The organism is Bradyrhizobium sp. 26S5 (genome assembly GCF_036923295.1).
Lineage (GTDB): Bacteria > Pseudomonadota > Alphaproteobacteria > Rhizobiales > Xanthobacteraceae > Bradyrhizobium > Bradyrhizobium septentrionale.
Map to the genome: position 1 here is coordinate 113801 of NZ_CP145948.1, position 114159 is coordinate 227959.

Genomic DNA, 114159 nt, shown 5'->3' on the forward strand with positions numbered 1-114159 from the left:
GCGAAGCGGTCGGCCTGCTCGGGCCCAACGGCGCCGGCAAGACCACCGTGTTCTACATGATCACCGGCCTGATCAAGGCCGATCGCGGCGCGATCGAGCTCGATGGCCACGACGTCACCAAGCTGCCGATGTATCAGCGCGCGCGCCTCGGCATCGGCTATCTGCCGCAGGAAGCCTCGATCTTCCGCGGCCTCTCGGTCGAGCAGAACATCCGTGCCGTGCTCGAGGTCGTCGAGCCCTCGAAGAAGAAGCGCGAGCATGAGCTCGATTCGCTGCTCGACGAATTCAACATCACGCGGCTGCGCAAAAGCCCGTCGATCGCGCTGTCCGGCGGCGAGCGCCGCCGTGTCGAGATCGCGCGCGCGCTGGCGACACGCCCGAACTACATGCTGCTCGACGAGCCGTTCGCCGGCATCGACCCGATCGCGGTCGGCGACATCCAGGATCTCGTCCGCCATCTCACCAACCGCGGCATCGGCGTCCTCATCACTGACCACAATGTCCGCGAGACGCTCGGCCTGACCGACCGCGCCTACATCGTCTATGCCGGTGAGATCTTGACTGAGGGAAGCCCGGAGGAGATCGTTAATGATCCCGATGTACGTCGGCTTTACCTTGGCGAGGAATTCCGTCTCTAGCGCATGATCCGCCAAAGTGTGAAGCGGTTTGGCGACAAGATCATGCGCTAATTAGAGAATCTGACGCGCGATCTGACGCAAAACCGGGCGTTCACTCTTGCTGGTCGCGCTTACCCCAAAAATTGCATCCGTCAAGCCGTATACAAGCTTCGCGGACTAAGATAAGCAAGAATCGAGCCAACTGTTAGGGTCGTTCTTGCCTCCATGGCGCTGACGCAAAGACTAGAGTTCCGCCAGTCGCAGTCGCTGGTGATGACGCCGCAGCTGATGCAGGCGATCAAGCTGCTGCAACTGTCGAACCTCGATCTGTCGGCCTTTGTCGAGGAAGAGCTGGAACGCAACCCGCTGCTCGATCGCGCCGCCGACGGGCCGGAACCGCCGGTGGCGGGCGAGCCGGCCATGGAACGGTCCGACTACGGCGATTCCGAAGGTTCCAGCAGCTACGGGGATGACGGCGACCATTCCGACATGGCGGCAAGCTCGGGCGGCGAGACCGCCTTCGAGCCCGGCCAGGAGGAATGGATGAACCGCGACCTCGGCACCCGCGCCGAGATCGAGCAGACGCTGGATACCGGTCTCGACAACGTGTTCTCCGAGGAGCCGGCGGAGGCGGCGGCGCGCGCCGCGCAGGACGCGCCACCCTCGGTCTATACCGAATGGGGCGGTGGCGCCTCCAGCGACGACGAGTACAATCTCGAAGCCTTCGTGGCCGCCGAACAGACGCTCACCGACCATCTCGCCGAACAGCTTGCGGTGGCGTTCTCGGCGCCGGCGCAGCGCATGATTGGGCAGTATCTGATCGACCTGGTCGACGACGCCGGCTATTTGCCCGCCGATCTCGGCCAGGCCGCCGAGCGGCTCGGTGCGTCGCAGCAGGCGGTCGACGAGGTCGTCGCGGTGCTGCAGAAATTCGATCCGCCGGGGGTGTGTGCGCGAAACCTGAGTGAGTGCCTGGCGATCCAGCTGCGCGAACTCGATCGCTACGATCCGGCGATGCAGGCGCTGGTCGAGCATCTCGACCTGCTCGCCAAGCGTGACATCGCGGCCTTGCGAAAGCTCTGCGGCGTCGACGACGAAGACATCACAGACATGATCGCGGAGATCCGCCGGCTCGATCCGAAGCCCGGTCTGAAGTTCGGCACCGCGCGGACGCAGACCATGGTGCCCGACGTCTATGTCCGTCCTGGACCCGACGGCGGCTGGCATGTCGAGCTCAATAGCGACACTCTGCCACGCGTGCTGGTCAATCAGACCTATTACGCTGAATTGTCGAAGACGATCCGCAAGGACGGTGACAAGTCGTACTTCACCGACTGCCTGCAGAACGCGACCTGGCTGGTGCGCGCTCTCGATCAGCGCGCCCGCACCATCCTGAAGGTCGCGACTGAAATCGTCCGCCAGCAGGACGGGTTCTTCACCTATGGCGTCGCGCATTTGCGGCCGCTCAATCTGAAGGCGGTGGCGGATGCGATCCAGATGCATGAATCGACGGTGTCGCGCGTCACCGCCAACAAATACATGGCGACCAATCGCGGCAGTTTTGAATTGAAGTATTTTTTCACCGCCTCGATCGCGTCCGCCGACGGCGGCGAGGCGCATTCGGCCGAAGCGGTGCGTCACCACATCAAGCAACTGATCGACGGCGAGGCGCCGTCGGCGATCCTGTCGGACGACACGATCGTGGAACGTTTGCGCGCCTCGGGCATTGATATTGCCCGCCGCACCGTCGCGAAGTACCGCGAAGCGATGCGGATCCCATCTTCGGTGCAGCGCCGCCGTGATAAACAGAGCATGCTTGGCAACGCCCTTTCGGCTCCCGCCTCCTCGTCCGACCGGTCGCGCGATACAGCCCCCGTTTAGGTTACTCTTTGAGCATGACCCCGTCCAAGTACGGACCGGACCATGCGCTCGTTGCGTTCGCGTCAAATCGCGATAGTCTCAACCTTTCCAGGTGAAGCGTCGTCCAGGAAGGAAGGTGACCGGAATCCCAGCAAGCATCATGCTCCTGCAAGAGTGATCGAGGCATCCAGCAATTGAGGCATCAAATGACCCTTCGTATCTCGGGAAAGAGCATCAGCATCGGCGAGGCGCTTCGCGCGCGCGTCAGCGAGCGCACCGACGAGGTCCTGCGAAAGTATTTTGATGGCAACTATTCGGGTCACATCACGCTGAGCAAAGATGGCTTCGGCTTCCGAACCGATTGCTCGCTGCATCTGGATTCCGGCATCACGCTGGAAGCCGAATCCAACGCCGCCGACGCCTATGCCAGCGCGGATGTTGCGCTCCTGATGATCGAGAAGCGCCTGCGCCGCTACAAGAGCCGGCTCAAGGATCGCTCCCACCGCAAGACCTATGCCGCCAACGCGGCGCTTGCCGAATTGAACGGCGTCGGGCTCGACGCGCCGAGCTACGTCATCGAGGCGCCCGAGAACGACGACGAGGTCACCGAATACAGCCCGGTGATCATTGCCGAGGCAACCACCGCGCTGAAGCGGCTGTCGGTCAGCGAAGCGGTGATGGAGCTCGACCTGTCCGGCGCCTCCTGCCTGGTGTTCCAGCATGGCGGCAGCGGCCGGGTGAACATCATTTACCGCCGTACGGACGGCAATGTCGGCTGGGTCGACCCGCCCGCGGTGAGCCCTTGAGGATAGTTGGCAGATGGCATTGACGTCCGAAGCCGGCCCTGCTTATGGTCCGCCGCCTCCAGGAATAAGGGGGCGGAACAGGGTTCGCAGGTGTTGGCACCGCCGATACGTTGGAGTAGAAGCCCTGCCAGCTGGACCCGGGCTAAGCCCGCATCCCACCTCAACTTCTTGACGCCGCCGCTGTAAAGCCTATTTCGCAACCTGACGGTTCATTCACCTCGGAACGTCCCAATGCCGATTACCGATTTGGTCGCACCCGAGGCGATTCTCCCGGCTTTAAAAGTCATCAGCAAGAAGCAGGCGCTGCAGGAACTTGCCGCGCGCGCGTCGGCTCTGACCGGGCAGAACGAGCGCGCCGTCTTCGAGGTGCTGCTGCAGCGCGAGAAGCTCGGCACCACGGCGGTCGGCTATGGCGTCGCCATTCCGCACGGCAAGCTGCCCAAGCTGGAGAAGCTGTTCGGCTTCTTCGCCCGCCTCGAGCGCCCGATCGATTTCGAGGCGATGGACGGCCAGCCGGTCGATCTGATCTTCCTGTTGCTGGCGCCCGAAGGCGCCGGTGCCGACCACCTCAAGGCGCTGGCGCGGATCGCCCGCCTGCTGCGCGACCAGGACGTCGCCAAGAAGCTGCGTGCCTCGCGCGACGCGCAGGCGATCTACTCGGTGCTCGCACTGCCGCCGGCGAGCGCGGCGTAATCATTCGCATTCGCGAACCCATTTCGCATTCGGGCGACTGTCATCACGGCAAACGTGCTTTATTGCGCGTCCGCGCAACAAAGCACTGTCGCATTCAATCCGTAGCACGCATGCAGCGAGGCATCCTCATCTTCTCCTTCCCCCTGAAAGGGGGAAGGTCGGGATGGGGGTCAGTCGCGGACAACGGTGTTTGCGGAGAGAGCAGATCCCCACCCGCTTTGCTCTGACGAGCAAAGCGACCTCCCCTTTTCAAGGGGAGGTTGGAGCCATTCTGCGATCTTTGCCGCGTAGCCCCGGATTTCGCTGCGCTTCATCCGGGCTACGAAAGATTCGCAATCGTTTCAGCAGATCGTCGGCAGCAGACGACGGACTTCGTCGAGCAGATCCGGAACGGCCATCTCGTCGTTGGCGAGGTGCCTGAGCAGCGCGCTCTGGAACAGGCCGTCGAGCAACGCGTAGAGCGCGGCCGGAGAGGATGCCGGCTGCTTGCCGCCGAGCTCGGCGTAGCGCGTGGCGATGCGCCAGATCATCTTCCAGGCTCTTGTCGATCTCGAGCACGTCCTTGCGAAACGCCGGCTCGAACATCGCCTGCGAGCGCATATCGTACCAGAGCCGGTGCATGCGGGCTTCGTCCCGCAACGTTGCCGCGAGCTTGGCGAGAAAACCTTCGGTCAATTCGTCGCGGCTTTGCGCCGACGTCACCACCTCGTCATAGCGCGTCACGCATTTCGCCTTGTAGTGACGGACGCAGCAGCAGATCAGGTCGAGCTTGTCGCTGAAGTAGTAGTGAAACACGCCGTGCGTGAAGGCGGAGTTCTGCGCGATCTCGCGCAGGCTGGTGCGCGCGAAGCCGAGCTCGCCGAGCGTTTCCAGCGCGGCTTCCGCAAGCTCGATGCGCCGCGCATTGAACTTCTCGTCGCGCAGCGCCTCGGCCGCCACCGCCACGCGTTGGGCCGCTCCCGTCGCTTGCCGCGCCATCTCGTGCCTTTCGTCTGACTGTTCCTTGCTGAGACTATACCGCGCGGACCGCGGCACGCTCCATCCCTTCACACCATCCTATTTGACACTTGTCAAATTCAGGCTTGACAAGTGTCAAGCTCCTGGACGAGGGTTGGCGCAATAATTTGGACAACCGTCAAGACGGCTGACCTAACGACATCAGGAGGAAATGCACCGCCGGGCGCGCCAACGCTGCGCCCGCCGACCGGCCGCGACCACCAGTGCGCAGAGAATGCGCAAGGCCGCAGGCCGTGCCGCCGATCGCCACAGCACCGATCAATCACCAAGCAAAGGGAGGACTACGTCATGAGTGCGAAGAGCCTTGAAGGCAGGAAAGCCCTGGTCACCGGCGGCGCCCGGGGGATTGGCGCGGCGATCGCGCAGGCGCTGGCGCGGTCCGGCGCCGCGGTCATGATCGGCGATATTCTTGAAAGCGCCGGCAAAGACACCGCCGGCGAGATCGCCAAGGCCGGCGTGAAAACCGGCTTCGTCAAGCTCGACGTCACCGACGACGCGCAATGGGAGCGGGCCGCCGCCGCGACGATCGAAACCCTCGGCGGCTACGACATCCTGATCAACAATGCCGGCATCGAGATCACCTCGCTGGTCAGCGAGATCAAGGCCGAGGACGCGCGCCGCATGTGCGACGTCAATATCGTCGGCACCGTGCTCGGCATGAAGCACGCCTTCCGCGCGATGCGGCCGGGCGGCGCCGCCGGCAAGGGCGGCGCGATCGTCAATATCGCTTCCGTTGCGGCGACGATCGCGTTCCCGAGCATCGCCGTCTACTCCGGCACCAAATCCGCGGTCGACCGCATGACGCGGGTCGCGGCGATGGAAGCCGGCAAGCTCGGCTACGGCGTGCGCGTCAACTGCATCTATCCCGGCCTGATCCCGACCGACATGGGCCTGCAGCTCGCCAATGACATCGTGAAGATCGGTCTGGCGCCCGACGTCAACGCCGCCGTCGGCTCGGTGGTGGAGCAGACGCCGCTCGGCAAGCTCGCCGAGGTTTCCGACATCGCAGACGCCGCGGTGTTCCTGTGCTCGAACGACGCCCGCTTCATCACCGGCATCGGCCTGCCGGTCGATGGCGGCATGGGCATGTAGCAACAAAGCCGACAACAAGCATTTCGGAGGATCGCAATGAGCGAGAAGAAGCCCGTCATCGTCTATGGCGCTTCCGGCTACACCGGCCGGCTGGTCTGCGAATATCTGCGCGAGTACAACATCCCCTTCATCGCCGCCGGCCGCAGCGCCGAGAAGCTCAACGCCGCGATGAAGTCGAACGTGGCCGGTATCGAGACCGCCGACTACGAGGTGGTGACGGTGCCGCACACCGCGGCCGCACTGACTGAATTGTTCAAGGGCGCCTCGGTGGTGCTCAACACCGTGGGCCCGTTCGCCAAGTTCGGCGTCGAGGTGGTGCAGGCCTGTCTGGCTGCCAAGTGCCACTACACCGACACGACAGGCGAGCAGGACTGGCTGATCACGCTCGAACACGAGTTTGGCACAAGGTTCGCCAATGCCGGCCTGCTGTTGGCGCCGGGCATCGCGCAGATGTACACCACCGGCGAGATCGCCGCGCAGCTCTGCCTGGAGACGCCCGGCCTCGACACGCTTGATATCGCCGTGTTCTGGGGCGGGAGCCCAACCATCGCCTCGACGCAGACCATCCTGGTCAACGCCGCGATGGCCAAGGCCTACTACCTGGAGCAGAACAAGTATGTCGAGCATCAGCCCGATGCCGGCCTCTACAACCTCGCGATCCCCGGCCAGCACGAGCTGGCGCTGGCGCTGCCCTGGGGCGGCACCTCGCACCCGGTGTGGTTCAAGCACGATCCGCGCGTGGCCAACGTGAAGGTGCTGGGCGGCGTGTTCAACCGCGCGCTGATGCTGGGCGTGCCGCAGATCGTCGCCGCCGCGCTGGAGGCGACCAAGAACATGAACCCCGACGACCGCTACGCAGCCCTGGCGCAGACCGCTGCCGGCGTGATGAACACCATGCCACCGCGCGAGAACCCGCGCGTCAACAAGTCGATGGATTCGGTGTATGCCTCCGGCCCGCTGGGGCGCGCGCACTGCGTCATCTACGGCAACAGCAACTACAAGCAGACCGGCATGCTGCAGGCCTATGCCGCGGCGCACCTGCTGCAGCAGCCGCCCAAGCGTGTCGGCTTCGCCTCCGGCTGCCAGGCGTTCGGTCATCACGAACTGCTCGGGCAATTGCGCAGCTTCGGGCTTGTCGGCAAGCCGGTCCTGACTGTGCACGACTGAGTCAATCGCGGGTGGCGCGGTTGTTCGCGCCACCCGCCTCTCGCGCGAGGCCCGCCATGCGCTTCATCGATTATCTCGACAAGGGCGCCTCGCTCGGCGCCGACGCGCCGTGTCTCACCATGGACGGACGCGACCTCAGCTATGGCGAGGTGCAAAGGCTGAGTTACCGGATCGCGCGCGGGCTCGACCGATCCGGCGTCGCGCCCGGCGACAAGGTCGCGATCCTGTCCGGCAACGATCCGCTCGCGTTCGCCTGCGTGTTCGGCATCTCGCGTGCTGCTGCCGTGTGGTGCCCGATCAATCCGCGCAACGAGGCGGCCGAGAACAAGTTCATCCTCGATCAGTTCGATTGCAGCCTGCTGCTGTTCCATTCGAGCTTTGCACCGATGGTCGAGGCGGTCAGGCAGGACCTGGCCAGGCTGCGCACGCTGGTCTGCCTCGATACCGAGTTGCCGTTCGCGCCGTCGTTCGACCGCTGGCTGGGCGGTCTCGCCGACGATCCCTATGAACGGGACACGATCGACGATCTCGCCATGATCCCGGGCACCGGCGGCACCACCGGCAAGCCGAAGGGCGTGATGCTGTCGGGACGCAACATCGAGGCGATGACGGCGCTGACCTTGATGGGTTATCCGTTCAAGGGCCGTCCGGTCTATCTCGCGCTGGCGCCGCTGACGCATGCCGCGGGCGTGCTGTGTTTTCCGATCATGACGCTCGGCGGCCGCATCGTGATCATGCACCACCCTGACATTGGCGAGTTCCTGGCGCTGATCGCGCGTTACAGTGTCACCCACACCTTCCTGCCGCCGACCGTGATCTACATGCTGCTCGATCATCCCAAGCTCGACGCGGCCGAGCTCGGCTCGCTGCAATGCTTCTGGTATGGCGCGGCGCCGATCTCGGCGGCGCGGCTTGCGGAAGCGTTGCGGCGGATCGGGCCGATGGCGCAGCTGTTCGGCCAGACCGAGGCGCCGATGATGATCTCGATGATGGCGCCGGCCGATCACTACAATCCGGACGGCACGATCGCGATGCAGCGGCTATCGTCCGCCGGTCGGATCAGCCCGTTGGTACAGGCCGGCATCATGGATGGCGACGGCAAGCTCGTGCCGGCCGGATCGCGCGGCGAAATCGTGGTCCGCGGTTCGCTCGTGATGGAGGGTTACTACAAGAACCCGCAGGCTACGGCGGAAGCCTCGGCGCATGGCTGGCACCACACCGGCGACATCGACGGCGACGGCTATCTCTACATCGTCGATCGCGCCAAGGACATGATCATCACGGGCGGCTTTAACGTCTACTCGATCGAGGTCGAGAACGCGTTGCGCGCCCACGAGGCGGTGCAGGATTGCGCGGTGATCGGGTTGGCCGATGATAAATGGGGCGAGCGCATCGTCGCGGTGGTGCAGCCGCGCGCCGGCCAAAAGATCGATGCAACAGTGCTGGCCGCCTTCGTCAAGCAGCAGATCGGCAGCATCAAGACGCCGAAGCAGATCGAGGTCTGGGACGATCTTCCGCGCTCCAAGGTCGGCAAGGTGCTGAAGCCGGACATCCGCGCGCGGCTGACGGAGCGTTCAGGCAGCTAGGGCGTTTGCGTGGTCCGGGGCGCCATGGACCTGGCGCTGTTGCCGCACAAGGTTTTAAAAGCTCGCTATTTGCCGGACCTGAGCGTAGAGTCGCGTCATCACCGTCCATCCACGGCATTCACCGGTGACTGAGGGTAACGTAGGACTCCCGCCAAAAGATGAGGAGCATACGTGTCTCGATTTCGCCTGGCCGATTGGATCGTGCCGCCGGTGATCGTCCCGCTATTTCTTCTGCTCTTGGTGGCTGCTGCGGCCGCCTTGCATGGATAAGACGACGCAGCTCCAATACCTGGTCAGCGGAAATCATCAGTTCGGCCGCGTCAACCTTGGCCGCGCGACGATCGCTGCTGCTTTGTCGAAGGCAAGGGAGCTTCTGCAGGACGGCTATATGGACGTGCGGATATGCACGCCGCGAGGCCAGGTCCTGATGCCTGATGAGTTCGATCAGCTCGAAACGTGAAGAAGCGCCGGCAGATTTTCAATGGCTGCGTCGATACCTCGCCGGAGCACGGCTCGGCCGAAGGCGAGCAAGGCACCAATCGGCGGGCAAAAGGAAAGATGATTGGATGTTCAGTTTGAATACTGAACGGAAAGGCACCTGCATGAGGACGCTTATTCTCGCCTTGGCGCTTGGCACATTCGCTCAAGGCGCTCTCGCCGCAGAACCGAACTGCCGCGCGATCGAAAGCACGGGCGCGCGCCTCAGCTGTTACGACGCGGCGTTTCCTCTGAAATTGAAGGAGCCGCGGGCGGTCGATAACAGCGCCCCGCAAGCTGAATACAAGGATCCGTTGATTGCGGAAGACGCCCGAATCGCGGCCAAGCTGAAGAATATCTGTCGCGGCTGCTGAGGTTTGTGACAGCGCCTGCACGGCAACGGGAGACAGCGAGGGCGGCCGAAGAGGGCGCAGCCAGTCCAAAGGCTGTTCCCGGGCGTCAGAGTGGCCATTGGAACAGATGTCGTGATCGAATCGTTGTGACAGCGCGCTGTTGCGAAGCGCGACGTCTTAGCCACGCCAAACCGTCTGAGCGGAAATCGACCAGCGGCATGTCGTTTCGACATGCGCGTTTTGGGTCAGGACAATCGATGACCATCGAGCAGGCCTCGATACAGATCACCCGCAAGCCGTGGGGGTGTGTCGATCTGCGTCCCTGGAGCCGCATCGACGCTTCCGCCGATCCGGTGGGAGAATTGTGGCTTGAGCGTACGGGCGTGAGCGCGCCGATTCCGGCACTCCTGTTCAAACTGCTGTTCACCAGCCAGCCCCTGTCGATCCAGGTTCATCCGGATGATGAGCTTGCGCACGCCCTCGGTCTGCCGAACGGGAAAACCGAGGCCTGGTACATCCTTTCGGCGGCGCCGGGGGCGCGGGTTGCGCTGGGCCTAAAGCAACATCTCACGCCGCAGGCTTTGCGCGCAGCGATCAGGGACGGCTCGATTGCCGGCCTGGCGCAATGGCATCCTGTCGTGCAGGGCGACGTCATCTTCGTCCCCGCCGGCACAATTCACGCGCTCGGAGCCGACATCGTGCTCGCCGAGATCCAGCAGCGCAGCGATACGACATTCCGTTTGTTCGACTTTGGCCGGAATCGCGAGCTGCACGAGAATAGCGCCGTGGCGGCCTCGGTTGCGGGGCCACCCCCAACGCAATCGCCTCCACGACGTCTCACCGATGTCCGGAAGGTTCTCGTCGCAAGTCCGCATTTCGTTCTTGAGCGGATCGACCTTCAGGCGAATTCGCGTTGGGCGCTCGATACCGATCGGGAAACCTGGATCCTTGTGATCGAAGGGAGCGGGCGCATCGGGTTGACCGCTACCTCCGTCGGGGACGCAATTTTTGCCGAAGCCGACAGCGCCGGCATCGAGGTTGGCCCGGAGGGGATGAGTATTTTGATCGCCTATCCGGGACCTGATCCAATTGCGGCCCTGCTGCAGGATTGCGCAGAACGAACGACCAAATCTGCCGCCGCATCCGGCGTCGTGCACGCTCCGACATCAAGCCGGATCATCGAGGTACAGACATGACACCGCCCCGCCGTATCGCCATTATCGGCAACTCGTTGCCGCGCCGATGCGGAATTGCAACCTTCACGACAGACCTGCGAAACGCGATATCGGTTTCGCGCCCGGATCTTGAGGCCTGCATCGTGGCGATGACCGATCGCGGTCAAGTCTATGATTATCCCTTGGCGGTCGCCTTTCAGATCAAGGACGGCAATCTCGAAGATTACACGCGCGCCGCGGATTTCCTCAATGCCGGCCAGTTCGACATCGTGTGCCTGCAGCACGAATTCGGGATTTTCGGCGGTGAAGCCGGTGCTCATATCCTCGTGCTGCTGTCGCGCCTTACCATGCCGGTGGTGACGACGTTCCATACCGTGCTGGCCGATCCGACGGCCAGGCAACGTATGGTCATGGAGCGCATCGTCGATTTGTCGTCGAAGGTCGTGGTAATGGCCGACAAGGGGCGCGAGCTGTTGCGCGATATCTATCTGGTGCCGGAGGACAAGATCGAGATCATCGCCCATGGCATTCCCGATGTCGCCTTTGTCGAGCCCGATGCAGCGAAGGCGAGGCTCGGATTTGAGGAAAAGTCGGTCATCCTGACGTTCGGGCTGTTGTCACCGAACAAGGGCATCGAAGTCATGATCGACGCCATGCCGTCGATCCTGAAACGCTGCGCGGATGCGGTGTACGTCGTGCTCGGCGCAACACACCCCAACCTGGTTCGAAACCAGGGCGAGGGGTATCGCGAGGGCCTGATGGCGCGAGCGCGCGAACTCGGAATAGACGGTCAGGTGGTATTCCTCGACCGGTTCGTCGATCTGGCGACGCTGCTCGAATTCATCTCGATGTGCGACGTTTACGTCACGCCCTATCTCAACGAAGCCCAGATGACGTCAGGGACCCTGGCCTACAGCTTCGGACTGGGGAGGCCGGTCGTTTCGACGCCCTATTGGCACGCGCGCGAGCTGCTGGCAGACGGATGCGGCGTTCTGGTGCCCTTCGGCAACGCCTCGGCGATCGGCAACGAAATCGCAAAGTTGCTCACAGATGACGCTCGCCGGCAGGCGATGTCGCGGCGCGCCTACGCGGCGAGCCGAACGATGACATGGGAACGCACGGCCGAGCGTTACATGGCGGTCTTCGAGACTGCACGGCAAGCGCACCGGCCGAAGCTCTTCGCGCGCTCCGACGTAGGATCGCCGGAGCTCCGCAGTCCCGCGCCGCCGGACATGCAGATCGGCCACTTCCTGTCGATGTGCGACGATACCGGCCTGTTCCAGCACGCGGTCCATTCGGTGCCCGATCGCGCGCACGGCTATTGCGTCGACGACAATGCCCGCGCACTGCTGCTGGCCTGCGCGCTGAACAATCCGGGCGAACAGCCGCTGCCGGAGCTGTTGACGACTCGCTTTGCGGCTTTCGTGCAGCACGCGTGGAACCCCGATACCAGGCAGTTTCGCAACTTCATGGGCTTCAATCGAACCTGGCTTGAAGACAAAGGTTCCGAAGACAGCCACGGGCGAACGCTATGGGCCTTGGGCGAGGCCGCGCGCAGTGATCTGAGCCCGTCGCGGCGCCGATGGGCCGCTGCCTTGTTCGCCGAGGCATTGTCGACTGCGGAGAGCTTTCGTTCACCGCGAGCGTGGGCATTCATACTTCTGGGCCTGGACGCCTATTGCGCAGTGACGCCGGACGATCTCCACGCCAGGGAGATCCGGCTGTCTCTTGCCGACCGCTTGATGTCCTGCCTGGCATGTGTCGAGACGCCGGACTGGGTGTGGTTTGAAGAAGGGCTGGCTTACGATAATGCGCGGCTGCCGCAGGCCTTGATGCTGACGGGCGTGGCGACGAAAGTGCCAGAATATTTCGATGCTGGATTGAGGTCCCTGCGCTGGCTCATGACGCAACAAACCACAGCAGCAGGTCATTTCCGGCCGGTCGGCACCGCCGGGTTCGGCGAGCAGCGGCAACGTCCCCGTGCCTTCGATCAGCAGCCCGTGGAAGCAACGGCGACGATCGCAGCCTGCCTTGCCGCCTGGCGCGCGAGCGGCGATGCCGAATGGAAGGCCATGGCAGCGCGCGCCTTCGGCTGGTTTCTCGGCAGCAACGATCTGTCGGTGGCGTTGGTCGATTCGCACACTGGAAGTTGCCGCGATGGATTGCACCCCGATCGTGCCAACGAAAACCGCGGTGGCGAATCGGTTGTTTGCTATCTCCTCGGACTTGCAGAGATGCGCCAGCTCGCGCGCGTCAACACCAGCCTGACCAAGCCTGCCGCCTTGCGGGCTGTGGGCGCCTGAATTTCACCCTCCAATCCAGCGAGCCGAGGATACCGTGTCACAAGCTACTTTCCTGAATCGGCAGGCGCTTCATCTGCGCCCCGATCCCGCGCGGGTCATCGTGCGGCCGTTCAAGCCCGCGACCGAACCGCGCGATCTGAATCCGACAGACAAAATACGCGCAAATCATATCGTCGATCGGGTTCTCGCACTCGATCCGGATGCCGTTGCCGCTCAGCTCGCGGACGTCCTGGACAATTTCCAGGGCCGCCATCGGAACCTGTTGGAGACCTTCGAAGCCCGCGCGGATGAAATGGAAGACGCGTTCGCGACGCATGGCGTCTTTTCAAAGACCCAGCGCCAGCTGGTTGGCGCCTATTTTCTCAGTGAGTATTCGTTCGAAGCCTCCGCCTTGTTCAATCCCAGCATCGTGCCGCACCCCGATCAATCGAGTGCGCCGAACGGCGGCATATGCGTCGTCATCAGTCTGCGTGCGATCGGTGAAGGGCACGTGTCGTCACTGACTTTTCGAACCGGAACGATTGCTGCCGATGGCAGCCTGACCGTTGATCCGACGGCGCGCCTCGCCTCGCTACCCCGGATTTCCCATCGCATATCCGGTCCGGACGGCGAGCGTGTCGAGTTGACTTTCAAGGGTGAGGAAGAGCTCAGCGAGCGCGTCATCTTTCCCATCACCGAATCCCAATCCAACGGCATCGAGGATGCGCGCTTTGTTGAATTCAGCGACGGTGATCGAAAAACCTACTACGCGACCTATACGGCCTACAGCGGACGGGCGATCCGTTCCGAATTGATCGAGACCAGCGACTTCATGTCGTTTCGACTGACGCCCTTGCGGGGCGCCGCGGCACGCAACAAGGGCATGGCGCTGTTCCCGCGCAAGATCGACGGCAGATACGCCATGATCGCGCGACAAGATAACGAGAACCTGTACCTGATCTTTTCAGACGACCTCTATACATGGGAAGGCGGTCAGGCCGTTCTGCGGCCGCAATTTCCCTGGGAGTTCGTCCAGATCGGCAATTGCGGGTCGCCGATCGAGCTTGATGAAGGTTGGTTGCTGCTGACGCACGGTGTTGGCCCGGTCCGCAAATACTCGATCGGGGCGGCGCTGCTCGACAAGCGCGACCCATCCAGGGTGCTGGCACGCTCGAGCGAGCCGTTGTTGCGGCCTGAACCCTCCGAGCGCGAAGGCTACGTCCCCAACGTCGTCTATACCTGCGGTGCGATGAGGCACAATGACCAGATCGTTTTGCCATATGCCGTGTCCGACACCTTTTCCAGTTTCGCCACGATCAAGATTTCTGCGCTCATAGAAGCGATGAAACGCTGAGCGCGGCCGTTCGCAGTCGTTGGCATCAACCGCGTCTCTCGGCAGCTTAAGGAGCCATCATGGCCCGCGAAACAACCTACGTCGTGCAGGCATTCAACGCCGGCAAGGGCGGACATCTGAAGCCCGACTCTCCAATCGTCTGCAAGACGGCAAATGGCGCGCTGCGAGCAGCGGAGAGACTGGCGTTGAGCAAGCTCGCCGTCGTTGCATTTTCGTCCACCGGCGACCCGGAAATGGGCGACTATGATGATGAGCCCATGGTCTTCTTCCGGAAGGGCGATCTTCCGGCTGCGTTCGGCTGAAGCCCTGGTTGCGAACGAGAAGGTATGTAAGGGAAAATCCGGATGAGCGAGCGACTTGAAACACTGAAGAAGGCCCGCGATCGCATGATCGAGGAGAGGGACACACATGCGAAGGTGCTGGCCGCTCCCTTTGATCGTGACAAGGCGGAGCGGGCACGCAGCAAGTTCGTCGAGGTTCAAGCGTTGATCGAAGCCCTGGACCGCGCCATCAGCGCGGAAAACTTCGGTTCAGCGAGAAACTGAAGCCGGATATCCGCGCACGGCTGACGGAGCGTTAGCTCGCGCAATCCGGCCTTTCACCGCTTTCCGTACTCGGTGAATACATAGTCGCGGTTCTGCACCACCGTGTGGCACGCATAGCCGCACTTCGCGTCGTTTTCCTGCGGCGGATTGTCCGCCGTGGTTGCGGGCCTGAACACATCGGTCGCCGCGTCATACTCGAACGCGCCGTATCCCCATCCGCCGCTGTCGGCGAATCTCTTGCTGTCCTTCACCATGAAGTCGACGTCGTGCTGGGCGCCCGGCACCGTGGGCTGGCCGGGATACGCTTCCTGCTTTTTCGGAAGCCAATGAATCTTCGCCATCTTGGCGCCGTCCGGGAACGGCTTGCCATTGCCGGGCACGCCCTCCCTGTAAGCGCCGATCATCGCCGGATTGCCCAGGATCACGGCAATGACGCCTTCGTTCTCGCTGATCGCGATCACGGACCAGTCCTCGTATCCCCTGAACTCGGAGAATGCGAGCCCACCAGGCACCTGCAAAGTGTACTTGTCCGGCGCGGAAATCGCGATGCCGGTTGCCAGGATGGCGATCGGCACCGAAGCAATGAGACTGATCAGCGAGCTCTTCTGCATGGCCGCATCTCCCTCAATCGATTTGACGGCGGATAATCTTTTGCTGAAATTCCCTTTATCGCGTTGCCTCATTCGAGGCTCTGGACCGCGCGGACTGTTGGTCACGGGAATGAATTACAACATGGAATGGCGCGGAGCGAAATGGGGCCACTGCATGGGTCTGCTGCCTAAAGCATCGGCGTGAGGGGCTATTGACAACCGTTCCATCGCGCCAGAAGAATCCGGGGCGTATCATCGTGCACGCGGCCCCAGGGGATAAACGATGTCCCTCGACTTTCGCTTCCATCGCACTCCCCTCGACGTTCTCGCTTACGAGCTCGCCGAGGAAAAGGCTTCCGCACTCGGACGGATGGGACGAGCGCTGGAACAGGCCCTCGCCAAATTGCGGGAGTTCGATGCCGCGCAACCGGCCTCGGGCGCGCCGGCATCCGGGCTGCAGGCGCGGCGGGTTCTGGTGCGGGAGGCCGGCCACGCGCTCTGGATGTTCGTGGTGCAGCGGGAGGCCTGTGGCATGCGCGACAGCCGCGCGATGATGCGCACCTACAATGTGCCGGGCGAGGTGCAGCTGTGCATGGGCCCGATGCTCGCCGCGTCAACGCGGACCGTCACATGATTGATGAGCTTCGCGACCTGTCGCGGCCCAGTCTCAGCCCGCGGCTCAAGTAGGAGACCCACCGAGCGGGGGTGGAGTTGTCAGCGCGCCATGCGTCGCGTGCGCGTTCTCTTCCGAAGCAACTTTCGATCCAACAAGGAGGCCCGCGATCATAACCGGTAGCAGCCCGGTCGGAAGCAACACATAAACACCCTGCCGCCCTTGCAGCGCTGGAAGGATCCCGCCCGCTATCCAGGACGCGTATGGCACCAGCGCTCCCAGGGAAACAAGTCCTCCCAGCAGCGCATAACTCAGCGATGACGGTTCGATACGATGCCTGCTGAGAGCAATGATGGTACCGACGATGCCGAACAGAAATCCGCCGGCGATGCCGCCCATGATCGTGACAGCGGGCACGAACAACACCAGCAACATGACAAAGCTGCCGGGTTCTCTCGACCAAGCAAGAGTGAGGCAGCAGGCGACGACAAGCGAGGCCAGTCCGCCAAACAGAACACCCCAGTTAGACGATCTACTGATCATAGGCACCGCGCACCCATGGCGTCATATCGGGGAAGCTTACCGCGGGCTTCGTTAAAGTTGTGACAACTGCAACTACCCGCAGGACGGAGCCCAAAATAAGAATGCGCGGGCCGCCTCGACCGGTGTCGAGGCATGCCCGCGCATTGAATTCGCGGATGCTGAATTCAGCGCAGCGTCAGTGGACGCTAACGGCCTGCAGTTCGTTGCTCCAGGCGTTCGCGATCGCGGCTTCGCGGCTGTCGGTCAGCATGATCGGCGTGCCGTCGGCGGCATGCAGTGCGAACAGCTTGAGGCCCGGCGCGATCTTCGGCGCCTGCGGAAAGAGGTCGGGCACGTCCTCGGAACGGACCTGCTTCACATAGGCGATATGGCCCTCGCCCAGATGGGCCAGCGCTTCCGGCGTGACGCTGTCGGACTGGTAGATGATACTCACTTCACTCATGGTCTCGACTCCTCAGTCAGATAAGCGGTCGAGTCCGCTCCTGGTTTCTATTATTCGTGTTCACTGATAGCGATTGTCTTAACGACCCGTTCAGGTTCTGGCCTGGCCAAGTCGATCGACAACAGCCCGTTCTTCAGATCCGCGCCCAGCACCTGCATCCCCTCCGCCAGCACGAAAGTGCGCTGGAAGTGGCGCGCGGCAATGCCGCGATGGATGTATTGCCGAGCCTTGTCGTCCTGCTGGCGGCCGCGGATGACGAGCTGATTTTCCTCAATGGTCACATCGAGTTGGTCGCGGGTGAAGCCCGCCACCGCCAGTGTGATGCGAAGCCGCTCAGGCTGGCCGTTGGTACGGTCGCACCGCTCGATGTTGTACGGAGGATAGCCGTCGGCGCCCTTCACGACACGGTCGAGCGCACGCTCGATCTCGTCGAATCCCAGAAGGAACGGACTGGACAACGATGGAACACGAGACATTACAAAGTCCTCTCGAAGCGACTTTGAGGGGCCCTTGCGGCACCCCATGCAACCGGCGGGCCGCTTGCCTGTCGGTCACAAGCCAATATGGGAGTGATCTGGATAGCGTTCAAGCGCCTCTGAAACCAGCGTAAATGCCGCCTGGAGCATATCGGTTCTGATGAAATCAGAACCGAAGCTCCAGCCTTTTGTTTTGACCGCGTTTTCTTCACGCGAACCGGCGTCCACTTCGCTCGAAAACGCGCCAGCATGGCTCCCAATCGTTCCCGATTGGTTATTGCCCGACCCGCTTGCGGCCGTCAGCGGTAAAAAGATGCAGTTTGTCCCGCGGGGCGACCGCCCGGATCTGCTCGCCGATGGCGGGGCCGGTGGCGCCGGGAACCCGGACGATCACCTCGCCCGGCGGCAGCTCGCCGGGATTGGCGGCCACGCTTTGCTGCTCGCGCTGACGGCTGCCATAGACGAAGGTCTCGGCGCCGACATGCTCGATCGCCTCGACGGTCAGGCCGAGCGCGACGCCGCCGGATACCGTCTCGTTGGTAATGACGAAATCCTCCGGCCGGATCCCAGCAATGCCAGCGCCATCGGCGCCCGTGATCTGGGACTTCAGCTCGTCCGAGCGCAGCGGCATCAGGTTCATCGGCGGCGCGCCGATGAACGAGGCGACGAAGGTGGTCGCCGGCCTCTGATAGATGTCGAGCGGATTGCCGATCTGCTCGACCTGGCCGCCATTCATGACCACGAGGATGTCGGCGAGCGTCATCGCCTCGAGCTGGTCGTGGGTGACGTAGATCGAGGTGGTGTTGAGCCGGCGCTGCAGCTTGCGGATCTCGACCCGCATCGCGATGCGCAGCTTGGCGTCGAGGTTCGACAGCGGCTCGTCGAACAGGAACACTTTCGGCTGACGCACGATGGCGCGGCCCATCGCGACGCGCTGGCGCTGGCCGCCGGAGAGCTGGCGCGGCTTGCGCTCCAGCATCGGCGAGAGCTCGAGCACGCGGGCGGCTTCCTCCACCCGGGTCCTGATCTCGGTCTCGGCCATGCCGCGGTTGCGCAGGCCGTAGGCCATGTTGTTGTAGACGCTCATATGCGGATAGAGCGCGTAGTTCTGGAACACCATCGCAATGTCGCGATCGGCGGGCTCGACCTGGTTGACGACGCGGCCGCCGATGTCGATCTCGCCGCCGGTGATGGTCTCGAGCCCCGCGACCATGCGCAGCAGCGTGGACTTGCCGCAGCCGGATGGACCGACCAGCACGCAGAACTGGCCGTCGCCGACGTCGACATCGACGCCCTTGATGGCCTCGAAGCCGCCGGGATAGGTCTTGCGGACGCTGCGCAGCGTGACGTTAGCCATTACTTTTCCGTCTCCACCAATCCGCGCACGAACAGTTTCTGCATCGCGACCACGACGAACACCGGCGGCAGCATCGCCAGCAGCGCGGTCGCCATCACCACCGGCCATTCGGTCAGCGCGTCGGTCGTGGTGATCATCTTGCGAATGCCGACCTGGATGGTCTGCATGTCGTCGCGCGTGGTGATCAACAACGGCCAGAGATACTGATTCCAGCCGAGGATAAACAGGATCACGAACAGCGCGGCCATGTTGGTGCGCGACAGCGGCAGTAGCGTATCCCAGAAGAAGCGGAACGGGCCCGCGCCGTCGATCCGCGAGGCCTCGAGCAGTTCATCCGGCACGGTCATGAAGAACTGCCGGAACAGCAGCGTTGCGGTGGCCGAGGCGATCAGCGGCAGCGACAGGCCGGCATAGCTGTCGAGCAGATGCAGATCGGCGACGATCTTGTAGGTCGGGTAGATGCGCACCTCGACCGGCAGCATCAGGGTGATGAAGATGATCCAGAAGATCGCTATCCGGAAGGGAAATCGGAAATACACGATCGCGTAGGCCGAGATGATCGAGATCGCGATTTTGCCGACCGCGATCAGGAGCGCCATGATCAGCGAGTTCAGCATCATGTTGAGCACCGGCTCGCGGGTCGAGCCGCTCGTGCCGACAAACAGCGTCTGGTAGTAGGTCTCGAGGAAGTGGCCGCCCGGCAACAGCGACATCTGTCCGTTGGCGATGACCGCGTTGTCCTGGGTCGAGGCGACGATCGCGAGATAGACCGGGAAGGCAACGATCGCGATCCCGATCCACAGGATGGCGTGAGCCAGATAGCGCTGGAAGCCTTCCTCCTCGACCATCAGTAGGTCACCTTGCGTTCGACGAAGCGGAACTGGATGCCGGTCAGCACGACGACGATGACCATCAGGATGACCGACTGCGCCGCCGAGGAGCCGAGATTGCCGCCGAGCAGACCGTCGGTATAGACCTTGTAGACCAGCGTCTCGGTCGCCTTGCCCGGACCGCCGCGGGTCATGGTGTCGATGATGCCGAAAGTGTCAAAGAAGGCGTAGACGATGTTGATGACCAGGAGGAAGAAGATGGTCGGCGACAGCAGCGGGAAGATCACGGTCCAGAACCGCCGCATCGGACGGGCGCCGTCGATCGCGGCGGCTTCGATCACGCTCTTCGGGATGCTCTGCAGGCCGGCGAGGAAGAACAGGAAATTGTAGGAGATCTGCTTCCAGGCCGCGGCGAGGATGATCAGGGCCGCCGCCTGGTCGCCGTTGAGCAGCGGATTCCAGTCGATGCCCATGCCGCGCAAATAGCGCGACAGCACCCCGAGCGAGGGGTGCAGCATGAACACCCAGAGCACGCCGACCACCGGCGGAGCCACCGCGTAGGGCCAGATCAGCAGCGTGCGGTAGAGCGTCGAGCCGCGCAGCGGCCTGTCGGCCATCACCGCGAGCAGCAGTGCGAACGACAGCGAGGAGACCGCGATCGCGAACGAGAACACGAAGGTCCTGACGATCGCCGCGAAATAGGTCGCGTCCTTGAACAGTTCGAGATAGTTCTCGAACCAAACGAAGCTGGTGGACAGGCCGAAGGCGTCCTGCAGCAGGAAGGACTGGATCACCGCCTGCACGGCCGGCCAGTAGAAAAAGATCAGGACGATCGCGAGTTGCGGAGCAACCAGCGCGTAAGGCAACAGCTTTGATTGGAAAATCGCTTGCTTTTGCATGGTCTCGGCAAAAAGGGCAGGCCGCGAGGTCGCGGCCTGCCGGGGGATGGCCCTAAAGCGCGACGAGATCGTCGCGCTTTAGCTCGTCGTTTGGGCATGATCTTTCCGGAAAACCGCTTCGCACTTTTCCGGATCATGCCGAAGGCATCATGTCAGCGGACGGCGGTCTTTTCAAACTGCCGCAGCATCTGGTTGCCGCGCTCGACGGCGGCGTCCAGCGCCTGCTTGGCGGTCTTCTTGCCGGCCAGCGCCTGCTCGATCTCCTCCGACCACATGTCGCGCAGCTGCACCATGTTGCCGAGGCGCAGACCGCGGGAATTCTCGGTCGGCTCCTTGTTGGTGAGTTCAAGCAGCGGGGTCTCGAGATAGGGCTGGTCCTTGTAGAAGCCCTCTTCCTTGGCCTTGGCATAGGCTGCCTTGGTGATCGGCAGATAGCCCGAGGCCTTGTGGATCCAGATCTGGCGGTCGGTGTCCGAGAGGAAGGTCAGGAACTTGGCCACGCCCTTGTATTCCTCGGCCGATTTGCCGCCCATGACCCAGAGCGAGGCGCCGCCGATGATCGAGTTCTGCGGCGCGCCCTTGACGTCGGGATAGTACGGCATCGGCGCCGCGGTGAAGTTGAACTTGGCCTGCGCCTTGACGTTGCCGAAGAAGGCCGACGAGGTCAGATAGATCGGGCACTCACCCGAGGTGAAGCGGCCTTCGCCGGTGTTGGTGCGGCCGGCATAGTCGTAGATCTTGTCCTTCTGCAACTCGACCAGAGTCTCGAGGTGCTTGACCTGCAACGGGCCGTTGAATTCGAGCACGGTGTCGAAGCCGTCGAGGCCGTTGGCCTTGCTGGCGAGCGGCACGTTGTGCCAGGCCGACAGCTGCTCGAGATTGACCCAGGTGACCCAGGAGCCGGAGAAGCCGCAGGTGGCGTAGCCGGCCGCCTTCAGCTTCTTGGCGTCATCGAACAGTTGCGGCCAGGTCTTCGGAATCTCCGCGATGTTGGCCTTCTTCAGCGCGTCGAGATTGACCCACATCACGGTCGACGACGAGTTGAAGGGGAATGACAGCATCTCGCCCTTCGAGGTCGAGTAGTAGCCGGTGATCGCGGGCAGGTAGACGCTCGGATCGAACTTCTCGCCGGCATCGGCCATCAGCTTGTAGACCGGTTTGACGGCGCCGGTGGCGGCCATCATCGTCGCGGTGCCGACCTCGAACACCTGCATGATATGCGGCGCGTTGCCGGCGCGGAAGGCGGCGATGCCGGCGTTCATGGTGTCGGCGTAGCCGCCCTTGTAGGTCGGGATGACCTTGTAGTCGGATTGCGCGGCGTTGAAGTCGTTGGCCAGCTTGACGATGACGTCGTTGTTGGCGCCGGTCATCGCGTGCCACCACTGAATCTCGGTCACCGCAAATGCTGGCGACGCGAATGCAAGCGCGGCAGCGGCTGCCGCAGCAGCGCCGAGTCGTCGAAAGATCATCAAAACCCCTCCCGGTTGGAACGCCATCTTTCGTTGCGCGCGTTAACAGCGCCGGATGACGTTCAAATGACCGTATAAACGAAAGTCATGGTAGGGGGGAAGCCGAAGCAAAGGGAAGCGGTAAAAAAGGCGGAGATTGCGGCCGCGTCCGTGCGGTGCAACGCCGGACGCGACGTTGCACCGCAGAGCAGGCGTGAGGTTTAGCGCTTGCGCTGGGGACCGCAGACCACGCCCTTTTCAACCAGGCCGTTGATCTCGTCCTTGGAGTAGCCGAACTCGCCGAGCACTTCCGCGGCGTGCTGGCTGAACTTCGGCGGCGTGCGGCGCAGGCTCGGCTTGGTGCGTTCGAGGCGGATCGGCGAGGCGACGCCCTTGTACCAATCCTTCTCGATGACGTCGCCGCGATGGATCGTGTGCGGGTTGGTCAGCGCCTGGTCGATCTTCTGCACCGGGCCTGCCGGCAGGCCGGCCGCGAGCAGCCGGTTGCACAGCGGCTCGGCCTCGTGCTGGCTGAACACCGCGGCAAGCTCCGCCCGCAGCGCATCGCGGTTGGCGATGCGGTCCTTGTCGCGGGCAAAGCGCGGATCGGTGCCGAGCTCCGGCTTGCCGATTTCCTTGGCGAGCTTGCGGAAGGTGCCGTCATTGCCGACGCCGATGAAGATGTTGTCGGTCTTGGTCGGGAAGATCGCGTAGGGCACGAGGTTGGGATGCTCGTTGCCGGTGAGCGACGGCGGCTTGCCGTGCATGAAATAGTTCGCGGTGTGCGGATGCATGATCGCAAGCCCGGTCTCGTACAGCGTGGTCTCGATGAACTGGCCGAGCCCCGAACGCTGCCGCTCCGACAGCGCCATCAGGATGCCGATCGCCGCATAGAGACCGGTGGTGATGTCGACCAGCGGCACGCCGATGCGCATCGGGCCGCTCTCCGGCGAGCCGGTGGCCGCGATCATGCCGGTCATCGCCTGGATGATCGCATCATAGCCCGGATTGCCGCCGCGCGGGCCGTCGGCACCGAAGCCGGAGATCCGGCAATGCACGAGGCGCGGAAACTTCGCGCGCAGCACGTCGTTGCCGATGCCCCATCTGTCGAGCGTGCCCGGCTTGAAATTCTCGATCAGCACGTCGGCGGTCTCGAGCATCTTCATCAGCACGACGCGTCCGCCCTCGGAGGCGAGGTCGAGGCCGATCGAGCGCTTGTTGCGGTTGATGCCGACGAAATAGGCCGCGTCTTCCTCGTGGAAGGGAGGGCCCCAGTCGCGCACCTCATCGCCGGCGGGCGGCTCGACCTTGATCACGTCGGCGCCGTGGTCGGCGAGGATCTGGGTGCAATACGGGCCGCCGAGCACGCGCGTCAGATCGATCACGCGCAGTCCGGTCATCGCGCCCGTAGCCGCTGGGGTATTCATGGAAGCAACCTTCGCTCAGTTGGGACTCAAAAACGAGGTCCCAGAGCTAACGGTCTTCGGGCGAGGCAGCAATGCTCCCGTCCGCGCAGGCCCATGCAGTGGGCCGCGCCTGCGTTCGCCAAGCGAACTGGCATTCGAAATGCAATGATCTCCTGCAAATGCAATGGTCCGCCACGCTGATGTGGCGGACCATTGGCGGAAGGCGAATTAGACGACGCTCAGCTTGACGTCGACATTGCCGCGGGTCGCGTTGGAATAGGGGCACACCTGGTGGGCCTTTTCGACCAGCGCTTCGGCCTCGGCCCGGGGAAGGCCGGGCAGCGAGACGGCGAGCTCGACGGCGAGGCCGAAGCCGCCTGCAGAGCGCGGGCCGATACCGACCGTCGAGGTCACCGAGGCGTCGGCAGGAACCTTCGGGCCGCCCTGCGAGGCCACGAACTTCATGGCGCCGATGAAGCAGGCCGCATAGCCGGCCGCGAACAGCTGCTCCGGATTGTTGCCGGCGCCGCCGCCGCCACCGAGCTCCTTCGGGGTGGTGAGCTTGACGTCGAGCGCGCCGTCGAGCGTCGCCGCATGGCCGTCGCGGCCGCCGGTTGCCTTGGCGCTGGTCTTGTAGAGCACGTTCACAGACATGGTGGTCTCCCTTGGGTTTGGACTTCGGTGGACTTGAGTTCGTGTTCGACGAACGATATATTGCACGCAATTAGATTGCGCACAATATAAAATATGTGGCCTCACATTTAATTGTTCGCAATTGAATCCCGGCTCCCGTGAGCCCAGAATGACCCGGAAACGAGATGGATTCGATGGGAATCATGGTCAGGAAACCAACGGCGGCGGATCAGGCGCTGCGGCTCGATAACCAGATCTGCTTTGCGGTCTATTCGACCGCGCACGCCTTCAACCGCGTCTACAAGCCGCTGCTCGACCGGCTTGGGCTGACCTATCCGCAGTATCTCGTGATGCTGGCGCTGTGGGAGCGCGACGACGTGCCGGTGAAGCACCTCGGCGAGCGCCTGTTCCTGGATTCCGGCACGCTGACGCCGCTGCTCAAGCGGCTCGAGGCGGCCGAACTGATCAAGCGGACCCGCAGCACCGAGGACGAGCGCCAGGTCCTGATCGCGCTGACGCCGCAGGGCCACGCGCTGCGCGAAAAGGCCAAGGCCGTTCCGCAGTCGATCCTCGCGGCATCGGACTGCACGGTCGGCGAGTTACTGGCGATGAAGGATGAGATCGTCGCGCTGCGCGACCGGCTGAATGCAGTGCTGGGGGAGTAGGGGGCGGTCTCTTGTCCGGGAACGCGGCGCACCCTGTCATGGCATGGCTTAGTCATAACAAGGCTGAGTCATGGCAAGGCTAAGTCATGGCAAGGCTGGCACTCTGCAGGTCTTGCACTGGAAATCGTTGCCGCGTTCGTCGTGAAGAATCTCGAAGCCCTCCGGGATCAGATCGATCCGATTTCTAAAGGGGAGGATCTCCGAGAGCTGAGCATGACCGGTGCGTTGGCACCTGAGGCACCGCAAGAATTCCGTCCAGGTGGAATAGCGCATGCTTCGCGTCCCTTGGCGCCCGACAGGGTAGCAACCAATGGACTTTCGGACTTTGTTCTAGATCAAAAAGGGTGGTGGATCGCCGAGTTTAGCGGACTGCTCGGACGAAGGATGAGATCGTCGCTCTGCGCGACCGTTGGCGCCAACATATTCCTGATCAGGGAAGTTGATGCTGCGGATGATGTAGACGTACCACATTCGCATCCACTGGAGCCGGATGGGGATAGAACCCTTGGCAGTCCGTCTTCGCCCTTGGGGCTACGCCGGACACCACGCTTCGCCCTTCAGGCAACTCGTGGCTGCGCCACGCGTAGCCCGAAGGGCGAAGCGTGGTGGAGCCAGGCGGGATCGAACCGCCGACCTCTTGCATGCCATGCAAGCGCTCTCCCAGCTGAGCTATGGCCCCTTATCCAGTTGGGATGACCCTGGGGGATCGATCCCGGCCCGCGCGGCCTAAGCGACGCGCGCGGCAGCACCGTTGATCATAGATCGGCGCCGATCTCAAGTCTCTTCATCACCGCCGACGTCACCAATGATGTCGGTCACGTCCTCATCGCCCTCTTCCTCGTCGGCGATGAAGGTCGAATCGTCGTCGTCATCGTCATCGATGGTCTCATCGACCTCGATATCGTCCTCGGATTCGGGAACCACGGCCTTGACCTTGCCGGTGTTCTCCTCGGCATCGGCCTCCTCGAGCGAGACCAATTCCTCGGTCTCGGCCGCCTCGGGCATCTCGGCGGCGGTCGCAGGCGAACTGACGGTGGCGCCGCGGCCTCTCGGCGGGGCCACGGGTGCGATCGGCACGACCTCGCCGGTGTAGGGCGAGATCACCGGATTCTTGTTGAGGTCGTAGAACTTCTTGCCTGTGGTCGGGCAAATACGCTTGGTTCCGAGCTCGGACTTGGCCAACGTGGTCATCCCAGAATTTTGCTGAAAAACGGTGCTTCACTTGGCTAGTTGAGCCGCCGCTGTCAATAGCGGTTTGTGCGCAAGTGACGGGCGCGTGACGCGGTGTTGCCTATGTGATACCTGCCGCGGCGCGAGAGGACACAATCTTGGCCCATTCTGACATCCCGACCCCGCTGGAATCGCGCGCCTGCGGCCCCCTGGCCGGCAAAGTCCGCGTTCCCGGCGATAAATCGATCTCCCACCGTGCCCTTATCCTGGGGGCGCTTTCGGTGGGCGAAACCCGAATTTCCGGTCTTCTGGAGGGCGAGGACGTCCTCAATACCGCCAAATCCATGCGCGCATTGGGCGCCAAGGTGGAGCGGACGGCCCCGTTTACCTGGTCGGTCGCAGGCGTAGGCGTGGGCGGCTTCGCCCAGCCCTCAGCCGCGCTCGATTTTGGCAATTCCGGCACCGGCTGCCGCCTGGTGATGGGCGCGGTGGCCGGCTGTCCGATCGCGGCCATTTTCGACGGCGACGCCTCGCTGCGCACGCGGCCGATGCGCCGCATCCTCGACCCGCTGGAACTGATGGGCGCCCGGACTAGCGACATCAGGGAGGGCGGCCGGCTGCCGCTCACGCTGCATGGCGCCCGCTATCCGGTGCCGATCGTCTACAAGACGCCGGTCGCCTCGGCCCAGATCAAGTCCGCGGTGCTGCTGGCGGGGCTGTCCGCGCCCGGTGTCACCACCGTGATCGAGCAGGAGGCGAGCCGCGACCATACCGAGCTGATGCTGAAGCATTTCGGTGCCGAGATCTCCTCGGAGAAGGAAGGCAGCCACGGCCGCAGGATCACGCTGAACGGCGAGCCCGAGCTGCACGGCGCCGGCGTCGTGGTGCCCGCCGATCCGTCCTCGGCGTCGTTCCCGATCGTGGCGGCGCTGATCGTCCAAGGCTCGGACGTCGTGTTCTCCGACGTGATGACCAATCCGCTGCGCACCGGGCTGTTCACCACGCTGCGCGAAATGGGCGCCTCGATCGAGGAGAGCGATGTGCGCGGCGATGCCGGCGAGCCGATGGCGCAATTGCGCGTGCGCGCCTCGAAGCTGAAGGGCGTGGAGGTGCCGCCGGAGCGCGCGCCGTCGATGATCGACGAATATCTGGTGCTGGCGGTTGCGGCCGCCTTCGCCGAGGGCACCACGATCATGCGCGGCCTGCAGGAGCTGCGCGTCAAGGAATCCGACCGTCTTGAAGCCACCGCCGACATGCTGCGGGTCAATGGGGTCAAGGTCGAAGTGTCCGGCGACGACCTGATCGTCGAGGGCCGCGGCCATGTGCCGGGCGGCGGCCTGGTCGCGACCCATATGGACCACCGCATCGCGATGTCGGCGCTGGTGATGGGCTGCGCGTCCGATCGGCCGGTCAAGATCGACGACACCGGCTTCATCGCCACCAGTTTTCCGGATTTCATTCCGATGATGCGCGCGCTCGGAGCTGATTTCGCATGATCATCGCCATCGACGGACCCGCCGCCTCGGGCAAGGGCACGCTCGGCAAACGGCTCGCCCACCACTACGGCTATCGCCATCTCGACACCGGCGTGATCTACCGCGCGGTGGCCTATGCCATGATCGAAGCCGGTGCCGATCTCGGCGACAAGGTGCTGGCGGTGGCGGCGGCGCTCGAGCTCGATCCCGAAAAATTCGGCAATCCGATCCTCAAGACCCAGAAGGTCGGCGATGCCGCCTCGGTGGTGTCGGCGATTCCCGAGGTGCGCGAGGTGCTGGTGAACTTCCAGCGCCAATTCGCCGCCGATCCGCCCGGTGCGGTGCTCGATGGGCGCGACATCGGCACCGTGATCTGTCCGAATGCCGACGTGAAGATCTTCGTGGTCGCCGACCCCCGGGTGCGGGCGCGGCGGCGCACGCTGGAGGCGCGTGCCCGCGGCGAGGACGCCGACGAGGAAGCGGTGCTCGCCGACATTCTCAAGCGCGACGATCGGGACAAGAACCGGGCGATTGCGCCATTGCGGCCTGCATCGGACGCCCACACGCTGGATAATTCCAACCTCGACATCGAGGCCGGCGTCCGCGCCGCCATCGCGATCGTCGAGCAGGCGCGCGCCAGGCGCTGAATCCGGCGAGGCTCGGACAAGAAAAAGCGCGATGACGGGATCATCGCGCTCCGGGTCCGGCGTGGACCAGTGGGATCAGTTGGATCAGTTCTTGGACCAGTAGCGGTCGAACGGCAGTTCCTGCTCGGCCATGGTCAGAAGCGGCTGCACCGCCTGGGCCGAAGCGGCGGGCCCGGCCGGTACGGCGCCAGGCAGCGCGGCGACGGCATTTCCAATCGTCAGGACGGCAAACACCGCCAGCACCACAGAGCTTTTCATTGTTAGTCCCCCTGTTTTTAGCGGTGTAGTGGGGGCTGCTTAAGGGCGGGTTCCAGGGGCGACCCTCCTGCGCCGCATTTCGCGCGATGCGGTCAACAAAGCGTTGAGGCGCAGCCGCGGGCGCGATCAGCCTTAAGCGCCCGTAAATCGGGCATTTCCAGCTTGCCCAAAATGACCTCCGGGGCTATATCAGCGCCGTTCGGAGCGCCATCGACCATGTCGAGGCCGTGTCTGAGCGGGCCGGCGCCGGGTTTTAGCCCTCGCCGCATCTGGAGGAACGCCCGCTCCCAGGTCTTGAAGTCGATATTTTCGTTTCAGGCTCCGGACAATTCAAACGTACCGAACGTGCAGTCATGCTGCCGGCCCGCTGTTGCGCCTCCTGCAACAAGCGGTCGTCAGGGTTTGCGGAACCCTGACACTTCACGCGCGGTGCGCCCATCAACCCGAACGGCCGGCAAGAATCCCGCGCTGGAGAACAAATGGCTTCGAATACTGTGTCTTCCTATACCCCGACCCGCGACGACTTCGCGGCGATGCTTGATGAGTCCTTTGCCGGCGGCAATTTGCAGGAAAGCTCGGTCATCAAGGGCAAGGTGGTTGCAATTGAGAAGGACATGGCCGTCATCGACGTCGGCCTGAAGACCGAAGGCCGCGTCGCGCTGCGCGAATTCGCCGGCCCCGGCCGTGAAAGCGATCTGAAGGTCGGTGACGAAGTCGAGGTGTTCCTCGACCGCATCGAGAATGCGCTCGGCGAAGCCGTGCTGTCGCGCGACAAGGCGCGCCGCGAGGAAAGCTGGGGCAAGCTCGAGAAGGCGTTCCAGAACAACGAAAAGGTCAACGGCGTCATCTTCAACCAGGTCAAGGGCGGCTTCACGGTCGACCTCGACGGTGCGGTGGCCTTCCTGCCGCGCTCGCAGGTCGACATTCGTCCGATCCGCGACGTCGCGCCGCTGATGAACAACTCGCAGCCGTTCCAGATCCTCAAGATGGACCGCCGCCGCGGCAACATCGTGGTGTCGCGCCGCACGGTGCTCGAAGAGACCCGCGCCGAGCAGCGCCAGGAGCTGGTGCAGAACCTCGAAGAGGGTCAGGTGATCGACGGCGTGGTCAAGAACATCACCGATTACGGTGCGTTCGTTGATCTCGGCGGCATCGACGGCCTGCTGCACGTCACCGATATCGCCTGGCGCCGCGTCAACCACCCGACCGAGGTGCTGACCATCGGCCAGACGGTGAAGGTCAAGATCATCAAGATCAACCACGAGACGCACCGCATCTCGCTCGGCATGAAGCAACTGCTGGACGACCCGTGGCAGGGCATCGAAGCCAAGTACCCGCTGGGTGCCCGCTTCACCGGCCGCGTCACCAACATCACCGACTACGGCGCGTTCGTCGAGCTCGAGCCGGGCATCGAAGGCCTGATCCACGTCTCCGAGATGTCGTGGACCAAGAAGAACATGCACCCCGGCAAGATCGTTTCGACCTCGCAGGAAGTCGAAGTGCAGGTGCTGGAAGTGGATTCGGTCAAGCGCCGTATCTCGCTCGGTCTCAAGCAGACCATGCGCAATCCCTGGGAAGTCTTCGTCGAGAAGTTCCCGGTCGGCTCGATTGTCGAAGGCGAGGTCAAGAACAAGACCGAGTTCGGTCTGTTCCTCGGTCTCGACGGCGATGTCGACGGCATGGTCCATCTCTCCGACCTCGACTGGAAGCTTCCGGGCGAGCAGGTCATCGACAACTTCAAGAAGGGCGACATGGTCAAGGCCGTGGTGCTCGATGTCGATGTCGAGAAGGAGCGCATCTCGCTCGGCGTCAAGCAGCTCGAAGGCGACCCCTTCGCCGAGCCGGGCGACGTCAAGAAGGGCGCGGTCGTGACCTGCGAAGTGCTCGAAGTGAAGGAGAGCGGCATCGAGGTCCGGATCTCGGGCACCGAGTTCACCACCTTCATCAAGCGGTCCGAGCTGGCCCGTGACCGCAACGACCAGCGCGCCGAACGCTTCGCCGTCGGCGAGAAGGTCGATGCCCGCGTCATCCAGTTCGACAAGAAGGCCCGCAAGGTGCAGGTCTCGATCAAGGCGCTCGAAGTCGCCGAGGAGAAGGAAGCCATCGCGCAGTACGGCTCCTCCGATTCGGGGGCGACGCTCGGCGACATCCTCGGCACCGCGCTGAAGAACCGCGGCACCGACAAGTAAGGCTCGTTCGATCAGATGGACGATTGGGGCCCCGGCGAAAGCCGGGGCCTTTTTTGTTGGTCCCGTAGCCCGGATGGAGTGGAGCGAAATTGTCTTCTCCTTCCCCCTGAAAGAGGGAAGGTCGGGATGGGGGTCAGCCGCGACTGACACTGTATGTGGAGGGAGCAGATCCCCACCCGCTTTGCTCTCGCGAGCAAAGCGACCTCCCTTTTCAAGGGGAGGTTGGGGCCTTGTTTTCTTCATATTGCGTCGCAATTGATGTATTTGGCTAAGCTGATAGTGACGCTGCGACTGCAAAAGGCGCGGATTGCGCGCTGACCATTTCTGGAGAGATCGGATGTCGCTGGATTCAGACGTGATCGTCGACCGCCGCCGGATCAGGCGCAAGCTGACGTTCTGGCGCGTCGCTGCTGCGGTCATTGCGATCGCGGCCATCGTAGGCGTGGGCGTGATCGCCGCCGGCGGGCGCGGCACCTTTGCGACCTCGAACGCGATCGCACGCGTCAGTATCGACGGACTGATCCGCAGCGATCAGGAGCGCGTCGAGGCGCTGGAGCGGCTCGGCAAGTCGAGCTATGCGGCTGTTGTCGTGCATATCAATTCGCCTGGCGGTACCACCGCGGGCTCCGAGCAGCTTTACGACTCGCTCACGCAGTTGAAGGCGAAGAAGCCGCTCGTCGTCGTGGTCGAGGGATTGGCGGCCTCGGGCGGCTACATCACGGCGATCGCCTCCGATCATATCGTCGCCCAGCAGACCTCGCTGGTCGGCTCGATCGGCGTGCTCTTCCAGTTTCCGAACGTGTCCGAATTGCTCAAGACCGTCGGCGTGAAGATGGAGGAGATCAAATCCTCGCCGCTGAAGGCGGCGCCCAACGGCTTCGAGCCGACCAGCCCCGAGGCCCGCGCCGCGATCGACGGTCTGGTCAAGGACTCCTATGCATGGTTCCGTGGATTGGTGAAGGAACGGCGCGGCATGGATGACGCCCTGCTGGAGAAGGTCGCCGATGGCCGCGTCTTCACAGGCCGGCAGGCGGTCGATCTCAAGCTGATCGATCAGCTCGGGGACGAGAAGACCGCGATCGCCTGGCTGGTTGCGGAGAAGAAGGTCAAAAGCGACCTGCCAGTGCGCAACTACAAGCTTAATCCGCGATTCAGCGACCTGACCTTCCTGCGCACGGCGGCGTCCGTGACACTCGATGCGTTCGGCCTCGGCGGCTTCGCGCGGCGGATCGAGCAGGGCGGCGTGGCCCAGGCGGTCGATCGATTCGGGCTCGATGGCATGCTGGCACTGTGGAGCCCGATGGGAACCGACTAGCCAGCTGTCAAACGCGTACTCATCAGGGTATTCCCGCTCTGCGGGAATCGCCGCATGCCCCAATTGGGCTATTTGTCACGTGATTTCACGACGCTCTAAATCGATTTAGCGTCTTGACAGTGCACGGCATTTTCACGGAAATGGGTCTCCGCAAGAGCCCGGATCCCATTTTCGATGATCAAATCCGAACTTGTTCAGCGTATCGCCGAGCACAACCCGCACCTCTATCAGCGGGATGTCGAGAACATTGTGAATGCGATTCTCGACGAAATCGTCGCGGCGCTGGCGCGTGGCGACCGCGTCGAGCTGCGCGGTTTTGGCGCATTCTCGGTGAAGCATCGGCCGGCGCGCGCCGGCCGCAATCCGCGAACCGGCGAGCATGTGCCGGTCGATCAGAAGAGCGTGCCGTTCTTCAAGACCGGCAAGGAAATGCGCGAGCGCCTCAATCGCGACGCCGACGCGGAAGCCTCCAAGGTCGACGCGCCCAAAGCTGACGCCTAACAAGGCCGACGCCTAACGCGCGGCGTCACGCGTTGCCGTGTTGCGGGCGATCTGCCCGCACTGTCTCCATCGCTGCGAGAGATGGTCATGCGAAAGTTCTTCACGGCAGTGGTCGTCATTCCGCTCGGACTGATCTTCATCATCTTTGCGGTCGCCAACCGTCACTGGGTGACGGTGTCGTTCGATCCCTTCAACTCTGTGACGCCTGTGGTTGCGGTCACACTGCCGCTGTTCGTCGTGATCATCGTCTCCGCGATCCTCGGCGTGCTCGCGGGCGGCATCGCGACCTGGTTCAGGCAGGGGCGCTGGCGCCGCGCGGCCCGGCAGCACGAGGCCGACGCCCGCCACGTCCGCACCGAGCTCGCCGACCTCAGGGCCGCCGCCTCCCGGGACGACGCGCAGCGCCGCCCGGCGCCGGCCCTATCAGGGTTTTACGGGCCCAATGGGCGAGACAAGCAGGGCGCGACGTTGTAGAACCCGCCCCGTCGGACCGGGCTGCACCCCGGTTCCGGCCGCCCGAAAACCGTTTTGAAGACCCATTTCGAGACCATGCCCCTGCTCGTCAAAATCTGCGGCCTGTCCACGCGCGAGACGCTCGACGTCGCGCTTGAGGGCGGCGCCGACATGGTGGGGTTCGTGTTCTTTCCCCCGTCGCCGCGCCATATCAGCCTCGAAACAGCGCGCGAGCTCGGCAAGCAGGCCAAGGGCCGCGCCGTGAAGGTCGCGCTGACCGTCGATGCCGACGACGCCACCATCGAGAACATCATCGAGACGCTGCGGCCGGACTTCCTGCAGCTGCACGGCAAGGAGACCACGGCGCGGCTGCGTGATCTCAAGCAGAAATTCGGCCTGCCGCTGATGAAGGCGCTGCCGGTCGAGACCGCAGCCGACCTCACCCCGCTGCCGGGCTATGCTGGCGTCGCCGACCGCATTCTGTTCGACGCCCGCGCGCCAAAGGATGCCACGCGGCCGGGTGGCCTCGGCGCGCCCTTCGACTGGCACGTGCTTGAAAATCTCGATCTCGCGCTGCCCTACATGGTCTCCGGCGGGCTCAACGCCGAGAACGTCACTGAAGCCGTCCGCGTCACCCGCGCCGGCGGGGTCGACGTCTCGTCGGGTGTCGAGCGCACGCCCGGCGTCAAGGATCCGGAATTGATCCGCGCCTTCATCCGCGCCGCACGCGCAACCCAACCGTCCTCACCTCTCCCCGTTCACGGGGAGAGGTCGACCGCGCAACGCGCGGGCGGGTGAGGGGCGCCGCAACGATGATCGAGCAAGTGGAGAAACCCCTCACCCCAACCCTCTCAGAGCGAGCTATGCTCGTCTCGGCCCCGCAAGAGCGGGGCGAGGGAGTGGAAACAGCCGCGACGCGGCCAGAAGAACTGATGGTTCGATGAATCCTAACCTGCCCAATTCCTTCCGCAGCGGTCCCGACGAGCGCGGGCATTTCGGCATTTTCGGCGGACGCTTCGTCGCGGAAACGCTGATGCCGCTGATCCTCGATCTCGAAAAGGCCTATGCCGACGCCAAGGCCGATCCGGCGTTCCAGGCCGAGATGAACGTCTATCTGAAGGACTATGTCGGCCGGCCGTCGCCGCTGTATTTCGCCGAACGGCTCACCGAGCATCTCGGCGGCGCGAAGATCTATCTGAAGCGCGAGGAGCTCAACCACACCGGTTCGCACAAGGTCAACAACGTGCTCGGCCAGATCATGGTCGCGCGCCGCATGGGCAAGAAGCGCATCATTGCCGAGACCGGCGCCGGCCAGCACGGCGTGGCGACGGCGACGCTGTGCGCACGCTTCGGGCTCGAATGCGTGGTCTATATGGGCGCGGTCGACGTCGAGCGGCAGCAGCCGAACGTGATCCGCATGGAGATGCTGGGCGCCACGGTGATCCCGGTGCAGTCGGGCGCGCGCACGCTGAAGGATGCGATGAACGACGCGCTGCGCGACTGGGTCACCAACGTGCACAACACCTTCTATTGCATCGGCACGGTGGCGGGTCCGCACCCCTATCCGATGATGGTGCGCGACTTCCAGTCGATCATCGGCCACGAGACGCGCAACCAGATGCAGGAGGCCGAGGGCCGCCTGCCGGACTCGCTGGTCGCCTGCATCGGCGGCGGCTCCAATGCGATGGGCCTGTTTCATCCGTTCCTGGACGATCCCTCGGTCGAGATTTTTGGCGTCGAGGCGGCCGGTCATGGACTGACGCAGCTGCATGCGGCTTCGCTCGCCGGCGGCCGTCCCGGCGTGCTGCACGGCAACCGCACCTATCTCCTGATGGACGCCGACGGCCAGATCGAGGAAGCGCATTCGATCTCGGCGGGCCTCGATTATCCCGGCATTGGCCCCGAGCACGCCTGGCTGCACGAGACCGGCCGCGTGAAATATCTCTCGGCGACCGACGAGGAGGCACTGGCCGCATTCCAGCTGCTGTCGCGGCTTGAGGGCATCATCCCCGCGCTGGAATCCGCGCACGCCATCGCGAAACTGTCCGAACTCGCGCCGCAGCGGCCGAAGGATCACCTGATGGTGGTCAACCTCTCGGGCCGTGGCGACAAGGACGTGCCGCAGGTCGGCGACATCTTGAAGGGCAGGAAGAAGTGACCACCCGTATCGACGCACGTTTCGCCGAGCTGAAGCAGCAGGGCCGCTCCGCCTTCGTCACTTTCGTGATGGCCGGCGATCCCGACGCCAAGACCTCGCTCGCCATCCTCAAGGCGCTGCCGAAGGCCGGCGCTGACGTCATCGAAATCGGCATGCCTTTCACCGATCCGATGGCCGACGGCCCGTCGATCCAGGCCGCCGGCCTGCGCGCGCTCAAGGGTGGCATGACGCTGCGAAAGACGCTGGCGATGGTCCGCGACTTCCGCAAGGACGACAATGCCACGCCGATCGTGCTGATGGGCTACTACAATCCGATCTACATCTACGGCGTCGACAGCTTCCTGGCCGATGCCAAGGAAGCCGGCGTCGACGGATTGATCATCGTCGATCTGCCGCCGGAGGAAGACACCGAGCTCTGCATCCCCGCGATGAAGGCCGGGCTGAACTTCATCCGGCTGGCGACGCCGACCACCGACGACAAGCGGCTACCGGCGGTGCTCGCCAACACCTCGGGCTTTGTCTACTACGTCTCGATCACCGGCATCACCGGCGCTGCGACTGCCGATTCGAACGCGGTTTCGGAAGCCGTCGCCCGCATCAAGCGCCACACCACGCTGCCGGTCTGCGTCGGCTTCGGCATCCGGACCCCGGAGACGGCGCGCGCCATCGCCGAAAACGCCAACGGCGCCGTGGTCGGCACCGCGATCGTCGACGTGGTGCGGGGTAGCCTCGATGCCGAGGGCCGCGCGACGCCGAAGACCGTGCCCGCGGTGGCCGATTTGGTGTCGGCGCTGGCGCAGGGGGTCCGGGGCGCCAAACAGGCCGCTGAATAAGCCACATTTTGCGGCAACAAGGCCGCCGACGGCGGCTTGCCGGGTTCGCCCGGCCCGCCATATATCCAGCTGGTGCGGGACCGACCCGCATTTCGGAGCGAACCATGAATTGGCTCACCAACGTCGTCCGGCCAAAGATCCGCAACATCCTGCGCCGCGAGACGCCCGAGAACCTCTGGATCAAATGTCCGGATTCCGGGCAGCTCGTGTTCTACAAGGACGTGGAGGCCAACCAGTTCGTGATCCCCGGCTCCAACTACCATATGCGCATGGGCGCGGTGGCGCGGCTGAAGTCGGTCTTCGACAACGAGACCTGGTTCGACGTCGCGCTGCCCGAGGTGACGGCGGACCCGCTGAAATTCCGCGATGAGCGAAAGTATGTCGACCGCATCAAGGACGCCCGCACCAAGACCGGGCTGAACGACGCGATCAAGGTCGGCTACGGCAAGCTCGAAGGCGCCGGCGTCGTGGTCGCGGTGCAGGATTTCGATTTCATGGGCGGCTCGCTCGGCATGGCCGCCGGTGAGGCGATGGTGCGCGGGCTCGAACTCGCGGTCGAGAAGAAGTCGCCCTTCATCGTGTTCGCCGCCTCCGGCGGCGCGCGGATGCAGGAAGGCATCCTGTCGCTGATGCAGATGCCGCGTACCACGGTCGGCGTGCAGATGCTGCGCGAGGCGAAGCAGCCCTACATCGTCGTGCTGACCAATCCGACCACCGGCGGCGTCACCGCATCCTATGCGATGCTCGGCGACATCCAGATTGCCGAGCCCGGTGCGCTGATCGGCTTTGCCGGCGCGCGCGTGATCGAGCAGACCATCCGCGAGAAGCTGCCGGAAGGCTTTCAGCGCGCCGAATATCTGCGCGAGCACGGCATGGTCGACATGGTCGTGCACCGCCACGAGATGAAGGGCACGCTGGCGCGGCTGTGCCGCCTGCTGACCAAGTCGCCGGCGCTTGAAACCGCCTCCAAGCCCACCGTCGCCGTCACCGAGCCGGCCCAGATCGTCACGGCGCCGGAGACGGTGCCGGCCGCGCCGCACGCGTGACCGCAAGCGCCGCCCCATCGCAACCCTCGTTTGAGGCGTTGATCGCGCGGATATCGGCGCTGCATCCGAAGCGCATCGATCTCAGCCTCGATCGCATGCATGGCTTGATGGAGCGGCTCGATCATCCCGAGCGCAAGTTGCCGCCGGTGATCCATGTCGCCGGCACCAACGGCAAGGGCTCGACCATCGCCTATCTGCGCGCGATCCTGGAAGCATCAGGCCTGCGCGTGCACGTCTTCACCTCGCCCTATTTGGTGCGGATCAACGAGTGCTACCGGCTGGGTGCCGTCGGCGGCGGCAAGCTCGTCGGTGACGATGAGCTGCGCGCGACGTTCGAGGATTGCGAGCGCATCAACGCCGGCAATCCCGTCACCATCTTCGAGATGGAAACGGCGGTGGCGTTCTGCCTGTTCGCCAAGCATCCGGCCGACGTCGCACTGCTCGAGGTCGGCCTCGGCGGCCGGCTGGACTCGACTAACGTGGTCGAGACGCCGCTCGCTTCGGTGATCGCGCCGGTTAGCATGGATCACATGGAGTTCCTCGGCGACACGCTGAGTTTGATCGCCGGCGAGAAGGCCGCGATCATCAAGCGCAAGGTGCCGGTGATTTCTGCCGAGCAGGCGCCGGACGCGATGGCCGTGATCGAGGCGGAGGCGAACCGCATGCGCGCGCCGCTGCATGCGGCCGGCCAGCAATGGCATGTCGGCGTCGAGCGCGGCCGGCTGGTGTATCAGGACGAGCGCGGCTTGATGGACCTTGCCGCGCCAAAACTGTTCGGCCGGCATCAGTTCGACAATGCCGGCCTTGCGATCGCGACGCTGCGCGCGATCGATACGTTCAAGCTCAACATCGCGGCCTATGAGGCCGGCATCGTCAATGCGGAATGGCCGGCGCGGATGCAGCGGCTGGCCTCCGGCACGCTTGTCTGCCAGGGACCGCAGGGCTCCGAGGTCTGGCTCGATGGCGGCCACAATGCCGAGGGCGGACGCGTTGCGGCCGCAGCGCTCGGCGATCTCGAGGAGCGGGTGTCGCGGCCGCTGGTGGTGATCGCCGGCATGATGGCCAACAAGGACGCCAATGCCTTCCTCGCCAATTTCGCCGGACTGACGCGCCACATCATCGCGGTCCCGGTGCCCGGCCGCGACAACGGCATGGCGCCCGACAAGCTGGCGGACGCCGCGCGTGCGCTCGGCATGCGCGTCGAGATCGCTGGTGGCGTCGACGCCGCGCTGCAACGGCTCGCCACGCTGGCCTACGAGGTGCCGCCGCGCATCCTGATCACCGGCTCGCTGTATCTGGCCGGCCCTGTGCTTGCCGCCAACGGCACACCTCCTGCATGATCAATCTCGTGTCCCGGACGCGGTGCAGCGCACAGCGATGCTCCGCAGAGCCGGGACCCATCTTGACGCAATGGGCCCCGGCTCAGCAGCGCACCACTACGTGCTGCGCTGCGTCCGGGGCACGCAAGGGAGACGGCTGACATCATGCGTTTTGCTGCGATCGCCGACGTCCACGGCAACCATCTCGCGCTGGAAGCCGTGCTCTCGGACATTCGCGCCCAGGGAATTTCAGACATCGTCGATCTCGGCGACATGGTGAGCGGGCCGCTCGACGCCCGGCCGACCATCGATATGCTGATGGCGCTCGATGCGGTCCGTCTGCTCGGCAATCACGATCGCTATCTGATCGACCGTCCGCATGAAAAAATGGGCCCATGGGAGCGGCTGACTTACACCCAGCTCGAGCCGCGGCATCTCGACTGGCTGCGCACGCTGCCGGCGAATGCGATCTATCGCGACGAGGTTTTCCTCTGTCACGCAACGCCCCAAGATGACGAGACCTACTGGCTCGACACGGTGCCGCCGGGCGGCGAAGTTTTGATGTCCACGCTAGAGACGATCGAGGTGAGGGCGGCCGGCGTGAGGCAATCGCTGATCCTGTGCGCGCACACCCACATCGCCCGCGCCGTGCGGTTGAGCGACGGCCGGCTGATCGTCAATCCCGGCAGCGTCGGCTCGCCCGGCTATCGCGCCGGCAAGCCGCATCCGCATGTCGTGGAGGCCGGCTCGCCCGATGCGCGCTACGCGATCCTTCAAAAGGTTGATGGCGACTGGGATGTGACCTTCCGCCATGTGCCCTACGACCACGCGACGATGGCGGCGCTGGCGCGGCAGCACGGCCAGCCTGAGCTGGCGTCGGCCCTGGCGACGGGATGGATCCGCTAAAACAACGGCCGGCTTTCGCCGGCCGTGTCGCAAATCAGCTAATTCGAAACGGATCAGACCGCAGCGGTGATCCACTGCTGCAGCTTGGCCTTCGGAGCGGCGCCGACCTGACGGGACGCCATCTCGCCGCCCTTGAAGATCATCAGGGTCGGGATCGACATCACGCCATACTTCGACGCGGTCTTCGGGCTCTCGTCGACGTTGAGCTTCACGATCTTGACCTTGTCGCCCATCGCGCCGGAGATCTCATCGAGAGCGGGCGCAATCATGCGGCAGGGGCCGCACCACTCGGCCCAGAAGTCGACGACCACCGGCCCGGTCGCCTTGAGCACTTCGGCTTCGAAATCGGCGTCAGAAACCTTGCCAACGGCCATCGGAATACCTCGTTCGGTTGAGACAAAGGGCGGTTGAGAATCGCGCCCGGGAGCATGGGGCAAAGCTATGAACGCCCCCTTGCCGGGTCAAGCTCGGTCACGCCGACATGATCTTATGCCAGCCCGGCGTCCAGCGCGGGGGCGGAAATCTCCATGATTTCAGGTGTTTCGGTCCAAAGCAGCGCCGCCCTTATGGGCAGCTGGGGATAAAGCCTGGCGAGGACTGCGCGGTAGAGCGCGAGCTGCCGGATATAGCCCCGCGGGGCCTCGGCGGCGGTCTTCGGCGGGGCGTGGTTGGTCTTGAAATCGACGATGAGGACATCATTTGGCGTCACCACCAGCCGGTCGATCTGGCCCGAAACCAGCGCCTTCGGCTGGCCGGGCCGCTCCAGCCGCCCGACGATCGAGACCTCCGCACGGCTGCCGGGCGCGAACACGGCGGCAAAGCGCGGATCGGCGATCAGGCCGAGCACCTGCTCGGCAAGTGCGGCTTGCTCCGCCTCGCTCCAGCCATCGGCATTGCGCGCGAGATAGCCGAGCGCGGCCGTGCGCCGTCGCTCGCTGGCAACGTCGGGCAGCGACTGCAGCAAGCGATGCACCAGCGTGCCGCGCTGCAGGGCGCGGGCGCGCAGCAGCACCGATTCGCCGGTTCGAATCGGATGGCTGTCGTCATCAGCCGGATCGGACGGGCGCAGCACGCCTGCGGCGGAGGCTTCAGGTGCGGCCGCAGTCCGCAGCCAGGACGGCAGCGCGACCGGCGCCGCGGCCGTTGACGCGGCAGCGCCCGTGACATCGGCGACGTCATCGGGCCGCGAATAGCGCATCACCTTGCCGGCCGGCGTCTCGATCTCCTCGAGCTTGAGCCCGGCATTGGCGAGCCCCTTGGTGATCAGATCGTACCAGGAGGATTTCCGCACCGTGTTCGTGTTGCCCGGCATGCAGCCGCCGACGATCAGCCGGTCGGCCGCACGTGTCATCGCGACATAGAGCAGGCGGCGATATTCGTCCTCGGTGTCGCCGAGCATCGCCTTGCGCGCGTCGGCGACGTTGGGGGGATCCTCGGCCTTTTTGCCGGCCCACACCACGACGCCGGGCGCATTCGGCGCGGCATTGCCCTGCGGCAGATGGATCAGCCGCAGCCGCTGCGTGTCCGACGGCGAGGTCGTGGTGTCGACCAGGAACACCACCGAAGCTTCGAGGCCCTTGGCGCCGTGCACGGTCATGACGCGGACCTCGTCGCGCGAAATCTCCATGTCGCGCTTCACCTCGGTGTCGGCGGCGCGCAGCCAGGCGATGAAGCCTTGCAGCGAGGCCGGCGCCTTGCGCTCATAGCTCAGCGCGAGTTCGAGGAATTCGTCGAGCGCGTCATTGGCCTCGTGGCCGAGCCGGCGCAGGATGCGCGCCCGCCCGCCACCGCCGCCGAGCAGCCAAGCGTAGAACGCGAACGGTGTCTCCTGAGTGAAGCGGCGCTCGCATTGTTCGAGGCGGCGCAGTGCGGACGACAATCGCTCGTCGGCCGGGGCTTGCGCGGCCAGCGCCTCGCGCAGCGAGCCGCGGCGCTGGTACGCCAGCTTGAACAGGTCGTCGTCATCGACGCCGAACAGCGGGCTCTTCAGCGCCACCGCGAGCGCGAGATCGTCCTGCGGCAGCAGCAGCGCGTCGGCGAGGTTCATCAGGTCGATGATCGCGATGTGCTCGGTCAGCTTCAGCCGGTCGGCGCCGGCGACCGGGATGTTGGCGTGCTTCAGCGCCTGGATCACCGCGTCGAAGGCGTTGCCGCGCCGCCGCACCAGGATCAGCATGTCGCCATAGCGCAACGGCCGCCGCCCGCCTTCGCTGCCGGTCATGGTGCCGCTGGTGACCAGACGCTTGATCTCGGCCTGGATGCGCCGCGCAAGCTTCACCTCGGGGCTCGTCACCGAGACGCCGTCGAACGGCGCACGCCAACCCTCGATGTCCTGGCGGTCATCGGCAACAGCGAGATCCCAGAGCTCGATCAGGCTGGGACCGGCGTCGGCCATCGCATTGTGGATCGGATAGCCGTTCTCGACCGCATGAATGCTGCGGAAGATCTCCTGCTCGCGAAACACATGGTCGACCGAATGCAGGATCACCGGTCCGGAGCGGAACGAATAGGTGAACGACACCGGATCGAATTTCAGCCCGGCCTCCTCGAACCGCCGCTTCAGCTCGCGCCGCCGCAGGTCGAATTCGCGCGGCGCAGCGCCCTGGAACGAGAAGATCGACTGCTTCTCGTCGCCGACCGCGAACACGGTGCGCACGAGGCCGTCGCGCGCGCCGGCGCCGGAGGTGAATTCCGAGATGATGTGCGCGACGATGTCCCATTGCCGGGGGCTGGTGTCCTGCGCCTCGTCGATCAGCACGTGATCGACGCCGCGGTCGAGCTTGTAATGCACCCAGCCCGAGGAGACGCGGTCGAGCATCGCCAGCGTCTTGTCGATCAGATCGTCATAGTCGAGCAGGCCGCGTTCCAGCTTCTCGCGTCGGTAATGCGCGGCGGCTGAGGTCGCGATGTGGATCAGCGCCTCGGTGCGGTCGCGCGCGACCACGGCGCGGCGGCGCTCGATCAGCGGACCGAGACGGTCGACCTCCGCCTCGAACCGGTGGCCCGCGACAGCATTCTTCTTGATGAAGTTATTGGTGATGACAGACGCGCGCGGCGCGCGGTCATCGGTCAGGAAGACGCCGAGATATTCGTCGACCTGGGCTGCACCGGTGAAATTCAGCGCGCTCCGCAGCCGCTCGGCCTGCTTCTGATCAGCCTTGCTGCTGGTGTCGAGGAGCGTCGCCATCTCCCGCCAGCTCGACCGCGGCAGGTTCGGTCCGTCGACGATCGCGCGCTCGACATCCTCGATGCGATCGGCGGCGGAGACGCCGAGCGCCGCCGACATCTGCGCGGCGGCGGCCGCGGCGCTGCCGGCGGCATCGGTCCAGGCCATGAAGTGGTCGCGGCTGAGGCAGGCCTCGCGGACCACATCCTTGAAGGTGACGTCGGCCGCGCTGGCCATCGCCGTCATCAGTGCGCGGCCGATCGCGCTGTCCGGATTGCGCGAGGCCTCCAGGAACACCGCCAGATTGGCGCGTTCCATCATCTCGTTCTGGTCGCGGTCGTCGAGCACGGCAAAGCGCGCCGGCACGTTGGCCTCGAACGGAAACTGCTGCAGCAGGCGGGTGCACAGCGCGTGGATGGTCTGCACCTTCAACCCGCCAGGCGTCTCCAGCGCGCAAGCGAAAAGCTTACGCGCCTCGCGCCGCAGCGTGGCGCCGGGATGCGCGATGCCGGCCTCGCGGATCGCGGTGTCGAGCGCGGCGTCGTCGAGCGTCACCCAATGCCCGAGCGTCGTGAACACGCGCTCGGCCATATTGGCCGCGGCGGCCTTGGTGAAGGTGATGCAGAGGATCTTTTCCGGCGGCACGCCCGACAGCAGCAGGCGGATCACGCGCTGGACCAGCACATGCGTCTTGCCCGAGCCGGCGTTGGCCGACACGAAGGTCGACGCCTTCGGATCGGACGCGCGCGCCTGTGCGTCGCGCACCGCGGGCGGAATGGGACGGGGCGCCTTCACCATTCCTCGATCCCCAGGCCGCCGGCCGCGGACCATTCCTTGATGCGCGCGAGATCGTCATAGGCGCCGTAGCGGTTCGCCCACATCGAGAGATTTAGCGAGGTGTAGGCCTGCTGCTCGTCGTCAAACGCGCGGATCAAGGCTTCCAGCTTGTGCCGCGCGCTGTCGGCGGCTTCATCGGGCGGTTGCGGTGTGTCGTTGGTCTTGATCTTCAGCTCCAGCGAACGCTGCTCGCCCGGCGGGTTGTTGCCGCTCAGCCTGACATAGACGAGGTCGCCGACCGAGGAGTCGGCCGGGATCTCGGCAAAGCCGCCCTCGCGCAGGATCGCGGCTTCCAGCGTGAGCTGCGGCGACAGGCCCATGCGGACCTGCTTGCCGGTTGGCGGCTGGCCGGTCTTGTAGTCGAGGATCGCAAAGCTGCCGTCGTCGCGCCGCTCGATGCGGTCGGCGCGCGCTGAGAGGGTGAAGGTCCTGGCATCGTCGAGGGGAATGCCGATCTCGCCGCGGATCTCGGCTTTGATGGCGTCGATACCACCGCGCCGGGCCTGCTCCCATTCGGCAAACCAGGCCGCGATGCGCTGAAAGCGCGGCCACCACAGCGCGCGCGCCTCGGGCCGCTCCATCAGTGGCGCAAAATATTTGCCGCCGATCTCGCGCAGGGTGCGCATGGTGTCGGGGGGCAGCGCGTCGGCATAGACCTGCGTGAACTCGCCGAGCGCCTCGTGGATCGCCGAGCCGCGATCGGCGGCCGACAGCGGCATGTCGACGGGGTCGAGCGGATCGAGCTTCAAGATGAAACGCGCATAGATCGTGTAGGGATCGCGCAGCCAGTCCTCGATCGCGGTAACAGACATTTTCAGCGGCCGCGCCTCGCGTGGTGGCCGCGGCTCCGGCTGCGGGATCGGCTCGACCTTGTCGGGCCGGTCGAGCTCGGCCGCATATTGCACGTAGGTTTCGCCGGCCGAGGTCGCTGCCTTCCAGCGCGCTTCGCCTGCAACAGCTTCGAGCCGATGCAGGAAGCGCGAAGCAACCGCCGGCGCGCCGCCGACCTTGGCGGCATGGGTGAGGATCACCTCGTCATGGCCGAGCAGCTGGGCAAAGTCGTGCGCAGAGAGGCCGATGCGCCGCTCGGGGAGATCGAGCCCGAGCTCATGCCGCATCGGCCGGCTCAGCCAGGGATCAATCCGCGGCGTCGGCGGCCAGACGCCCTCGACCAGGCCGCCGAGGATGACGCGATCAGACTCGGTGAGACGCGCCTCGAGCTGGCCGTAGATGTTGAGCTGCGCGCGCGCCGATTCCGGCCGCCGCACCATGCGGTCGGCGAACGCGGTCTGGAACACCTCGGGATAATCGGCGAGCGGTGTCATCAGCCCGCTCGGCTGCTGCTTGGCAAGCAGCTCGTCGAAGGCGGACGCCAGCGACGCACCGGCACGCTCCTCGAACACGACAGCGACGCCGTTTGGATCGGCTGACAGCGCGATCAGCGCCTCGCGGTGGCGCGACGCCAGCTCGGCGAAATCATAGGGCTTTGCCGACGCCATGCCTTCCAGCGGCGCCAGCGCGGTCTGAAGTTTCTCGATCAGGACCTGTGCCTGATCGAGGTCGCGGTCCCGCAACCGCGCGCGGGGCTCCATCTTGTGCAGCGACGAGGTCTCGCCGCCGTGCAGCTTGACGAGCTCGGCGCGGAAGCGCGCGAAGTCGCGCGCCAGTCCACTGGTCCCGGCTTGCGGCCGCGTGCCGCGCAACAGCGCGATCTCCAGCACCTCGATCGCGCGCTTCAGCGCGCCATGAGCGCCGCCGAGCCGGAACAGCGGATGCTTGAGCAGCGCGAGCAATGTCGGCGGCTCCAGCCCCTTGGCCGCGGCCTCGGCGGTGAGGCGGGCGAACACGCCGGCCGGCGTTTCCATCAGCGCATCGCCGCCGGAATCGTCGAATTCGAGCTTCCAGCGCGTCAGCGAGGCCATCACGCGCCGTGCCAGCGCGCGATCCGGCGTCACCAGGGCGGCCGATTTGCCGAGATGCCGCGCCTCGCGCATCGCGACCGCGATCGCCAGCGCTTCCATCTCCGGATTGGGCGCCTCGACCACGGTGAGGTTGGTCATCCCGGCGGAAATCCGCGCGATGATCTCGGGCCGCTCCAGCCGGTCGTGCCACTGCGCGGTCGCCGTCGACGGGCGCATCGTCTCTGACACCAGCACCTCGCGTCCGAGCGGCGTAGGCTGAGCAAGGCTCTCGACATCGCGGCGCTTGATGCCGAAGCGGTCGAGCAGCGCGTGCATCGCGAATTGCGGGTGGTTCGACGAGGGCGGCGTCGTGAACCGGCCTTCGTCGTTGCGCTCGCCGCCGATCGTGTCCCAGGACTCCTCGTCGAGATCGGTGTCGAGCCCGGGCAGCACCACCGCACCGTTCGGAAGCTTGGCCACCGCGTGGAGGAATTTTGCCGTCGCCGGCATCGAGCCGGTCGAACCGGCCGCGATCACCGGGCCGGCGTGATGCACGGTGAGCCGCGCGGCTTCTGCCTCGATCAGCAGATCGCGGCGCGCCGCCGGCTCGATCCGGCCGATCTCCTTGAGGTAGTTCGGCCAGGCGTCGCGCGCGATACGCAGGAAGTCGAGCGAATGCTGCCAGTATTTGTCGAGCTGGTCCGGCACCAGGCGGTCGAGCTCGCGCCAGTCGACGCCGCGCGTCACCATGTCGTCCATCAGCCGCGCCAGGTCGCCGGCGAGCTGCAGCGTCGAGGCAGGACCGCCGACCACCAGCGGCGCCGACACCGGCGTCTTCGCCCAGGCCGCGACCAGATGCGCCAATGTCAGCCGGCGCTCGAGCTCGCCGAGCCTTGGCGGGATCTCCAGCGGCGCGGCGCCGCCGACGTCGTCGCCTTGATCAGCGAAGGCGAGCTCGTCCTCATCGATCTCGCCGAGCGCGACGATGCGCGGCAGCACCGCGGCGTCGGAATTGAGCACATCGAGGAAGATTTCGCGCGCCAGCCGTCCGGCGCGGCGGGTCGGCAGATAGAGCGTGGCGTTGGCGAGCTTCGCCGGGTCATTGCGCGCGTCAAATCCCGCGACCAGCCGGCCCTCGACCAGCGCCGAGATGACGGTGCGCAGGAACGGCGCAGAGACGGGAACGCTGAAAACGCGCATGGGCTGCCTGATTCGGGTCAGGCGCCAATATAGGGAGCCGCGGCCATCGTTAGCCACCCCTGTGGATCAGCCGTCACCGCTCAATACCGCAGCCGGCTGCTGCTGCGATCGACGGCATCCAGGAACCAGCGCAGCGCCGGATCCTGGGCGGCGCGGGTCGTATGGATCAGGTCGATTGCGAAGGCCGGGATGTCGATCGGCGGCGTGACCACGGCAACATCGGCGAGATGCGTGAAGCGCCGGGCGACGCGCTCGGACATCGTGGCGATGAGATCGGTGCCCGCCACGGCGAAGGGAACGGCCACCACATGCGCAAGCGTCACCGCCACCCGCCGCTTCAAACCGCGGCGCGCCAGCAGCGCGTCGATCACGCTCGGCAGGCCGTCGCCGCCGGCCGCCGAGAACAGCGCGTGCGGCAGGGTCGCATAATCGTCCAGGCTCAGGCGCTCCGATCGGCCCGCGCGGACCGCATCGCGGATGCAGACGAAGCGCTCCTCGAACAGCCGGTGCCTGATACAGCGCGGCGAGTCCGGCAGGTGGCCGCCGATCAGCGCATCGAGTTCGCCACGCTCGAGCTTCGCCAAGGCCGCCGTCGCGTCGGTCAGCGGGCGCACGGCGAGGTCGATGTGAGGTGCTTCCAAGCGCAGCAAACGCGTCAGTTCCGGCACCACAACGAGATCGCCATAGTCGGTCGCGGCGATGGTGATGCGCCTGCGCGCGGTGGCCGGATCGAAGGCCAGATCGGGCGCCAGCGCGCTCCTGACCTGCCGCAGCGCCTCGCCGATCGGTCCGGCCAGCGCCAGCGCCTTTTCGGTCGGCTGCATGCCCGCGCCGGCGCGCAGGAATAGTTCATCCGCAAACAGCGCCCGCAGCCGCCGCAACGCGCTGCTCATCGACGGCTGGGCCAGCCCAATGCGCTCAGCCGCGCGGGTGACGTGGCGCTCCTCCATCAGCGCCTCGAAGGCGACCAGCAGGTTGAGATCGACGGCGGTTAAATTCATGAAAACAATAATGCTTATAACAACAATCGATTTCAACAATGATCTGGCCGGGCCTATTGTCGTCCAGACATGACGATGAGGCGGAAGGGATTGGGGCGATCATTGGCGAAACTCGTGCCGCGCGGGCCGACATTGCTGATCATCGGTGTCCTGGCCGGGCTGGTTTTCCCTGCCTTGGCGGCCGGCGTGCGCCCGCTGATGGCGGCGGCGATCTTCGTCCTGGTGCTCGGCACCTTTCTCCAGGTCGACGGCGCGGCGTTCCGGCGCGCGCTGCGGCGCCCGCTGGTCTGGCTGCTGTTGCCGGCGCTCGCGATGCTGGCCTGTCCGCTTGCGGTCGGTTTCGCGGCGCGCGGCGCCGGACTTCGGACGGAGCTGATCGTTGCGCTGGTGCTGTCGGTGTGCGCTCCGCCGTCGAGCGGCACGGCGGCGGTCGCGCGCATGCTCGGCTTCGACGCGACCGTTCCGCTTGCGGTGACGCTGCTGTCGATGGCGCTGGCGCCGGTCACGGTGCCGTTGATTGCTGCGGGATTTACTGATCTCGCGCTCGATCCGCTGGCGCTCGCCACACGATTGGCGCTGCTGGTCGGTGGCGCCGGCGCGCTGGCGCTGCTGCTTCGCCATCAGGCCGGCGCGCTGTTGGTGCAGCATGCGCGCACCGTCGATGCCGCCGTGCTCGCCTCGCTGCTGCTGTTCGCGATTGCCACCATGGCCGGGGTACGTGCGCAGATCGAGGCGCAGCCGCTCGCCGCGCTCACCTGCGTCGGCCTTGCCTTCGCCTGCAATCTCGCCCTGCAAGCGCTTGGCGCGCTGCTCACGCCGGGCAATCTGGCCGCGCGGCTGACCAGCGGCCTCGTTCTTGGCAACCGCAATGTCGGACTGGTCTGGTCGGCGATGGGCGCGGCGGTGTCGCCGATGCCGGCGTTGTTCTTCGCGGCCACACAGTTTCCGATCTATATGACGCCGCGCCTGATCGAGATGCTCGTCCGGCGCGAGCGAAAGGAGAATGCCTCACCATGAGCGAAACGATCCTGACCGAAGATCTTGCCGTCCGTTTCGCCCGCATCGCGCTAGGCCATGTCGGCCGCGAATATCCGAACAAGCCGGATCATGTGCTGGCCGGGCCGCAGGATGCGCGCACGCCGCGCGAGCTGCATCCGGTGTTCTTCGGCAGCTACGACTGGCATTCCTGCGTCCACAGCTACTGGATGCTCGCGCGGCTGTTGCGACGATATCCGGCATTCGAAGTTGCTGATGATATTCGCGCCTTGTTCGACGCGCAGTTCGTAGTCGAAAAGATCGCGGCCGAATGCGCCTATCTCGCGGCCCCGACCGCGCGCGGCTTCAAGCGGCCCTATGGCTGGGGCTGGCTGTTAAAACTCGCAGCAGAACTCTCATCGCTCGAGGACATCAGGTGGCGCGAGCAGATCGCGCCGCTTGCCGCGATTTTCGCGCAGCGCTTCCGCGATTTCTTGCCGCTCTCGACGTATCCGGTGCGGGTCGGTACGCATTTCAACACCGCGTTCGGACTTCGCATGGCCGCCGACTACGCCAGCGCGACACAGGATGATGCGTTCGGCGCGCTGCTACGCGAGACGGCGCTGCGCTGGTACGGCGCCGATCAGGATTGTCCCGCCTGGGGCGAGCCGAGCGGCGACGACTTCCAGTCTTCCGCGCTGATCGAAGCCGAATGCATGCGCCGGCTGCTGCCGCCGGGCGATTTCCTGCCCTGGTTCGACCGCTTCCTGCCGCGCCTCCTGCAACACGAGCCGGCAACCTTATTCCGGCCCGTCACGGTCACCGATCGCACCGACGGCAAGCTCGCGCATCTCGATGGGCTCAATCTCAGCCGCGCATGGTGCTGGCGGGCGCTGGCCGGCGCGTTGCCGGAGGCCGATGCGCGTCGTCCGATCCTGCAGGATGCCGCGCGGCGCCATCTCGACGCCGGCCTGCCGCATATCGCCAGCGACTATATGGGCGAACATTGGCTGGCGAGTTTTGCGGTGCTCGCGATCGATGCCGATGACTGACGGCGGCGTCGTTTACGCGACGCTTTCCAGGAAAGCGTCTTCAGCGGCCTGGATCGCATCGGGGGTCCCGACATGCATCCAGACGCCGTCGAGGCGCAGGCCGAACAGCCGTTCCTGCTCGTTGACACGGTCGAACACCTTGGTCAGCGAGAACTCGCCGGCCGGGGCGTTGGCGAACAGCGAAGGCTGCATGATCGCGGCGCCGGCATAGACGAACGGCACCACCTGGTGCTCGCGCCGCTTGCGCAGCGCGCCATCCGGCAGCATCGAATAGTCGCCGCGGCCGCTATAGCCGATGCTGGAGGCGGTCGGCGCCATCAGCAGCAGGATATCCATCCGCGCCGGATCGAAAGCTTCCGCCAGCCGCGCCAGATTGGAGCGCACGCCGTCGATCCACATCGTGTCGGCATTGAGATGGAAGAACGGCGCATCGCCGAGCAGCGGCAGCGCCTTCACCACCGCGCCGCCGGTGCCGAGCACCTGGTCGCGCTCATCGGAGATGATCACGCGCGGGCGGCTGCGGGTCTTGACGTGCTCGATGATCTGGTCGGGCAGATAATGCACGTTCACGACGGCTTCGCTGACGCCGGCGCCGGCGAGCTTGTCGAGCACATGGTCGAGCAGCGGCTGGCCGGCGACGCTGACCAGCGGCTTCGGCATCGTGTTGGTCAGCGGGCGCATGCGCACGCCGAGGCCCGCAGCGAGCACCATGGCCTTGTGGGGGGTGACGGGCATCTTCCGTATATTCTCGGTCATCATCTCTAGCGCCGATCATATCACGGCGATTCGGCAAGCACATCGATCAGACGCCATAGTCACCGGACATGACGGCCGTAAGACGGCAACAGTGGCCCCCTTGTAGGAGCATGATCTTGCCGGAAAACCGTCTCCACTTTTCCGGATCATGCTCTAGACGTCGGCAGCCTGCGCACCGCGTCTGGCAGTTTTCTTCTTCTTGTCGCCTTGTTTGAGGAAGTTGACGCCGATCTGGTCGCCATTGACCCATGCCAGCTCGCAGCGGCGATAGGCCAATCCTGTGGACGACAGCAGCAGAAAAAACTCCTTCAGGTTCAGGCCCTCGACCGAGCCCTCGACGGTGAGCTTGGCACCCGTCTCGGACACGTCTTCCATGGTGCAGTCGCGCCGCCAGGTGCCGTCAATGCCCATCATGTGCGCGGCGATGCCGCGCTCAAACGTGACACGATCGCCCCTGCGTCGTTCCGTCGCCATCGTGTGGTCCCGCTCCCAATCCGGCCCCGCCATGGATGAGGTGCGGCCTCGGCAACCTTAGGGGACCTGAGGCTAATAACCCGTAAACTACGGTACTGGAGGAGGGACGTTGGCCGTGTACCAGATGCGGAAGCTGGTCAGCGCAGGGTGGGCCAGCGACCGCTCGAGATAGGTCCAGATCCGCGGCTGGTGCTTCAGATATTGCGGCTTGCCATCGCGGCGGTTGAGCCGCGCGAAGGTGCCGAGCAGGCGGGTGTTGCGCTGCGCCGACATGATCGCATAGAGCTCGGCAAAGGCGGCCGGATCGAAGTTTTCGTCGGTCGCGCGCCGCGCCTTGATGTAGCGGGTCAAGAGCGACAGCTCGAGCTGTTCGGGCACGTCGATCCGCGCATCCTGCAGCAGCGACACCACGTCATACGCCGCCGGGCCGAGCAGCGCATCTTGGAAGTCAATGATTCCGACCCGGAGGATGCCAGTGCGCTCGGCAAGCCAGATGATATTCGGCGAATGGAAGTCGCGGATCACCCAGGTCTGCGGCGCTGCGGCGGGCTTCTCCAGCAGTCCCCGCCACATCCCGAGAAAATCGGCGCGGAGCTCCTCGCTCGGCTGCACCCCGCGGTCGGGCAGGTACCATTCCAGCATCAGCCCGATCTCGATCAGCCAGGCGTCGATATCGAACACCGGGATGTCGTAGCTCTCGTCTGATGTCAGCGGCAGCGTGTCGGGCAGCACCTCGCGGTGCAGCGCCGCCAGCATGTCGACGGCGGCCTCGTAGCGCTCGGTGATCGGCTGCGGCGGGTCGCCCTCGATCACGCCTTCGGCGCCGAGATCCTCGGTGATGAGGAAGCCGGATTCGAGGTCGGTATGCCGGATCGCGGGCGCGGAGAAACCATGCTTGCGCAGGCCGTTTCCGATCGCGACGAACGGCCTGACGTCCTCGGCGAGATGCACCGCCGCGCTATACGGCCGGCCATTGTAGATCGCCGGACCGTCGGGGCGGCGCGGCGAGTTCATTAGGATCACGGTGCCGTCGTCGGCGCGCAGCCGCGCGTAAGAGCGCGTCGAGGCATCGCCCGGCATGCGCTCGCGCCGGGCATTGAGGAAGCCCGCGCGATCGAGGAACTGGCGCAGCTCGTTGAGCCGCGCGACCTTTGCCGCGCCCTTGCCATGGCCGGTGATCTCGGCCGCGCGTGCCGCCGATCCGAGCGCCGGCCGGTGCGTGAATGCAATGTCGATGCGATCGGCGGGCATCGCGCCGGGCGCGCGTTCCGGCCACTCGATCAGCGCCACGATGTCGTCGGGCAGCGGCGACAGCCCGATCTCCTCGAGCTCGCTCGCGTCGTTGATGCGGTAGAGGTCGGCATGGACCAGCGGAAACGACGGCAGCTCGTAGCTCTGCGCCAGCGTGAAGGTCGGGCTCGGCACTTCCAGCGTGTCGTCGGTGGCGAGGTAGCGGATCAGCGCGCGGGCGGCCGCGGTCTTGCCGGCGCCAAGGTCGCCCGACAGCGTGATGACGTCGCCGGCGCCGATCAGGAGCGCGAGATCGGCCATCAGCTCTGACGTCGCGGTTTCGTTCGCGAGCGCCACCGAGAATGTCGAGGTCGCCGTCATTCTGCGGCGTTGCGATGGGCGGTCTGGTCGATCGGGAAGTCGCAGGTCACGGTCGTGCCTCGACCGACGGTCGAATCGACCCGCACCCGTCCGCCGTGCAGTTCGACGAAGGAGCGCACCAGCGACAGGCCAAGTCCCGCGCCGCGATGCCGCGAGCCGTGCGAATGGCTCTCGAACCAGTTGAACACCTTGTCGCGCATCTCGGCCGGAATGCCGGGACCGGCGTCGGTCACCGCGAACACCACGCTGTGCTCGGTGCGGTGTGCGCTGATCGTGACGGTGGCGTCATGCGGCGAGAAGCCGACGGCGTTGGCGAGCAGATTGTAGAGCACCTGCACCACGCGCCGCTCGTCGCCGACGAAGGCGCCGATGTCGGGCGCGATATCGACCTTCAGCGTGATGCGGTCGGTCGCTAGCCGGTCCTGGATGCCTTCGGCGGCGGCCTCGATCGTCTGGCCGATATTGACCGGACCGAGCTCGAGCTTCATCGCGCCGGCGTCGATGGTGGCGAGATCGAGGATGTTGTTGGTCAGCGCCAGCAGCGCGTTGGTCGATTTGGTGACGTAGTCGAGATACTCGGCCTGCTTCGGCGTCAGCGGCCCGGTCGAGGGATCGCTGAGGAAATGCGCGAAGCCGATGATGGTGGTGAGCGGCGCGCGCAGCTCGTAGGAGACGTGGTGGACGAAATCCACCTTCATCTGGTCGGCGGTTTCCAGCGCCTCGTTGCGCTCGCGCAGCGCGCGCTCGACATTCTCGGTGTCGGTGATGTCCTGGAAGGCGAGCAGCGTCTTGCCGTCGGGCAGCGGGATGGTCATGCAATTCAGCACGCTGCCGTCCTTGCGCTCCAGCTTCAGCGCGACCTGGGCGCGGTTCTCGATCGCGGTGATCTGCTCGCGCAGCGTCCGCCAGGTCAGGGCATCGTCGAACAGCGGCCTGCACAGCGCTTCCACCGCTTCGATATGCGGCTCGCCCTGCAGCGCGTCCGCCGGCAGCTTCCACATCTTGGCGAAGGGCGGGTTGAACAGCTCGGCCCGGCCGTTGCTGCCGAACACCGCGACCGCTTCGCCGAGATTGTCGAGGGTTTCGCGCTGCACCCGCGTCAGGCGGTCATAGCGGCGCGCGAGGTCGAGGCTCTCGGTGACGTTGTCGAACAGATAGGTGACGCCGCCCTCGAGGTTCGGCGTGGTGACGACGCTGATGGCGCGGCCGTCGGGCAGGAACCAGGTGTAGGTCTCGGATTCGACCGCGCGATAGGCCTCGTGCAGCTTGGCCTTCCAGGCGCGGAAATCCGGCTGCTCCGGCAGCTTGCGGTTGGCGCGCAGCCGGTCGAGCACGCTGGAATCGTCCGGGTTGCTGTCGAGGAAGGCCTGGTCGAGGCCCCACAGCCGGCGGTAGGACTCGTTGTAGAAGGTGAGCCGCCGGTCGGCATCGAACACCGCGACGCCCGAGGACAATTGGTCGAGGGTACGCCGGTGCGCTTCGACCATGCGCGCGATCGCCGCGCGCAGCGCCGCGGCCTCGCTGGCGTCGATCGCGATCCCGGCGCTGCCGCCGGAGAGCTTGAGCGCCTGCACGTCGTAGATCCGCCGCTCGCCGCTGACCACGATCGGCAGCCGTGCGGCATAATTGGCGTTGTCGTTCAGCGCGCGGGTCAGTTCGGTGCGCTGGTCGCTTTCGAGCAGCTCGAGATTGCGCTGCAGCGCATCGGACACGCTCTTGCCCTCGGTGGCGCGGACATAGGCCGCGTTGGCATAGCGCAGATTGCCCTCGAGGCTCTTGGCCCAGATCGGCCACGGCGCAGCGGCGGCGAAATCGCGCAGCAGCTCGGTCTCCTCCTGCAGCGTCTTGTAGCGCAGGTTGGATTCGGCGAGGTCGCGGCGCAGGCCGCCGAGCTCGCGGATCCGCACAATGGCCTGGCCTCCGATCGCGCGGCCCATCGCCTCGATGGCGCGGCCGGCTGACGTCGAGAGGTTGAGCAGGAACGCCTCGCCCTTTTCGCGCAGCGCATCGACCGCGTGATCCATCTGCAGCGCCGGCTCGGGCGGCAACCAGGTTCCGAAGGTGAGGACGCGCTGCGGCGAGCCTTCCTGCGACATCACCAGCGAGGTATCGCCCGAGATCTGCGGCCGGTTGTCGCCGGCGGCCCACGAGATCAGGACCTGCGGCTCGACGAAAAGCAGCGCGCGCAGCCGGTCCGACTGCGCCTGCAGGTCCGAAATCTCGGACTGCAGCTGCTCCTCGTTCCTCGTCGCGCGCAGGCGGGTGCGCATCAAGAGGATCGCGGCGACGGCGGAAAAGCCGACCAGCGCAAACGACGTCGCGAGGACCGCGACCTCCTGATGATTGAAGCCGAAATGATCCGACATCGCCTGGGCCACCAGGCTCTCGGCGGCAAACGACGTGCGGGCCGGCAGCAGTGCGGTGATGGCGAGCCCAAGCATGCCGTCGCGCGCCAGTGAGGTGCATGACAGCAGGGTTCGACGCATTGCCGCGACTACGCCCGACATATGTTGCCCCAGAACGCGCAAACCCCAGGCATGATCCGGAAAAGAGGAGACCGGTGTTCCCTCACGGCAAACGTATAACGTTCGTCCGGGGATCATGCCCAAGCAGGACCCAGATAGCCCGACGAAGACCCCCCGTCGTGCTCGAATCAAACCAGAATAGTCCTAACGGGACTCAGCGAGTAAGAGTCCAGACCGTGAACGCAGAATCCGCTGTGAAAAAATGCACGCGGGCGGTGTGGATTTTACGCGAATTGACTCCGTATTCGTGCGGAGGCGCGTGCGAGCAGCGTGATCTTTCGGAGTAGTCCGCACACTTCTCCGCTCGCGTTAGCGTCCGGTCGATCCGAAGCCGCCGCTGCCGCGTTCGGTTGACGTCAGCACGTCGACCGGAACCAGTTCGGCCCGGGTGACCGGCGCGATCACCATCTGCGCGATGCGCTCGCCACGCCGGATCGAAAACGGCTCGTGGCCGTGATTGATCAGGAGCACGTTGATCTCGCCGCGATAGTCGGCGTCGATCGTGCCGGGCGAGTTCAGCACGGTGACGCCGTATTTGGCGGCCAGGCCGGAACGCGGCCGCACCTGCGCCTCGTAGCCCGGTGGCAGCGCAATCGTCAGCCCGGTCGGAACCATCTCGTAGCGTCCCGGCAGCAGAATCAGCGGCGCCGACCGCGGCACCGCGGCCAGCAGGTCGAGCCCGGCGGCCTCAGTGGTCTGATAGATCGGCAGCAGAAGGTCTGCGCCGTGCGGCAATTGGTGGACTTCAACCTTGATGGTGGCGCTCACGATGCGGTTCCTACGGCTCTTGCGATGCGCGACACCAGCGCGGTCGCGACTTCCTCCTTGGTCATAACAGGCCAGGAGTCGACGGTGACGTCCTTGCCCTCGCGCGAGAGCAAATGAACGGTGTTGCGGTCGCCGCCCATCACGCCGGTCGCCGGCGAGACGTCATTGGCGACGATCCAGTCACAGCCCTTGCGCGCGAACTTCGCCTTGGCGTTCTCGATCAGATGCTCGGTCTCGGCGGCAAAGCCGATCACCAGCGGCGGCCGCTTCTCCTTCAACTTGGAGATTGTCGCGAGGATGTCGGGGTTCTCGACCAGCTGCAGCGGCGGCATGCCGGCCGAGGTCTTTTTCAGTTTCTGGCTGCCTTCATTGGCGACCCGCCAGTCGGCGACCGCGGCAGCGAAGATCGCGACGTCGACCGGCAACGCCGCCTCGACCCGGTGCAGCATGTCGCGCGCGGACTCCACGCGCATCACCGAGATGCCTTGCGGATCGCCGAGATCGACCGGGCCGGTCACCAGCACGACCTCGGCGCCGGCGGCGCGCGCGGCGGCCGCAATGGCAAAGCCCTGCTTGCCGGACGAACGGTTGGCGATATAGCGGACCGGATCGATCGCCTCATGGGTCGGGCCGGCCGTGATCAGCACGCGCTTGCCGGCGAGCGGACGCGGCTGCGGCGGCCGCAGCATACGGTCGGCGGCGGCGGCGATCTCGGTCGGCTCGGCCATCCGCCCGACGCCGGCCTCGCCCGCCTCCGCCATCTCGCCCGCATTGGGACCGACGGTGTGGACGCCGTCGCGGCGGAGCTGCAGCACGTTGCGGCGGGTGGCCGGGTTGTTCCACATCAGCGGGTTCATCGCCGGCGCCAGCAGGATCGGCCGGTTGGCCGCAAGAAGCGTGGCGGTGGCGAGATCGTCGGCAAGGCCCTGCGCCATCTTGGCCATCAGGTCGGCGGTCGCCGGCGCCACGACGATCAGATCGCAATCCCGCGCCAGGCGGATATGGCCGGCGTCGAACTCGCTCTCGGCGTCGAACAGGTCGGTGTAGACGCGCTCATGCGACAGCGCGCTGGCGGCGAGCGGGGTGACGAATTGCTGGGCCGCCCTGGTCAGCACGCAGCGGACCTGGATGTGCCGCTCGTTGAGCCGCCGGATCAGATCCAGCGCCTTGTAGGCGGCAATCCCGCCGCCGATGATCAGGGTGACACGGGGCTCGCCGGCTGCGCTGGTGGGGCGTGGAACGGGGGCTGTGACTGCCGTGGAACCCGCGCCGGGCGTCTGTACGGGCTCCGTGCCGCCTTCAGCGAGCTCGCGGAGGATGACCCGGATTTCCTCCTCGACCGAGCGGCCGTTTTTGGCGGAGCGCAGCCGCAGATAGGCCTTCAGGGTGTCGTCGAGTTTGCGGATGGTCAGGCTGGCCATGGCATGCCCTCAGGCATGATCCGGAAAAGTGTGAAGCGGTTTTCCGAAGCGATCATGCAAACAATGATAGCGATGCTATCACACAGTGCATGCATTGCAATCAGTGCCCGCGGATGGCGAAGAAGATTCCGATCAGGGCGACGGCCATGACCCAAAGGCTGACGGTCTGCAGCCGCGCCTTGCGGGCCTCGGCGCGGGCCATTTCGTCGATGGTATCCGACGACAGCATGTGGCCCTCCCGGGTCATGGTCTCGAGCTGCTCGAGCACGGTCATGGCGCGGTTGGCGATTGTCGGCAGGTTGGCGACGATGCGGCCGAGCTCGCCCGCGCCCGATATCGCCCCCTGGATGCGTCCGGCCGGGCCGAGATTGTGCGTGATCCATTCGCGCACGACGGGATCGGCGACCTTCCAGATGTCGAGCTTCGGGTCGAAACCGCGCGCCACGCCCTCGACCACCACCATGGTCTTCTGCAGCAGGATCAGCTCGGGCCGCGTCTGCATGTCGAACAGGCCGGTGACCTCGAGCAGAAGCGTCAGCAGCTTCGCCATCGAGATTTCCTCGGCGGTGCGATTGTGGATCGGCTCGCCGATCGCGCGGATGGCTTGCGCGAAATTCTCCACCGAATGGTGGCTCGGCACATAGCCGGCCTCGAAATGCACCTCGGCGACGCGCCGATAGTCGCGGGTGATGAAGCCGAGCAGGATTTCGGCAAGGAAACGCCGCTCCTTCAGCCCGAGCCGCCCCATGATGCCGAAATCGACCGCGACCAGGCGGCCGGCCTCGTCCAGGAACAGGTTGCCCGGATGCATGTCGGCATGGAAGAAGCCGTCGCGCAGCGCGTGGCGCAGGAAGCTCTGGATCACCTTGCGGCCGAGATCGGGCAGATCGACCTCGGCCTGCTTCAGCCGGGCGTGATCGTTCAGCGCGATGCCGTCGATCCACTCCATCGTCAGCACGTTATGGGTGGTGCGGTCCCAGTCCACGGTGGGCACCCGAAAGTCCGGATCGTCGCGCGTGTTCTCGGCCATCTCGGACAGCGCGGCCGCCTCGAGCCGCAGGTCCATCTCCATCGCGACCGAGCGCGACATCGTGTTGATGACCTCGATCAGCCGCAGCCGCCGTGCTTCGGCGGAATGCGCCTCGGCCTTGTACGCGACAAAGAAGAAGTCGCTGAGGTCACGGCGGAAGCGCGCCGCGACGTTGGGCCGGAGCACCTTGACCGCAACCTGGTGGCGCACGCCGTCGCGCTCGACCTCGCCGTGATGGACCTGCGCGATCGAGGCGGCAGCAACCGCCGGGCCGAGATGAGCAAAGGCCTGCGAAACCGGACGCTCCAGCGATTGCGCGATCACCGCTTCGGCCTCTGCCTGCGCGAATGGCGGCAGCCGGTCCTGCAGGCTTTCGAGATCGCGCGCCATCGTCACGCCGACCACGTCGGGACGGGTGGCGAGGAATTGCCCGAGCTTGAGATAGGCGGGTCCAAGCCGAGTCAGCGCGCGCGACAGCCGCGGACCGGATTTGGCGCCGGAACGCTCGATCAGCCGCGCCAGCTTCAGCGCGAGCTGCCCGGGCGGCGGCACCAGCGACGGATCGACGACGCCGAACACGCCCTCGCGTGCAAACACGAAACCGGCGCGGGCGAGGCGCGCAATGTGGGTCAGTGCAGAGATCACAAACGCCAGCCCGAATGCAGCGCCACGATGCCGCCGGAGAGGCTCTGCCACTTCACGCGGGCAAAGCCGGCGGCGCCGATCATCTCGGCGAACGCGTTCGGCCGCGGGAATTTGCGGATCGACTCGACGAGATATTGATAGGACTCGGCGTCACCGGTGACGGCGCGGCCGAGCGGCGGGATCACCTTGAAGGAGAACAGATCGTAGATCTTGTCGAGGCCGGGCACGTCGACGGTGGAGAATTCCAGGCACAGGAAGCGGCTGCCGGGCTTGAGCACCCGATAGGCCTCGCGCAGCGCAAGGTCGATCTGCGGCACGTTGCGGATGCCGAAGGCGATGGTGTAGGCGTCGAAGGCGCGGTCGGCGAAGCCCAGCGTCTCCGCATTGCCCTCGACGAACGACACGCGGTCGTCGAGATGCTGCTTGGCGGCGCGCTCGCGGCCGACCGCGAGCATGTCGCTATTGATGTCGCAGACCGTGGCATGGAAGCCAGAGCCCGCGGTCTTGGCGGCCCGAAACGCGATGTCGCCGGTGCCGCCGGCGACGTCGAGAAGCGCGAACGGCCGGTCGCCCTTCGGCGGATCGAGCGCCGTGATCATGATGTCCTTCCAGGCCCGGTGCAGGCCTACCGACATCAGATCGTTCATCAGGTCGTAGCGCTGTGCCACGCTGTGAAACACGTCGTTCACCAGCGTCTGTTTCTCGCCCAGGGGCACGTCCCTGAAGCCAAAATGCGTGGTTTGATCCGGCCGATCCATCAACTCATACTCTTACCATTTTGGGTCGCGTTTTCTTCACGCGAACCGGTGCCAATCCCGCATCGAGTGCGGGACAGGCTCCGCTCGAAAACGCTCCGGCTCGACCATAGCGCGGCGGCCGCAATGGCGCTATCACGTCACTTCCAAAAGGTGAATGCCTGCCATGCCGGAATTACCCGAAGTCGAGACCGTCCGCCGCGGCCTGCAGCCGGCCATGGAGGGGTCCCGGATCCTCAAAGCCGAGGCCCGCCGCAAGGATTTGCGGTTTCCGTTTCAAAAAGACTTTATCGCCCGGCTCGAAGGCCAGACCGTCACCGGGCTCGGCCGCCGTGCCAAATATTTGATGGCGGACCTCACGTCAGGCGACGTGCTGCTGATGCATCTGGGCATGTCCGGCTCGTTCCGCGTCTTGAAGGATGAGGGCACGGCGACGCCGGGGCAATTCCACCATCCGCGCAGCGAGGATCGCGCGCACGATCATGTCGTGTTCCATATGTCGTCGGGCGCAGCCATCATCTTCAACGATCCGCGGCGCTTCGGTTACATGAAGATCATCGCCCGCAACGCGATCGAGGATGAGCCGCTGCTGAAGGGGCTCGGGCCCGAACCGCTCGGCAATGAATTCGACGCGGCGATGCTGGCGCACTCCTGCCACAACAAGAAGACCAGCCTGAAGGCGGCGCTGCTCGATCAGCGCGTGGTGGCGGGACTTGGCAACATCTATGTCTGCGAGGCGCTGTTTCGCTCGCATCTGTCGCCGCGGCGATTGGCCGCGACGCTTGCCACCAGGAAGGCCGAGCCCACCGATCACGCCAAACGGCTGGTCGGCGCGATCCATTCGGTGCTCAACCAGGCGATCAAGGCCGGCGGCTCCTCGATCAGCGACCATCGCTTGACCAACGGCGATCTCGGTTATTTCCAGCATTCCTTCCAGGTCTACGACCGCGAAGGCGAGACATGCCGCACCTCGGGCTGCGAGGGCATCGTCAAGCGTTTCACCCAGAACGGCCGTTCGACGTTCTGGTGCCCGAAGTGTCAAAAATAACAACAATGGGAGTACGGATCATGGGCAGCAACTGGCGCGATCGCGCCGCGACGAGTTTTCAATGTCAGAAGCAGCCGGCCAACGGCAGCCGCGGCATGGTGGTGAGCAATCATCCGCTGGCGTCGAGTGCGGGTGCCGAGATGCTCGCGGCCGGCGGCAATGCGATCGATGCGGCGATTGCCACGCTGTTCACGCTGACCGTGGTCGAGCCGATGATGGTCGGCATCATCGGCGGCGGCATGGCGCATATTCGTCTCGCCGACGGCAGCCATCGCTTCATCGACGGCCAGAGCACGGTGCCGAAGGCGGTGAAGCCGGATACCTACACCTCGAAGCCCGGTTCGGCGCATGACGTGTTCGACACCGTCGGCAACGAGAATTTGAACGGGCCGAAGGCGGTGGCGGTGCCGGGCTCGCTGAAGGCGTGGTGCGAAACGCTGCGCCGCTTCGGCACCATGAGCCTGGCCGACGTGATGCAGCCCGCGATCAAACATGCCGAACGCGGCTATGCGGCGACGCCTTATCTGCACGAATGCATCACCGACGGCGCCGCGGAGATGCTGAAGGACAAGCCGATCTCCGCGATCTATCTGCCGGGCGGCGCGCCGCTGAAGCCGGGCGAGCGCGTGGTGCAGGCGGAGTATGCCGAGACGCTGAAATACATCGCCGATCATGGCGACAACGCGCTCTACCAGGGCCGCTCGGCGACATCCTGGTCGACTACATGAAGAAGCACGGCGGCTTCATCGCGCAGGAGGATCTCGCAACCTACAAGACTGTCGAGCGCCAGCCGATCCGCTGCGACTATCGCGGCTGGGAAATCCTTGGTCCGCCGCCGCCCGCGGCGTCCGGCGTGCACATCACGCAGATGCTCAACATCCTCGAAGGCTACGACATCGCAGGCCTCGGCTTCGGCACGACCGAGACGATCCATTATCTCGCCGAGGTGCTGAAGATCGCCTTTGCCGATCGCGCGGCCGCCAGCGGCGATCCCGCCTATATCAACGTCCCGGTGGAGCGGCTGACCTCGAAGGCCTATGCAGGGGAGCGCCGCCGCGCGATCGATCCCGACCGCGCGCAGGCCTGGAGCGCCGGCGTCACGCAGCTCGAAAGCGCACACACCACGCACATGACCGCGGCCGATGCGATGGGCAATGTGGTCGCGACCACCCAGACCATCAACAATCTGTTCGGGGCCAAGATCCTGATCCCGGGCCTCGGCACCGTGCCGAACAACTATATGAACCTGTTCGATCCGCGGCCGGGGCACGCGCTGTCACTCGCCGCAGGCAAGCGCGTCACCACTTCGATGTCGCCGATGATGGTGCTACGCGACCGCAAGCTCGCTTACGCACTCGGCCTGCCCGGCGGCAAGCGCATCTTCCCGAGCGCGATGCAGGCGCTGATCAACCTGATCGACCACGGCATGAGCCTGCAGGAAGCGGTCGAGGCGCCGCGGGTCTGGACCGAAGGCAATGCGTTGGAAGTCGAGCGAGCGGTGCCGGAGACCGTCCGCGCCGCGCTGTCAGCGAAAGGCCACAGGGTGCAGGTGGTGCCGACGGTGGCCGGCGGCATGAACGCGATCCAGTTCCACGCTGACGGCACCATGTCGGGCGCGGCCTGCTGGCGCGCCGATGGCACCCCGGTCGGCATCGCCGGCGGCCTCGCCCGCGCAGGGGTGCGGTTTGCGTTGGAGTGAGGGATTCTCGTGCCCCGGACGCGGCGCAGCACGAAGTGGTGCGCCGCTGAGCCGGGGCCCAATTCTAGACGCGCAATTTGCGGAAATGGGTCCCGGCTCTGCGGAGCAGCGTTGCACGCTGCACCGCGTCCGGGACACCCGAGCCCTACTTCCTGACGCAGATCACGCGGACGACGGCGGCCTTGGCGTCCGCCGATTCGCCCGACGCGTTGACGCCGTGCGACTTCAGGAAGTTGCGCACCGTGTCGGCCGGCACCAATGTTGCCTGCGCCGGCGGCGCCGCGTTCGCCGGGCCCGCGACGATGACCGGCTTCAGCACCGCGATGCCGGCAAACTTGCCGCTGCCGTCGAGCGCTGCCGCGCCGGAGAACCCGAGCGCGGGCGGCGGTGACAGCGCGGCATCGCCGCCGCCGAGTTGCGCGACGGAGGCCTTGACGCTGCTCGCCGCCGCGCCGCCTCCCTGGCTTTGCGGATCGGCGATGCCGGTGATGTCGAGGGCGGTCTGCGTCGCCTGGCCTGCGATGTTGAGCGGCTTCAGCCCGTGCGCGCCGTAGATGCGCAGCAATGCGAGATCATGATCCTTGTCCTCGGCGACCCGATCGGCATTGCCGAAACCCGGCCTCGTCAGCGCGATGCAGTCGTCGGTTGCCACGCGGTCGGTGACAACAGCGCCGTCGTCGCTGACCACGACGCCGGTACCATACTCCACGGTCTTGCGCGGCGGCGGGCCGGCCTGCACGCCTGACGGAAATGCGTTGAAAGCACTCGACATCGCAATCACCACCGGCTCGACGGTGGCTTGCGTCGCCTGATCATAGAGGATGGTGAGGATGCGGACCTCGTCGCCCTTGAAGGTGCCACGCAGATAAAACTTCTTCAGCCCCTGCATGCCCGACAGCACGAAGAAGTCCGGCTTCACCACGGTGTAGTCGATGGTGCGGCCGGCCGGCTCCTTCTTTTCCAGTTCGGCAAGCTTGGTGGTGGCCGGGTTGGCTTCCTTGCGCCGGGTCAGCAGCACCTGGATGGTGCCGGTCGGCGAGGTCCATTTGGCACCGGAGGCATCGCTGGTGAGCTGCGGCACCAGCTTGGTGGGAACGCCGAGCCGCGCCCCGGTGGCGGGCTCGGTGACGATCCTCCAGCCGACGCTCTCCTGCTTCCGCCGCGCGGTGTCGGCGAGCGCGCCGCGCTCCTGCGGGTTCAGCACGCCGGTCGGCTTGCCGCCCTGCTTCTTTTGGAATTCCTTGATCGCATTGACCATGCGCTCGCTGACGTCGCCTGATATCGCGCCGTTATATTCGCCGACCCAGGCGAGGTCCGATTGCAGCGCCAGCCGCTCCGCCTGCGCCATTGCGTTGGCGGTATCCTCCGGCTTCTGCAGCGCGGGGCGAACCGGCACGGTTGTCACGGTCTTCGGCTTCGTCCCGGCGGTTGACGGCGGTGTCAGCTGGGCCTGCGCCGCGCCCACGCCTGCGACCATCACGCCTGCGACCATCAATGTTGCCGAAAGCACCGATCTCATGACAAATCCGCCGGGAATGACCGAAACCATTGACGTCCACGCAATTAAGCACATCTGCTTGGTCGGCAACAACCGCGCTCCGGTTCAGGGTGCAGCGCGCAGGAAGTCATCATGCTGAGTGCCGACGAACTCGAACGCTATGCCCGCCACATCGTGCTGCGCGAGGTGGGCGGCCCCGGCCAGAATGCGCTGAAGCAGGCGTCCGTGCTGGTGATCGGCGCCGGCGGTCTCGGCGCGCCGGTGCTGATGTATCTGGCGGCTGCCGGCGTCGGCCGGCTCGGCGTGATCGACGACGATATTGTCTCGCTTTCCAATTTGCAGCGCCAGATCATCCATGCGACGCCTGACATCGGCAAGCGCAAGGTCGACAGCGCGGCGGCGCAGATCCATGCGCTCAATCCGCATGTGACGTTCGAGGCCCATCCGGTGCGGCTTACCGCCGACAATGCGATGGCGCTGATCGGAAATTACGATCTCGTGCTCGACGGCTCCGACAATTTCGAGACCCGTTATCTCGTCGCCGATGCCTGCTTCCTCGCGAAGCGGCCGCTGATCACGGCGGCGCTTGGGCAGTTCGACGGCTCGCTGACCACGATCCGCGCGCACGAGAAGAATGCCGATGGCGTGTTCAACCCGACCTATCGCTGCCTGTTTCCGGAGCCGCCGCCGCCGGGCACGGTGCCGGCCTGCGCCGAGGCCGGCGTGATGGGTGCGCTCGCCGGCGTGATGGGTTCGATGATGGCGCTGGAGGCGATCCGCGAGATCGTCGGCTTCGGCGAGGGCCTGGTCGGCCGCCTCCTGATGGTGGACGCGCGCGCGATGCGATTCGAAACCTTGCGCTATGTGCGCGATCCGCAGAACCCGCTCAACGGTGATGCGCCTTGCATCGCCGATCTGAGCGGGTATCTCTCAGCATGATCCGGAAAAGTGTATGAGCGGTTTTCCCGCGACAAACGCGAAGCGTTTGCGCTGAGATCATGCTCCAAAAGAAGTTAAGGCGCTGATCTCATCGCGCCTTAGAGTTCAGGACGCGGACGCGGGCTTCTCGCTGTCCATGTGGCGGAGGTGCTCCTCCGGATAGCGTCCGCCGGCGGCAGCACCAGGCGGAAATGCGTCGGCCAATGCGGCAAGATGCGCCGCGGTCAACGTCACATCGAGCGCGCCGAGCGTTTCGCTCAACCGTTCGCGCCGCCGCGCGCCGACCAGCGGCACGATGTCGTTACCCTGCGCCGCGACCCAGGCAATCGCGACCTGCGCCGGAGAGGCGCCGATCTCGGCAGCAATGACACGCAGCCGGTCCGCGAGTGCGAGGTTGGCGTCGATGTTGCCGGCCTGGAAGCGCGGGCTCAGCAAGCGGAAATCCTTCGCGCCTGCGCGGTCCTTCGACCAATGGCCGCTGATCAGCCCGCGCGCCAGCACGCCATAGGCTGATATGCCGATGCCGAGCTCGCGGCAGGTCGCCAGGATGTCGCTCTCGATGCCGCGCGACACCAGCGAGTATTCGATCTGCAAATCGGCGATCGGATGCACCTTGTGGGCGCGGCGGATGGTGTCGGAGCCAACCTCTGATAGCCCGATATGTTTGATCCAGCCGGCCTTGATCATGTCGGCCATCGCGCCGATCGTGTCCTCGATCGGCACCGCGGGATCGAGCCGTGCCGGGCGGTAGATGTCGATATGATCGACGCCGAGCCGCTGCAGCGAATAGGCAGCGAAATTCTTCACCGCGGCGGGACGGCTGTCATAACCGAGAAAGCCGTGGTTGCGATCGCGCAGCGCGCCGAACTTGACGCTGATCTGCAGATTGTCACGGCTGCGGCTTTTCAGGGCCTCGCCGATCAGCATCTCGTTATGGCCCATGCCGTAGAAGTCGGACATGCCCATGCAGCCGAGGCCGATCGGCGAGACGGTGGGGCCGGTAGAACCGAGTTTGCGTGTGTCCATGGTGGAAATCCTCGAACAGCGCGGCGGGTGATCCGCCGCCAATGCCGCGGCTGATATGGGCCGGCTCGAGTCCGCCGATAAGCTGGACAATCCCGAATGGCTTGTTCACTATATCGAACAATGCAGGATTTCGACCTCCGCGACCTCGACGCCTTCGTGGCGGTGGCGCGCACGCGCAACTTCCGGCGCGCCGCGCTCGAGCAGCGCGTCTCGGTTTCGAGCATCAGCCAGCGTCTGCGCGACATGGAGGAGCGGCTCGGCGTCCGCCTGATGAACCGCACCACCCGGAGCGTCTCGCTGACCGAAGCCGGCGAGCTGCTGCTTGCCCGCGTCGCACCGGCGATCGCCGATGTCGGCGACGCGATCACAGAGGTGCGCGGCCTGCGCGCCGAGCCGTCGGGGCGGCTCCGCATCAACGCGCCGCCGCCCGCGGTCGATCTGGTGCTGGCGCCGATGATTGCGCCGTTCCTCGCCAAATATCCGCAAATCGATCTCGATATCGTCGCCGAAAGTGCGTTCGTCGACATCGTCGCGCAGGGCTTCGACGCCGGCGTGCGCTATGGCGAGCATCTGGCGCAGGACATGGTGGCGGTCCCGCTCGGTGCGCAACAGCGCTACGCGGTCGTGGCCTCGAGCGATTATGTCGCCAGGCATGGCCGGCCGATGCATCCGAAGGATCTGCTGAAGCACGCCTGCATCCGCACTCGCTTCGGCAGCGGCGCGATCTTCGATTGGGAGTTCGAGAAGAACGGCCGCGTGGTGAAGGTCTCGCCGCCGGCCAGGCTGATCGCGACCTATCTCGGCCTCGCGCTGCGCGCAGTTCATGACGGCGTCGGTTACTGGGCGACGTTCGAGGGCTACGTCCACTACGGCGTCAAATCCGGCGCGCTGGTCAGCGTGCTCGACGACTGGTGCCCGCCGTTTGACGGACCGTTCCTGTACTATCCGAGCCGGCGCCAGCCGCCGCCCGCGCTCGCCGCGTTCGTGTCGTTCGTCGCCGACTGGCGCAAGCAGGCGCGGCGGAGGAAATAGGACGGGCCCTCACCACATCGTCGTCCCGGCCTAGTGCGCAATTGCGCACGGGAGCCGGGACCCATACTCCGCAGCGGAAGTTGGGAGCGGGACTCGTCGTTCCAGCACTGTGAAACAATGACTATCGGTGGTTATGGGTCCCGGCCTGCGCCGGGACGACAGCGAGCGTTGGTTTCAAGTTGCCTGCTCGAGCGCCGGCCGCACCGGCTACTTTGCATGGGGTTGTTTTCGATATTTTGGCAGCTCGCCCCTCATCCGGGCTACGGATTCTCTCTTCTCCTTCCCCCTGAAAGGGGGAAGGTCGGGATGGGGGTCAGCCGCGGGCAACGGTGCCTGCGGAGAGAGGAGATCCCCACCCGCTTTGCTCTCGCGAGCAAAGCGACCTCCCCTTTTCAAGGGGAGCTTGGAGCTGCGCGGCTTGGATGGAGCGCGGCGTAGTCCCGGCTACGAAATCACAGCATGCTCGGCAGCACGCGATCCGGCGGCTTGTGGGCGTCGAGGAAGGTTCGGATGTTGATGATCACCTTCTCGCCCATCTCGACGCGCCCTTCGATGGTGGCCGAGCCCATGTGCGGCAGCAGCGTCACCTTGCCGGCCCTGGCGAGCCGCACCAGCTTCGGGTTCACCGCCGGTTCGTGCTCATAGACGTCGAGGCCTGCGCCGCCGATATCGCCGGCTTCGATCAGCTTGATCAGCGTGTCCTCGTCGATCACCTCGCCGCGCGCGGTGTTGACGATGTAGGCCTCTTTGCGGATCAGCTTGAGGCGCCGCGCCGAGAGCAGATGGAAGGTGGCCGGTGTGTGCGGGCAGTTCACCGAGATGATGTCCATCCGCGCCAGCATCTGGTCGAGGCTTTCCCAATAGGTCGCCCCGAGCTCTTCGGCGATCATAGGCGCCACCGGGCGGCGGTTGTGATAGTGGATCTGCAGGCCGAAGGCGCGGGCACGGCGCGCCACCGCCTGGCCGATGCGGCCCATGCCGACGATGCCGAGCCGTTTGCCCCCGATGCGGTGGCCGAGCATCCAGGTCGGCGACCACCCCGCCCAATGCTGCTTGCCTTCGGTCAGGATCGAGGCGCCCTCGATCAGGCGCCGCGGCACCGCAAGGATCAGCGCCATGGTCATGTCGGCGGTGTCCTCGGTCAACACCTTCGGGGTGTTGGTCACCGTGATACCGCGCGCATGCGCCGCCGTGACGTCGATATTGTCGACGCCGTTGCCGAAATTGGCGATCAGCTTCAGCTTGCAGTCGGGCTGATTGATCACGTCCTCGCGGATCATGTCGGTCACGGTCGGCACCAGCACGTCGGCGGTCCTTGCCGCCTCGGCGATCTGTTCCGGCGTCATCGGCGTGTCGTCGAGATTCAATCTGGCGTCGAACAGCTCGCGCATCCGGGTCTCGATCGAGTCCGGCAGCTTGCGGGTGACGACGACGAGAGGCTTTTTCTTCACCGACATGTCCTGCTTTCATGAGGCGCGCGGCTTGCCAAAAAACAAACCGTTCAGGCCTCATTAACCCGGTTGTTCGACACTGCTGATAGCCGCGCTGTCCCGGCGTTTCCTTCGCGTTTCCTAGGGTTCCCCGATACTTACCCCGGCTTTCGTCAGGGGAAATTCGGGTGTTCTGGCTCTTAAGGACTTCCGTTCTCTCTAGCAGAAGGCCGGGCCAAGACAAGAACCCCTCGGACGTGGGGTGCGGGAGCGAACGGCGCAGGCGCAGGGGGCCTGAGTTTTTGGGCGTTTGGATCGGTTGCAACTCGCCGAATGCGGGTTGGGCATCTCGGCAGGAGACGAGTTGATGGTGGCGTTCTGGCGTTTCGGTTCGTTGGTGGCGCTGGTCGGCAGCATGCTGAGTGCGTCGGTCATACCAGGACATTCCGCCAAGGATACCAACCCGACCACCAGCGGATTGCCGATCCCGCGCTATGTCAGCCTGAAATCCGATCATGTGAACGTCAGGGCCGGCCCGACCAAGGACAATGACGTCGCCTGGGTCTACACGAGGTCGGGACTGCCGGTCGAAATCACCGCCGAGTTCGAGAACTGGCGCCGGGTGCGCGATTCCGAGGGCGCCGAAGGCTGGGTCTATCATTCCCTGCTGTCCGGCCGCCGCACGGCCGTCGTCACGATGAAGAACAAGGACGATTTGGCCTCGCTGTACGACCGCCCCGACGCCACCAGTGCGATTGCGGCCCGCCTGCAGGCCGGCGTCGTCGCGCAGGTCAAGAAATGCTCCAACAACTGGTGCCGGGTCACCGGCAACGGGTTCGACGGCTGGATCGAGCAGCAGCGCCTCTGGGGCGTCTATGCCGACGAGAAGGTGGACTGACCTTCATCGTCCCCAAACGACAATGGCCGGGACGAGCCCGGCCATCACAACTCAAACCCGACGGTAGGACGCTTCAGCGCTTCTTGCGCAGCCGCACGACCATGTCGACGCGGGAAATCTCGAAGCCTTCCGGTACGTCCGGCATCTTGGTGAGCATCAGGTTCGGGTCGGGAATGTCGACCAGCTCGTGGTTGTGCTCGAGATAGAAGTGGTGGTGTGTCGACACGTTGGTGTCGAAATAGGTCTTGGTGCCGTCGACGCTGACCTGGCGCAGCAGGCCGGCATCGGTGAGCTGGTTGAGCGTGTTGTAGACGGTTGCCAGCGACACCGGAACCTTGGCCAGCGTCGCTTCCTCGTACAGCATTTCAGCTGTCAGGTGGCGGGCACCCTTGCCGAACAGCAGCCAGCCCAGCGCCATACGCTGGCGCGTCGGCCGGAGACCGGCAGACTGCAACATCTCGTTGACGTCATGCCACGGGCAGCCGGTCAGGGCAGGGTGGTGCCCAGTGCCCCGCGCAGCCGGGTGCACGGCGTCATCGTTCACAGCCGGTACTTCTTCGTTCATATCCACTCTATGCACCCAACTCAGGCAATATTCCTCATAAATATAAAAAGGATGCCTATCAGATGCAAGTTTTTCGCAACTAGAACGAATCCAAGCTGCGGTAGAAACCGAAGGAGAACCGGTAATTTATCATCGGAATGCCGCTTTGCCGCCCAGTTAGCCCTATGTTAGAGAGCGCGCGGACCACATATGCGCTTTCGGCAGAGATAACAGGCCGGAAGCGTGCCCAGGTAGCGCCAAGATACGGGACAGGATATTTCCGGTTCCCGTGGGTAGATTTAAGGTCCGACCGGGCAAAAGCGCTTCATCGGGACATGAGAGGTGGAAGAGGATGCTGGATCGGCGCGGCGGTTACGAATACGAGGATTTGCTGGCTTGCGGGCGGGGCGAGCTTTTCGGTCCCGGCAACGCCCAGTTGCCGCTGCCGCCGATGCTGATGTTCGACCGCATCAGCGATATCTCGCAAACCGGCGGTGAGTACGGCAAGGGGCTGGTGCGCGCCGAGCTCGAAGTGAAACCGGATCTCTGGTTCTTCGGCTGCCATTTCAAGAACGATCCGGTGATGCCGGGCTGCCTCGGCCTCGATGCCATGTGGCAAATGGTCGGCTTTTACCTCGGGTGGATCGGTGGCGAAGGTCGTGGCCGCGCGCTCGGCCTCGGCGAGCTGAAGTTCTCCGGACAGGTGCTGCCGCAAGCGCGCAAGGTTGTGTACAACATCGACATCAAGCGCGTGATGCGGTCAAAGCTCGTGCTTGGAATTGCCGACGGGTGGCTTTCCATGGACGACGAGATTATCTATCGCGCCAAGGACTTGAAGGTCGGGTTGTTCAAGCAGGGCACGGCGCCATCTTGAGCACGATCATCATGCGGCAACATAAAGGCAGGGCGAGGCGAACATGAGGCGGGTTGTCATCACGGGGATGGGGATTGTCTCATCCATCGGTAACAACACCCAGGAAGTGCTTGCGAGCCTCTACGAGGCAAAGTCGGGCATTTCGCGTGCGGAGAAGGCCGCGGAGCTCGGCTTCCGTTCGCAGGTGCACGGTGCGCCGACACTTAATCCCGCAGAGGTGATCGATCGCCGCGCGATGCGGTTCCTTGCCGAAGGTGCGGCCTGGAATCACGTCGCGATGGAGCAGGCGATCCGGGACGCCGGCCTCGAGGAGAACCAAGTCTCGAACATCCGCACCGGCATCATCATGGGATCCGGTGGGCCGTCGACACGCACGCTGGTGGAAGCCGCCGATATCGCGCGCGCCAAGGGCCCGAAGCGCGTCGGACCGTTTGCGGTGCCGAAGGGCATGTCCTCGACCGCGTCGGCGACGCTCGCGACCTGGTTCAAGATCAAGGGCGTGAACTACTCGATCTCCTCGGCCTGCGCGACGTCGAACCACTGCATCGGCAACGCCTATGAGACGATCCAGATCGGCAAGCAGGACATCATCTTCGCCGGCGGCTGCGAGGAACTCGACTGGACGCTGTCGGTGCTGTTCGACGCCATGGGCGCAATGTCCTCGAAATACAACGACACACCGGCCACCGCGTCGCGTCCCTACGACATCAGCCGCGACGGTTTCGTGATCGCCGGCGGCGCCGGCGTCGTGGTGCTGGAAGAGCTCGAGCACGCCAAGGCGCGCGGCGCGCGTATCTATGGTGAGGTCGTCGGCTACGGCGCGACCTCGGACGGTTACGACATGGTGGCGCCGTCGGGCGAGGGCGCCGAGCGCTGCATGCGCATGGCGATGTCGACGGTGGACACGCCGGTCGATTACATCAATCCGCACGCCACCTCGACGCCGGCCGGCGATCCGCCGGAGATCGAGGCGATCCGCAAGGTGTTCGGCAGCGGCGACAAGTGCCCGCCGATCTCTGCGACCAAGGCGCTAACCGGGCACTCGCTCGGTGCCACCGGCGTGCAGGAGGCGATCTACTCGCTGCTGATGCTGAACAACGGCTTCATCTGCGAAAGCGCGCACATCACCGAGCTCGATCCGGTGTTTGCCGATATGCCGATCGTGCGCAAGCGCATCGACAACGCCAAGCTCACGACCGTGCTGTCGAATTCGTTCGGCTTCGGCGGCACCAACGCCACGCTGGTGTTCAGGCGGCTTGATGCGTGATTTCGCCTCTCCTTGCTTGCTGAGGGAGCGAATGGGGACATTGCAACGATCCGGAATGGGGTGGGAATGATTATCGAACCGCGCGTGCGAGGCTTCATCTGCACGACGGCACATCCCGTCGGCTGCGCCACCAATGTTCGCGAGCAGATCGCCTACGTTCTCCGCCAGGGCCCGGTCGCGGACTGCCCCAAGCGCGTCGCCGTGCTCGGCTGTTCGACGGGCTACGGTCTCGCCAGCCGCATCGTTGCGACCTTCGCCGGCGGCGCCGACAGCATCGGCGTGTCGCTGGAGCGCGAGCCTTCGGAAAAGAGAACCGCCAGCGCTGGCTGGTACAACAACCGCGCCTTCGAGATCGAGGCCGAGAAGATCGGACGGTCTCCGCTCACGCTGGAGGGCGATGCCTTCTCCGACGAGCTGAAGCAGAGCTTCATCGAGCGTGTGCGCGAAAAATTCGGTCAGCTCGACCTGCTGGTCTACAGCATGGCGGCTCCCGCCAGGACCGATCCCGACACCGGCAAGACCTATCGCTCGGTCATCAAGCCGCTTGGCGCCCCCGTCGAGATCAAGACCCTCGACACCGAGACCGGCGAGGTCTTCCAGACCACCTTGGAGCCAGCGAGCGAGGATCAAACCGCGTCCACGGTCGCAGTGATGGGTGGCGACGACTGGAAGCGCTGGATCGATCAGCTCGCGGATGCCGGCGTGCTGGCGCCGGGCTTCCGCACGCTCAACTACACCTATATCGGCAGCGAACTGACCTGGCCGATCTACTGGAACGGCACGCTCGGCCGCGCCAAGGTCGACCTCGACCGCAAGGCGGAAGCGATCCGGGGCCGGCTCGGTCCGGACGCGGCCCGCGTCGTCGCGCTGAAGGCCGTGGTCACCCAGGCGAGCTCGGCCATTCCGGTGGTGCCGCTCTATGGCACGGTGCTGTTCAAGGTCATGAAGCAACTCGGGCTGCATGAGGGCTGCATCGAGCAGATCGACCGCCTGTTCCGCACGCGCCTTGGCAAGGGCGTGGAGCTTGATAACGAGCAGCGCATCAGGGTCGACGACTGGGAGCTTTCGCCCGAGGTGCAGGCCGAGGTGTCGCGGCGCTGGCCGCTGCTCACCACCGAGACGCTCGGCGAACTGGCCGATCTCGGAGAATACAAGAACCAGTTCCTCCGCCTGTTCGGCTTCGGCATCGACGGCGTCGACTACACGCAGGACGTCGATCCCCGCGTCGTGCCAGCGTAGGCCAGCCGGAAGTCACTTCGTAGATGGGGTAACGGGCCGGCCGCCCGCTCGCTACGGCGCGATTTGGAAGCGCGCTCGCGAGCGGCCTGTTGGTTGGAAGGCGGTCGTCCCTCAAACTGATGGTGTCAATAAACGGAGTCGGGCAAGCCCGCTCCAAGCATCATTAAGGGACGACCATGTACCACTATGCAGGAATCGACGTGTCTTTGGAATGCTCGAGCGTCTGCCTTGTCGATGGGACAGGTAAGATTTTGCGCGAGGCGAGGGTTGCGAGTGAGCCGGAGGCCTTGATCACCTGGTTGCGGTCGCTGGGGTTGGTGCTGGAACGGATCGGGCTGGAGGCTGGTCCGCTGTCGCAATGGCTCTACGCAGCGATGCGGGATGCGGGCCTGGCAGTCGAACTGTTGGAGACGCGGCACGTCCGCGATGCCTTCAAGGCGATGCCGGTGAAGTCGGACCGCAACGATGCCCGCGGGATCGCGCAACTGATGCGGCTGGGCTGGTTCCGGCCGGTGCACTGCAAGTCGATCGAAGCGCAGGAGACGCGGGCGGTTCTGACGGCACGCAAGCTGCTGCAGTCCAAGCTGCGCGACATCGAGAACAGCCTGCGCGGCGTGCTCCGCGGCTTCGGTCTGAAGGTCGGCACGACCACCGAGCGCACGTTCGCCGAACGCATCCGGGAGCTCGTAGCGGGCCATCCCGGACTTGAGATCGTGGCACAGGCGCTGCTCGAAGCCCACGCCGTGCTGCGGCGCGAGTTCAATGGCCTGGATAAGCACACCCAAAAGCTCGCCAGGTCGCACCCTCAAGCCCGCCTCCTGATGACGACACCGTCCGTCGGCCCGATCGTGGCGCTTACCTACGCCTCGGCGGTCGACGACCCGAAGCGCTTCCGGTCCTCGAAGGCGACGGGAGCGCATTTTGGCCTCACCCCGAAGAAGTACCAATCGGGCGAAACCGACTATACCGGCCGCATCAGCAAGATCGGCGATGCCTCCGTGCGCGAGGCGCTCTATCAGGCGGCTCACGTCATGCTGACCAAGCCGGTCAGGAACTGCTCGGCGCTGAAAGGCTGGGCGATGCGGATCGCCCGGCGCGCAGGCCTGCGCAAGGCCAAGGTGGCGCTCGCACGCAAGCTCGCCGTCGTTCTGCATCGCATGCTCGCCGACGCCAAACCGTTCAACCCGATGGCCAAGGCCTCGGCAACCTAAGCAAGGAGCAGCAATCGGTTCTGGGCGGGCCACGACACCAGGCTCTCCCTGAGCGAGGTCCCTGCGCCGGGACGATGGATCCGGTCAGGCCGCCATCCGGGAAGTGGCTCACAACCACGCTTCCGTAGATTGGCCGGCCGGCTCCTCAATGCACCCCATCAGGCGACGGCCTTCGCGCCGATCCCGTACAGAAGCAAGTGCCCGGCGAGTGGATCACGCAAAAAGGGATTGACTTACAAAGGCCCGTTACAGAAGCCCGGATGAAGCGAAGCGAAATCCGGGGCTGCTCCCTCCACCTCTACACTGATCCCGGATTGCGCTTCGCTTCATCCGGGCTACATGCCTCACCCCGCCGCGATCCTCTCCGCGCGCCGGAACGCCGGTCGCGCCACGCAGCGCTCGATATAGGCGTCGAAGGACGGCCGCGGCGGCACCATCTTGAACACGCGCACCGCAAAATTCAGCCCCGCGCCGATCGCGATGTCGGCGGCGGAAAACTGATCGCCGAGAATCCACGGCCCCTTTTGCAGCTCGGCGTCGAGCACGTCGAACACCTGCGCCGCGCTGCCCCAGGATGCGGTGCTGCTCGGCACTTCCAACTTGGTGAAGAGCTGGATCAGCGCCGGCTCGATGCAGCTCGGCGAGAAGAACAGCCACTGCAGATAGCGTGCGCGCTTCGGATCCGTCGTTGCCGGCGCGAGCTTTGTCTCCGGATAGCGGTCGGCGATATAGGCGCAGATCGCCGCCGCCTCGGCGAGTTGCGCGTCGCCGTCGGTCAGCGCCGGCACCTTGCCCATCGGGTTGATCTTGAGGAAGTCCGGCGACTTCCGCGCGCCGGTGCTGATATCGGTCAGCACCCGTTCGTAAGCGAGGCCGGATTCCTCCAGCAGCCAGATGGCGGAGAACGAGCGCGAGCGCGGCGACCAGTACAGCTTGATCATGGTGCTTGAGCCTTTCATCGCGTGGTCGGACAGCGGCCATTCATCGCGCGTCTGGCTCAGATTGGCAACGCACGAGACATGGGATCGATCGCGCGGCTTCTGACCAATATATTGGTCAACCTCGCTGGCTGCGACCGATTGATCGGCTCGCAGGCCGCATCAAGGTTCCGCGCACTACGCTCCCTTCCACCGATAGTGCTTCATCATGAAACCGGTCGCCGGATTGGGCTCCTCCTTCTCGAACACAAAGCCCTCGCGCTCGTACCAGCGCCAGGCCTTGTCGTTCTCGCGGACGCATTTCAGCCAGATCTCGTCGGGCAATTGCTTGCGGGTGAAGGCGAGCAAATGGCGCCCCAGGTTGCGGCCTTGATGGCTTGGCGCGACCATCAGCTGGTCGAGCAGCAAGGTCGGCAGATGCAGCGCCAGCATCGCGGCGATGGTGCCGCGATCGTCGGCGACGAACAGGCTCCAGCCATTGTCGATCTCGCGGCGCAGGCGCGCGCGCAGATCGCTCAACAGGCTATCGCTCCGTGGTGTGAGCCCGGTCGAGGTCCAGCTCTCCATCCAGATGCGCGCGATCTCGTCATATTCGCCGGGGCGGCCGGGGCGGATGGTCGGCAGCGTCATCGTCGGTTTCTCCGGGCGCATAGCCGGGTCTTCCCAAGAAGAAGGCCCCACAAGAAAGCCCCACGAGCGTCTCGCGGGGCTTTCAAATCTAGCGCGGCCGCTTGTGGCCAGCGAGCCTTAGCGGCTCATACCCCGAGCGTGCCGGCCTTTGCTGCCGCATAGCGCTCGGCCACGGCCTTCCAGTTCACCGTGTTCCACCACGCCTTGAGGTAATCGGGCCGGCGGTTCTGATAGGTCAGATAATAGGCGTGCTCCCAGACGTCGTTGCCGAGCAGCGCGCGCTTGCCGTCCATGATCGGGTTGTCCTGGTTCGGCCGCGTCTCGATCGCGAGCTTGCCGTCCCTGGTCACGGTGACGAACACCCAGCCGGAGCCGAACACGCGCCCGCCCGCGGCATTGAAATCGGTCTGGAATTTCTCCATGCCGCCGAGGTCGCGGTCGATCGCGGCGAGCACTTCGCCGTCAGCCTTGCCGCCGTTCGGTCCCATGATCTGCCAGAACATCGTGTGGTTGGCGTGGCCGCCCATGTTGTTGCGGACACCGGTGCGGATCGTGTCCGGCACATTGCCGAGATTGGCGAGCACGTCGGTGAGCGGCTTCTCCGCGATCTGCGGATTGTCCTTGACGAAATTGTTGAGGTTGGTGACGTAGGCCTGGTGATGCCGGTCGTGATGGATTTCCATCGTCCTGGCGTCGATATGCGGCTCCAGCGCATTGGTCGGGTAGGTCAGCGGATCGATCTTGAACGGCCCGCTGGGCGCTTGCGCCGCGGCCTGTGCGAACGCTGTGCGCGACGAGGCGGCGGCCGCGGCGATGCCGGTCGCTGCGATGATCAGATGGCGTCGGGACATCAAGGGCATCGTGAATCTCCGTGCTGGGAAGGCGCCCCGATATTAGGCGCAAGTTGTGAACGGGTTCCAGCAATGTCGGTCACAATGCCGGGTCAAAACCGCGCATTGCGATCAGCGGAGATTGATTTGCGTCCGATCTCCACAAACTAAAAAGGGCGGCCACCGGGCCGCCCTTTTTGTCACAGTCGATTTGGTAACAATTTGCCTTGGCTTACTCGCCGGCGGCTTCGCGCGGCGCCGGTGCGTCGGGCTTCTGCTTGGCCTCGAGGTCCTCGCCGGTCTCCTGGTCGACCGCCTTCATCGACAGGCGGGTCTTGCCGCGATCGTCGAAGCCGAGCAGCTTGACCTTGACCTTGTCGCCTTCCTTGACGACGTCCGAGGTCTTCTGCACGCGGTTGGCGGCGAGCTGGCTGATGTGGACGAGGCCGTCCTTCGCGCCGAAGAAGTTCACGAACGCGCCGAACTCCATCACCTTGACGACGGTGCCCTCGTAGATCTGGCCGATCTCCGGATCGGAGGCGATCGACTTGATCCACTTGATCGCGGCCTTCATCGCCTCGCCGTCGTTGGAGGCGACCTTCACGGTGCCGTCGTCCTCGATGTTGACCTTGGCGCCGGTCTTCTCGACGATCTCGCGGATCACCTTGCCGCCGGTGCCGATCACTTCGCGGATCTTGTCGGTGGCGATCTTGAAGGTCTCGATGCGCGGTGCGTATTCGCCGAGTTCGGCGCGCGCCGCGGTCAGGGCCTTGGCCATCTCGCCGAGGATGTGGATGCGCCCATCCTTGGCCTGGCCAAGCGCAACTTTCATGATTTCCTCGGTGATGCCCTCGATCTTGATGTCCATCTGGAGCGAGGTGATGCCCTGGTCGGTGCCGGCGACCTTGAAGTCCATGTCGCCGAGATGATCCTCGTCACCGAGGATGTCTGACAGCACCGCGAAGCGCTGACCTTCGAGGATCAGGCCCATGGCAATACCGGCCGTCGGCCGCTTCAGCGGCACGCCGGCGTCCATCAGCGACAGCGAGGCGCCGCAAACCGAGGCCATCGAGGACGAGCCGTTCGATTCGGTGATCTCGGAGACCACGCGGATCGTGTACGGGAACTCGTGATGCGGCGGCAGCACCGGGTGGATCGCGCGCCAGGCGAGCTTGCCGTGGCCGATCTCGCGGCGCTTGGTGCCGCCGAGGCGACCGGTTTCACCGACCGAGTAGGGCGGGAAGTTGTAGTGCAGCAGGAACGTTTCCTTGTACGTCCCCGACAGCGCGTCGATGTACTGCTCGTCCTCGCCGGTGCCGAGCGTGGTCACGACCATCGCCTGGGTCTCACCGCGGGTGAACAGCGCCGAGCCGTGGGCGCGCGGCAGCACGCCGGCTTCGGCAACGATGTTGCGCACGGTCTTGGCGTCGCGGCCGTCGATGCGCTTGCCGGTGTCGAGGATGTTCCAGCGGACGATCTTGGCTTCCAGTTCCTTGAAGACGCCGGCGACGCGGAGCTTGTCGTATTTCGGCTCCTGGCCTTCCGGGAAGAAGTGCGCCAGCACCTTCTCCTTGACGGCGCCAACTGCGGCATAGCGTTCCTGCTTGACCGGGATCGCATAGGCCTTGCGCAGCTCCTGCTCGGCAATGCCGAGCATTTCCTTCTCGATCTCCGAATTGTCGATCGTGGTGACTTCGCGCGGCTCCTTGGCGGCCTTCTCGGCGAGCTCGATGATCGCGTTGATCACCGGCTGGAAGTGGCGGTGGCCGAACATGACCGCGCCGAGCATCACGTCTTCGTTGAGCTCCTTGGCTTCCGATTCCACCATCAGCACGGCGTCGGCGGTGCCGGCGACGACCAGGTCGAGCTGGGTCTCGGTCATCTCGTCGAGCGTCGGGTTGAGCACGTATTCGTCATTGGCGAATCCGACGCGTGCGGCGCCGATCGGGCCCTTGAACGGCGCGCCCGACAGCGTCAGGGCGGCGGAGGCAGCCACCAGCGACACGATGTCCGGATCGTTCTCCATGTCGTGCGACAGGACGGTGACGATCACCTGGGTCTCGTTGCGCCAGCCGTCGACGAACAGCGGACGGATCGGGCGGTCGATCAGGCGGGAGACCAGTGTCTCCTTCTCGGTCGGACGGCCCTCGCGCTTGAAATAGCCGCCGGGAATGCGGCCCGCGGCGTAGGTCTTCTCCTGGTAGTCGACGGTGAGCGGCAGGAAGTCGACGCCTTCGCGCGGCGACTTCGCCGCGACGACGGTGGCGAGCACCACGGTCTCGCCGTAGGTCGCCAGCACGGCGCCGTCGGCCTGGCGGGCGATCTTGCCGGTTTCTAGTTTAAGGGGACGTCCACCCCAGTCGATTTCGACGGAATGCGAATTGAACATTTCGGTTTTCTTTCATGGTTTCACGAAAGCACGGCGCCCTGAAACACAAAGACCATGCCAAGACGGCGAGACACTGATGCGCTGTCGCGACCAGTATCCGGCGATCCTGCCATGGTCCGTGGATTTCGGATGGCGTCCATCCTTTCGGTCATCTGGGCATCTTGCCCGGTCCAGCGGCCGGATTGCTGCTGAACGCTAGTGTGCATGGCGCGATTGCCATGCTGGTGCGCATGATCATCTTTCGACAATTCGAAAGCCCGAGTTCACGGACGATCATGCGAAAACGCGCGCGAACCCCGCGCGCGTGCTTCTCAAAATCAACGACGGATGTTGTGCTTCTCAAGCAGCGCCTTGTAGCGCGCCTCGTCCTTGCGCTTGATGTAGTCGAGCAGGGAGCGACGCGTCGACACGAGCTTCAGGAGGCCGCGGCGTGAATGGTTGTCCTTCACATGGCTCTTGAAGTGCTCGGTGAGGTTATTGATGCGTTCCGACAGGATCGCGACCTGAACCTCGGGCGAGCCGGTGTCGCCGGCTTTGTTGGCATTCGTCTTGATGACTTCCGCTTTGCGTTCCGCGGTAATCGACATCGTCAGTTACTTTCATTGTTGCGAGCCGGACTGGCGGTCAGTCCGTTCAGGTTGAACACGCGCTTGGGGATGAGTTCGCCATTGCCAATTTCGGCAAGCGCGAGAAGTCGGCCTGCCACCGTGACATAGACTGTGCCGCTAGTATTGGGCGCATCCCGTCCGCGCAACAAAACGGCCTGGCCCCTGTGGAGCCTTGCCGCATCAGCCCGTGTGACGGCCAGTGCCGGGATGTCGTCCAGCGCGGTCTCAACGGGCAAAAGCGCGTCGGCGAGGCTGCCCTCGCCAGACGCGGCTCTATTGCACAAAGCCTCCAACTGTTCCAGCGGAATCATGTCCGCTTCGGTAAACGGACCGACCAGGGTCCGCCGCAGCGCGCAGATATGGCCGAAACAGCCCAGAATCCGGCCCATATCGCGGGCCAGGGCCCGGACATAGGTTCCCTTGCCGCACTCGGCCTCGAACACGGACTGGCCGTTATCTCCATGTTCCACAAGGGTTAATTCGTGAATCTCGACCGGGCGGGGCTTCAGGTCCACGGTCTCGCCGTCGCGCGCCAGATCATAGGCGCGCTCGCCCTGCACCTTGATCGCCGAATATTGCGGCGGGATCTGCTCGATCACCCCGGTGAAGCGCGGCAGCAGGTTCCGGATCGAATCGGCAGTCGGCCGGCTCTCGCTGGTCCTGACGGCTCGTCCCTCGGTGTCGTCGGTGTCGCGTTCCTCGCCCCAGCACACCGTGAAGCGGTAGCGCTTGCGGCCGTCCATCACGAACGGTACGGTCTTGGTGGCCTCGCCGAGCGCGATCGGCAGCCCGCCGGAGGCGAGCGGGTCGAGCGTGCCGGCATGGCCGGCGCGCTTGGCCTGGAACAGGCGCTTGAGCACGGCGACCGCCTGCGTCGAGGTCATGCCGATCGGCTTGTCGAGCACCACCCAGCCATGGACGTCGCGCTTGTCGCGGCGCGGCTGCTGGTTCTGCTTGCCCTGCCTCTGGCGCGGGTCGTTGTTGGTGCGGCGCGGCTCGTCGCTGCACTGCCCGGCAAAACCATCCCGCTCAGCGTCGCGCGCGTCGGAATCCTTCGCGTCGGCAACGCTGTTGGTCGTCATCACAGTCATCACTCGTCGTCCGAATCGGGTGCAAGGTCTCGCTGCACCGCAGGTGTTCGCAATAGTTTCTCGATGCGTTCCGCCTCGTCGAACCGCTCATCGACGCGGAAGCGAATGTCGGGTGAAAATTTCAGGTTGACGCGATGCGCGATCTCGCCGCGCAGGAACTTCTTGTTGCGCTCGAGCGCGGCGATCACCGTGTCGGTGTCGCGGCCGCCGAGCGGCATCACGTAGATCGTCGCGAGCTTCAGATCCGGCGACATTCGCACCTCGGGAACGGTGATGATGTGGCCTTCGAGATCGGGATCGTGAACCTCACCCTGCGACAGAATCTCGGCAACCGCATGGCGAACCGTTTCGCCGACGCGCAGTTGACGTTGTGAGCCGCCGGGGCTGGAACTCTTCTTTTGACGGGGCATGACCTTCTTCCAAAACCGTCGCGCCCGCAGGCCGTGGCCGCGGGCATCAATGTCTTAGCTTTGCTTTCAATCAGACAATGCGCGGGTGGCCGGACTAAAGTCCGGCCACGTCGTCGCATTTTCAGTTAAATGGACCCAACGCTTAGTAAGATCTGCGCTTCGTAAGATTTGGACTTACAGAGAGCGCTGGATCGTCTCGACGCGGTAACACTCGATCACGTCGCCGACACGCATGTCGCCGTAGTTCTCGAACGCCATGCCACATTCCTGGCCGGCGACCACTTCCTTCACTTCATCCTTGAAGCGCTTCAGCGTCGACAGTTTGCCTTCGTGCACCACGACGTTGTCGCGGATCAGGCGCACATTGGCGCCGCGTTCCACGGTGCCGTCGGTGACGCGGCAACCTGCGACCTTGCCGACCTTGGAAATGTTGAACACTTCCAGGATCTGCGCGTTGCCCAGCATGGTTTCGCGCAGCGTGGGCGCGAGCAGGCCGGACATCGCCTTTTTGATGTCATCCACGAGGTCGTAGATGATGTTGTAGTAGCGGATCTCGATGCCGTTGCGCTTGGCCGCGGCCGCCGCTTCCTTATTGGCGCGGACCGAGAAGCCGATGATCGCGGCGTTGAAGCCTTCCGCCAGCGTGACGTCGGACTCCGAGATGCCGCCGACGCCGGCATGCAGGATGCGGGCGGCGACTTCGTCGGTGCCGAGCTTTTCCAGCGAGCCCAGGATCGCTTCCAGCGAGCCCTGCACGTCGGCCTTGACGATCAGCGGGAACTCCTTGCGGCCCGCGGTCTTGAGCTGCGACATCATCTGCTCGAGCGAGCCGCGCATGCCGGAGATCGAGGCCGCCGCATTCTCGCGCTTCTGGTGCGCGCGATAGCTCGTGACCTGGCGGGCGCGGGCTTCGTTCTCGACAACGGCGAGACGGTCGCCGGCTTCCGGCGGCCCGTTGAAGCCGAGCACCTCGACCGGCACGGACGGCCCGGCCTCGTCGAGATTCTCGCCCTGGTCGGAGATCAGTGCACGGACGCGGCCCATTTCGGCGCCGGCCACGATGATGTCGCCGATGCGCAGCGTGCCGCGCTGCACCAGCACGGTTGCGACCGGACCGCGGCCGCGATCGAGCTTGGCTTCGATCACGGTGCCTTCTGCCGGACGCTCCGAATTGGTCTTCAGGTCCAGGATTTCGGCCTGCAGCGCGATCATCTCGAGCAGCCGGTCGAGATTGGTCTTGTTCTTGGCCGAGACCTCGACGTCGACGACGTCGCCGCCGAGCGATTCGACCTGCACTTCATATTGCAGCAACTCGGTGCGGACGCGCTCGGGCCGTGCATCGGGCTTGTCGATCTTGTTGATCGCCACGATCATCGGCACCTTGGCCGCCTTGGCGTGGTTGATCGCCTCGATCGTCTGCGGCATCACGCCGTCATCGGCGGCGACCACCAGCACGACGATGTCGGTGACCTTGGCGCCGCGGGCGCGCATCGCGGTGAACGCGGCGTGGCCGGGCGTATCGATGAAGGTGATCTTCTTGCCGCTTTCCGGCGAAGTCACCTGATAGGCGCCGATATGCTGGGTGATGCCGCCGGCTTCGCCGGACACCACGTTGGCGTGGCGCAGCGCATCGAGCAGCGAGGTCTTGCCGTGGTCGACGTGGCCCATGACCGTGACCACGGGCGAACGCGGCTCGGTGTCGGTGGAATCGTCGACAACGTCGAACAGGCCTTCCTCGACGTCGGAGGCAGCGACGCGCTTGACGCTATGGCCGAGCTCCTCGGCAATCAGCTGCGCGGTGTCGGCATCGATCACGTCGGTGATCTTGTGCATCGCGCCCTGCTTCATCAGCATGCGGATGACGTCGACTGCGCGCTCCGACATCCGGTTGGCGAGTTCCTGAATCGCGATGGCTTCCGGGATAATGACTTCGCGGATCAGCTTTTCCTTCGGCTCGTTGGACGCGTGCCCCTTCAGACGCTGGGTACGGCGGCGGAACGAGGCGATCGAGCGCTCGCGCACGTCGTCGGCGTTGAGCGCGGTGGTCAAGGTGAGGCGGCCGCGCTCCTTCTGCGGAGCGGGTTTATGGGTCGTTTTCGGCGCGGCGACCGGACGCACGGCACCGCCGGGGCGGCGCACCATGCGCGGAGCTTCGTCTTCGTCCGCCTCGGCGGCAACCGCCGGGGGTCTCGGCGCGGAGGCAGGGGTACGCGTGGTCGTCGTGGTCGCCGGGCGGGCTGCCGGTGTCCGGGCTGCCGGCGCAGAAGACGCAGGTGCGGCTGCGGCGGGCCGGGCCGGAGCTGCGGCTGGCGCCGCGCCGGGCTTGGCCTCGCCCTCGCCGAAGCGGCGCTTGGCCTCGACTTCGGCCTTGCGCTTGGCCTCTTCCTCGTGGCGGTGGCGCTCCTCTTCCGCCTTGCGGCGGGCCTCGGCGGCTTCGCGCTCCGTCTTCTCGGCAGCCTCGCGGATGGCGCGGCGCTTGGCTTCCTCTTCGGCCTGGCGGCGTTCCTCGACATCGCGCTGCCGGGCGTCGGCAAGCGCATTGGCGCGCGCGGAACGCTCGTCCTCGGTCAAGGTCGGCAGCACCACGCCGGAGCGGGTGTTACGCTGCGGCGGGGCCGCGGGGCGGCCGAGCGGCGGCTTGGCGACAGGGGGCGCCGCAGGCTTTGCAACCACGGGTTCCGGCGCATGCGCCTCGCCCGGGCCGTCGCCACCGACGCGGCGCTTGCCGCGCTTCTCGACCACGACCTGCTTGGTCCGGCCGTGGCTGAAGCTCTGGCGCACGGTGCCCGTCTCGACGCGCGGCTTCAGCGACAACGTCTTGCTCGGGACACTCAGAGTCTTGTCGCCAGGGGTCTTGGTATCAACCATTCAGCAGTCCTAATCTCGTTTCGCTGTGCGTGTGCCGCACAAATCCTTCAACGTCGTCTTTTGCTGAGCATGATCCGGTCGGAAAGACGGCGTCCGCCTTCCCGGATCACGCTCTGGAATTTCTGGCCGCTTCGGCGGTCTTGTCGTCGTCGGCCATCCGGTATCGGACCAGCATCTGGCAGCGCGACAGGAACGTCTTGCTCGCCGGGCCCGCGAGCAGCGCAGCATGTATCACATTTGACCGCCCAAGTGCCAAATCCAATTCTTCCGACGTCAAAACATTGACGACGGGGATTACCGGCGATTCACCACGTTTTTCGCCCCTTTGCCGGACGATCGCGTCCAATTTGCGGATTCCGTCCGCGGCGCCGTCCGAAGCGTGGATCAGGGCTGCAGTTTCGTTCCGGTTGAGTGCGTCCTCGACCTTGCCGAAGCCCGAAACGACCTGACCGGCCTTGGCGGCCATCGCCAGGGCCTCGGTAACGCTGCGCACCAGGAGTGCATCGGTGTCGGTGGGAAGGGTCGGCGCAACGCGGACGTCGCGCTTGAATCCCTTGCTAAATTGGTGACGACGGACCGCTTCCGCAACGCTGCGCCGCGATGCGGACACCCACAATCCGCGGCCGGGCAGCTTGCGCTTGAGGTCCGGGATCACCTCGCCGGTGGGGGCGATGACGAACCGGATCAGCTCGTCGATCGGACGCACCTCGCGGCTGACCGCGCACATCCGCGTGGTCGCGGACTTCTGCGTCCGCGGTCCATCGTCGAGATCGGGGTCAGGCTGAGCCAGCATCCGTGGGCCATCTCCTTAGGTCGCCGCTTCTGCTTCGGCGGCCTCGGCCTCCTCAGCAGCAGGCTTGGCGAGGTCGGCCTCGGTGATCCAGCCGGCCTTCACGCGAGCCTGCATGATCATGGCCTCGGCCTCGTCGCGCGAGACCTCGATGCCATCGAGGAACCCGGCATGCTTGGTCGGCTCGCCGCCTTCCTTGCGCTCGGTCCAGCCGACCAGATCGTCGGTGGCGCAGCCGGCGAGGTCCTCGACGGTCTTCACGTCGTTCTCGCCGAGCTTCACGAGCATCTTCCCGGTCACGCCCGGCACGTCCTTCATGGCGTCCTCGACGCCGAGTTCCTTGCGCTTGGCTTCCAGTTCGGCCTCAAGCTGTTCCAGATATTCGCGGGCGCGGGTCTGCAACTCGGTGGCGGTCTCCTCGTCGAAACCTTCGATGCCGGCGAGTTCCTTGACGTCGACCAGCGCGAGTTCCTCGACCGAGGTGAAGCCTTCTGAAGCGAGCAGCTGGCCGACCACTTCGTCGACATTGAGCGCTTCCATGAACACGCGGGTCGAGTTCTCGAAGTCGGCCTGGCGGCGCTCCGACTCTTCCTGCTCGGTCAGGATGTCGATGTCCCAGCCGGTCAGCTGCGAGGCGAGGCGGACGTTCTGGCCGCGGCGGCCGATCGCCAGCGACAGCTGGTTGTTGGTGTCGGGAACCACGACCTCGATGCGCTCGCGGTCCTCGTCGATCACGACCTTGGCGACTTCGGCCGGCGCCAGCGCGTTGACCACGAAGGTCGCGATGTCGGGCGACCACGGGATGATGTCGATCTTCTCGCCCTGCAGCTCGTTCACCACGGCCTGCACGCGCGAGCCGCGCATGCCGACGCAGGCGCCGACCGGGTCGACCGAGGAATCGCGCGAGATCACGCCGATCTTGGCGCGCGAGCCCGGATCGCGGGCAACCGCCTTGATCTCGACGATGCCGTCATAGATTTCCGGCACTTCCTGCGCGAACAGCTTCGCCATGAACTGCGGATGGGTGCGCGACAGGAAGATCTGCGGACCGCGGGTCTCGCGGCGGACGTCGAAGATATAGGCGCGGACGCGGTCGCCGTTGCGGAACACTTCGCGCGGCAGCATCTCGTCGCGGCGCACGATCGCTTCGCCGCGGCCGAGGTCGACGATCACGCTGCCATATTCGACGCGCTTGACGATGCCGTTGACGATGTCGCCGATGCGGTCCTTGAATTCCTGGTACTGCCGGTCGCGCTCGGCCTCGCGCACCTTCTGCACGATCACCTGCTTGGCGGACTGCGCGGCGATGCGGCCATATTCCAGCGGCGGCAGCGTATCGGCGATGGTGTCGCCGACCTGGGCGCCTGGATTGGCGCGCTGCGCGTCGGCCAGCGAAATCTGGTTGGAGGAGTTTTCGACGATTTCGACCACCAGCATGTGGCGGGTCAGGCGAAGCTCGCCCTTCTTGGCGTCGATCTCCGCATGGACGTCGGTCTCGCTGCCGTAGCGGGCACGCGCGGCCTTGGCGATGGCGTCTTCCATCGCCGCGATCACGATGGAGCGGTCGATCGACTTTTCGCGCGCAACTGCGTCTGCGATCTGCAGCAGTTCGAGTTTGTTGGCGCTGACTGCCATGGCTTAGTCTCCTTCGGATGGATCGATCTCGCCACGGCGCGCGCGTTCGGCGGCCAGGCGGTGCTTTTTGGTGTTGGTCGGAGCCGGCTTCGTGCCGGGCGTGTTACCAGGCTTGGGTTTCGGCTTCTGACTCTTCGCGGGATCGCTCTTCCTGGCGTGGGCCGGCTGCGGCGGCGCCAGGCCGAGCTCGCGGCGCAGCTCGCGCTCGGCGGCCTTGCCGCGGCGCATCGATTCCTCGATCAGCTCGTCGGTCAGCACCAGCCGCGCGTCAGAGATGTCTTCCATTACCAGCAGGACCTCGGCGTCCTCGCCGGGGCGCGGATCGTCGCGCTTGATGCGTACCGCATTGCCCTCGACGCCGGCGAGCAGGCCGCGGAACCGCTTGCGGCCCTGATGCGCCACCGCCATCTCGATCTTCACGAGATGACCGGTGTAGCGCTCGAAGTCGGAACGGCGCACCAGCGGGCGGTCGATGCCGGGCGACGAGATCTCCAGCCGGTAGGCGCGCTCGATCGGGTCTGCGACATCGAGCACCGGCGACAGCGCGCGCGAGATCGCCTCGCAATCCTCGAGCTGTATCGTGCCGTCGGGCCGTTCCGCCATGATCTGCACCGTGCAGCCGGCGTCGCCCGAGACCTTGATGCGCACCAGGCGATAGCCCATGCCCTGCAGCACCGGGACCGCGACCGCAGCGACGCGTGCCGCGACCCCGGGCTCGACGACGAGCCGCGGCTCGGCGAGCAGTTCGGTGTCCACGGACGTGGCGGTCGGTTCGGTCATATCCAGTGTCAAAGGCTGTCTGAGGTCCAAAGGCTGCTGAGGTCTGTTGTGTTGTTCAAATGGCCTTAAGTGGCCGCTAACGCTACCCAAACCGAACCCGGCCTCGCTGGGTCCCGTCAGGTAATAAAAAAGAGCGGGTCCCGGGGGGCCCACTCTCCTACGCGATCGTATGAGATACCATAAGTTGCGGTGGATATAGCTCTTTTGCCCGGGGCCGGCAAGGCCTCCGTTTCGGGCGGAACGCGATTTTGCCGCTCCGCGGGGGCAGATTCGACCTAACCCTCCGTTTACGAACGGGACCATAGATTGCCGAAAACCGGCAGAAGCCGCCGGTTTGGACAAGGCTCATGACGACAGCCCCTGCGCTGATCCTGGAACTCGACGACATCGTTCGCCGCGGCGACCCCAAGCGGCGCGCCGAGGCCGCACGGCGGCTCGGCGAGCTGTTCCTGCAGGGCGCCGGGAGCTTTCGCCCCGACCATATCGACCTGTTCGACGGGGTGCTGACCAGCCTGGTCCCGCATGCAGAGCTCGCGGCACGGATCGATCTCGCCGAACGGCTCGCGCCGCTCGCCAATGCGCCGCGGCACCTGGTCGGGCAACTCGCCCGTGAGGATGACGTCGCGATCGCAGGCCCGCTGCTGCGCAAATCACCCGTCATCGACGATCGGGTGCTGGTCGAGATCGCCAATGCCAAGGGCCAGGGTCATCTGCTTGCGATGGCCGAGCGGTCAAGGCTTTCGACCGCACTGACCGATGTCATCATCCGTCGCGGCGATCGCGACGTGATCCGATGCGTCGCCGGCAATGCCGGCGCGGCGTTCTCCGACGATTCCTTTGCGACGCTGGTGCGTCGCGCCGGCCAGGACGGCGTGCTGACGCTGAGGATCGGACGCCGCGACGATCTTCCGCCCGAACATTTGAAGAGCCTGCTGGCCGGCTCGATCGACGTGATCCGCCGCCGGTTGCATAGCGTCGCCAAGCCGGAGCGGCAGGCCGAGATCAAGCTGGCGATGAACGAGATCGAAGGTGTCGTCGCTGAGGTCGTCGGCCGCGATTTCGCAGCCGCGCAGCGCGCGATCCTGGCGCTGCATCGCGCCGGCGAATTGAACGAGGCGGCGGTGGCAGGCTTCGCGAAGGCGTTCAAATACGAGGAATGCGTGGCGGCGCTCGCCGCGATGACCGGCGTGAAGATCGTCACGCTCGACCGCCTGATCTCCGGCGATCGCTACGATCCGATCCTGATCGCCGGCAAGACGATCGGCTTCGAATGGCCGACCGTGCGCGCCCTGATCCTGATGCGGCTCGGCGCCAACCGCGTGCCGTCACCGGCGGATATCGAAGGTGCGCGGGTGAATTTCGTTCGCCTGATGCCGTCGACCGCGCAGCGCGTCGCGGATTTCTGGAAGTCGCGGTAGACACCCCAACAAGCTCTTGATTCCGTCATCCCCGCGCAACGGCTTTGCCGTTGTCGCTGGAGGAGCGCGCTTTTGCGCGCGTCTCGAAGGATGCACGGCCACAGTCGGGCCGTCGACCCTTCGAGACGGCCGCGTTGCGGCCTCCTCAGGGTGACGGTACCAGCAAAACACCTCGCAAACGCAAAGCGTTCCGCTATGCTTTCGGCAAGGCGCGACACAGTGCCAATTGGGAGATCGCCATGCTGACGGACGCCGACATCCAATCGCACGCCGCGCGGATCCGCGACGACGGATACACGGTGATCGAGCGTGCCGCTTCGCCGGAGCTGGTCGAGGGATTGAAAGCGGCGGTGCTGCGGATCGAGAGCGAGCACAATCTCGCACCCGCCCGAACGTCGTTCGAGGGCTTCAAAACGTTGCGCATCAACAACCTCCTGACCTATGACGATCTGTTCTGGGAAGTGCCGCTGCATGAGAACGTGCTGCCGGTGGTCGAACGCGTGCTGGACAAGGAATGCCTGCTGTCGTCGTTCTGCTCGCTGGTGCTCGGCCCCGGCGAGGTGGCGCAGCCGATTCATGAAGACACCCAGTTGATCCCGCTGCCGCGGCCGCACATCCCGATCACGATCAATGCGATCTGGGCGCTGTCGGATTTCCGCGACGACAATGGCGCGACGCGGATCATTCCGCGCAGCCACAAACTCGATTCGTCGCCGGAATACGGCAAGGATTACGACGCCGTCACCGCGACGATGCCGGCCGGCAGCGTGATGCTGTTCGACAGCGCGCTGTGGCACGGCGGCGGCGCCAACACCAGCGACGCCAGGCGCTTTGCGTTCTCCTGCGCCTATTGCTGGGGCTGGATGCGGCAGCAGGAAAATTTGCAGCTCGGGATTCCGCGCGAGACCGCGGCGCGCTTTCCGCGCCGCCTGCAGGAATTGTGCGGCTACAGCGTCTACAAGGGCCAGTTCGGCCACATCGACAATCACGATCCGATCGAGCTGCTCGGTCGCGAGCGCGGCAAGCGCATGGTGTGGGAGGCGACCGACGTCAGGAAGGCGCGGCTGGCCAACCAATAGTCCGCGTCAGAGCCTGCGAAATCGCAGATACGCCGCCTTGCGCCCTTCGCGCTCGGCCTTGGCGCCGTAGCGCGTCATCGTGTAGTTGGGCCACGGCTGCTGCCAGTCGATCGCGCGCTCGGCGAGCCAGGCGAAGTCGGGCGAGCGCATCAGATGTGCGAGCGTCCAGGCGCAATAATCGTCGATGTCGCTGACGAAGCGGAATTCGCCGCCCGGCGGCAGCAATCGTGTCATTGCAGCGACCGTTGCATCCTGCACGAAGCGCCGCTTCCAGTGCCGCCGCTTCGGCCAGGGATCGGGATGTATCAGGTCGATGCGCGCCAGCGCGCGCGGCGGTACCCAGGCCAACAGCTCGGCCGCGTCGCCGGCGAACAGGCGGATGTTGCCGATATTCTGCGCCTCGATCTGAGTCAGGATCTTCGCCATGCCGTTGACATAGGGCTCGCAGCCGATGAAGCCCGTCGCCGGAAATGCCTGTGCTTCTGCGATCAGATGCTCGCCGCCGCCGAAGCCGATCTCGAGTCTGACATCCCCGATCCCGTCATCGAACAATTCGGTCAGCGTCGCAGGCGCGGGAGCCGAGATGTCGACTGCCAGATGCGGCAGTAGCGTGTCGATCAGGTCGGCCTGGTGCGCGCGCAGCTTGTGACCCTTGCGCCGCCCGAAGAACGAGCCGCGCGAATGTGCCATCGCGCCGTCGTCGGATGGATCACGATCATTGTCGTTAGGCGCAGATATCATCGCAGCGTTTGATAGAGGCGGTGGAGCAGCCGCGCGCGCGGCTCGATCGACGAGACATAGAGCTGCTCGTAATGGGTATGCGCGCCCTTGCCGTCGACGCCGAGACCGTCGAGCGTTGCGGTATGCGGCGCGGTGAAATTGCCGTCGGAGCCGCCGCCGGTGAAGACATCGAGCAGCTCGAAGCCGAGTTCGGCGGCAAGCTCCCTGGCATGTTCGTAAAGCGCGGCGCCGGCGTTGCTCTTCTCGTAGGGCGGACGGTTCAATTCGCCTGTCACCTTCACGCCGACGCCCTCGGTGCGCGAGGTGATTCCGAGGATCTTCGGCACCAGCTCGTCGGCGTCGGCGATGGTCGGCACGCGCAGATCGACTTCCGCATAGGCCTCCTCGGCGATCACGTTCGGCTTGGTGCCGCCGCGGACGACGCCGACATTGACGGTGATGCCGCGCTTGAGATCGTTCATCGCCTCCAGCGCCAGGATCACGTGGCCGAGCTCCCGGATCGCGCTGCGGCCGTCCTCGGGGCGCGTGCCGGCATGCGCCGGTGCGCCCTTGATATGCACGTCGAAGCGCGCGACGCCCTTGCGTCCGGTGACGATCTTGCCGCCGTCCCGCGCGGGCTCGGTCACCAGCACATATTTGGCCTTGCGGCCCTCGGCCTCGATCAGCGCCCGCGAGGTCGGGCTGCCGATCTCTTCGTCCGAGACGTAGAGCTGGGTGATGCCGAGCGGGCGCGCGTCAGCGGCGCAAATCTGCCGGAACGCATGATAGGCGAGATAGGCACCGCCCTTCATGTCGTAGATGCCGGGGCCGAACGCGCTGTCGCCTTCGATCTTGAATGGTAACCGGTCGATGAATCCCATCGGATGAACTGTATCGAGATGGCTCAGCACCAGAATGCCAGGTGCGTCCTGCCCCCAGGACGAGCGTGCGACCAAATGATCGCCGCAGCCGTCACGTCCGGCAATGCGCTCGACGGTGGCCGGCAGGTCGCGATATTCAGAGGCCACGAGATCAGCCAGTCTGTTGACCTGATCCGGCCGCTCCGTCGGAGACTCGATCTCGACCCAGCGGCGAATGCCGTCGAGAATCGACGTGGTTTCGAACGGGTTGCTGGACATGTTGTTGTTGCTGCCTGTGAGTTCGCTTTATCATTCAGCGCACGCGAGCATGATCCGGAAAAGTGCGAAGCGGTTTTCCGAAAAGATCATGCTCAAACAACGAGCTAAAGCGCGATGACTGATCGCGCGTTAGCGTGCGCCGGAATGACATATTCCAGATTTGACGATCTCTCAAACGGATATGGCCGGATCAGGCCTGTTCGGACGCCTCGCGCGCCGCGATCTGCTCGACCAGCTCGACGATGCTGCGGCGAAGCTTGGCGTCGGCGATGCGCGTGAAGGCCCGTGTCAGGGCTAGGCCCTCTGCGGTTGCCAGAAAATCGGAGACATAGCTCGGCGAGGCGCCCTCGCTGAAGCCGTCGGCGGTCCTGACGCCGCTCGGGCCGCCGTCGAACAGGAAGGAGACCGGCACCTGCAGGATTTCGGAGATCTGCTGCAGCCGGCTGGCGCCGACACGATTGGTGCCCTTCTCGTATTTCTGCACCTGCTGGAACGTCAGGCCTAACGCCTCGCCCAGTTTCTCCTGACTCATGCCGAGCATGATGCGTCGCATGCGGACGCGGCTGCCGACATATTTGTCAACAGGATTGGGCGCTTTGGTGGACATTTCCAACTCTCCTAAGGGATTGCGCGCCCGTGGCTGAGGCAAGTTGGAAGTGGAGTATGCCTCAGGCGCCGGTGCCGTCAAATCCTGCAAGGAGGATTGGGACGAAATGCGGACAATTTGCGCAAAGGGGCTGACTTGGCTTGTGATTTCGCGTGGACCCGTACAATGCGAAGTGCACGGTCGATCTGTCAACTGGTGGAATCGCGCTGAGGTAAATTTCGACACTTTTTCGGGTTCGGCGACAACTGCCGATATGCGTGGTCAGGCTTTTCGCCTCACAAAACGGCGCCGCAGCACGAACGCCAGCGCTGTGATCACAATCACAGCGGCGGGGATGTTCCCGATGCGCGCATAGATCGTCGGCGGCAGGGCCGTCGGCAGGCCGGCATCGAGCACGCCTTCGATGCCGAGCCCAAGCTGTGCGACGATCCGGCCAACCGGGTCGATGATGGCCGAGACGCCCGTATTGGCGGCACGCACCATCGGCAGGCCTTCCTCGATCGAGCGCAGCCGGGCCTGCTGCAGGTGCTGATAGGGGCCGGTCGAGATTCCGAACCAGCCGTCATTGGTGACATTGACGATCCAGCCGGGCCGGTCATCGCGGCTCACCACATTGCCGGGAAAGATCGCCTCGTAGCAGATCAGGGGCAAAGCGCGCGGCGCATTCGGAATGTCGAGGGTCCGGCGGATGGTGCCCGGAATGTAGCCGCCCTGCATCTTGGTCAGCTGCTCGAAGCCGAGCTTCTCCATCCAGTCCTGGAACGGCAGATATTCGCCGAACGGCACCAGATGCAGCTTGTCGTAGACCGCGAGCACGCTGCCATCATGGTCGATGACGTAGATCGAATTGTAGGCGCGCGTGACGCGGACGCCGGGCGGCAGATCGGGCGCACGCACCGAACCCGTGATCAGCACGGTTCCCTTTGGCAGCAGGTCGGCAATCTGCGCCATCGCGTCGGCTTCCTTGGTCAGGAAGAACGGAAACGCGGATTCCGGCCAGATCAGGATGGTGGAATCGCTCACGCCGGTGGAGTGCGGCCCCGAGGCCCGATCCGACAGAGTGAGATATTTCTGCATCACCGCCGCCTTGGCGGAGTAGTTGAACTTGGCGTCCTGCTGCAAATCGGGCTGCATGATGCGGAGCTTGACGCCGTCGACCATCCTGGTCGGCTCCTGCGCGAGACGGACCGCGCCGAACGCCAGCATCGCCGCCAGAACCAGCACGGCTGCGACCGGTGCGCGCCACGGCTTGCGGCCGCGTGAGGCGCCGTCGATCAGCACGGCTGGGCTTGCGAAGATCGCGACCGCCAGGAACGTCATGCCCCACAGCCCGATCAGCGACGCGGTCTGGGCGAGCGCCAATGGTTCGGTCAGCGCGTAGCCGAACGCATTCCACGGAAAGCCACTCAGGAGATGACCGCGCAGCCACTCCGATATCGTCAGGCTGACCGCGAGCGCCAGCACGCGCGAGGCGTCGCGCGGCCAGATCAGCCGCGCCAGCGCGAAACCGAAGGCGGTGAACAGCGCAAGATAGGCCGGCAGGCCGAGCACGGCGAACGGCGTCAGCCAGGCGAAGGTCTGCGCATCGACGAAGAACGCGTAGCCGATCCAGTACAGGCCCGGCACGAAATAGCCGAGGCCGAACCAGAAGCCGGACAGCGCCGCCGCGGGCACGCCGCGCCAGCGTCCGGCAGCAGCGCCGTCGATCAGCCAGACCGCGATGGAGAAGGTCAAAAAAAGAACCGGCCAGGCGTTGAACGGCGCCATCGCCAGCGACGACAGCGCGCCGGCCGTGAGCGCGAGGACGGCGCGCTTCCATCCCCAGGTCAGGATGACCGCAAGGCCGATCGATCGGAGCCTGTCGGAGAGCCTCACTGCGGTCCGGCTCCCTCGCCGGGCGGCGGCAAATTGTCATTCGCCTGTGGCGTTCCGGAGTCCGGGGACTGCTCGCGGCGCCGCTCGCGCTCCTTGCGCGGCGTCGGCCGTTCCTTGCGCGCGCTGATTCGCACCCGCTTGACCCGTCGCGGATCGGCGTCGAGCACCTCGACCTCGTAATTGCCGGGCCCCGAGATCACCTCGCCGCGCACCGGCAGCCGGCCGACAAACGACACCAGATAGCCGCCGAGCGTCTCGACCTCCTCGCCGGCCTCGCCGATCACGAAATCATCGCCGATCACCGAGCGGACATCGTCGAGGCTGGCGCGCGCGTCGGCGATAAAGGAGTTGTCGGCCTGGCGAACGATCGACGGCGGCTCGTCCGAATCGTGCTCGTCGTCGATCTCGCCGACGATCTGCTCGACGATATCCTCGATCGACACCAGCCCGTCGGTACCGCCATATTCGTCGACCACCAGCGCGAGATGGATGCGCGAGGCCTGCATCTGCGCCAAGAGGTCGATCGCGCGCATCGACGGCGGGATGTAGAGCAGCTTGCGGATGATATTGGCGTCCGCCAGCGGCAACGCGAGATCGACCGTGCGCAGGTCGAGGCCCGCCGGGAACGGCTTCTTGCGCCGCGTCTTGGTCGCATCGGTGACCCGCGCCTTCGCGGTCATGAAGGCGAGCAAATCGCGGATGTGCACCATACCCTCGGGATCGTCGAGGGTTTCGTTGTAGACGACGAGCCGCGAATGCGCCGCGCTCTCGAACAGGCTCATCAATTCGCCGAGCGGAATGTCGCGCTTGACTGCGACGATGTCGGCGCGGTGCACCATGACGTCGGCGATCCGGCGCTCATTCAGCGACAGGATGTTGCGCAGCATGGTGCGCTCGATCGCCGAGAAGCCGACGTCGTCGGGCGTCGAGGCGTCGAGCACTACCTGCAGGTCGTCGCGCACCGAGCCGGCTTTCCAGCCGAACAGCGTGCGGATCGCGCGCACCAGCCAGCCCTCGGCGGCGGGACGCTGCACCTCGCCTTCGTGCACGACGGCGGGCAGGTTGCCCACGTTGCGCGGATTGTCGTGCGTTGGTTCGGAATCCGGCATGTCAGGCGGTCCGATCCGCATAGGGGTCGGGAATGCCGAGAGAAGAGAGGATCTCGCGCTCGAGCGCCTCCATGTCCTCGGCATCGTCGTCGTTCTCGTGGTCGTAACCGATCAGATGCAGGAAGCCATGCACCGCGAGATGGCTCAAATGATGGTCGAACGGTCTCTGTTCTTCATCGGCCTCCCGCCGCGTCGTCTCATAGGCGATCGCGATATCGCCGAGCATGCGCGGGGCATCGTCCTCGCCGCCGGCGCCTTCGGGCTGCAGCGCCGGAAACGACAGTACGTTGGTCGGCTTGTCGATGCTGCGCCAGTTGGCGTTCAGCGTGCGGATGCCGGCGTCGTCGGTCAGCATCACTGCAAGCTCGGCGTCTGCGACATCGGCATCGGCGATCGCGGCGGCAGCCTCGATCGCGCGATGGATCACCGCGTCGGCGTCGGGCTCGGCCTGCCAGCAGTCGGCGGTGACGAGAACCTCGGTTGCAGGAAGAGCAGACACGGTCGTTTCAAAATCTGCGTTATGGCCGGAACCCGCGTCGTGCGGGCTCGCGGCCGAAGCAATTGGTCTCAAGATCTGGCGTTTGCCGGCTTTTGCGGCAATCCCTCATAGGCGGCCACGATGCGCGCCACCAATTCATGGCGGATGACGTCCTCGGCCTTGAAATGCACCTGGGCAATGCCCTCGACGCCATCGAGCAGCTTCACGGCTTCCGTGAGCCCCGAAGCCTGGCCATGCGGCAGGTCGACCTGCGACGGGTCGCCGGTGACGATCATCCGGCTGTTCTCGCCAAGACGTGTCAAGAACATCTTCATCTGCATCGTCGTGGTGTTCTGCGCCTCGTCGAGGATGATGGCGGCATTGGTCAGGGTGCGGCCGCGCATGAAGGCGAGCGGCGCGATCTCGATCTCGTTGCCCTGCAGCGCGCGTTCGACCACGCGGGCATCCATCAGATCGTACAGCGCGTCGTAGATCGGGCGCAGATACGGATCGACTTTCTCCTTGAGGTCGCCGGGCAGGAAGCCGAGCCGCTCGCCGGCCTCGACCGCAGGCCGGGTCAGGATGATGCGATCGACCTCCTTGCGCTCGAACAATTGCGCCGCATGAGCGACCGCGAGCCAGGTCTTGCCGGTGCCGGCCGGACCGACGCCGAACACCAGCTCGTGCCGCTTCAGCGCGCGGATGTAGGAGTCCTGCGCCGCGGTGCGGGCGCGCACCGGACGCTTGCGCAGATTGATGGTCTCGAAAGTCGGCTTGGCGGTCTTGTTGTCGAACTCGAACAGCGATCCCTGTGCGATCACGGCGCGGATCGCGCCTTCGACCTCGCCCTGATCGAGATCGTGCCCCTCGACGGCCTGCGCATAGAGCGTCTCGAGCACGCGCCGCGCGGCGTCGCAGCCGTCGCGGGAGCCTGCGATGGTGAGGTGATTGCCGCGGGAATCGACCACGACGCCGAGCCGCCGCTCGATCAGCGCCAGATTCTGTCCGTAGGGGCCGACCAGTGCGGATGCGGCGCGGTTGTCGTCGAAATCGATGACGACCTGGGTCTCAGGTGGAATTTGCATGTCGCGGTCAGGTTTGCGGCTGGGAGCAAGCGAAGGCGAATCCGATGCGCTTTTGGGCAAGGATTTCAGGCTCCAATGGTCTGCGAGATGAAATTTGGTGCGGCTGTCGTGGCCAGCTCGCCGATCAGGCTGTAACGCTCGAGGCTGTCGATCCTCACGGAGCGGACCTGGCCGATAATGTCGGGCGATGCCATCACATGGGCGGGCTGCAGATAGGCGGTGCGGCCGACGATCTGGCCCGGATTGCGCGCGGCGCGCTCGAACAGCACTTCCACCGTCGTGCCGATCGCGGCCCGGTTGAAGGCCGACTGCTGGCTGTCGATCAGTTCCTGAAGCCGCCCCAAGCGTTCGTCCATCTCGGCTGCTGACACCGTCTCCCGCATCTCCGCCGCCGGCGTGCCCGGCCGTGGCGAATACTTGAATGAATATGCCGTAGCGTACCCGATTTGCGTGACAAGCGCGAGAGTGGCGGAAAATTCTTCCTCAGTCTCTCCGGGGAAGCCCACGATAAAATCTGATGAAAAAGCAATGTCTTGCCGCGCGGCACGGAACCGGTCGATGACGCGCCGGTAGTCATCGGCGGTATGTTTGCGGTTCATGGCCGCGAGGATACGGTCCGCCCCCGATTGCACCGGCAGGTGCACGAACGGCATCAGCTCGGGCAAATCGCGATGTGCCGCGATCAGTTCGTCGTCGACGTCGCGGGGATGGCTGGTCGAATAGCGCAGCCGTGTGACGCCGGGAATGGTGGCGAGCCGCTGCAACAATTTGCCGAGCGGCCAGACGCGGCCATCGGGACCCTCGCCGTGATAGGCGTTGACGTTTTGTCCGATCAGCGTGAATTCGCGCACGCCGTTGTCGGCGAGCTGCTTGACGTCGTCGATGATCCTGGCGACCGGACGCGAGACTTCCGCGCCGCGCGTATAGGGCACCACGCAGAAGGTGCAGAACTTGTCGCAACCTTCCTGCACCGTGACGAAGGCGGAGATGCCGCGGGCGCGGATCGCCTCCGGCTTCGGCTGCGGCAGGAAGCCGAACTTGTCCTCGACCGGGAATTCGGTTTCCAGCGCACGGCCGTTTTGTTTGGCGCGCTTCACCAGTGCGGGCAGATGATGATAGCTCTGCGGCCCGACCACGATGTCGACGGTCGGCGCGCGATGGATGATCTCGGCGCCCTCGGCCTGCGCGACGCAGCCGGCAACCGCGATCTTCATCTCGCGGCCCTGGCGCGCGGCCTCATCCTTGGCGACCCGGAGCCGGCCGAGCTCGGAATAGACCTTCTCCGACGCCTTCTCGCGGATGTGGCAGGTGTTGAGGATCACGAGGTCGGCGTCATCGGCGCTCGCGGTCTCGACAAAGCCCTCGCTGGCCAGCGTGTCCACCATGCGCTGCGCATCGTAGACGTTCATCTGGCAGCCATAGGACTTGATGTGCAGCTTGCGCGGCGTCGTCATGGAACCCTGAATGCGGAAAGGAAACGGCGCCGTCGGGGCGCCGGGGCTGAAATATAGCCTAAACCGGCGAAAAGCCAGCGGTCCAACCCGTCATTCCGGGATGGTCCGAAGGACCAGACCCGGAATCTCGAGATTCCGGGTTCGCTCCCTACGGTCGCGCCCCGGAATGACGGAGTGGGCTCAGCCGGCGATCTGGACTTCAGCCCCGATTCTAGCGATCAAATCGGGCAATTGGCGCATATCGGCGAATGTGACGGCGGCGCCGGCCTGACGCAGCAGGTCCTCATGATCAGCCGTGCAATGGCTGCCGCCGTGGAAACCGAGCACGGTCATCCCGGCGGCGCGGGCGCCGGTGACGCCGGCCACGCTGTCCTCGATCACGACGCAGCGCGAAGGGCTCGCGCCCATCTGGGCGGCCGCGAACAGGAAGAGATCGGGCGCTGGCTTGCCGCGTTTGACCTGCGTGGCGGAGAAGATATGCGGCGCGAGCTGGTCGTAGAGCCCCGCGCAGGTCAGGCCGTGATGGATCTTTTCCGGCGTGCCGCTCGACGCCACGCATTTCGGCAAATCGAGCGCGGCGATCGCGTCGCCGACATGCGCGATGGCGCTGAGATCGTCGGCATAGAGACTGAGTGTCGCATGCTTGACCTCGGCCTCGAAGGTGTCGGGCAACGCACGGCCGATTTCACTCTCCACGATCCGCCGTGCCTCGCGGTCGGAGACGCCGAGGAAACGCTTCAGCACGCCATCCGGCGTGATCGGAAAGCCGTGACGGGTCAGCGTTTCCGCATGCGCACGACAGGAGATCACCTCGCTGTCGACCAGCACGCCGTCGCAATCGAAGATGACGAGATCGAAGCCCACCCGGTTTACGACTTGCTGTCTTCGTCGAGCGGGACGCAATAAAGCTCGAGACGGTGATCGACCAGCTTGTAGCCGAGCTTGCGCGCGATCTCGGCCTGCAGCTTCTCGATTTCCTCGGAGGTGAACTCGATCACCTTGCCGTCGCGCAGGTTGATCAGGTGGTCGTGATGGCTCTCGGGCATCTGCTCGTAGCGCGCGCGGCCCTCGCGGAAGTCGTGACGCTCGATGATGCCGGCGTCCTCGAACAGCTTGACGGTGCGATAGACCGTCGAGATCGAGATCTTGTCGTCGACCGCGACGCAGCGACGGTACAGCTCCTCGACATCAGGGTGATCCATGGCCTCCGCCAGCACCCGCGCAATCACGCGGCGCTGTTCGGTCATGCGCATACCGGTCGCGGCGCAGCGCGCCTCGATGCCGGTATTTTTATGCGCAGGCGGGATTTTCACCGTGGTCATGGGTTTCGGCCGTATTCTTCAAACCTTGGGTGGCAGAGCGGGGCCTTTTCTGCCATCGCGCGGATGTTACGACAAGTCGCGCCGCATCAGAAGCGCGTTCAAATGTTCCCCGCCGGGCTGCTTGTAATAGCGTTCGCGGCGGCCGATCACGCCGAATCCGGCCCTTTCATAGAGCCGCCGCGCCGGCTGATTGTTCTCTTCCACCTCGAGGAAGATGGTGCGGATGCCGCGGCCGGCAAGGTGGCCGAGATGGGTCAAGAGCAGGTCGCGCGACAGGCCGCGCCCGCGCTGATTGGAATCGATCGCAATCGACAGGATTTCCGCTTCGTCCGCCGCCATCCGCGACACGGCAAAGCCGATCACCTTGCGCCCCTGCCGCAGCCGGTGCACCAGCGTGTTGCGCTCGGTCAGCATCGCCTCGAATTCGCCTTCGCCCCAGCCGCGGTGAAACGACGCGCCGTGCAATTGCGCGAGCCGCGCCGCGTCACGCAGGGATGCGGGCTCGACCGCGGGCGTGCCGCCGCCCCACCATCGTGACAGCCAGCCGGTCATGTCGATGGCGGCGTGCTGACTTCGAGGCGATCCTTCGGCGGCTTCGCGTCGGGTGCGCGCAGATAGAACGGCCGCGGTGGTGCAGTGTCGGGATCGACGGCCGCGCCGACCCAGGCAACCCAGGTAATGTCAGGCGCTGGCTGCCTGTCGACCTTGACCGGCGGCGTGGCGTCCGCAGGCCAGCGCTCGGCAAGGATATTGGCGGCGTTGCCGACCAGATGCAGCGCGCCGAACTGTGCGGCCTCGAGCGCTTCCGCGATCGGCGCAACCTTTGGCTTGAGCATCAAGCTGCCGTCGCCGCCCACCAGCTGGAAATAGACGTGGTCGTGCCGCGCATCGATCGCCGACAGGATCGCGTGCTCGCCATTCTCGGCAACCACGGGCGCGGCGTAGGCCGCGAGCGTCGACAGCCCGACCGCCGGCTTTTCCGCTGACAGCGCGAGGCCACGCGCTGCCGAGAGGCCGACGCGGAGGCCTGTGAAACTGCCGGGGCCGGTGGTGACGGCGATGCGGTCAAGCCCTGCAAAGCCGATGCCGCTCTCTTTCATCACCCGAGCGATCAGCGGCATCAGCGCCTCGGCATGGCCGCGCTGCATCGCCTGGGATTCGATGGCGATGGTATTGCCTGAGGTGGTGTCGAGCACCGCCGCGGAGCAGGCGTCGAGCGCGGTATCGATCGCGAGAATCATCATGGGAGGGCGAATAGCGAATAGGGAATGGCGAATTGGCAATTACAGGAGAACGCTATTTGCCATTCGCAACGCGCCATTCGCCGCTCCATCACATCGGCCGGACTTCCTGCACGTCGGGCACGAAGTGCCGCAGCAGGTTCTGGATGCCGTGTTGCAAGGTTGCGGTCGATGACGGGCAGCCGGCGCAGGAGCCCTTCATGTTGAGATAGACGATGCCGTCCTTGAAGCCGCGGAAGGTGATGTCGCCGCCGTCATTGGCGACTGCCGGGCGCACGCGGGTCTCGATCAGGTCCTTGATCTGCTCGACCGTCTCGGCGTCTGCCTCGTCGAAGAACTCGTCTTCCTCATCGCGTGCGTCGTCGCTGCGAGCGGTGCCGTCGGCGAGCAGCGGCGCGCCGGACATGTAGTGCTCCATGATCGCGCCGAGGATCGCGGGCTTGAGGTGCTGCCAGTCGCCGTCCGCCTTCGTGACGGTGACGAAGTCGGCGCCGTAGAACACGCCGGTGACGCCGGAAACGGCGAACAGCCGTTCAGCGAGCGGTGAGCGGCGCGCCGACTCGGCCGAGGAAAACTCCATGGTGCCGCTGTCGAGCACCGTGCGGCCCGGAATGAACTTCAGGGTGGCGGGATTGGGCGTGGCTTCGGTCTGGATGAACATTTGCTATCTCCGGCGTCGCCGGTTCAAGGCCGGCGCGTTGGGTTCCGTTATAGCGTTTTCGAGCGAATTGGTACCGGTTCGCGTGAAGAAAACGCGTCAAATCAAGGAGTCAGATGGCAATTAAAAAGCCCGCGATCAAGCCGCAAAACCGCGGTTCCGAGCCCGCATCCATGCTCTGGAGCGGTTTCGGGTCCGATAACGCTAGGACAGGGCGTCGATCTCGGCGTCGGTCAGGCCCCCGGGCACGATGGTCACCGGGATCGGGAACGCTCCCATGGTCTTGGCCATGGTGGTGATGATCGGCCCGGGCCCCTCGGCGCCCGGATTGGCCGCCAGCACCAGCATCGCGATATCGACGTCCTTGTCGATCACGTCGAGGATCTGCTCGGTCGGGTCGCCCTCGCGAATCACCCGCTCCGGGGTGATCGCGGCGATGCCGTTGGCGCGGCCGGCGGCGCGGTCGAGCGCCTCATTGGCGGCCTCCTCGGCCTCCGCGCGCATGATGTCGGCCACCCCGAGCCATTGCTGGTTCTGGTCCTCGGTCTCGATCACCCGCAGCATCAGGACGCCGCCGCCGACCCGGATTGCCCACCGGCTGGCGTAATAGACCGCGCGGTCCCATTCCGCCGTGTCGTCAACGATGACGAGGCATTTCGGCTTGTGACCTGTCTCGTAGCTTCGTCGCTGGGTGGTCATGCATGTCCCGGTGCTGAACCAAACCAACCCATGCTGCCACACTCCCTCCCTGTTGGGGAGAGGGAGCGCGTAGTCTTGCCTTGCGTGTCAGCGCGGGCGGATGAAGCCGACGATGTCCTTGGTGATGCGCATGGTCTCGTCGGCGATGCCGCGGGCGCGGTTGGCGCCGTCGGCCAGCACCGCGTCGACATGGCCGGGATCGGCCACCAGCTTCTTCATCTCGGAGGCGATCGGCGCCAGTTTTGCGACGCACACCTCGACCAGCGCGTTCTTGAAGCTGGAGAATTGCCCGCCGCCGAACTGCGTCAGCACCTCCTGCTTGGAGACGCCGGCGAGCGCGGCATAAATGCCGACCAGATTGTCGGCCTCGGGCCGCGTCTCCAGGCCCTTTTCCTCCGACGGCAGCGGCTCCGGATCGGTCTTCGCCTTGCGGATCTTCTGCGCGATGGTGTCGGCGTCGTCGGTGAGGTTGATGCGCGAATTGTCCGACGCGTCCGATTTCGACATCTTCTTGGTGCCGTCGCGCAGGCTCATCACCCGGGTCGCCGGTCCCGTGATCAGCGGCTCGGGCTGCGGGAAGAGCAGGCCGTCGGCAAAGCCGTGGCCGCGGATCGAATCCGCGAAGTCGTTGTTGAATTTCTGCGCGATATCCCGCGACAGCTCCAGATGCTGCTTCTGGTCCTCCCCGACCGGCACATGGGTGGCGCGGTACAGCAGGATGTCGGCGGCCATCAGCACCGGATAATCGTAGAGGCCGATGGAGGCGTTCTCGCGGTCCTTGCCGGCCTTCTCCTTGAACTGCGTCATGCGGTTCAGCCAGCCGATCCGGGCGACGCAGTTGAAGATCCAGGTCAGCTCGGCATGGCCGGCGATCTGGCTCTGGTTGAACACGATGTGTTTCCTGGCATCGATGCCCGAGGCGATGAAGGCGGCGGTCACCTCGCGGGTGTTGCGCGCGAGCTCGGCCGGGCCGCCCCAGACCTCAACGCCCTGCGTGATCGCATGCATGTCGACGACGCAATAGATGCAGTTATGGGTCTGCTGCATCTTCACGAAGTTGACGATGGCGCCGAGATAGTTGCCGAGGTGCAGATTGCCCGTCGGCTGGACGCCTGAGAAAACCCGTTCAACGAACGCCATGGTGTCGATTCCCGGAAATGGGGCTGCTTTTGCGGCGTCGTTTGCCATTTAAGCACCGTCCGCGCAAGTCAGGCGGGGCGCCTTTGCCTGACGGCGTTAACCGCCTCGCGCCAGCCGGTGACGCCGAAAAGCTGCAAGAACAGCCCGTAGCCGGCAATACCGGCTGCGATCAGGGCGAGGAGGGAGGCGGCCTGCACCAAACCGTGGCTGCCCGTCGGCAGGGCACCCGCCGTGAGCCACAGCAGCACGCCCATCGCAAGCGCCGCGCCCAGGATGCGCGGCAGCCGGCGGCGCGCGTCGGCGTCGATCGAGAAGCCGAAGCTCGCGGCGCCCTTGCGGGTCAGCGCCAGCGCATTGCTCCAGGCGCCGAGCGCAATGCCCGCGGCAATTCCGCTCGCCCCGAAGATATGGCCGAACAGGAAGGCGGCCGCGATCGCGACCACAATGGCCTTCAGCGTCGCAAACAGCGGCGTCAGCGTGTCCTCGCGCGCAAAGAACGCCGGCGACAGCGCCTTCACCAGCACATGCGCCGGCAGCGCGAGCGTCAGCCAGACCAGGGCCTGCGCGGTGGCCGCGGTATCCGCTGCGGTGAACGCGCCATGCTCGAACAGCATCCGCACGATCGGGCCGCTCAGCACCATCAGGCCGAGCGTCGCCGGCAGCGCCAGCCCGGCCGCAAGCTCCAGCGCGCGCGATTCGGCATGCGCGATTGCGATGGGTTCGCCGCTGCGCACGGCGCGCGTCATCTCCGGGATCAGCACGCTGCCCATCGCGACGCCGACAATGCCGAGCGGCAGCTCGAGCAGGCGGTTGGCGAAATAGAGCCAGGACACCGCCGACGGCGAGGTCGATGCGATCACCGCGCCGGCCACCATGAGCCATTGCGGCGCGCTGCTCGCGACCATACCGGGGATCGCGCGGCCGAGAAAGCCGCGCATCTCTGGATCGAAGGAGACGCGCAGCGGCGAGGCGAGTTTTGCGCCGCGCAGCGCCAGCATCGAGAGCTGCAGGAAGCCGGCAACGCCGATGGTTGCCGCCATCACCAGCGCAGCCTGCACCGCCTCCTGCTGCCGCACCAACAGCACGGCCATCACTGAAATCAGCGCGATGTTGAACAACAGCGGCGAGAACGCGGTCAGCGCAAAGCGGCCCTGCGCGTTGAGCAGCGCCATCATCACGGTGACCGGGCCGGCGAAGGCGAGATAGGGTAGCATCAGCCTGGCGGCGTCGACGGCGAATTGCAGTGTGTCGCGGCCGACGAAACCCGGTGCGATCGCCGCGATCACCAGCGGCATCACGACGCCGATCACGAGCGCAGCCGTGATCACAGCGGCGCTGACGGTGCCGAGCACGCGGCCGGCAAAGGCGCGCGCCGCCGCGTCGCCATCGCTGTCGCGAACCTTGAGCCAGGCCGGCACCAGCGCAGCATTCAACCCGCCCTCGGATAACAGCCGCCGCACCACATTGACCAGCTGAAACGCTGCCAGGAACGCATCCGCCACCGGCCCAGCGCCAAGCAGCGCCGCGATCACGGAATCGCGCACGAAGCCGAGCAGTCGCGAGGCCAGCGTTCCCGAGGAGACGGTGAGGAAGGAGCGGAACATGGGGTCTGTATAGCAGTCGCAGGTATTGCTTCCAGTAGTGCCCTCTCAAACCCGTCATCCTGAGGTGCGAGCGGAGCGAGCCTCGAAGGATGGACGGCCCCACTCTGGCCGATTCATCCTTCGAGGCTCGCCGAAGAGGCTCGCACCTCAGGATGACGGAACATAGAGCCCTGCTTGCTGCCCCGAGGCGTAACGTGATAGGTCGCGGCTCTTGTTGGGTGGCGTTAACACAGGGCAGGTCTATGGCTGACGCAAAATATGACGTTCTCGGGATCGGCAATGCGATCTTCGACGTGCTGGTGCAAACCGACGAGGCATTCCTTGCCCGTCACGGCATGACCAAGGGCTCGATGCAGCTGATCGATGAAGCGCGCGCCACCGCGATCTACGGCGATATGGGCGTGGCGACCGAGGTGTCGGGCGGCTCGGCTGCGAACACCATCGTCGGCGTCGGCAATCTCGGCGCCCGCGCCGCCTATGTCGGCAAGGTGAAGGACGACCAGATCGGCCGGCTCTATGTCCACGACATCCGCGCCGCCGGCGTCACCTTCGACACCGCGCCGGCCAAGGCCGGCCCGGCCACCGGCTGCTGCTACATCCTGGTGACGCCGGACGGCGAGCGCACCATGAACACCTATCTCGGCGCCGCGCAGGACCTGACGCCCGACGATATCGATCCGGCGCAGATCGCAGCCGCCAGCATCATCTATCTCGAAGGCTATCTCTGGGATCCGAAGAACGCCAAGGACGCCTTCGTGAAGGCGGCGACGATCGCGCACGGCGCCGGCCGTCAGGTCGCGCTGACGCTGTCGGATTCGTTCTGCGTCGATCGCTACCGCGACGAATTCCTCGATCTGATGCGCAAGGGCATTGTGGACCTGGTGTTCTCCAACGAATCCGAGCTGCACTCGCTGTACCAGACCGCGGACTTCGACACCGCGCTGAAACAGTTCGGCAAGGACACCAAGCTCGGTGTCGTGACCCGCAGCGAGAAGGGCTGCGTGGTCGTCTCGAAGGATGGCGTCGTGTCAGCGCCGGCCTATCCGATCGACAGACTCGTCGACACCACCGGCGCCGGCGACCTGTTCGCCGCCGGCTTCCTGGTCGGTCTCGTGCGCAATGTCGGCCATGAGAACGCCGGCCGTCTCGGCGCGCTCGCGGCGGCCGAAGTGATCCAGCACATCGGCGCCCGGCCGCTGGTGTCGCTGAAGGATCTGGCGAAGGGGAAGGGGCTGCTGGTTTAAGCGCCGATCTTTTCTTGCCTCGCCCCGCTTGCGGGGAGAGGCCGGAACGCATCGCATGATGCGTTCCGGGTGAGGGGGGCTTCCGCGTACTCATTGCCTACGAATTTGCGGAGGCGGCCCCTCACCCCAACCCTCTCCCCGCAAGAGCGGGGCGAGGGAGAAGAGACATCACGCCGTCTTCGCCGCCTTCAGCCCGAGCCGCTTCTCCACCGCATCGCGCATCACGAATTTCTGGATCTTCCCGGTCACCGTCATCGGGAATTCCTCGACGAATTCGACATAGCGCGGGATCTTGTTGTGGGCGATCTGGCCCTGGCAGAAGGCGCGGACTTCGTCGGCAGTCAGCGTCTCGCCTTGGCGGACCCTGACCCAGGCGCACAGTTCCTCGCCATAACGCTGGTCGGCGACGCCAAAAATCTGCACGTCCTGGATCTTCGGATGCCGGTAGAGGAATTCCTCGATCTCGCGCGGATAGAGATTCTCGCCGCCGCGGATCACCATGTCCTTGATGCGGCCGACGATGTTGCAATAGCCCTCGTCGTCGATCACGGCGAGGTCGCCGGTGTGCATCCAGCCATTGGCGTCGAGCACGTCGGATGTCTTTTCCTTCTCGTCCCAATAGCCGAGCATGATGCTGTAGCCGCGGGTGCAGAGCTCGCCGCGTCCGCCGCGCGGCACCACCTTGCCGTCGAGGTCGACGACCTTGACCTCGACATGCGGATGGATGCGGCCGACGGTGGAGACGCGGCGCTCCAGGGGATCGTCGGTCGCGCTCTGGAAACTCACCGGGCTGGTTTCGGTCATGCCGTAGGCGATCGTCACCTCGCGCATGTTCATCTCGGTGTTGACGCGCTTCATCACCTCGATCGGGCAGGGCGCGCCGGCCATGATGCCGGTGCGCAGCGACGACAGATCGAAGCGCGCGAAGTCCGGATGGTCGAGCTCGGCGATGAACATGGTCGGCACGCCGTACAGCGTGGTGCATTTCTCCTGCGCGACCGTCGCAAGCGTCGCCAGCGGATCAAAACCTTCGCCGGGGTAGACCATGGTGGTGCCGAGCGTGACCGAGGCGAGATTGCCCATCACCATGCCGAAGCAGTGATAGAGCGGCACCGGAATGCAGATGCGGTCCTGCTCGGTCAGGCGCATGGCGCGACCGGTGAAATAGCCGTTGTTGAGGATGTTGTGGTGGGTCAGCGTCACGCCCTTCGGTGAGCCCGTGGTGCCGCTGGTGAATTGAATGTTGACCGGATCGTCGAACTGCAGGCTGTCGCCGAGCGCCGCAAGCTGCTCGCGATGGCGCTCGCCGCCCATCTGTGACACCTGCTCGAACGGAATGGTGCCTGGTGCCGCCGGGCCGCCGATCTGGATCACGGCGCGCAATTGCGGCAGCCGCACCGATCGCAACTGGCCGGGCTCCGATGACGCAAGCTCGGGCAGCAGCGTGTTCAGCATCTCCATATAGGCAGAGGTCTTGAACGCTGTCGCCGTCACGATCGCGGCGCAGCCGACCTTGCCGAGCGCGAATTCGAGCTCACTCAGCCGATAGGCCGGATTGATGGTGACGAGGATCAGTCCGGCTTTCGCGGCGGCGAATTGCGTCAGCGTCCATTCCGGCCGGTTCAGCGACCAGATGCCGATCCGCTCGCCGCGTGTCAGCCCGAGCGCAAGGAAGCCTGCCGCCAGTGCCTCGACGTGACAGGCGAATTCGTTCCAGGTCCAGCGCACATTGTGGCTGGGCGAGACCAGCGCCTCGCGGTCGCCCCAGCGCACCCGTGCGCGGTCGAGGCTGCGGCCGATGGTTTCACCGAGCAGCGGCGTATCGGAAATGCCGCAGACATAGCTGTCTGCTTTGGGTGCCAGGGTCCCGGGTGCCAAGATCGTCCTCCTCGTGTTCGTGTAGCCGCACTTTTTTGTGCAATCTTAGTCGTTTGGCGCCGACAGGACAGGCCCGACCTATGGCGGGCATGAAAAATCCCTCCCCGCGAGGGGAGGGATTTTCCGCTGCTTGATCGGAACCTCAGGCCGCCCGCTGTCCGCTGCCGGCGTCGAGCCCGGCATAGATGCCCTTCTCGAAGCCTGCGAAGGCCTCCAGGCTGTGCTTGTCGGCGAACGGCAGCAGCTGGGTCAGGATCACGCCGCAGACGTCGCGCGACGGATCGATCCAGTAATAGGTGTTGGCAAGGCCCGCCCAGGCGAGGCTGCCGGGGCTGCGGCCTTCCGGCGTCTTGGCGGTGTTGATCAGGAAGCTCAGCCCCCACTTCTTCACCTGATCGGGATAGAGGTCGACGTCGTTGGTGTAGGGCGGTGCCGCCGTCGTCATCTTGACGACATTGATGTCGCCCATCTGGTTCTGCCCCATGGCCGCGATAGTCTCGGCCTTCAGCAGCTGGTTGCCGTTGCCTTTGCCCTTGTTGAGGATCATCTGGCAGAACTTGATGTAGTCGGCCGCGGTCGAATACAGGCCGCCGCCACCCATGTGGAATTCAGGGTTCTGCTCGAGCTCGAACGGGATTGCCGCCAGCGCGCCGTCCTCGCCGCGCGCATGCATGCCGACCAGCCGCTTGCGCATGTCGTCGGAAATCTTGAAGCCGGTCTCGCTCATGCCGAGCGGCGCGAACATGTTGTCACGCAAATAAGCATCGAGCTTCTTGCCGCTCGCCGCCTCCACGGCCTTGCCGACGAAGTCGATATTGATGCCATATTCCCAGCGTGTGCCGGGCTCGTTGGTGAGCGGCGTCTTCAGCGCGGCATTGAGGCACGAGATGATCCCGGGCGTGCCGGTCTTTTCCATGTATTTGCCCATGTCGGCGTTCCACAGGTCGTAGCAGAAGCCGGCGGTGTGGGTCATGAGTTGGCGCAGCGTGATCGGCGTTTTCGCCGGCCGCAGCTTTGGCTCGCCCTTGGCGTCGAAGCCTTCCAGCACCTGCGGTGCGGCGAGATCGGGCAGCAGCTTGCCGATCGGCTCATCGAGCGAGAGTTTGCCCTGCTCGACCAGTTGCATCGCGCCCGCGCAGGTCACCGCCTTGGTCATCGAGGCGATCCAGAACACGCTGTCCGCCGTCATCGGATCGCTCTTGGAGAGGTCGCGGTTGCCGAACGCGCCCTGGTAGATCACGTCCTTGCCGGTGGCCGCGATTGCGACGACGCCGGGAATCTCCTTTGCCTCGCTCTTCTGACGCAATACCTGATCGATCTGAGCCTTGCTTTGCATTGGGGGCTTCCTCCGGTGGGGTTTATTGTTTTGAAGTGGGCGGATCATCCTCCCGCTTTTCCGCTCCCGCAAGGCGGGCGCGCTGCGATGATGTCGCGATGTCGTGAAGGCAGGAGCCGCGACGGGCGGCCTTGCCTTGAGCCTTTTCCGTTCCGATTGCATCGGAACGGGGCTCTAGATTTTTGTTTTGACGCGTTTTCTTCACGCGAACCGGTGTCCACTTCGCTCGAAAACGCTAACGGATGTTCACCACGCGCGCAGATTTTGTGGTGGACTCCGCGCAAGTCCGGGTGACCTCTGGGGCGGGCCACGGTAACGTGATCGGCAAATTGATTTTCGCACGTGATTTTTTGCAATAACGCATTCAGATCGTTGCACAAACGGTGCGGCGGATTGGGATGGATTTGACGAAAAGATTCGTCATTTCCCGCCTTGCGGGGACGCAACAAATGATTTCGACATGGAGTGAATGGAAGCGCTACCCGCGGCCGGGCCGCGGCGAGAATATCGAGGCGCCGATCAGCCCGGGTCTTTACGAAGTCCGCTACGCAGGTACCGGTGCACTGCACTCGTTCGAGGCAGTCGATAATGTCGCACAGGCGCTGGCGCTGCTGCAGACCGGCGCCAAATCCTGGTTCGGCCGCCGCGATGCGCGGGCGCAGGCCGACCTCGAATACCGCACCTGCGCGACGTCGACCAAGGCGAATGCCAAGGCCGCCGCCGAGCGCATGATCGGCCGCCGCGAAACCTATATGTCCGGCGGCGCGCTCTGACCGCGCGCAACGCCGCGTAACTCCGCGCCAGCTCTCCCTATTCCTCGACGCAGGGTCGCGCCCGCCGCCGGTGCATCGCGGCGCGTTCCAGCCTATATAGGCCGCGAATACGCCCAAGAGAAAATCCCGGGAAATTCGAGTAAATCCAAGGAAATTCGAGGAGTAACGCCATGACCCCGCCCGTTGCCGCACGCGCCACGCAATCCGCAGCCTCCCTCCAGGACCGCCTGAAAGATCCGTCGCTGCTGCGCGACCGCTGCTACATCGACGGCGCCTGGGTCGGCACGCCAGAATTTGCCGTCAACAATCCGGCTACCGGCGTCGTACTGATCAAGATCCCGCAGCTCAGCGCCGATGACGCGACCCGCGCCGTCGAGGCCGCCGAGCGCGCATTCCCGGCCTGGGCCAAGCTGACCGCCAAGCAGCGCTCCAACATTTTGCGCAAATGGTTCGACCTGATCATCGCCAACCGCGAGGACCTCGCGCTGATCCTGACCTCCGAGCAGGGCAAGCCGCTGGCGGAAGCGCTCGGCGAAGTCGATATCGGCGCCGCCTATGTCGAATTCTTCGCGGAGGAAGCCCGCCGCGTCTACGGCGAGACCATCCCGACCCAGCGTCCGGATGCCCGCCTGCTGGCGATCCGGCAGCCGATCGGCGTCTGCGGCGCCATCACGCCGTGGAATTTCCCGAACTCGATGATCACGCGAAAGGTCTCGCCGGCGCTGGCCGCGGGCTGCACGGTGGTGCTGAAGCCCGCCAACGAGACGCCGCTGTCGGCGCTCGCGCTCGCTGTGCTGGCCGAGAAGGCCGGCGTGCCCAAGGGTGTGCTCAACATCGTCACCGGTGATGCGCCGCCGATCGGCAAGGTGCTGTGCGAACATCCGGCGGTGCGCTTCGTCGGCTTCACCGGTTCGACCAACGTCGGCAAGATCCTGTACCGGCAGGCGTCGGTCGGCGTGAAGAAGCTCGGCCTCGAGCTCGGCGGCAACGCGCCCTTCGTGGTGTTCGACGATGCCGATATCGATGCCGCCGTCGAAGGCGCCATCGTCTCGAAGTATCGCAACATGGGTCAGACCTGCGTCTGCGCCAATCGCATCTATGCCCAGGACAAGATCTACGATCAGTTCGTCGCGAAGCTGTCGAAGAAGGTCGCGGAGATGAAGATCGGTGACGGCACCGAGCAAGGCGTAACCCAGGGCCCGCTGATCAACATGAAGGCGATCGAAAAGGTAGAGCGCCATATTGCCGATGCCGTGAAGGGCGGCGCCAAGATCGTGACCGGCGGCAAGCGCTCATCGCTCGGCCGCAGCTTCTTCGAGCCGACCGTGCTGTCGGATGTGCGGCCCGACGCGCTTGTTGCGCAGGAGGAAACCTTCGGTCCGCTCGCGCCGGTGATCCGCTTCAAGGAGGAAGCCGATGTGATCGCAATGTGCAACGCCTCGCCGTTCGGCCTCGCTTCCTACTTCTATTCGCGCGACATCGGCCGCGTCTGGCGCGTCGCCGAAGCGCTGGAGTCGGGCATGGTCGGCGTCAACTCCGGCCTGATCACGACCGAGGTGGCGCCGTTCGGCGGCGTCAAGGAAAGCGGTCTCGGCCGCGAAGGCTCGCGCCACGGCATGGATGAATATGTCGAGATCAAATACGTGATGATGGCGGGGGTCTGATCCGCGACATCGCATGCCGAACGAGTCGATCGCGTTGTGACACCAGTCGGCTGGTGTCGCGTCAGGGGGCGGCTGCCGATTGTGGAGCAGGCTGGAACATTGTTCTGGCCTGCCCTCCAGCTTCTATCGGGTTGGGCCAGAACGAAGCGATCGTGCTTGCCCTGGCGTTATCCCGAACAACTCGCGGAATGCAGCCCCGAAAGCAGGCACGCTGTTGAAGCCGGCGATTGCAGCGGCCCTTGCAGGATGGACGCCCAACGTCAGCGCGCTCAATGCCTCGGTCAATCGCGCCTGCTGACGCCATTGGCGGAAGCTTAGCCCGGTTTCGGCGCGAAACACTCGAGCGAGGGTTCGACTGGACGCATTGGCGACCTCGCTCCATTCTTCCAGGCTCCTCGCGTCGTGAGGATGCGAACGAAGCGCAGAGATCACGCGGCGCAAGCGCGGATCTCTTGGAAGAGGCAAGCCGAGCGGCAACGGTGTCGCTTTGGCGATCTCGTCAAGCGCGAGCTCCGCGAGATGTTGGCCTCTGCCATCCAGCGACCACTCGACCGGTTCAGCACAGGCAGCCACGATAACTTCGCGGAGCAATCCGGACACCGCGATGACTTTTGATTTCCAGCCTACGCGGGTGGCCGCGTCTTCCCGCAGAAACAGCGCGCGCATCGTGACGGGGCCGTCCATGCTGATGGCATGCTGCGCATTCGCCGGCACAAGCAGCGCTGTCGTCGGCGGCACGACATAGTTGGACTCCGGCGTCTCCACGCGCATGACGCCCGACGTCGCGTAGAGCAATTGCGCGCGTGGATGCGTGTGAAATCCGGTCGCCAGGCCCGAGGGATAATCGCAAGCGAATCCTACGATCGGCCGCGGCGCGGTCTCGAAGGGCAGGATCTCCGCTTGTCGCGTTGGCGACAGGAATTGGCAGTTTATCTGCATCCGAACAGCCTAGGCTAACTGCGGCATCTTTCAAGATGTGCATCGTCGCCAACGTCGCAAGGAAAGAACCGTGAGCACAGGCCTTTTTCAAGAGATCGGATATATCACCGCAGACAAGCTGGTTGATGGTCCATTGACCCCGGGTCAGAACCGCAAGAAAGCCCTTGAGGTTGGTGACCTGTGGGTCGGGGAGTGTCACGTGACAGCTCTCGACCAGCCCAGCCAATGGCATCACCACGAACAGTTCGACAGCGTGATGTACATGCTCTCCGGCCGGATCCGTGTCGACTTCGGCGAAAATGGTGCCCGGTCCTTCGAGATGGGCAAGGGCGATTACGCCTACTTTCCGCGCCGTGCGATCCATCGCTGTCAGATCCTCGAAGGAGGAGACGACGTTCGCTACGTATTCGTTCGCCTCGGGAAGGGCGAGACCGTCGTCAACGTTGACGGTCCCGAAGCGTCCGAACGCAAACCGATGCGGGAGTTTGGCGCATAGTTTTCGGAAGCCCGAAGCGCTCCGGAAAACACCGGCATTGAAAATTGGGCTGGGTAATCGGCTGCGGCCGATTACCCCCTATTGCAGGGCAGTTGGGCCTGAAAGCCTGCGCACCGCAGGCGGTATGCGGCATATCGGATGGGGACAAGCGTGGCAGAAATGACGGCTGAACTACCGCGCGTGCAAGAGCAGGCCGGTAAGACCATCGTTGCCGCATCGCTCGGCAACATGTTCGAGTGCTTTGATCTGATTATCTACGGCACGATGGCTGGGACGATCGCAAGGCTGTTCTTTCCGGCGACCAATGACACCTCGTCGCTTCTGCTCTTTCTGGGTACGTTCGGTGTCACGTTTTTCGTGAGGCCGCTTGGCGCGGTCTATCTCGGTAATCTGGGCGACAAGATCGGTAGAAGGGAGGTGATGAGCCTTTCGCTTCTATTGATGACCGCGGGCATGCTCATCGTCGCTTTGGCGCCAAGCTACGCCTCTGCAGGAGTGCTTGCGCCAATAGCGGTTGTGGCAGGCCGGGTGTTGCAGGGCTTCTCGGCCGGAGGTGAGTTTGGCAGCGCGACTGCGCTCCTCGCCGAACACGATCCCCGTCGAAGAGGTTACGTCGCAAGCTGGCAAACAGCCACGCAAGGTTTTGCGCTCGGGCTGGCATCCGCATTCGGCGCGCTGCTTACGTGGGGTCTTTCACCCGACCAGTTCGAAACCTGGGGTTGGCGTGTGCCTTTCCTGTTCGGCGCCGCGCTTGGCCCGATAGGGATTTACATTCGCCGGGCCGTGCTCGAGTCCTCTGAATTCTCTGAGCCGACGGAAGCCAAGCAGCCGGCTCTCGAGATGTTTCGGTCGGAAAAGATGCGGGTTCTGGTCGCGTCCGGGCTGATTGTGCTGGCCACGATCACAATCTGGATGGCGGTCTTCATGCCCACCTATGCAACGAAGCAATTCCAGATGGAGCCGGCGACTGCCTTTGTTGGCACGGTGGTCACCGGCCTCGTGATCTTCCTTCTCTCCCCGGTCATTGGCGCGTTGTCCGACTTTATCGGCCGGACTGCGACCATGACGATCGGAACCGTTGCGGCGCTCGTCTTGGCCTACCCGGCCTTCGCCGTGGTGAAGCAGTCTCCGACGCTCGGCACGTTGGTGACCGTGCAAGGTCTGCGGGGCCTCGTCATTGCGCTCTATTTTGCGCCATTGCCCGCGCTGATGGC

Annotated in this window: 105 protein-coding genes, 1 tRNA gene and 1 pseudogene (2 of these 107 only partly in view); 46 read left to right on the forward strand and 61 right to left on the reverse strand. The window is 65.0% G+C overall.

What is annotated here, in order from left to right; translation table 11 throughout:
• The 4 genes from lptB to ptsN all read left to right on the forward strand — a co-directional run.
• Nucleotides 1–638, forward strand: partial view of an LPS export ABC transporter ATP-binding protein gene (gene lptB / locus V5279_RS00530; protein ID WP_166300181.1) — the 3' portion only. It extends 343 nt beyond the left edge of the window; 638 of the gene's 981 nt are visible here — the last part of the coding sequence; its start codon lies beyond the left edge, outside the window; it ends in the stop codon at nt 636–638.
• A gap of 204 nt (nt 639–842) precedes the next feature.
• Nucleotides 843–2498 (forward strand): RNA polymerase factor sigma-54, encoded by a 1656-nt coding sequence (rpoN, locus tag V5279_RS00535; RefSeq protein WP_338694184.1) that lies wholly within the window; start codon nt 843–845, stop codon nt 2496–2498.
• 185 nt (nt 2499–2683) lie between these two features.
• Entirely contained in the window at nt 2684–3283 is a 600-nt protein-coding gene (hpf, locus tag V5279_RS00540) for a ribosome hibernation-promoting factor, HPF/YfiA family (RefSeq protein ID WP_166300105.1), read from the forward strand.
• 231 nt (nt 3284–3514) lie between these two features.
• On the forward strand, nt 3515–3976 hold the full coding sequence (gene ptsN / locus V5279_RS00545) for a PTS IIA-like nitrogen regulatory protein PtsN (RefSeq protein ID WP_029082506.1): 462 nt from the start codon (nt 3515–3517) through the stop codon (nt 3974–3976).
• 249 nt (nt 3977–4225) lie between these two features.
• On the opposite strand, the gene V5279_RS00550 is transcribed toward ptsN, so the two are convergent.
• Entirely contained in the window at nt 4226–4954 is a 729-nt protein-coding gene (locus tag V5279_RS00550) for a helix-turn-helix domain-containing protein (protein ID WP_338694186.1), read from the reverse strand.
• Between the two features lie 327 nt (nt 4955–5281).
• Between V5279_RS00550 and V5279_RS00555 the strand changes: the two genes are divergently transcribed.
• From V5279_RS00555 to V5279_RS00600, 10 genes are all read left to right on the forward strand, one after another.
• Nucleotides 5282–6085 (forward strand): SDR family NAD(P)-dependent oxidoreductase, encoded by an 804-nt coding sequence (locus tag V5279_RS00555; protein WP_166300101.1) that lies wholly within the window; start codon nt 5282–5284, stop codon nt 6083–6085.
• A 36-nt stretch (nt 6086–6121) separates the two neighbouring features.
• The gene (locus tag V5279_RS00560; RefSeq protein WP_166300099.1) at nt 6122–7252 is read left to right on the forward strand and encodes a DUF5938 domain-containing protein; all 1131 of its coding nucleotides are present in this window, start codon (nt 6122–6124) and stop codon (nt 7250–7252) included.
• Between the two features lie 56 nt (nt 7253–7308).
• Nucleotides 7309–8838: an AMP-binding protein gene (locus V5279_RS00565; protein WP_338694190.1), complete on the forward strand. Its 1530-nt coding sequence runs from the start codon at nt 7309–7311 to the stop codon at nt 8836–8838.
• Nucleotides 8839–9100: 262 nt separating this feature from the next.
• Nucleotides 9101–9298: a hypothetical protein gene (locus tag V5279_RS00570; RefSeq protein WP_166212812.1), complete on the forward strand. Its 198-nt coding sequence runs from the start codon at nt 9101–9103 to the stop codon at nt 9296–9298.
• Complete coding sequence (locus tag V5279_RS00575; RefSeq protein ID WP_338694194.1) at nt 9273–9689, forward strand: hypothetical protein; 417 nt, start codon at nt 9273–9275, stop codon at nt 9687–9689. Before V5279_RS00570 ends, V5279_RS00575 begins: the two co-directional genes overlap by 26 nt.
• A 236-nt stretch (nt 9690–9925) precedes the next feature.
• A complete protein-coding gene (locus tag V5279_RS00580) occupies nt 9926–10864 on the forward strand; it encodes a class I mannose-6-phosphate isomerase (RefSeq protein ID WP_338694196.1) in 939 nt (312 codons plus the stop codon).
• Nucleotides 10861–13146 (forward strand): glycosyltransferase family 4 protein, encoded by a 2286-nt coding sequence (locus V5279_RS00585; protein WP_338694198.1) that lies wholly within the window; start codon nt 10861–10863, stop codon nt 13144–13146. The genes V5279_RS00580 and V5279_RS00585 overlap by 4 nt, the downstream gene beginning before the upstream one ends.
• Nucleotides 13147–13180: 34 nt before the next feature.
• Entirely contained in the window at nt 13181–14479 is a 1299-nt protein-coding gene (locus tag V5279_RS00590) for a glycoside hydrolase family 130 protein (RefSeq protein WP_338694200.1), read from the forward strand.
• A gap of 59 nt (nt 14480–14538) precedes the next feature.
• On the forward strand, nt 14539–14781 hold the full coding sequence (locus V5279_RS00595) for a hypothetical protein (protein WP_338694202.1): 243 nt from the start codon (nt 14539–14541) through the stop codon (nt 14779–14781).
• 42 nt (nt 14782–14823) lie between these two features.
• On the forward strand, nt 14824–15024 hold the full coding sequence (locus tag V5279_RS00600) for a hypothetical protein (RefSeq protein ID WP_029082495.1): 201 nt from the start codon (nt 14824–14826) through the stop codon (nt 15022–15024).
• Between the two features lie 53 nt (nt 15025–15077).
• Here V5279_RS00600 and V5279_RS00605 read toward each other — a convergent pair whose 3' ends face one another.
• Nucleotides 15078–15635, reverse strand: a complete 558-nt coding sequence (locus V5279_RS00605; protein ID WP_338694207.1) for a cytochrome P460 family protein — start codon at nt 15633–15635, stop codon at nt 15078–15080.
• A 262-nt stretch (nt 15636–15897) separates the two neighbouring features.
• Between V5279_RS00605 and V5279_RS00610 the strand changes: the two genes are divergently transcribed.
• Complete coding sequence (locus V5279_RS00610) at nt 15898–16248, forward strand: DUF6665 family protein (RefSeq protein WP_338694209.1); 351 nt, start codon at nt 15898–15900, stop codon at nt 16246–16248.
• A 45-nt stretch (nt 16249–16293) separates the two neighbouring features.
• Here the strand turns inward: V5279_RS00610 and V5279_RS00615 are convergent, their stop codons facing one another.
• The 10 genes from V5279_RS00615 to V5279_RS00660 form a co-directional block, all read right to left on the reverse strand.
• Nucleotides 16294–16662 carry a hypothetical protein gene (locus V5279_RS00615; RefSeq protein ID WP_338694211.1) on the reverse strand — a complete coding sequence of 123 codons (369 nt, stop codon included), beginning with the start codon at nt 16660–16662 and terminating at the stop codon, nt 16294–16296.
• Between the two features lie 283 nt (nt 16663–16945).
• The gene (locus tag V5279_RS00620; RefSeq protein ID WP_338694213.1) at nt 16946–17212 is read right to left on the reverse strand and encodes a DUF1150 domain-containing protein; all 267 of its coding nucleotides are present in this window, start codon (nt 17210–17212) and stop codon (nt 16946–16948) included.
• 50 nt (nt 17213–17262) lie between these two features.
• Entirely contained in the window at nt 17263–17688 is a 426-nt protein-coding gene (locus tag V5279_RS00625; protein ID WP_029082490.1) for an Hsp20 family protein, read from the reverse strand.
• Between the two features lie 75 nt (nt 17689–17763).
• Nucleotides 17764–17916, reverse strand: a complete 153-nt coding sequence (locus V5279_RS00630; protein WP_166300079.1) for a hypothetical protein — start codon at nt 17914–17916, stop codon at nt 17764–17766.
• Between the two features lie 46 nt (nt 17917–17962).
• Nucleotides 17963–19045: a sn-glycerol-3-phosphate import ATP-binding protein UgpC gene (locus tag V5279_RS00635; protein ID WP_176539605.1), complete on the reverse strand. Its 1083-nt coding sequence runs from the start codon at nt 19043–19045 to the stop codon at nt 17963–17965.
• Nucleotides 19045–19893 carry a sn-glycerol-3-phosphate ABC transporter permease UgpE gene (ugpE, locus tag V5279_RS00640; RefSeq protein WP_338694221.1) on the reverse strand — a complete coding sequence of 283 codons (849 nt, stop codon included), beginning with the start codon at nt 19891–19893 and terminating at the stop codon, nt 19045–19047. Before ugpE ends, V5279_RS00635 begins: the two co-directional genes overlap by 1 nt.
• Nucleotides 19893–20774: a sn-glycerol-3-phosphate ABC transporter permease UgpA gene (ugpA, locus tag V5279_RS00645; RefSeq protein ID WP_338694223.1), complete on the reverse strand. Its 882-nt coding sequence runs from the start codon at nt 20772–20774 to the stop codon at nt 19893–19895. Before ugpA ends, ugpE begins: the two co-directional genes overlap by 1 nt.
• 152 nt (nt 20775–20926) lie before the next feature.
• Entirely contained in the window at nt 20927–22243 is a 1317-nt protein-coding gene (gene ugpB, locus V5279_RS00650) for a sn-glycerol-3-phosphate ABC transporter substrate-binding protein UgpB (RefSeq protein WP_338694224.1), read from the reverse strand.
• A 200-nt stretch (nt 22244–22443) separates the two neighbouring features.
• Nucleotides 22444–23649, reverse strand: a complete 1206-nt coding sequence (locus tag V5279_RS00655) for a CaiB/BaiF CoA-transferase family protein (RefSeq protein WP_338694225.1) — start codon at nt 23647–23649, stop codon at nt 22444–22446.
• Between the two features lie 207 nt (nt 23650–23856).
• Complete coding sequence (locus V5279_RS00660) at nt 23857–24282, reverse strand: organic hydroperoxide resistance protein (protein WP_212392942.1); 426 nt, start codon at nt 24280–24282, stop codon at nt 23857–23859.
• A gap of 182 nt (nt 24283–24464) precedes the next feature.
• On the opposite strand from V5279_RS00660, the gene V5279_RS00665 reads away from it, so the two are divergent.
• Complete coding sequence (locus V5279_RS00665) at nt 24465–24926, forward strand: MarR family transcriptional regulator (protein WP_338694226.1); 462 nt, start codon at nt 24465–24467, stop codon at nt 24924–24926.
• Nucleotides 24927–25529: 603 nt separating this feature from the next.
• Here V5279_RS00665 and V5279_RS00670 read toward each other — a convergent pair.
• A tRNA-Ala gene (locus tag V5279_RS00670) sits at nt 25530–25605 on the reverse strand.
• 95 nt (nt 25606–25700) lie between these two features.
• Nucleotides 25701–26108 (reverse strand): TIGR02300 family protein, encoded by a 408-nt coding sequence (locus tag V5279_RS00675; RefSeq protein ID WP_029082481.1) that lies wholly within the window; start codon nt 26106–26108, stop codon nt 25701–25703.
• 146 nt (nt 26109–26254) lie between these two features.
• Between V5279_RS00675 and aroA the strand changes: the two genes are divergently transcribed.
• On the forward strand, nt 26255–27592 hold the full coding sequence (gene aroA / locus V5279_RS00680; RefSeq protein WP_166300063.1) for a 3-phosphoshikimate 1-carboxyvinyltransferase: 1338 nt from the start codon (nt 26255–26257) through the stop codon (nt 27590–27592).
• Nucleotides 27589–28218 carry a (d)CMP kinase gene (gene cmk, locus V5279_RS00685; RefSeq protein WP_338694227.1) on the forward strand — a complete coding sequence of 210 codons (630 nt, stop codon included), beginning with the start codon at nt 27589–27591 and terminating at the stop codon, nt 28216–28218. Before aroA ends, cmk begins: the two co-directional genes overlap by 4 nt.
• A gap of 84 nt (nt 28219–28302) precedes the next feature.
• On the opposite strand, the gene V5279_RS00690 is transcribed toward cmk, so the two are convergent.
• The gene (locus tag V5279_RS00690; protein ID WP_338694228.1) at nt 28303–28476 is read right to left on the reverse strand and encodes a hypothetical protein; all 174 of its coding nucleotides are present in this window, start codon (nt 28474–28476) and stop codon (nt 28303–28305) included.
• 479 nt (nt 28477–28955) lie between these two features.
• Between V5279_RS00690 and rpsA the strand changes: the two genes are divergently transcribed.
• From rpsA to V5279_RS00740, 10 genes are all read left to right on the forward strand, one after another.
• Nucleotides 28956–30665 (forward strand): 30S ribosomal protein S1, encoded by a 1710-nt coding sequence (gene rpsA, locus V5279_RS00695; RefSeq protein WP_338694229.1) that lies wholly within the window; start codon nt 28956–28958, stop codon nt 30663–30665.
• A 337-nt stretch (nt 30666–31002) separates the two neighbouring features.
• Entirely contained in the window at nt 31003–31980 is a 978-nt protein-coding gene (gene sppA / locus V5279_RS00700; RefSeq protein ID WP_338694231.1) for a signal peptide peptidase SppA, read from the forward strand.
• A 174-nt stretch (nt 31981–32154) separates the two neighbouring features.
• Nucleotides 32155–32481: an integration host factor subunit beta gene (locus V5279_RS00705; protein ID WP_029082476.1), complete on the forward strand. Its 327-nt coding sequence runs from the start codon at nt 32155–32157 to the stop codon at nt 32479–32481.
• An 87-nt stretch (nt 32482–32568) separates the two neighbouring features.
• On the forward strand, nt 32569–32955 hold the full coding sequence (locus tag V5279_RS00710) for a LapA family protein (RefSeq protein ID WP_338694233.1): 387 nt from the start codon (nt 32569–32571) through the stop codon (nt 32953–32955).
• 75 nt (nt 32956–33030) lie between these two features.
• Nucleotides 33031–33732, forward strand: coding sequence for a phosphoribosylanthranilate isomerase (locus V5279_RS00715; protein ID WP_338694234.1), 702 nt, complete (start codon nt 33031–33033; stop codon nt 33730–33732).
• Between the two features lie 142 nt (nt 33733–33874).
• Nucleotides 33875–35092, forward strand: coding sequence for a tryptophan synthase subunit beta (trpB, locus tag V5279_RS00720; RefSeq protein ID WP_338694235.1), 1218 nt, complete (start codon nt 33875–33877; stop codon nt 35090–35092).
• Nucleotides 35089–35925, forward strand: a complete 837-nt coding sequence (gene trpA / locus V5279_RS00725) for a tryptophan synthase subunit alpha (protein WP_338694236.1) — start codon at nt 35089–35091, stop codon at nt 35923–35925. The genes trpB and trpA overlap by 4 nt, the downstream gene beginning before the upstream one ends.
• Before the next feature lie 104 nt (nt 35926–36029).
• The gene (accD, locus tag V5279_RS00730; RefSeq protein ID WP_166300049.1) at nt 36030–36971 is read left to right on the forward strand and encodes an acetyl-CoA carboxylase, carboxyltransferase subunit beta; all 942 of its coding nucleotides are present in this window, start codon (nt 36030–36032) and stop codon (nt 36969–36971) included.
• 95 nt (nt 36972–37066) lie between these two features.
• Complete coding sequence (locus tag V5279_RS00735) at nt 37067–38311, forward strand: bifunctional folylpolyglutamate synthase/dihydrofolate synthase (RefSeq protein ID WP_414645988.1); 1245 nt, start codon at nt 37067–37069, stop codon at nt 38309–38311.
• Between the two features lie 144 nt (nt 38312–38455).
• Nucleotides 38456–39196: a metallophosphoesterase family protein gene (locus V5279_RS00740; RefSeq protein WP_338694238.1), complete on the forward strand. Its 741-nt coding sequence runs from the start codon at nt 38456–38458 to the stop codon at nt 39194–39196.
• Between the two features lie 53 nt (nt 39197–39249).
• Here V5279_RS00740 and trxA read toward each other — a convergent pair whose 3' ends face one another.
• From trxA to V5279_RS00760, 4 genes are all read right to left on the reverse strand, one after another.
• Entirely contained in the window at nt 39250–39570 is a 321-nt protein-coding gene (gene trxA / locus V5279_RS00745; protein ID WP_016847387.1) for a thioredoxin, read from the reverse strand.
• Between the two features lie 113 nt (nt 39571–39683).
• Complete coding sequence (gene addA, locus V5279_RS00750) at nt 39684–43160, reverse strand: double-strand break repair helicase AddA (RefSeq protein ID WP_338694244.1); 3477 nt, start codon at nt 43158–43160, stop codon at nt 39684–39686.
• Nucleotides 43154–46300: a double-strand break repair protein AddB gene (gene addB / locus V5279_RS00755; protein WP_338694246.1), complete on the reverse strand. Its 3147-nt coding sequence runs from the start codon at nt 46298–46300 to the stop codon at nt 43154–43156. Before addB ends, addA begins: the two co-directional genes overlap by 7 nt.
• Before the next feature lie 80 nt (nt 46301–46380).
• Complete coding sequence (locus V5279_RS00760) at nt 46381–47301, reverse strand: LysR family transcriptional regulator (RefSeq protein WP_338694248.1); 921 nt, start codon at nt 47299–47301, stop codon at nt 46381–46383.
• Nucleotides 47302–47403: 102 nt separating this feature from the next.
• Here V5279_RS00760 and V5279_RS00765 point away from each other — a divergent pair, with 102 nt between their 5' ends.
• Both V5279_RS00765 and V5279_RS00770 read left to right on the forward strand, forming a co-directional pair.
• The gene (locus V5279_RS00765) at nt 47404–48318 is read left to right on the forward strand and encodes a hypothetical protein (protein WP_338694250.1); all 915 of its coding nucleotides are present in this window, start codon (nt 47404–47406) and stop codon (nt 48316–48318) included.
• The gene (locus V5279_RS00770; RefSeq protein WP_338694252.1) at nt 48315–49328 is read left to right on the forward strand and encodes a DUF2891 domain-containing protein; all 1014 of its coding nucleotides are present in this window, start codon (nt 48315–48317) and stop codon (nt 49326–49328) included. The genes V5279_RS00765 and V5279_RS00770 overlap by 4 nt, the downstream gene beginning before the upstream one ends.
• Before the next feature lie 12 nt (nt 49329–49340).
• Here V5279_RS00770 and V5279_RS00775 read toward each other — a convergent pair whose 3' ends face one another.
• The 8 genes from V5279_RS00775 to ubiE form a co-directional block, all read right to left on the reverse strand.
• A complete protein-coding gene (locus V5279_RS00775; protein ID WP_338694254.1) occupies nt 49341–50063 on the reverse strand; it encodes a nucleotidyltransferase family protein in 723 nt (240 codons plus the stop codon).
• A 174-nt stretch (nt 50064–50237) separates the two neighbouring features.
• Nucleotides 50238–50558, reverse strand: coding sequence for a PilZ domain-containing protein (locus V5279_RS00780; protein WP_029082463.1), 321 nt, complete (start codon nt 50556–50558; stop codon nt 50238–50240).
• Nucleotides 50559–50645: 87 nt separating this feature from the next.
• On the reverse strand, nt 50646–52169 hold the full coding sequence (gene tsaE / locus V5279_RS00785; RefSeq protein WP_338694256.1) for a tRNA (adenosine(37)-N6)-threonylcarbamoyltransferase complex ATPase subunit type 1 TsaE: 1524 nt from the start codon (nt 52167–52169) through the stop codon (nt 50646–50648).
• A complete protein-coding gene (locus V5279_RS00790; protein WP_338694258.1) occupies nt 52166–54676 on the reverse strand; it encodes a sensor histidine kinase in 2511 nt (836 codons plus the stop codon). Before V5279_RS00790 ends, tsaE begins: the two co-directional genes overlap by 4 nt.
• Before the next feature lie 327 nt (nt 54677–55003).
• Nucleotides 55004–55462 carry a dUTP diphosphatase gene (dut, locus tag V5279_RS00795; RefSeq protein ID WP_166300031.1) on the reverse strand — a complete coding sequence of 153 codons (459 nt, stop codon included), beginning with the start codon at nt 55460–55462 and terminating at the stop codon, nt 55004–55006.
• Nucleotides 55459–56883 carry a bifunctional phosphopantothenoylcysteine decarboxylase/phosphopantothenate--cysteine ligase CoaBC gene (coaBC, locus tag V5279_RS00800; protein ID WP_338694263.1) on the reverse strand — a complete coding sequence of 475 codons (1425 nt, stop codon included), beginning with the start codon at nt 56881–56883 and terminating at the stop codon, nt 55459–55461. The genes dut and coaBC overlap by 4 nt, the downstream gene beginning before the upstream one ends.
• A 100-nt stretch (nt 56884–56983) precedes the next feature.
• Nucleotides 56984–58558 (reverse strand): 2-polyprenylphenol 6-hydroxylase, encoded by a 1575-nt coding sequence (gene ubiB, locus V5279_RS00805; RefSeq protein ID WP_338694265.1) that lies wholly within the window; start codon nt 58556–58558, stop codon nt 56984–56986.
• Nucleotides 58555–59316, reverse strand: a complete 762-nt coding sequence (gene ubiE, locus V5279_RS00810; RefSeq protein WP_338694267.1) for a bifunctional demethylmenaquinone methyltransferase/2-methoxy-6-polyprenyl-1,4-benzoquinol methylase UbiE — start codon at nt 59314–59316, stop codon at nt 58555–58557. The genes ubiB and ubiE overlap by 4 nt, the downstream gene beginning before the upstream one ends.
• Before the next feature lie 163 nt (nt 59317–59479).
• On the opposite strand from ubiE, the gene mutM reads away from it, so the two are divergent.
• Both mutM and ggt read left to right on the forward strand, forming a co-directional pair.
• Nucleotides 59480–60361 (forward strand): bifunctional DNA-formamidopyrimidine glycosylase/DNA-(apurinic or apyrimidinic site) lyase, encoded by an 882-nt coding sequence (mutM, locus tag V5279_RS00815; RefSeq protein ID WP_338694269.1) that lies wholly within the window; start codon nt 59480–59482, stop codon nt 60359–60361.
• Between the two features lie 20 nt (nt 60362–60381).
• A pseudogene (gene ggt, locus V5279_RS00820) lies at nt 60382–62060 on the forward strand (gamma-glutamyltransferase).
• A 145-nt stretch (nt 62061–62205) separates the two neighbouring features.
• On the opposite strand, the gene V5279_RS00825 reads toward ggt, so the two are convergent.
• Nucleotides 62206–63579 carry a serine protease gene (locus V5279_RS00825; RefSeq protein WP_338694271.1) on the reverse strand — a complete coding sequence of 458 codons (1374 nt, stop codon included), beginning with the start codon at nt 63577–63579 and terminating at the stop codon, nt 62206–62208.
• A 111-nt stretch (nt 63580–63690) separates the two neighbouring features.
• Here V5279_RS00825 and V5279_RS00830 point away from each other — a divergent pair, with 111 nt between their 5' ends.
• Nucleotides 63691–64497, forward strand: a complete 807-nt coding sequence (locus tag V5279_RS00830) for a molybdopterin-synthase adenylyltransferase MoeB (protein ID WP_338694273.1) — start codon at nt 63691–63693, stop codon at nt 64495–64497.
• Between the two features lie 105 nt (nt 64498–64602).
• Here the strand turns inward: V5279_RS00830 and V5279_RS00835 are convergent, their stop codons facing one another.
• A complete protein-coding gene (locus tag V5279_RS00835) occupies nt 64603–65523 on the reverse strand; it encodes an aldo/keto reductase (RefSeq protein WP_338694275.1) in 921 nt (306 codons plus the stop codon).
• A gap of 120 nt (nt 65524–65643) precedes the next feature.
• On the opposite strand from V5279_RS00835, the gene V5279_RS00840 reads away from it, so the two are divergent.
• The gene (locus tag V5279_RS00840) at nt 65644–66555 is read left to right on the forward strand and encodes a LysR family transcriptional regulator (protein WP_338701764.1); all 912 of its coding nucleotides are present in this window, start codon (nt 65644–65646) and stop codon (nt 66553–66555) included.
• A gap of 452 nt (nt 66556–67007) precedes the next feature.
• On the opposite strand, the gene V5279_RS00845 is transcribed toward V5279_RS00840, so the two are convergent.
• Nucleotides 67008–68012, reverse strand: coding sequence for a 2-hydroxyacid dehydrogenase (locus V5279_RS00845; protein WP_166300015.1), 1005 nt, complete (start codon nt 68010–68012; stop codon nt 67008–67010).
• A gap of 343 nt (nt 68013–68355) precedes the next feature.
• Between V5279_RS00845 and V5279_RS00850 the strand changes: the two genes are divergently transcribed.
• Nucleotides 68356–68883 (forward strand): SH3 domain-containing protein, encoded by a 528-nt coding sequence (locus V5279_RS00850; protein WP_338701766.1) that lies wholly within the window; start codon nt 68356–68358, stop codon nt 68881–68883.
• Between the two features lie 73 nt (nt 68884–68956).
• Here V5279_RS00850 and irrA read toward each other — a convergent pair whose 3' ends face one another.
• The gene (gene irrA / locus V5279_RS00855; RefSeq protein ID WP_029082448.1) at nt 68957–69448 is read right to left on the reverse strand and encodes an iron response transcriptional regulator IrrA; all 492 of its coding nucleotides are present in this window, start codon (nt 69446–69448) and stop codon (nt 68957–68959) included.
• A 331-nt stretch (nt 69449–69779) separates the two neighbouring features.
• On the opposite strand from irrA, the gene fabA reads away from it, so the two are divergent.
• The 4 genes from fabA (at nt 69780) to V5279_RS00875 (ending at nt 74018) form a co-directional block, all read left to right on the forward strand.
• A complete protein-coding gene (gene fabA / locus V5279_RS00860) occupies nt 69780–70301 on the forward strand; it encodes a bifunctional 3-hydroxydecanoyl-ACP dehydratase/trans-2-decenoyl-ACP isomerase (RefSeq protein WP_166300013.1) in 522 nt (173 codons plus the stop codon).
• A gap of 43 nt (nt 70302–70344) precedes the next feature.
• Nucleotides 70345–71568, forward strand: a complete 1224-nt coding sequence (gene fabB, locus V5279_RS00865) for a beta-ketoacyl-ACP synthase I (protein WP_338694279.1) — start codon at nt 70345–70347, stop codon at nt 71566–71568.
• A gap of 66 nt (nt 71569–71634) precedes the next feature.
• Nucleotides 71635–72807, forward strand: coding sequence for an enoyl-ACP reductase FabV (gene fabV / locus V5279_RS00870; protein WP_338694281.1), 1173 nt, complete (start codon nt 71635–71637; stop codon nt 72805–72807).
• 176 nt (nt 72808–72983) lie between these two features.
• Nucleotides 72984–74018 (forward strand): IS110 family transposase, encoded by a 1035-nt coding sequence (locus tag V5279_RS00875; protein ID WP_166294930.1) that lies wholly within the window; start codon nt 72984–72986, stop codon nt 74016–74018.
• Between the two features lie 344 nt (nt 74019–74362).
• On the opposite strand, the gene V5279_RS00880 is transcribed toward V5279_RS00875, so the two are convergent.
• The 11 genes from V5279_RS00880 to rimP all read right to left on the reverse strand — a co-directional run bounded on the left by V5279_RS00880 (nt 74363) and on the right by rimP (nt 86987).
• Nucleotides 74363–74959, reverse strand: a complete 597-nt coding sequence (locus tag V5279_RS00880) for a glutathione S-transferase family protein (RefSeq protein WP_338701768.1) — start codon at nt 74957–74959, stop codon at nt 74363–74365.
• A gap of 174 nt (nt 74960–75133) precedes the next feature.
• Nucleotides 75134–75586, reverse strand: coding sequence for a GNAT family N-acetyltransferase (locus V5279_RS00885; RefSeq protein WP_338694283.1), 453 nt, complete (start codon nt 75584–75586; stop codon nt 75134–75136).
• Nucleotides 75587–75711: 125 nt separating this feature from the next.
• Entirely contained in the window at nt 75712–76446 is a 735-nt protein-coding gene (locus V5279_RS00890; RefSeq protein WP_338694284.1) for a superoxide dismutase, read from the reverse strand.
• Between the two features lie 202 nt (nt 76447–76648).
• The gene (pnp, locus tag V5279_RS00895) at nt 76649–78805 is read right to left on the reverse strand and encodes a polyribonucleotide nucleotidyltransferase (RefSeq protein WP_166300003.1); all 2157 of its coding nucleotides are present in this window, start codon (nt 78803–78805) and stop codon (nt 76649–76651) included.
• A 317-nt stretch (nt 78806–79122) separates the two neighbouring features.
• Nucleotides 79123–79392, reverse strand: a complete 270-nt coding sequence (gene rpsO / locus V5279_RS00900) for a 30S ribosomal protein S15 (protein ID WP_016844725.1) — start codon at nt 79390–79392, stop codon at nt 79123–79125.
• A 2-nt stretch (nt 79393–79394) separates the two neighbouring features.
• Entirely contained in the window at nt 79395–80504 is a 1110-nt protein-coding gene (gene truB / locus V5279_RS00905) for a tRNA pseudouridine(55) synthase TruB (protein WP_338694285.1), read from the reverse strand.
• Nucleotides 80504–80914, reverse strand: a complete 411-nt coding sequence (rbfA, locus tag V5279_RS00910; protein WP_029082439.1) for a 30S ribosome-binding factor RbfA — start codon at nt 80912–80914, stop codon at nt 80504–80506. The genes truB and rbfA overlap by 1 nt, the downstream gene beginning before the upstream one ends.
• 174 nt (nt 80915–81088) lie before the next feature.
• Complete coding sequence (gene infB, locus V5279_RS00915; RefSeq protein WP_166299999.1) at nt 81089–83782, reverse strand: translation initiation factor IF-2; 2694 nt, start codon at nt 83780–83782, stop codon at nt 81089–81091.
• Between the two features lie 106 nt (nt 83783–83888).
• A complete protein-coding gene (locus tag V5279_RS00920) occupies nt 83889–84575 on the reverse strand; it encodes an RNA-binding protein (RefSeq protein ID WP_338694286.1) in 687 nt (228 codons plus the stop codon).
• A 15-nt stretch (nt 84576–84590) separates the two neighbouring features.
• Nucleotides 84591–86207, reverse strand: a complete 1617-nt coding sequence (gene nusA, locus V5279_RS00925; protein WP_166299995.1) for a transcription termination factor NusA — start codon at nt 86205–86207, stop codon at nt 84591–84593.
• Nucleotides 86208–86210: 3 nt separating this feature from the next.
• Nucleotides 86211–86987 (reverse strand): ribosome maturation factor RimP, encoded by a 777-nt coding sequence (gene rimP, locus V5279_RS00930; RefSeq protein ID WP_338694289.1) that lies wholly within the window; start codon nt 86985–86987, stop codon nt 86211–86213.
• A 347-nt stretch (nt 86988–87334) separates the two neighbouring features.
• Here rimP and V5279_RS00935 point away from each other — a divergent pair, with 347 nt between their 5' ends.
• Complete coding sequence (locus V5279_RS00935) at nt 87335–88405, forward strand: DUF2336 domain-containing protein (RefSeq protein ID WP_338694291.1); 1071 nt, start codon at nt 87335–87337, stop codon at nt 88403–88405.
• Between the two features lie 239 nt (nt 88406–88644).
• Nucleotides 88645–89484 (forward strand): phytanoyl-CoA dioxygenase family protein, encoded by an 840-nt coding sequence (locus tag V5279_RS00940; RefSeq protein ID WP_338694294.1) that lies wholly within the window; start codon nt 88645–88647, stop codon nt 89482–89484.
• A gap of 6 nt (nt 89485–89490) precedes the next feature.
• Here the strand turns inward: V5279_RS00940 and V5279_RS00945 are convergent, their stop codons facing one another.
• The 16 genes from V5279_RS00945 to murJ all read right to left on the reverse strand — a co-directional run bounded on the left by V5279_RS00945 (nt 89491) and on the right by murJ (nt 104615).
• Nucleotides 89491–90225, reverse strand: a complete 735-nt coding sequence (locus V5279_RS00945; RefSeq protein WP_414645887.1) for a tRNA (guanine(46)-N(7))-methyltransferase TrmB — start codon at nt 90223–90225, stop codon at nt 89491–89493.
• The gene (locus V5279_RS00950; RefSeq protein WP_338694296.1) at nt 90222–91343 is read right to left on the reverse strand and encodes a M20 family metallopeptidase; all 1122 of its coding nucleotides are present in this window, start codon (nt 91341–91343) and stop codon (nt 90222–90224) included. The genes V5279_RS00945 and V5279_RS00950 overlap by 4 nt, the downstream gene beginning before the upstream one ends.
• Before the next feature lie 190 nt (nt 91344–91533).
• Nucleotides 91534–91950: a helix-turn-helix transcriptional regulator gene (locus tag V5279_RS00955; RefSeq protein WP_338694297.1), complete on the reverse strand. Its 417-nt coding sequence runs from the start codon at nt 91948–91950 to the stop codon at nt 91534–91536.
• Between the two features lie 261 nt (nt 91951–92211).
• Nucleotides 92212–93825, reverse strand: coding sequence for an apolipoprotein N-acyltransferase (gene lnt / locus V5279_RS00960; RefSeq protein WP_338694298.1), 1614 nt, complete (start codon nt 93823–93825; stop codon nt 92212–92214).
• Nucleotides 93822–94934, reverse strand: a complete 1113-nt coding sequence (locus V5279_RS00965; RefSeq protein ID WP_338694299.1) for a hemolysin family protein — start codon at nt 94932–94934, stop codon at nt 93822–93824. The genes lnt and V5279_RS00965 overlap by 4 nt, the downstream gene beginning before the upstream one ends.
• Before the next feature lies 1 nt (nt 94935).
• Nucleotides 94936–95433: an rRNA maturation RNase YbeY gene (gene ybeY / locus V5279_RS00970; protein ID WP_338694301.1), complete on the reverse strand. Its 498-nt coding sequence runs from the start codon at nt 95431–95433 to the stop codon at nt 94936–94938.
• A 68-nt stretch (nt 95434–95501) separates the two neighbouring features.
• A complete protein-coding gene (locus V5279_RS00975; protein WP_029082426.1) occupies nt 95502–96497 on the reverse strand; it encodes a PhoH family protein in 996 nt (331 codons plus the stop codon).
• Nucleotides 96498–96562: 65 nt separating this feature from the next.
• Complete coding sequence (gene miaB, locus V5279_RS00980; RefSeq protein ID WP_338694303.1) at nt 96563–97951, reverse strand: tRNA (N6-isopentenyl adenosine(37)-C2)-methylthiotransferase MiaB; 1389 nt, start codon at nt 97949–97951, stop codon at nt 96563–96565.
• A 180-nt stretch (nt 97952–98131) separates the two neighbouring features.
• The gene (locus V5279_RS00985; RefSeq protein WP_166299975.1) at nt 98132–98815 is read right to left on the reverse strand and encodes an HAD family hydrolase; all 684 of its coding nucleotides are present in this window, start codon (nt 98813–98815) and stop codon (nt 98132–98134) included.
• 5 nt (nt 98816–98820) lie between these two features.
• Nucleotides 98821–99273 carry a Fur family transcriptional regulator gene (locus V5279_RS00990; RefSeq protein WP_029082423.1) on the reverse strand — a complete coding sequence of 151 codons (453 nt, stop codon included), beginning with the start codon at nt 99271–99273 and terminating at the stop codon, nt 98821–98823.
• 66 nt (nt 99274–99339) lie between these two features.
• Nucleotides 99340–99825, reverse strand: a complete 486-nt coding sequence (rimI, locus tag V5279_RS00995) for a ribosomal protein S18-alanine N-acetyltransferase (RefSeq protein WP_166299973.1) — start codon at nt 99823–99825, stop codon at nt 99340–99342.
• Nucleotides 99822–100517, reverse strand: coding sequence for a tRNA (adenosine(37)-N6)-threonylcarbamoyltransferase complex dimerization subunit type 1 TsaB (gene tsaB, locus V5279_RS01000; protein ID WP_166299971.1), 696 nt, complete (start codon nt 100515–100517; stop codon nt 99822–99824). The genes rimI and tsaB overlap by 4 nt, the downstream gene beginning before the upstream one ends.
• 88 nt (nt 100518–100605) lie before the next feature.
• A complete protein-coding gene (locus V5279_RS01005) occupies nt 100606–101175 on the reverse strand; it encodes a NifU family protein (RefSeq protein WP_338694307.1) in 570 nt (189 codons plus the stop codon).
• 201 nt (nt 101176–101376) lie between these two features.
• Complete coding sequence (locus V5279_RS01010; protein ID WP_024584584.1) at nt 101377–101871, reverse strand: universal stress protein; 495 nt, start codon at nt 101869–101871, stop codon at nt 101377–101379.
• A gap of 87 nt (nt 101872–101958) precedes the next feature.
• Nucleotides 101959–103011: a tryptophan--tRNA ligase gene (gene trpS, locus V5279_RS01015; protein ID WP_338694310.1), complete on the reverse strand. Its 1053-nt coding sequence runs from the start codon at nt 103009–103011 to the stop codon at nt 101959–101961.
• A 68-nt stretch (nt 103012–103079) separates the two neighbouring features.
• On the reverse strand, nt 103080–104615 hold the full coding sequence (gene murJ, locus V5279_RS01020; RefSeq protein ID WP_338694312.1) for a murein biosynthesis integral membrane protein MurJ: 1536 nt from the start codon (nt 104613–104615) through the stop codon (nt 103080–103082).
• Between the two features lie 242 nt (nt 104616–104857).
• On the opposite strand from murJ, the gene V5279_RS01025 reads away from it, so the two are divergent.
• Nucleotides 104858–105859, forward strand: coding sequence for an adenosine kinase (locus tag V5279_RS01025; protein WP_338694314.1), 1002 nt, complete (start codon nt 104858–104860; stop codon nt 105857–105859).
• Between the two features lie 168 nt (nt 105860–106027).
• Here the strand turns inward: V5279_RS01025 and V5279_RS01030 are convergent, their stop codons facing one another.
• Both V5279_RS01030 and V5279_RS01035 read right to left on the reverse strand, forming a co-directional pair.
• Nucleotides 106028–107722, reverse strand: a complete 1695-nt coding sequence (locus V5279_RS01030; protein ID WP_338701770.1) for an AMP-binding protein — start codon at nt 107720–107722, stop codon at nt 106028–106030.
• A 157-nt stretch (nt 107723–107879) separates the two neighbouring features.
• Complete coding sequence (locus V5279_RS01035; protein WP_338694316.1) at nt 107880–109073, reverse strand: serine hydrolase domain-containing protein; 1194 nt, start codon at nt 109071–109073, stop codon at nt 107880–107882.
• Nucleotides 109074–109522: 449 nt separating this feature from the next.
• Between V5279_RS01035 and V5279_RS01040 the strand changes: the two genes are divergently transcribed.
• Complete coding sequence (locus V5279_RS01040; protein ID WP_338694321.1) at nt 109523–109846, forward strand: hypothetical protein; 324 nt, start codon at nt 109523–109525, stop codon at nt 109844–109846.
• 170 nt (nt 109847–110016) lie between these two features.
• Nucleotides 110017–111510 (forward strand): NAD-dependent succinate-semialdehyde dehydrogenase, encoded by a 1494-nt coding sequence (locus V5279_RS01045; protein ID WP_338694323.1) that lies wholly within the window; start codon nt 110017–110019, stop codon nt 111508–111510.
• A 123-nt stretch (nt 111511–111633) separates the two neighbouring features.
• Here the strand turns inward: V5279_RS01045 and V5279_RS01050 are convergent, their stop codons facing one another.
• Nucleotides 111634–112449 (reverse strand): AraC family transcriptional regulator, encoded by an 816-nt coding sequence (locus tag V5279_RS01050; protein ID WP_166299963.1) that lies wholly within the window; start codon nt 112447–112449, stop codon nt 111634–111636.
• Between the two features lie 70 nt (nt 112450–112519).
• On the opposite strand from V5279_RS01050, the gene V5279_RS01055 reads away from it, so the two are divergent.
• The gene (locus V5279_RS01055) at nt 112520–112945 is read left to right on the forward strand and encodes a cupin domain-containing protein (RefSeq protein ID WP_338694325.1); all 426 of its coding nucleotides are present in this window, start codon (nt 112520–112522) and stop codon (nt 112943–112945) included.
• Between the two features lie 159 nt (nt 112946–113104).
• Nucleotides 113105–114159: the 5' portion of an MFS transporter gene (locus V5279_RS01060; RefSeq protein ID WP_338701772.1), read on the forward strand. Its footprint extends 211 nt past the window's final position; the window shows 1055 of its 1266 coding nt (coding positions 1–1055); it begins with the start codon at nt 113105–113107; its stop codon lies off the right edge, out of view.

What these genes read in the sequence shown, in the direction of transcription:
- ugpA (WP_338694223.1), bottom strand. Translation starts at nt 20,774, where the DNA reads ATGCAAAAGCAAGCGATTTTCCAATCAAAGCTGTTGCCTTACGCGCTG.
- V5279_RS00610 (WP_338694209.1), top strand. Translation starts at nt 15,898, where the DNA reads ATGTCCCTCGACTTTCGCTTCCATCGCACTCCCCTCGACGTTCTCGCT.
- V5279_RS00605 (WP_338694207.1), bottom strand. Translation starts at nt 15,635, where the DNA reads ATGCAGAAGAGCTCGCTGATCAGTCTCATTGCTTCGGTGCCGATCGCC.
- rpsO (WP_016844725.1), bottom strand. Translation starts at nt 79,392, where the DNA reads ATGTCGATTACCGCGGAACGCAAAGCGGAAGTCATCAAGACGAATGCC.
- trpB (WP_338694235.1), top strand. Translation starts at nt 33,875, where the DNA reads ATGAATCCTAACCTGCCCAATTCCTTCCGCAGCGGTCCCGACGAGCGC.
- irrA (WP_029082448.1), bottom strand. Translation starts at nt 69,448, where the DNA reads ATGAACGAAGAAGTACCGGCTGTGAACGATGACGCCGTGCACCCGGCT.
- V5279_RS00770 (WP_338694252.1), top strand. Translation starts at nt 48,315, where the DNA reads ATGAGCGAAACGATCCTGACCGAAGATCTTGCCGTCCGTTTCGCCCGC.
- V5279_RS01035 (WP_338694316.1), bottom strand. Translation starts at nt 109,073, where the DNA reads ATGCAAAGCAAGGCTCAGATCGATCAGGTATTGCGTCAGAAGAGCGAG.
- rpsA (WP_338694229.1), top strand. Translation starts at nt 28,956, where the DNA reads ATGGCTTCGAATACTGTGTCTTCCTATACCCCGACCCGCGACGACTTC.
- V5279_RS00550 (WP_338694186.1), bottom strand. Translation starts at nt 4,954, where the DNA reads ATGGCGCGGCAAGCGACGGGAGCGGCCCAACGCGTGGCGGTGGCGGCC.
- cmk (WP_338694227.1), top strand. Translation starts at nt 27,589, where the DNA reads ATGATCATCGCCATCGACGGACCCGCCGCCTCGGGCAAGGGCACGCTC.
- rimI (WP_166299973.1), bottom strand. Translation starts at nt 99,825, where the DNA reads ATGACCGGCTGGCTGTCACGATGGTGGGGCGGCGGCACGCCCGCGGTC.
- ugpE (WP_338694221.1), bottom strand. Translation starts at nt 19,893, where the DNA reads ATGGTCGAGGAGGAAGGCTTCCAGCGCTATCTGGCTCACGCCATCCTG.
- tsaB (WP_166299971.1), bottom strand. Translation starts at nt 100,517, where the DNA reads ATGATGATTCTCGCGATCGATACCGCGCTCGACGCCTGCTCCGCGGCG.
- V5279_RS00780 (WP_029082463.1), bottom strand. Translation starts at nt 50,558, where the DNA reads ATGGCGACGGAACGACGCAGGGGCGATCGTGTCACGTTTGAGCGCGGC.
- rbfA (WP_029082439.1), bottom strand. Translation starts at nt 80,914, where the DNA reads ATGCCCCGTCAAAAGAAGAGTTCCAGCCCCGGCGGCTCACAACGTCAA.
- tsaE (WP_338694256.1), bottom strand. Translation starts at nt 52,169, where the DNA reads ATGACGGCGACCTCGACATTCTCGGTGGCGCTCGCGAACGAAACCGCG.
- V5279_RS00990 (WP_029082423.1), bottom strand. Translation starts at nt 99,273, where the DNA reads ATGACCACGGTGAAAATCCCGCCTGCGCATAAAAATACCGGCATCGAG.
- V5279_RS00615 (WP_338694211.1), bottom strand. Translation starts at nt 16,662, where the DNA reads ATGTTGCTGGTGTTGTTCGTGCCCGCTGTCACGATCATGGGCGGCATC.
- V5279_RS00620 (WP_338694213.1), bottom strand. Translation starts at nt 17,212, where the DNA reads ATGAGTGAAGTGAGTATCATCTACCAGTCCGACAGCGTCACGCCGGAA.
- V5279_RS00555 (WP_166300101.1), top strand. Translation starts at nt 5,282, where the DNA reads ATGAGTGCGAAGAGCCTTGAAGGCAGGAAAGCCCTGGTCACCGGCGGC.
- V5279_RS00975 (WP_029082426.1), bottom strand. Translation starts at nt 96,497, where the DNA reads ATGCAAATTCCACCTGAGACCCAGGTCGTCATCGATTTCGACGACAAC.
- hpf (WP_166300105.1), top strand. Translation starts at nt 2,684, where the DNA reads ATGACCCTTCGTATCTCGGGAAAGAGCATCAGCATCGGCGAGGCGCTT.
- V5279_RS00625 (WP_029082490.1), bottom strand. Translation starts at nt 17,688, where the DNA reads ATGTCTCGTGTTCCATCGTTGTCCAGTCCGTTCCTTCTGGGATTCGAC.
- V5279_RS00740 (WP_338694238.1), top strand. Translation starts at nt 38,456, where the DNA reads ATGCGTTTTGCTGCGATCGCCGACGTCCACGGCAACCATCTCGCGCTG.
- V5279_RS01010 (WP_024584584.1), bottom strand. Translation starts at nt 101,871, where the DNA reads ATGACCACCCAGCGACGAAGCTACGAGACAGGTCACAAGCCGAAATGC.
- V5279_RS00890 (WP_338694284.1), bottom strand. Translation starts at nt 76,446, where the DNA reads ATGCCCTTGATGTCCCGACGCCATCTGATCATCGCAGCGACCGGCATC.
- fabV (WP_338694281.1), top strand. Translation starts at nt 71,635, where the DNA reads ATGATTATCGAACCGCGCGTGCGAGGCTTCATCTGCACGACGGCACAT.
- V5279_RS00565 (WP_338694190.1), top strand. Translation starts at nt 7,309, where the DNA reads ATGCGCTTCATCGATTATCTCGACAAGGGCGCCTCGCTCGGCGCCGAC.
- V5279_RS00950 (WP_338694296.1), bottom strand. Translation starts at nt 91,343, where the DNA reads ATGTCCAGCAACCCGTTCGAAACCACGTCGATTCTCGACGGCATTCGC.
- V5279_RS00945 (WP_414645887.1), bottom strand. Translation starts at nt 90,225, where the DNA reads ATGATATCTGCGCCTAACGACAATGATCGTGATCCATCCGACGACGGC.
- fabB (WP_338694279.1), top strand. Translation starts at nt 70,345, where the DNA reads ATGAGGCGGGTTGTCATCACGGGGATGGGGATTGTCTCATCCATCGGT.
- V5279_RS00875 (WP_166294930.1), top strand. Translation starts at nt 72,984, where the DNA reads ATGTACCACTATGCAGGAATCGACGTGTCTTTGGAATGCTCGAGCGTC.
- V5279_RS00940 (WP_338694294.1), top strand. Translation starts at nt 88,645, where the DNA reads ATGCTGACGGACGCCGACATCCAATCGCACGCCGCGCGGATCCGCGAC.
- V5279_RS00885 (WP_338694283.1), bottom strand. Translation starts at nt 75,586, where the DNA reads ATGACGCTGCCGACCATCCGCCCCGGCCGCCCCGGCGAATATGACGAG.
- rpoN (WP_338694184.1), top strand. Translation starts at nt 843, where the DNA reads ATGGCGCTGACGCAAAGACTAGAGTTCCGCCAGTCGCAGTCGCTGGTG.
- V5279_RS00735 (WP_414645988.1), top strand. Translation starts at nt 37,067, where the DNA reads ATGCATGGCTTGATGGAGCGGCTCGATCATCCCGAGCGCAAGTTGCCG.
- V5279_RS00585 (WP_338694198.1), top strand. Translation starts at nt 10,861, where the DNA reads ATGACACCGCCCCGCCGTATCGCCATTATCGGCAACTCGTTGCCGCGC.
- V5279_RS00575 (WP_338694194.1), top strand. Translation starts at nt 9,273, where the DNA reads ATGAGTTCGATCAGCTCGAAACGTGAAGAAGCGCCGGCAGATTTTCAA.
- V5279_RS00660 (WP_212392942.1), bottom strand. Translation starts at nt 24,282, where the DNA reads ATGTCTGTGAACGTGCTCTACAAGACCAGCGCCAAGGCAACCGGCGGC.
- V5279_RS00845 (WP_166300015.1), bottom strand. Translation starts at nt 68,012, where the DNA reads ATGTCGGTGAAGAAAAAGCCTCTCGTCGTCGTCACCCGCAAGCTGCCG.
- V5279_RS00690 (WP_338694228.1), bottom strand. Translation starts at nt 28,476, where the DNA reads ATGAAAAGCTCTGTGGTGCTGGCGGTGTTTGCCGTCCTGACGATTGGA.
- addB (WP_338694246.1), bottom strand. Translation starts at nt 46,300, where the DNA reads ATGCGCGTTTTCAGCGTTCCCGTCTCTGCGCCGTTCCTGCGCACCGTC.
- V5279_RS00710 (WP_338694233.1), top strand. Translation starts at nt 32,569, where the DNA reads ATGCGAAAGTTCTTCACGGCAGTGGTCGTCATTCCGCTCGGACTGATC.
- coaBC (WP_338694263.1), bottom strand. Translation starts at nt 56,883, where the DNA reads ATGGCCAGCCTGACCATCCGCAAACTCGACGACACCCTGAAGGCCTAT.
- V5279_RS01050 (WP_166299963.1), bottom strand. Translation starts at nt 112,449, where the DNA reads ATGCAGATAAACTGCCAATTCCTGTCGCCAACGCGACAAGCGGAGATC.
- V5279_RS00790 (WP_338694258.1), bottom strand. Translation starts at nt 54,676, where the DNA reads ATGTCGGGCGTAGTCGCGGCAATGCGTCGAACCCTGCTGTCATGCACC.
- V5279_RS01025 (WP_338694314.1), top strand. Translation starts at nt 104,858, where the DNA reads ATGGCTGACGCAAAATATGACGTTCTCGGGATCGGCAATGCGATCTTC.
- V5279_RS00665 (WP_338694226.1), top strand. Translation starts at nt 24,465, where the DNA reads ATGGTCAGGAAACCAACGGCGGCGGATCAGGCGCTGCGGCTCGATAAC.
- V5279_RS00825 (WP_338694271.1), bottom strand. Translation starts at nt 63,579, where the DNA reads ATGAGATCGGTGCTTTCGGCAACATTGATGGTCGCAGGCGTGATGGTC.
- V5279_RS01045 (WP_338694323.1), top strand. Translation starts at nt 110,017, where the DNA reads ATGACCCCGCCCGTTGCCGCACGCGCCACGCAATCCGCAGCCTCCCTC.
- V5279_RS00715 (WP_338694234.1), top strand. Translation starts at nt 33,031, where the DNA reads ATGCCCCTGCTCGTCAAAATCTGCGGCCTGTCCACGCGCGAGACGCTC.
- V5279_RS00560 (WP_166300099.1), top strand. Translation starts at nt 6,122, where the DNA reads ATGAGCGAGAAGAAGCCCGTCATCGTCTATGGCGCTTCCGGCTACACC.
- V5279_RS00840 (WP_338701764.1), top strand. Translation starts at nt 65,644, where the DNA reads ATGCAGGATTTCGACCTCCGCGACCTCGACGCCTTCGTGGCGGTGGCG.
- mutM (WP_338694269.1), top strand. Translation starts at nt 59,480, where the DNA reads ATGCCGGAATTACCCGAAGTCGAGACCGTCCGCCGCGGCCTGCAGCCG.
- V5279_RS00935 (WP_338694291.1), top strand. Translation starts at nt 87,335, where the DNA reads ATGACGACAGCCCCTGCGCTGATCCTGGAACTCGACGACATCGTTCGC.
- V5279_RS01005 (WP_338694307.1), bottom strand. Translation starts at nt 101,175, where the DNA reads ATGTTCATCCAGACCGAAGCCACGCCCAATCCCGCCACCCTGAAGTTC.
- trpS (WP_338694310.1), bottom strand. Translation starts at nt 103,011, where the DNA reads ATGGCGTTCGTTGAACGGGTTTTCTCAGGCGTCCAGCCGACGGGCAAT.
- V5279_RS00635 (WP_176539605.1), bottom strand. Translation starts at nt 19,045, where the DNA reads ATGGCTAACGTCACGCTGCGCAGCGTCCGCAAGACCTATCCCGGCGGC.
- V5279_RS00830 (WP_338694273.1), top strand. Translation starts at nt 63,691, where the DNA reads ATGCTGAGTGCCGACGAACTCGAACGCTATGCCCGCCACATCGTGCTG.
- V5279_RS00595 (WP_338694202.1), top strand. Translation starts at nt 14,539, where the DNA reads ATGGCCCGCGAAACAACCTACGTCGTGCAGGCATTCAACGCCGGCAAG.
- V5279_RS00580 (WP_338694196.1), top strand. Translation starts at nt 9,926, where the DNA reads ATGACCATCGAGCAGGCCTCGATACAGATCACCCGCAAGCCGTGGGGG.
- V5279_RS00920 (WP_338694286.1), bottom strand. Translation starts at nt 84,575, where the DNA reads ATGCTGGCTCAGCCTGACCCCGATCTCGACGATGGACCGCGGACGCAG.
- V5279_RS00705 (WP_029082476.1), top strand. Translation starts at nt 32,155, where the DNA reads ATGATCAAATCCGAACTTGTTCAGCGTATCGCCGAGCACAACCCGCAC.
- ugpB (WP_338694224.1), bottom strand. Translation starts at nt 22,243, where the DNA reads ATGATCTTTCGACGACTCGGCGCTGCTGCGGCAGCCGCTGCCGCGCTT.
- ubiE (WP_338694267.1), bottom strand. Translation starts at nt 59,316, where the DNA reads ATGGATCGGCCGGATCAAACCACGCATTTTGGCTTCAGGGACGTGCCC.
- V5279_RS00880 (WP_338701768.1), bottom strand. Translation starts at nt 74,959, where the DNA reads ATGATCAAGCTGTACTGGTCGCCGCGCTCGCGCTCGTTCTCCGCCATC.
- V5279_RS00775 (WP_338694254.1), bottom strand. Translation starts at nt 50,063, where the DNA reads ATGCCCGTCACCCCCCACAAGGCCATGGTGCTCGCTGCGGGCCTCGGC.
- V5279_RS01040 (WP_338694321.1), top strand. Translation starts at nt 109,523, where the DNA reads ATGATTTCGACATGGAGTGAATGGAAGCGCTACCCGCGGCCGGGCCGC.
- V5279_RS00570 (WP_166212812.1), top strand. Translation starts at nt 9,101, where the DNA reads ATGGATAAGACGACGCAGCTCCAATACCTGGTCAGCGGAAATCATCAG.
- V5279_RS00655 (WP_338694225.1), bottom strand. Translation starts at nt 23,649, where the DNA reads ATGAATACCCCAGCGGCTACGGGCGCGATGACCGGACTGCGCGTGATC.
- truB (WP_338694285.1), bottom strand. Translation starts at nt 80,504, where the DNA reads ATGACTGTGATGACGACCAACAGCGTTGCCGACGCGAAGGATTCCGAC.
- accD (WP_166300049.1), top strand. Translation starts at nt 36,030, where the DNA reads ATGAATTGGCTCACCAACGTCGTCCGGCCAAAGATCCGCAACATCCTG.
- rimP (WP_338694289.1), bottom strand. Translation starts at nt 86,987, where the DNA reads ATGACCGAACCGACCGCCACGTCCGTGGACACCGAACTGCTCGCCGAG.
- addA (WP_338694244.1), bottom strand. Translation starts at nt 43,160, where the DNA reads ATGGTGAAGGCGCCCCGTCCCATTCCGCCCGCGGTGCGCGACGCACAG.
- sppA (WP_338694231.1), top strand. Translation starts at nt 31,003, where the DNA reads ATGTCGCTGGATTCAGACGTGATCGTCGACCGCCGCCGGATCAGGCGC.
- trxA (WP_016847387.1), bottom strand. Translation starts at nt 39,570, where the DNA reads ATGGCCGTTGGCAAGGTTTCTGACGCCGATTTCGAAGCCGAAGTGCTC.
- pnp (WP_166300003.1), bottom strand. Translation starts at nt 78,805, where the DNA reads ATGTTCAATTCGCATTCCGTCGAAATCGACTGGGGTGGACGTCCCCTT.
- V5279_RS00760 (WP_338694248.1), bottom strand. Translation starts at nt 47,301, where the DNA reads ATGAATTTAACCGCCGTCGATCTCAACCTGCTGGTCGCCTTCGAGGCG.
- V5279_RS00835 (WP_338694275.1), bottom strand. Translation starts at nt 65,523, where the DNA reads ATGGACACACGCAAACTCGGTTCTACCGGCCCCACCGTCTCGCCGATC.
- ptsN (WP_029082506.1), top strand. Translation starts at nt 3,515, where the DNA reads ATGCCGATTACCGATTTGGTCGCACCCGAGGCGATTCTCCCGGCTTTA.
- V5279_RS00600 (WP_029082495.1), top strand. Translation starts at nt 14,824, where the DNA reads ATGAGCGAGCGACTTGAAACACTGAAGAAGGCCCGCGATCGCATGATC.
- fabA (WP_166300013.1), top strand. Translation starts at nt 69,780, where the DNA reads ATGCTGGATCGGCGCGGCGGTTACGAATACGAGGATTTGCTGGCTTGC.
- V5279_RS00955 (WP_338694297.1), bottom strand. Translation starts at nt 91,950, where the DNA reads ATGTCCACCAAAGCGCCCAATCCTGTTGACAAATATGTCGGCAGCCGC.
- nusA (WP_166299995.1), bottom strand. Translation starts at nt 86,207, where the DNA reads ATGGCAGTCAGCGCCAACAAACTCGAACTGCTGCAGATCGCAGACGCA.
- V5279_RS00965 (WP_338694299.1), bottom strand. Translation starts at nt 94,934, where the DNA reads ATGCCGGATTCCGAACCAACGCACGACAATCCGCGCAACGTGGGCAAC.
- miaB (WP_338694303.1), bottom strand. Translation starts at nt 97,951, where the DNA reads ATGACGACGCCGCGCAAGCTGCACATCAAGTCCTATGGCTGCCAGATG.
- infB (WP_166299999.1), bottom strand. Translation starts at nt 83,782, where the DNA reads ATGGTTGATACCAAGACCCCTGGCGACAAGACTCTGAGTGTCCCGAGC.
- murJ (WP_338694312.1), bottom strand. Translation starts at nt 104,615, where the DNA reads ATGTTCCGCTCCTTCCTCACCGTCTCCTCGGGAACGCTGGCCTCGCGA.